The organism is uncultured Tateyamaria sp. (assembly GCF_947504105.1).
Taxonomy (GTDB): Bacteria; Pseudomonadota; Alphaproteobacteria; order Rhodobacterales; family Rhodobacteraceae; genus Tateyamaria.
The window spans coordinates 1-109739 of the sequence record NZ_CANNGP010000002.1 but is presented as its reverse complement, the minus strand read 5'-3'; the positions used below and the strand labels follow the sequence as shown (position 1 = coordinate 109739).

The window sequence follows — 109739 nt, the reverse complement described above, 5'->3', positions numbered from 1 at the left end:
CTTCGAGCAACGCAGCAGAGACTTCGCGCTGTTCGTCGGTCGCGGACTCAAGCGCGCGCTTCATATTGTCGTAGACGGGCAGCATATCGCGCGCCAGTTTCGACCCGCCATAGTTCTCTGCCTCGCGCCGATCCTTTTCGGACCGCTTGCGGGCGTTTTCAGCATCCGCCAATGCACGCATGAACCTGTCTTTCAGTTCATCACGCTCGGCACGTAATTGATCAAGCTCAATCGCTTCGTCATCAATCTCGGCCATGTCCTCGGCATATTCTTCTTCGGCGGCGATATCGATGTCGTCAAGAAAATCGTCGTTCTTGGGCTCAGCCATGTTTCACCTTTCATTGCGGTCGGTCAGCATGCGCCCGACCAGCTGGGCTGTGTAATCCACAATCGGAACGATCCGGCCATAGTTCAGCCGCGTGGGTCCGATGACCCCAACCGCTCCGATAATCTTTCGATCCGCGTTCATATATGGGGAAACCACCAAAGAGGAACCCGAAAGTGAGAAAAGTTTGTTCTCTGAGCCAATAAAAATGCGCACACCGTCGCCCTCTTGGGTCAGGTCCAGAAATTCAGCGATGTCTCGTTTGCGTTCAAGGTCGTCAAAGAGGGAGCGAATGCGTTCCAGATCTTCGGCTTGCGTCGATTCGTCGAGCAGGTTGGACCGACCCCGGACGATCAGACGTTCCGGTGTGTCTCCCCCCTCGCCCTCCCATGTGGCCAGACCACTTTCGACCAGAGCGCGCGATAGCGCGTCGATCTCTTGCCGGCGATCGACAATCTCTCGCTGGACGATCGTCTTTACCTCACTCAGGGTACGGCCTTCGATCATTGCATTCAGGAAATTTGCTGCCTCACGCATCGAGGACGGTGTTTGACCGGGCGGAGGTTGGAACAGGCGGTTCTCAACATGCCCATCCGCAAAGACCAAGACGACAAGCGCCTGCTCAGGTCCGAGCGGGACGAAATCCAAATGCTTGATCTCAGCCTCGTGTTTTGGGGTCAACACAAGCGACGCGCCCTGTGTCACACCAGATAACGCGGAGCCCACCCGGTCGAGTATTCCACCTACATCACGTTCATTCTGTCCAAGCGTGGCGTCGATCTTTTCCTTGTCGGAATCGTCCGGCACCCCGACTTCCAACAACCCATCAACAAACATGCGCAGACCCAATTGTGTTGGGATGCGGCCAGCGCTGACATGTGGGCTGTTAAGCAGGCCCATGAATTCAAGGTCCTGCATCACGTTTCTGATTGTGGCGGCGCTGACATTTTCACTGAAGTCGCGGGTCAAGGTACGAGATCCAACCGGATCCCCAGAATTCAGGTAGCCTTCGACCACGCGGCGGAACACCTCGCGTGAGCGATCGTTCATCTCGTCCAGCAGTTTCTGTGTGTCGGTCATCGATTGGTATTAAAGGGCTCGGAAAACAAAGGTCAATCGGGGTTGCCAGTGGGCACGGCCCGGGGCTATCCCCGTTTCATACACGAAAAAGGAAGTCACATGCGCCCCTCTGGTCGAGAACTGAGCGAAATGCGGTCCGTTTCCATCGAAACAGGCTTTACCAAACACGCCGAAGGGTCCGCCCTGATCAAGATGGGTGACACGCATGTGTTGTGCACTGCGACAATCGAGGATCGTGTACCGCCATTCATCAAAGGATCTGGCTTGGGTTGGGTCACGGCCGAGTACGGAATGCTGCCACGGGCGACCAACACAAGGATGCGGCGCGAAGCTGCGTCCGGCAAGCAAGGCGGCCGCACCGTGGAAATCCAACGGCTGATCGGCCGTTCACTGCGAGCGGGCGTTGACCGCGTTGCGCTGGGTGAACGTCAGATCACTGTCGACTGTGACGTACTTCAAGCCGATGGCGGCACGCGCTGCGCCTCTATTACTGGCGGTTGGGTGGCCCTACGTTTAGCTGTGAACAAGTTGATGAAAGCGGGAGATGTGGTGACCGATCCACTGGTATCACCTGTCGCAGCCATCAGCTGCGGAATCTATGCTGGTCAGCCTGTGCTTGACCTTGATTACCCCGAAGACAGCGATGCGGGCGTCGATGGCAACTTTATAATGACGGGCGACAAGCAGCTGATCGAAGTCCAGATGAGCGCCGAGGGGGCCGCCTTCAGCCGGGATCAGATGAACGCATTGATGGACCTTGCCGAAAAAGGCGTAAGCGAACTGGTTACCATTCAACAAAGCGTAACCGTATGACTCGACGGTTCGACGAGACCCGAATTCTGGTTGCCACGCACAACGCCGGCAAACTGGAGGAAATGGAACAACTGTTCCAACCTTTCGGCGTTACCGTCGTCGGGGCAGCCGAGATGAAGCTGCCGGAACCCAAGGAAACGGAATCCACGTTTGTCGGAAACGCAAGGATCAAGGCGCTGGCGGCAGTTGAGGCGACGGGCCTGCCAGCCCTTGCTGATGATTCCGGGATCGAAGTTGACGGCTTGGATGGCGAACCCGGTGTCTACACCGCTGATTGGGCAGAAACACCAAACGGGCGTGACTTCATGCTGGCCATGACGCGCACGCATTCGGAGCTCATAAAGCGTCAGGCCGCGGCTCCGTGGACGGCTCGATTCTGCTCGACCCTTGTTCTGGCATGGCCTGGCGGACATGAAGAAGTGTTTGTTGGTACGGTTGAAGGAACCTTGGTTTGGCCAGTACGCGGACAGTTGGGCCACGGTTATGACCCAATGTTCCAACCTGTCGGTCATGACCGCACCTTTGCCGAAATGTCGGCCGACGAAAAAAACAGGATCAGTCACCGGGCCGACAGCTTCAAGAAGTTGATCGCAGGCTGTTTTGGCTGAGGATTGGGAAGCGGGTGGCTTCGGCCTGTATGTCCACTGGCCATTTTGCGCAGCAAAATGCCCGTACTGTGACTTTAACAGCCACGTTACCAAAACTGTTGATCACGACGCATGGCGCGAAGCGCTGGTATCCGAGGTCAAACGCGTTGGTTCATTAACCCGGGGCCGTGTTCTACGGTCTGTTTTCTTTGGCGGCGGCACCCCCAGTCTAATGGATCCCGGGACGACCGGCGCAATCCTGGACATGGCGGCCAAGACATGGCCTCTGGCCAACGATCTTGAGGTAACGCTTGAGGCCAACCCAACATCTGTTGAAGCTGGCAAGTTCACCGCTTTTCGTAGTGCGGGTGTTAACCGCGTATCCATGGGCATTCAGGCCTTGAATGATCCAGATCTTCAAGCACTGGGTCGTTTGCACACCGCTGCCGAAGGCTTGGCTGCCTTTGACATCGCCCGGTCCGTCTTTGATCGCGTTAGCTTCGATCTCATGTACGGGCGGCAAAAACAGTCTCTAACACAGTGGGAATCTGAGCTGCGGGCAGCTCTTGCCCTCGGACTGGATCACGTGTCCTTGTATCAACTCACCATTGAACCAGGCACTGCCTTTGGTGACCGATATAAGCGTGGGAAGCTGGGCGGCTTACCAGATGATGACTTATCAGCCGACATGTATGCAATGACACAGGATGTATGTTCCGACTTTGGGATGCCGCGATACGAGGTATCGAACCACGCAAAGGACGGCGCAGAATCCCGGCACAATCTGATTTATTGGCGCTATGGCGACTATGCCGGGATCGGACCGGGAGCACATGGTCGCCTGACGGTGCAAGGAAGTCGCCGCGCAACTGAACAACACCGGATGCCCGGAGCTTGGCTTTCGGGGAGCGACAGAGAACACCACCAAGCGCTGTCGGGCACGGATCAGGCCGTTGAATTCCTGATGATGGGCCTTCGTTTGGCTGAAGGCATCGATTTGAACCGGTATGCACAACTGGCCAACAGACCGCTAGATGAGAGTCGGTTGACCGAGCTAACTGAGATGGGTCTTATCGGACAGCAAGGAAGTGTAATAAACGTTACGAATCAAGGGTTTAGCTTGTTAAATGGCGTTTTACGATCCCTTTTGGACGGCTAGCTAGCACTCAGACGTCGGCACAAGTCATCCAGCTGATCCAAGGTGTCGTATTGCAGCGTCAGGGTACCAGATTCGCCATCTGGTTTGTGCATCAATGACACCTTAACGCCTGTTGCCGCCGACAGATCATCCTCGAGTGCGCGGGTGTCAGCATCCTTGCTTTGAGCTTTCGGCTTTGGCGAACCCACGAAGATATTGTCACCTACATCTTCCGACACTTTCTTAACCAGAGCTTCGGTCGCGCGAACTGACAGCCCGTCGGCGATTACCTTCTTTGCCAGTGCAACAGGATCGTCAGCGGTAATCAGCGCTCTGGCATGCCCCGCACTCAGCGAACCATCGACCACAAAGGTCTGAATATCATCGGGAAGCTGCAGCAACCGCAAAAGGTTTGCAATGTGACTACGGGACTTGCCCAGCGCCTCGGCCATCTTTTCTTGCGTGTGACCGAAACGATCCATCAGCTGTTTGTAGCCTGCGGCTTCCTCGATGGGATTCAGGTCAGCGCGCTGAATGTTTTCGATGATCGCAACTTCCAGCACCTCTGTGTCCGAGAAATCACGCACCAGAACTGGAAGCTCGTGAAGCTGTGCCTGTTGAGCTGCACGCCAGCGGCGTTCGCCCGCAACAATTTCGTACTCACCCCCGCTGGGTCGAACGATCAATGGCTGCAGTACACCCTTCTCTTTGATAGATGCCACAAGGTCCTCGAGCGGGCCAGCGTCGAAGTGACGACGTGGCTGGTTCGGGTTGGGCTTGATCTTTTCAATCGGTACATTTTGCTCTCCACCCTCACCCGATGTGGTGGTTGGCGAAGCTGGCTCCGCAACATCTGCCATCAATGCAGAGAGCCCACGCCCCAAACCTCGTTTCTTTTCATTGCTTGCCATGTCAGGCTCCCACTGCTGCATTATTGGCGACCAATTCCTTAGCCAGATCCCGATAAGCCACCGCGCCTTTTGAGGTGCTGTCATATGACAACACCGGCATCGCATAGGACGGTGCCTCACTGACCCTTACGTTGCGCGGAATTCGCGTTTTGAAAACGATATCTCCCAGGTTATCGCGTGCGTCTTGCTCGACCTGTTGGGAGAGATTGTTTCGCGCATCGTGCATCGTCAACACCACACCCTCAATCCGGAGGTTCGGATTGCCGGTCTGCCGCACCTCCCGGACCGTCAGCATCAACTGCGACAACCCTTCCAATGCAAAGAACTCGCTTTGGAGCGGCACAAGTACTGAATCCGACGCGATCATTGCATTTACCGTTAGCAAATTCAGCGATGGCGGACAGTCAATTAGAATGAAGTCAAAACCATAGGCATCCATATCTGTCTGCCGCAATGCGTCATGTAACAGGAAGCTGCGCTTCTCGTTCGAAATCAACTCAATGTCCGCCGAACTCAGATCAACTGTTGCAGGAACAATTGCCAGATCATCGATGTCGGTCGCCAAGATGACATCGTTCAACGGAACATCGTCCAACAGAAGATCATATGTAGTAAGCTCCCGATCTTCCATCTCGACCCCAAGGCCCGTGGACGCGTTCCCCTGTGGATCCAGATCCACCACAAGCACTCGGCTTCCAATTTCCACAAGGGCGGCTGCCAAGTTGATGGTGGTCGTGGTCTTACCCACACCTCCCTTTTGATTTGCAACGGAGATAATCTTGGGCCCGGGTGGGCGCGTCGGATCAGACACGCGTGACATCCTTGATTTTGAGGACTACTGCTTCTGCATTTGTTTTACTTGGCATCGCATCATATGAAAACCGCCAGTTTTGCTGCGCGGCTTCAACTTCTTCCTGCCAATGCGCTCCCTTTTGAAACAGGCACAACCCGCACTTCGCAACATGCGGTTTCGCCAGAGACAGCAAAGAGTCCAGAGGCGCCAGTGCGCGTGCCGAGATTGTCTGAGCCTGAAGTCCCTGCACGTCTTCAACACGTTGCGCTACAACTTTCATTGGCAGATCCAGCTCGCGCGCGCATGTCCTTAGAAAGGTTGCTTTACGTTGATCACTTTCAACCAGAGTGACCGCCGCATCTAGCCCATCCGCCTGTGCAAAGATCGCGACAACTACTCCGGGTAGCCCGCCTCCACTGCCTAAATCAGCCCAAACGCCCTGTCGAGACGTGTGTATTTGAGCACTGTCCCAAATATGCCGTGCCTCGATGTCGTCTATGGTCGACTTGGCAACAAGGTTGATCTTTGGTGTCCATTTGCGGATCAGCGCCGCATAGCCCTGCAGCTTGTCCAGTGTTTCACGTGAAACATTCTGGTCCCACCACCCTGGTACCTGCATCATGCTGACTTCTTTTCCAAAAGTCGAATGCGGCCAAGAATAAGCGCGAGCGCCGCGGGTGTCATTCCGTCGATCCGCGCAGCTTGCGCCAGGTCAGCGGGCTGAACACGCGACAACTTACTCTGAAGTTCTGCGGACAATCCAGAAATTACGGAGTAGTCAACGCCCTTGGGGATTTTAAGTTGCTCGTCTTTCCGCAGCTTTTCCACGTCTTTTTGCTGTCGCGCGATATAATTGGCGTAAAGTGCGTCCCGCGCGACCTGCGCTTGGATTTCCTTTGGAAACTGCAACACGTCCGGCACAAGGCCAGCGACCTGCTCGAACGTCACATCCGGAAAAGCCAGCACCTGAAACGGCGTACGCTTTATTCCGTCCTGGTTGATCCGGATTCCCTGGGCCGCGATTTGCTTTGGAGTGAACTCGGTTTCGCCCAGGCAGCCCCTCATCGCCGCGAGTTGATCATTTTTTGCCGCAAACACTGACATGCGCACATCGGATACGCAGCCCAAGTCCCGACCAAGCTGGGTCAACCGCTGATCCGCATTGTCCGCGCGCAGCGACAGGCGGAACTCAGCGCGTGAGGTAAACATACGATAAGGCTCCGTAACGCCGCGGGTGGTCAGATCGTCGATCATCACACCGATGTAGCTTTGATCACGACGGAAATGCACTGGATCCCTACCCTGTACCCACTGTGCGGCGTTCAATCCGGCCACTAAACCCTGCGCAGCCGCTTCCTCATAACCGGTTGTGCCGTTGATCTGCCCCGCAAGGAACAGTCCGGGAACATTTCGGAGAGACAGGTCCGCGCTTAAAACGCGCGGATCCACATAGTCGTACTCAATTGCATAGCCCGGTTGCAGGATCTTGGCCTGTTCCAAGCCCACAATCGACTGAATATAGTCCAACTGCACGCCCTCAGGCAAAGATGTAGAAATACCGTTCGGATAAATCGTGTGATCATTCAGCCCCTCAGGCTCAAGAAATATTTGGTGCGAGTCCTTATCAGCAAATCGCACAATCTTATCCTCGATGGACGGGCAGTACCTGGGGCCGACGCCCTCGATATGGCCGCCATACATGGCGGATCGGTTAAGGTTATCACGAATGATGTCATGAGTTTTGGAATTTGTATGTGTGATACCGCAGGCGATCTGTCTTAGAGGTGCCGTAGTGGACATAAAGGAGAAGAGAGAAGGATCGCTGTCCGCCTCTTGCTGATCCAATCCACCCCAGTTGATTGTCCGTGCATCCAATCGCGGTGGCGTGCCGGTTTTCAAACGCCCCGTGGGAAGGGCAAAGCCGTCTATTCGATCGGCAAGTGGAACTGACGCCTCATCCCCCATGCGCCCGCCCGGGTAAGATTTATCGCCGATATGGATGGTGCCGCGCAGGAATGTACCTGTGGTCAAAATAACCGCATCTGCCAAAATCTCTGAATCGTCAGCCAGACATACGCCTACTACTCTATCGCCATCCATGCGGAAATCGATCACTTCGCCTTCAACAACTGTAAGGTTCTCCGTGTTCTGCATGATGTGCAGCATGGTTTTCTGATATACAGCGCGATCCGATTGCGTACGTGGCCCTTGAACAGCAGGACCTTTGCGCCGGTTCAATAAACGAAATTGAATACCAGACGCATCGGCAACGCGGCCCATGATTCCATCCATTGCATCGATTTCACGTACGAGATGCCCCTTTCCCAAGCCGCCAATGGCCGGATTGCAGGACATAACGCCGATCCCAGAAATCTTCATCGTCACCAATACAGTTGACGCGCCCATCCGCGCCGCAGCATGCGCCGCTTCGGTCCCAGCGTTTCCACCACCGATAACCACAACATCAAAATGTTTCACGTGAAACACTCCATCATTTACCTAAGCAAAAGCTCGAGAATATCTCGTCCAGAAGGTTTTCGACGTCCACGCGCCCAACAACAGCCTCAAGAGATCGAATCGCAATCCGCATTTCCTCTGCCGCAATATCATAGTGTTCAGGCCCCGCACCAACCAACGTCATCGCCGAATCCAACATCGACAACGCCCTGATCATCGCAACACGATGCCTCTCATGCGTGAGTAATCCGGCGTTCTGTGTTCTTTCACCCAAAACTGCGGTAACGTCGGATACGAGATCGTCGACGCCCTGGCCAGTCAGCCCAGATATAGCTGGTATATCATCATTCCGCTGATCTGCCTTGGGGGCCCGAACAATGTCCCCATCGACGATTGGAACACTCAGATGTTCCTGAGGTTCAGTCAGAAAAATACGTAGCTGAGCAGCATTGGCCCGTGAAATAGCCCGAGCGATTCCTTCAGCCTCGATCTCATCGCCGGAGTCCCGAAGGCCGGCCGTATCCAGCAATGTTACCGGCAATCCGCCAAGATCCATACGGACTTCTATAACGTCACGGGTTGTCCCAGCAGTTTCAGAAGTTATTGCAGCGTCACGACGCGCAAGCGCATTCAGCAACGTGGATTTACCTGCATTGGGTGCACCGACGATAGCCACTTCAAACCCTGTACGAATTCTCTCTGATGCCTTGAAGCCATCCAGTTGGTTTACGATGTCTTCCATCACCCCCGACAACAGGCTTTGAACTTCAGGGGTAACATCTACGGGTACCTCTTCATCAGCAAAGTCTATTGTCACTTCCACAAGTGCTGCGGCACGGATCAACTGGCTGCGCCATGTCTCGATCCGTTGGCCCAACTCACCTGAAACTGAGCGTAATGCCTGCTGTCGTTGTGCCTCTGTTTCGGCTTCGATCAGATCACCGAGTCCCTCAACCTGAGCGAGGTCCATCTTGTTGTTTTCTAGCGCACGGCGAGTGAACTCGCCTGGTTCGGCCATCCGCGCATCGTGCTTTCCAAGCTCACGGAGGACAGCAGAAATGACAGCTATGCTTCCATGCAGGTGAAATTCGACCACATCTTCGCCCGTAAAGCTTGCGGGCGCGTCAAAAACAAGCACCAGAGCGTGGTCAAGGGTTTCGCCATTTTCATCATGCAGGATGCGCGTGCTGGCATGCCGGGCATGCGGTAAGAACCCGCACATCTGCAAAGCGCAGGACTTGGCTGCAGGTCCAGAGATCCGTATGACGGCGACACCAGCCCGGCCCTGGGCCGTGGCAAGGGCAAAGATTGTATCCATCCCCTTACCTCCGGTCGATAGATCAGGTGTTCATGGAATCGAAGAATTCGCCGTTTGTCTTGGTCTGCTTGAGTTTGGAGATCAGGAACTCGATCGCATCTGTTGTACCCATTGGGTTCAGGATGCGCCGCAGAACAAAGGTCTTGGCCAGATCGTTCTTGTCGACCAGCAGATCCTCTTTCCGAGTGCCGGATTTGAGGATATCGATAGCAGGGAACACGCGTTTGTCGGCGATCTTGCGATCCAAGACGATTTCCGAGTTACCGGTGCCCTTGAATTCTTCAAAGATGACCTCGTCCATCCGGCTACCCGTGTCAATCAAGGCAGTTGCGACGATGGTCAACGATCCACCTTCCTCGATATTCCGGGCCGCACCGAAGAAACGTTTGGGGCGTTGCAAGGCATTTGCATCCACACCACCGGTCAAAACCTTACCCGAGGATGGCACCACAGTGTTGAATGCCCTACCAAGTCTTGTGATCGAGTCCAAAAGAATAACAACATCTCGTTTGTGCTCAACCAAACGCTTTGCCTTCTCGATCACCATTTCAGACACGGCAACGTGGCGTGTTGCTGGTTCATCGAATGTTGAGCTGACGACCTCTCCTTTGACCGACCGCTGCATGTCCGTGACCTCTTCGGGCCGTTCATCGATCAGCAGAACAATCAAGTAGCACTCTGGATGGTTCTTTTCGATGCTGGACGCAATGTTCTGTAGAAGAACTGTCTTACCTGTCCGCGGCGGAGCCACGATCAGGGATCGCTGACCTTTACCGATAGGCGATACAAGGTCGATGATCCGGGCCGACCGGTCCTTGGTCGCGGGATCATCTGTTTCCATCGTCAAACGCTCGTCTGGATAAAGCGGCGTCAAGTTATCAAAGGCAATCTTGTGCTTCGCTTTTTCCGGCTCTTCAAAGTTGATCTTTGTCGCATTGGTCAACGCGAAGTAACGTTCGCTATCATCAGGAGCTTTGATCACCCCTTCGATCGTATCCCCAGTACGCAGCGAGTATTGGCGGATCATCTCGGGCGAGACATAGATGTCATCCGGGCCCGGCAGATAGTTTGCCTCAGGCGAACGCAGGAAGCCAAAGCCGTCCTGCAGGACTTCCAGCACACCATCACCTGAAATCTCCCACCCTTCATCTGCGCGTTCGCGCAGAATCTGGAACATCATCTCGCCCTTCCGCATGGTCGAGGCGTTTTCAATTTCCAGCTCCTCTGCCGTTGCAAGGAGGTCTTTGGGGCTTTGCGCCTTGAGTTCAGCAAGGGCGAGGCGTTCTGCGGTCATGGGAATACTCTTGGCCCGCCTTGTTCAAGCGGTGCGCGTCCAGTCAAATGTAAAAGCTGTCTGCAGTCCCCGAACGGGGTGCGACAATGCTGATAGGGGCTGTCGCGCTTTAAGTCAACGGTTTCAGAATTTCACCACAACAGAGAGGATAATCAGCACCATCAGAAGCGTGGGTACCTCATTCATCATTCTGTACTGCCGCCCTGTTTTGATCGGACCCCCGGCAGCAAATGCCTTGCGCTGTGCGGACAGCCAACCATGGAAGCCGGACATAGCAAGAATGCCGATCAACTTGGTCCAGGGCCACAAAGCTCCCCAGTCGATCACACCAGGGATCAAGGCCAGAAGGAGCCCGAAGATCCAGGTTGCGATCATAGCCGGATTCATGATGATCTTGAGAAGCTTGTACTCCATGGTCTGGAACAGCGCGTGTGTCTCACCCTCAAGTCCAACGCTTTCTGAGTGGTAGACATATAGCCTTGGCAGATAGAACAAGGCCGCCATCCATGCGATGACCGACATGATATGGAATGCCTTGATCCAAGGATATGAGGCTATCAAGAAATCCATATTTTTTGGTCCCCTTTGTTCTGGGCCACCCTTATAAATAAATAAAAGAAAGAAAAGAGATGATGATTTTGTAGGGAACAGAATTTCTGTGGATTAACCGTTTGCCCAAGGGGTTACGCACAGTGTGATATGTTTTTCCACGTATGCGCTCCACCGCTTGAAAACTTAAAAATACAATATAAAACAATACCTTAATAACTAAAATGGTTGATTGCTAAAGCTGATAAACCTGTGGGTAACTTCGGATAAGACCAGTTTCCCTCAGTGTGTCATTTATTCTTTCACACCCGGGACAGTTTGTGGTGAACATTGCCGAAGATCGCGGGTATTTTGTGCGGTGCTGACATGTGGCTTGTTTTCACCTGTTTGATCCCTCACTTCACCATGTGTGACACACAAGGATATCCACATGACCATCCCCATCGTTCTTGCCTCGGGTTCAGCCATCCGGTCCCAATTGCTGCGGAACGCGGGCATAGAATTTGACGTTATCGTGCCCCGTGTTGATGAAGAAAATATGAAAGCTTCCTTACTCGCAGAAGATGCATCCCCCCGCGACATCGCCGATGCTTTGGCTGAGATGAAATCGCGCAAGGTGGCGGACAAGCAGCCGGACTCCATGGTTATCGGATGCGATCAGGTTCTGTCTTTCAACAACCGGCTTCTGTCAAAACCGGTGAACCAGATGGATGCCGCTGAGCAGTTGCGTGCCATGCGGGGTCAGCGTCACGTGCTATTGTCTGCTGCGGTCATCTACCACGAGGGAAAACCGATCTGGCGCCATGTTGGACAGGTTCGGTTGCGCATGCGAGATGTGTCGGATGAGTATCTTGATGGGTACATCGACCGGAATTGGGATGACATTCGCCACTCAGTTGGCGCATATCAGCTAGAGGCCGAGGGGGTACGCCTGTTCCACAGCATTGAAGGGGACTATTTCAATGTCCTTGGGATGCCGTTGTTGGAGCTTTTGGCGTTCCTGACGCTGCGCGGAGTGATTGACGGTTAATCGAAGGCATGCAGGGATGAGCGATAAAATTCCTTTGGCGGGGGTCATTGGATCCCCTGTGGCACACTCGAAGTCTCCGCAGTTGCATCGGCATTGGCTTAAGACGCTGGGCTTGCGTGGTGACTATATTCCGATGGACGTGTCTTCGCAGGATCTTGAGACTGTGCTGCGTGCCCTGCCGAAAGCCGGATTTGTTGGTGTGAACATCACCATTCCCCACAAGGAAGCCGCGCTGGAGATTGCCGATCTTGTCACCGATCGTGCGACTCTGATCGGCGCTGCGAACACGTTGATCTTTCGCAAGGATGGTCAAATCCATGCAGACAACACGGATGGGTATGGTTTCATTGAAAACCTGAAGGCTGGTGCATCGGCTTGGCAATCGAACGCAGGACCGGCGACTGTATTGGGTTCAGGCGGTGCCGCGCGCGCTGTTATCGCGTCCCTTCTGGACGCAGGCATTCCCGAGATAATGTTGACGAACCGCACCCGGGTGCGTGCCGAAAAACTGGCTGACGATTTTGGAAAGAAGGTCTCGGTTGTGGATTGGGTTCAGGCGGGGAACATCCTTGAGGATTCGGCTCTCGTCGTGAACACGACATCGCTGGGCATGATCGGAAAACCTGCAATGCGCATACCCCTGGATGGCTTGCGGCAACAAACGGTTGTCACTGACCTTGTTTATACCCCGCTGAAGACGGATTTGCTGGCGGCGGCTGAAGCAGCTGGCTGTGTGACAGTCGATGGGCTTGGTATGTTATTGCATCAGGCGGTGCCCGCTTTCGAGCGCTGGTTTGGTCATAGGCCTGCGGTAGATAGTGCGGCGCGCGCGGCGGCCTTGCGATGACATTCAAACTGGGACTGACCGGCTCGATTGGAATGGGCAAGTCAACAACTGCTCATATGTTCGAAGACGAAGGATGCGCGGTTTGGGATGCTGACGCTGCGGTTCACCGCCTTTATGGCAAAGGTGGTGCAGGTGTGGCGCCAGTTGGGAAGTTGTTTCCAAATGCTGTGAAAGATGGGGCTGTATCCCGCGATGCGCTCCGATCTGTCATTTCTCAAGACGCGACCGCTTTGGCTCGTATCGAGGCGATTGTGCATCCGCTTGTTGCTGATGACCGTGCGCATTTTGTTGCAACGTCTGATGCACACATCATCGTCTTTGATATTCCACTGCTGTTTGAAACGGGCGGTGATACCGCGATGGATGCTGTTGCCGTTGTCCATGTGGATGCGGAAATTCAAAAGGCGCGTGTTCTTGCACGCGGGACGATGAGCGAGGACCAATTTCATGCAATGCTGAAAAAACAGATGCCCAGCGCTGAAAAATGCAAACGTGCCGATTTTCTGATCGAAACGGACACGGTTGAACATGCCCGCGCGCAGGTTCATTCTGTGGTTCAGCAGATCAAGAGCAGGTCCTGTCATGCGTGAAATAGTCCTTGATACCGAAACGACGGGCTTTGACCCAGAAAGCGGCGACCGGATTGTCGAGATCGGGGCGATTGAGTTGATTGGCCATGTACCGACCGACAACGTGTTCCACGAATATATCGATCCGGAGCGTTCGATGCCTCAGGAAGCGTTCGAAGTGCATGGGCTGGGTGACGATTTCCTGCGTGGAAAACCGAAATTCGCACAGCTCGGACGAAAGTTTCTCGATTTTGTGGGTGATGCCAAACTGGTGATCCACAACGCAGCCTTCGACATGAAGTTTCTCAATGCTGAACTGAAATGGATGGGTCTGCCGCAACTCCCATTCGATCAAGCCATTGACACCCTCGATATCGCACGCCGCCGTTTCCCTGGCTCGCCCGCGTCGCTCGACGCGTTGTGCCGTCGGTTTGGCATCGACAACTCGGCCCGGACATTGCACGGCGCGTTGCTCGACAGTGAAATCCTCGCAGAGGTTTATCTGGAACTGATTGGTGGACGTCAGCCGGACTTTGCGCTGTCGACGGCACGTGGTTCAGGGGCCAGTGCGACCGAAGTAGAAAGCTGGACCCCACCGCCTCGCCCTACTGTTTTGCCAAGCCGGATTACTGCGCAGGAGCGGGAAGCACATACAGGGTTTGTAGCCAAGCTGGGTGATGACGCCCTTTGGCCGAAGTAAAAAAGGCCCGGTGCGATGACCGGGCCCCTTTACATACTCAAGTGCATCAGTTGATGGGCTCGGACGGCGCTGCTTCTTTCTGACGCCGCGCGATTTCGTTCCGGTAGAGAGATACGAAATCGATATTTTCGAGGTTCAAAGGCGGGAAGCCACCGTCGCGGGTGATATCGCTGACCACACGGCGTAGGAACGGGAAGATCATGCGCGGGCATTCGATCAGAAGGAACGGATGCAGCTGATCTTCGGGCACGTTTTCGATGTGGAACATGCCGACATAGTCGATCTCGAGAACGAAAAGGACGGTGTCCCCTTCCTTCGCCTTCGATGTGACGTTCAGCTTGATCGCGCTTTCGTACTGGTTGTCCTGTCCGCGCTTCTTCGCATCCAGGTTTACCTGTACCTGAACATCGGGTTGTACATCCGGCGCGGCGCCTTTTTGTGACACGATATTCTCAAATGACATGTCACGAATGTATTGGCCCAGTACGCGCATCTGTGGCGCGGCAGGTTGTGCGGCTTGTTCTTCGGCCATCAGCTCTTTCTCCGAGGGAAACGATAAATCCCGCGCTTCGTATCAGCTTGGGCCGCTGGCCTCAATGCTTGGTCCAGCCTGAGGGGCCCCGGACTTCGCGTTGATCGGGATCAACTTCGGTAAACTCACCTTCAACGACATCGGGGCGTTGTGGTGTCTGCCCGTGGCTCGAGAATGTGGTGACCTTTATCCGGCTGCGTGCCCAGCGAAAAACAGCAAGCCGAACGCCCGGAACAAGCAGCGCGAATCCAACAGCATCAGTGAAAAAACCAGGGGTCAGCAACAATGCGCCGGAAAACAGGATCATGCCCCCATGTGCCAATGCTTCACTGGGATCACGCATCTGGTTGAAAGACGATTTTACTTGCCCCAGCGCCTGCATCCCCTGGGCGCGTACCAACATCGTGCCCAGAACCGCCGTGACCACCACAATCAGCAGGGTCCAACCTAGCCCGATTGCGCCGCCCACCTGAATAAACAGGGCAATCTCGATCAATGGGACTAAAAGAAAGGCCAGAAACAGCCACATTCGTGTTATCCTTTCGTTTCCACAAGGGGCCGTACAGTGGACTTGCGCCCCCCATGCACCTACATAAGGGTCCGACGGCGCTATCGCCACCCGACCCCGAATGACGAGGCATTAATGAATTCTCCGCTTATCCAGTTGCTGGTCCTTGCTGGCATCGCCGTTTTCCTGATCTTGCGCCTGAAAAACGTGCTGGGAACACGCGAAGGATTCGAACAACCGCCGGTTCCCAAACAGGTATCCGAGCGGTCCAGCAAGCATGATTTCGAAGTGATCGAGGGTGGTCCAGATCTGGATATCACGGATCATGTGGAAGAGGATAGCAATGCCGCCAAGGCGTTGACCGAAATGAAGCGGGCAGAACCGTCATTCCAGGTTTCCGACTTTTTGCAAGGTGCGCGTGGTGCATACGAGATGATCGTGATGGGGTATGAGCGTGGCGATCTTGCTGATATCCAACCTTTCCTGTCCGAAGAGATTTATGAATCTTTTGTCGATGGCGTGGCAGCCCGCGAAGATCAGGGCCTGACCATCGAAGCCGAGTTTTTCGGTGTGCGCGAGCTGAAGTTGATGGATGCCACCTTTGATCCGGAAACGGGCGAAGGCGAACTGACAATCCGGTATGTCGCTGAACTGAAATCCGCTGTTCGCGATCAAGGCGGAGATATCGTAGAAGGTAGCCTGACTGAGGTGAAGCGGCAGAAGGACACATGGGCCTTCGCCAGAACCATGGGGGCAGACGACCCGAATTGGCTACTGGTGTCTACAGACGCGTAATACGTTTCTGCGTCTCAGCATTCTGCACGATTTTCTGGACCATGACCGCCGCTGCCTCTGATGCGAAGTATACGGTGCTGGACTTTGCTGCATTGGACGGTTGGGCGCAGGATGATCATGCAGCAGCGTTGACAACGTTCCGCAACACGTGCCGGGACATGGATGATCCCGATTGGCGGTCTCTGTGTACCTTGGCCCGCGACGTCCCGGATGCACGCGCCTTTTTTGAGCTTTTCTTCCGTCCTGTACTGATCGAAGACGGCGCACCCGCGCTGTTCACAGGATACTTTGAGCCAGAGCTGGATGGCTCACGCCGCCGCAGCGCACGCTATCGTTTTCCTGTCTACGCCATGCCGCCCGAAGCGCGGCACATCCGCCCTTGGCTGACCCGTCGCCAAATCCTGGAAGGGACCGTGATGCAGGGCCGCGGGCTCGAGATCGCATGGGTCGATGACCCGGTCGAGCTGTTCTTTCTGCAAATTCAGGGTTCCGGGCGTATCCGCATGCCCAATGGCCAAATGATCCGTGTCGGATATAGCGGCGCCAATGGGCACAAATATCGTTCTATCGGGGCGGAACTGGTACGGCGCGGCACTTATGCAGCACATCAGGTCAGCGCGCAGGTCATTCGAAACTACGTCCGAAACAACCCCATCGTGGGTGAGGAATTGTTGTATCACAATCCATCCTACGTGTTCTTCCGTGAAGTCAGCGAAGTACCAGCTGATCGAGGACCCCTGGGCGCGATGAACCGATCGATCACGACAATGCGGTCGATTGCAGTGGACCCCGCATTTGTTCCCTTGGGTGCGCCGGTATGGATTGAAAAGGACGGAAACGGCCCGCTGCGACGGCTTATGATCGCACAGGACACGGGTTCGGCCATCAAGGGCGCGCAGCGTGCAGACGTGTTCTTTGGGACCGGCGATAAAGCAGGTCGCGAAGCCGGGCGTTTACGGGATCCGGGCAGGATGATGGTGTTGATGCCCATCCAGCGCGCTTATGCCCTGCTGCCGGAGAGTGCGATATGACCCGCCGCAAGTTGCGCCCGGACGAGGAAGAACTGTGGCGGAAGGTGACGGACAAGACCGAGCGCTTGCACCCGGAAAAGCCATTTCATCCCGATGACTTTGTCACCACGTCCGCGCCGAAACCCCGTTTGAAAGCCATGTTTGAAGTTACACCAACGCTAAGCAAGCCATCTGCGTCTAAACCATCCACCTCGATCAACCTGACTCCTTCGATCGTCGATCAGATTGCAGGCCAGCCAGTTCAGATGGATCGCAAGGCGTTCACGCAGATGAAACGCGGCAAGCTGAAGCCAGAAGGTAAACTGGACCTCCATGGGATGACGCTTGACCGTGCGCATCCATCTCTTATCCGGTTCATTCTGTCGGCACAGTCCCAAGGCAAACGGCTGGTTCTGGTGGTGACGGGCAAGGGCAAAAACCGGGATGATGACGGGCCCATACCAGTACGTTTTGGCGTGTTGCGCCATCAGGTGCCGCAATGGCTGTCGATGCCGCCCCTGTCTTCGGCTGTGTTGCAAGTCAGTCAAGCCAATGTGCGGCATGGGGGCGGAGGAGCCTACTATGTCTATCTACGTCGGCAGCGGTAAATCATTGCGCGCCCGCTGGATGCCGATCCACATACAGACCGTTGCCAACAGGAAATAGGCCGCGACGCCCACGTATTGCAGGTTCAGGTCGATACCCATATCGATCAGCCCTCCGGTCAGACCAGGTCCGATCGCTGACCCCAGCACCATGACGGCTGCGGCCATCGCCTTGATCGCGCCGATATGACGGGTGCCGTAGAATTCCGCCCAGAACGCATTGGGCAACGTTGAATTCGCCCCTGTTGTCAGCGCGAGAAAGACGAGGCCGATCCCGGCAGCGGCCAGCGACTCTGCAAATGCGAAAATCACAAAAGCAGCCACGACCGGCAGCTGGAAGAAAGGGATCAACCGTGCGGTACCGAACCGATCCAGTGCGACGCCGGATAGGATCATCGCCCCGATCCCAACGACCGTGTAAACGGGGAACAGCGCCACAAGTGACAAATGTGACCACCCCTTGATCTGAGCAAAGTAGACTTGTTGGAAGAAGAACGCTGTATTGAACGCGGCGGGTCCCAATAACGCTGGTACCATGAACCAGAATAAAGGGTGGCCCAGCGTATCCGTGCGGGTCCAGTGTCTGGCTCTCATGCCCGCACTTTGGTTTTCCGCTGCCATGGATTGCGGTGTTCGTTCTTCCCCCAAGAGGCGCCACAGGGTCGGCACACCCAATAGCGTCACCGTGCCGGCAAGCACCCACAATATGCGCCAATCAAGAAAGGCCATAAGTGCCACAAAAAGTAGCGGCAACACCGCTTCACCTAGTGAAAAGCCCAAAGTGGCCATGGCCAAGGCTCGGCCGCGTGTAGAAACAAACCACCGGGCCATTGCCACAATAGCGATGTGGCTTGTCATGCCCTGCCCGGTCAACCGAAGCGCAAAGATTACAATCGGCAAAAGCGCGGCATAGGGATTGAGAGCCATCAATAGGCACGAGGCGGCAAGCAAAGTCAGCGCAAGCATGCCAAGCGTCCGGGCGCGGAACCGATCCGTCAGGCCCCCGGCCCAGATCATGACCACCGCGGACGCCGCGGTTCCCAGACCATAGATTGCACCCCAACTGCCGTGGCTCAGGGAAAAGTCAGTCTGAATTTGCGCTGCAAAGATCGATATGAAAAACGTTTGTCCGAAGGACGACAGCAGCGTCAGAAGTGAGCCGGCTCCAAGCCATTGTTTGTTGGTACTCAGGAATCGGCCCAATGGCTCTGACCCTGATATAGTTGCCACTATCGTGACTCCCCGCGGATTGCTCCGGGTGAGGAGCGCCGTGGCGGTACTTGAATGCGGCGGGCGCCGGGAATTGTCAGTACGGACCCGGCTCGTCCACGCAGGAATTCGCTATCCAGTTCGGACGAACGGCGAAGCAACTGGATCAGCGCGGGCGATCCCGCTGCGACGAAATGATTGCCGGACTTGCGATCAGTGAATTCTGTGACGTCGACAATGGTTATAGGAAGGTCAGCCACGGCATCTGTGTTCTGGATATTACCCAGCTGGGTCCTTTCGCCCCGCAGCCGGGAAGAAACGCGTAGGATTGCGTCCTTGCGAGAGACTATCACGACAAATGGATCCGGCGCTGTTTGTATCCGCGAAAACTGGCTGCGAAAGACATCAACGTTGATGTCGGGGGACAACAGGATTACGCCGCTCACGTTTCGACCAACCCAACCCGGTTCCGCAATATCGAGCTGGCGCAAGGTCTCCATCACCAGGGCGCTGCCCATCGAGTGGGCAACAAGTATGATATCAGGCTGGCCTGCCGATCGGATCAGGCGCATCAGATCGGCCAAACCGTCGCGTGCAAAAAGCGCACTGTCCTGATCGTATTCATATCCCAGCGGATTGCCACGACTTGGCCATGAATAGGTGACATGGGTGCCAGGAACCTCGAGATCCTCCGCCAACTGCGCGACCCGGAAGGCCGAGTTGGTGAAGCTGTTGTTGAACCCATGTACGAACAACGTCACCTCGCGCTCCGCTTCGGGACGAGATGCCAGATCAGCAGCCAGCGCTGCGCGAAACGCGTCACTCGAGTCGTAGGTTCCCAGTGCAGCGAGGGTAAAGTCACGTTCTGGTTTAGGGCGATCCTGCCCATCTGACACGCTGCCCAGCGCGCGACCGGGTGGCAGCGACACGGTGGCTTGCAAAAGCTTCAGTGTCGAAGACCTGCCAATGCCGAACTCGCCAGCCCCGTTCAGACTGCGCGTGGTGCCGATAAAAACGTCGCGGTTTGTACCAATGAATTTGGCCCCTGGTATAATGGGCGCGTCCGTTCTGTCACTGCAGGCAGCAAGAAGAAAGATCAAAACAAATAGAATCGCGCGCATCGAAAACCCCTGCCCGACAATTCTTTGGATGTAACCGAGCGGGGAGCAAACAGCTAGAGCACGTAACGACTGACGTCCGTAGATCGCGCAAGTTCGCCCAGATGGGCTTCGACGAAATCTGCATCGACCGTGATTGCATCTCCGGCGCGATCCGGTGCGTTGAACGAAAGCTCTTCGAATACCCGTTCCATCACGGTGTAAAGCCGACGTGCGCCGATGTTCTCGACGCTCTTGTTCACGTCCGCCGCAATGCGAGCCAAGGCGCGGATGCCTTCGGGTTCGAATGTCACTGTTACTTTTTCGGTTTGCATCAGTGCGGTGTATTGCAGCGTTAGTGCGTTGTCTGTTTCTTCCAGGATCCGCACGAAATCGTCTTCCGTCAGATCACGCAGCTCGACCCGGATTGGTAGGCGACCCTGCAATTCGGGCAACAGATCGGATGGCTTGGCAATGTGGAAGGCGCCGGACGCAATAAACAGGATGTGGTCGGTTTTGACCGGACCATGCTTGGTACTGACGGTGGTTCCCTCGATCAGGGGTAGAAGATCACGTTGTACCCCTTCGCGGCTGACGTCGCCGCCCCGTGCGTCTGATTTGGCACAGACCTTGTCAATCTCATCTAGAAATACGATGCCGTTTTCCTGAACGGCCTCAAGTGCCGTTTTGGTGACGGCTTCATCGTCCAGCAGTTTATCGGCTTCTTCCCCGATCAACACTTCATAGCTTTGCGCCACGGTCAGCTTCTTGCGTACCGTGCGACCGCCCATGGCTTTGCCAAAGATATCGCCGAGATTCATCATACCCATGCCGCCACCCGGTTGTCCCGGGATGTCCATTGTTGGGAATGGGTTGCTGGTATCGGCGACATCCAGCTCGATCACGGTATCGTCCAGTTCGCCTGATTTAAGCTTTTTGCGAAACATATCGCGCGTGGCATCGCGGGCGTCTGTGCCGGCTATTGCCTCGATTACGCGGTCTTCGGCTGCTTGATGTGCGTTGGCTTTCACATCCTCACGCATGTGTTCGCGGGTTTGGGCAATGGCAGCGTCCACCAGATCACGGATGATCTGTTCTACGTCGCGCCCGACATAGCCTACCTCGGTGAACTTCGTCGCCTCGACCTTGAGGAACGGTGCGCGTGCCAGTTTGGCCAGACGCCGGCTGATCTCGGTCTTGCCAACGCCGGTGGGGCCGATCATCAGGATATTCTTGGGATAAACCTCGTCCCGCAGATCATCGTCCAGCTGTTTTCTGCGCCAGCGATTCCGTAGCGCGACAGCAACAGCGCGCTTGGCATCCTTCTGGCCAATAATGAATCGATCAAGTTCAGAGACGATTTCGCGAGGGGTCAGGTCAGTCACAAGCGGCCCGTTTGTTACAAGTTTCCTGCCTTACCTATGCGAAAATGGGGGAAACGCAACGATTGGCGCGCATTTCATCAACACAGCATCACTTGCGCGAGAGGTTGGGTTATTTTGTCGCGGTATAGGCGTAACTTGGCCCCATTGAATTGAACCTTCGGAGACTGTCCCATGACCAACCGCCGCTCATTCCTTATCGGGTCTGCCACCCTGATGGCATCCACTGCACTGCCAACACTCGCGCTCGCCGGTGGACATGGCCGCATCGGTGAATTCACTGGCAAAAGCAATCACATCACAAAGGGTCGCGCCGAAGTCGTGACCAAGAACGGGAAGAGTCAGGTGATCCTGCTGGACGATTTCTGGTTCGACGGCGCCCCTGATCCCAAGGTTGCGCTGGGCCGGGATGGCTACGACAGCGATACGCTCATGGGCTTGCTCAAGGCTAACGCAGGCAAGCAGACGTTTGACGTTCCGGATGGCATCGATGCCGCTACATACAACGAAGTCTGGATCTGGTGCGAGAAATTCAACGTGCCGCTTGGCGTTGCCAAGCTGAACTGATCCTTCTTTGATCGAAGAAAAAGGCCGCTGTGGAAATCGGCGGCCTTTGTCGTGTCAGGATAGAATTTTGCTATTCAGCTCATCTGTCATCATTGTGTCGAACCAGTGCGGATAACGCTTGGCCGGGGGCGCGATGTCTGACAGCTTTGCCAACTCGTCCTCTGCCAACATCAATCCTGGCGCTGCCAGGGCGGCATCCATATGGCTCACTTTCGACGCACCGAAAATCACGCTGTGGCTACGATCCTGGGCCAGCAACCACGCCAAAGCCACCGTTGCAGGATGCGCATCGTGCGCCTTTGCGATTTCAGCTAGCGTTTCAATCATCTTGCGGGCCGTCGCGGTGTCGATCCCAAGGAAGTCACCCCCCTCGCTCAGTCGCCCATCGCCCTCTTCCAGCTTGTCGGGATCGTACTTGCCTGACAGCAACCCACCTGCGAGCGGGGACCAAGCCATCAGCCCGCCTCCCATCTGGCTCATCATCGGCAAGACATCCTGTTCGATGTCTCGCGCGACAAGGTTATAAAGATATTGTCCGGCCACAAAGGGCGTTAGCCTGTGGTCGCGCTGGTACTGCGCGGCGCGCGCCATCTGCCAGGCTGGCCAGTTCGATACGCCTACATACCGCACTTTGCCTGCCTCAACCGCAGTTTGAAGAGCGGCTAACGTCTCTTCCATCGGTGTCGTAAAATCAGTTTTGTGCAGCACCAGCAGATCAATGTGGTCGATGCCCATACGACCCAGACTACCCTCAACCTGTTTCAGCACGTGACTGCGGTTCAGACCGGCATCGCCAACCTGATCTGACTGGCGAAAACCCAGCTTTGTGCAAATCACCGCTTCGTTCCTGCGCATACCCAACGCCTTGCCCAAAATATCTTCGGACTCGCCGCTCGAGTACCCATCAGCGGTATCAAAGAAGTTCACACCCGCGTCCAATGCGCGGCCCACCATTTCGGTCGCAGCCTTCTGATCCACCTTGGCAACGCCCGGGATCCACTCTGACCCATGGTTGAAGGTCATGGTCCCAAAACACATGCGGCTCACGATCAATCCACTACTTCCCAGACGCGTATATGTCATGTCGGTCATTTGCTGATCTTCTCCACCGTAAGGTTGCCGTTTGTGTAAACGCAGATATCGGCTGCGATCCGCATTGCGTCGCGTGCGACGGCTTCTGCGTCCCGTTCGCTGTCCATCATGCCGCGTGCCGCTGCAAGGGCGTAGTTTCCACCAGATCCGATCGCCGTCACATCATGTTCTGGCTCCAGCACGTCGCCCGCACCCGTGATGACGAACATGTCCGCGCCATCCGATACGATCAGCATCGCCTCCAGCTTTTGAAGATACTTGTCTGTGCGCCAGTCCTTGGCCAACTCGACGCTCGCACGGGCCAACTGACCTGGCGTTGCTTCTAATTTGCTTTCCAGCCGCTCAAGCAAGGTAAATGCATCTGCTGTGGATCCCGCAAAACCCGCCACCACATCATATCCTCCGGGGTTGAGCCGCCTTACCTTGCGCGCCGTCCCCTTGATGACCGTCTGTCCAAGCGACACTTGACCATCTCCAGCAATAACGACCTCACCGCCCTTTTTTACACCGATGATCGTGGTCCCGTGCCATCCGGGAAAGTTTGAGCTGGCCATTTGGCTCTCCTTCAACAGTTGTGGGAATATATGGCGGTCTACCCGCGGACGGGCAAGGGCCGGTTGCTCGCTTGACCCGCTGCCCCTAGGGTCCGGTTATGTCGCACCCCAAACGCGTTCGATTTTACCTTAATGACGGCACGCGTCGCCGGGTCAAGAATGGCGAACATAACTTCATCGCCAAAGCTGCGCACGTATTGGAACGGACAGGATATGAGGTGTCGTATCACCCAAACACGTTAGCAGAGCGCTTGAAGGCCGGCACGCGACGTGGCTATGCGCTGTGCGAGATGACGCCGCCGCCAAACCAGCGTGCAATGACGTTCCGCCGCGTCTATCACTATCCGTTCTGGCAAATTCAGGCGTCGGACAAGCGCTGGAAATGGGATGTGGCTCAGGCGTGTTTTGATCCGATGACGTGCCCTCGAAACGAGGCGCAGCGGTTCTTTTCCTACTGGCAGGCGCGGATTTTCAGGCCGCTGCTTGATCATATCGGTGATGACGATTTCATCTATATACCGCTGCAAGGCCGTCTGACGGATCACCGTTCCTTTCAATCCTGCAGTCCGATCGACATGCTCTCCCGGACGCGCGCCGCATGCCCCGGAAAACGGATCATTGCGACTTTACACCCAAAAGAAACCTACAGCCCGGATGAGATGACAGTACTGGACAAGATGCAAAGGCGTGACCCCGATCTCAGTATTCAGACTGGCGGGCGGGATACTCTGCTGCCTCGCTGTTCATATATTGTAACAATGACGTCGAGCGTGGCGTTTGACGGGATGTTTTTTGGAAAGCCCGCAATTGTGTTTGGGCAAACTGACTTTCACCACGTGACACTGAAGGGGCAAGACCCGAATGCGTTTGACCGTATCCAGTCCCATAGGCCTGATTACTCGGCGTATCTATGGTGGGCGTGGCAACACATGGCAATCAACGGTGGCCATGAGAGTGCCGAGGCCAAGATTGCTGCGAAACTGTCCGCCGCCGGCTGGCCAATGGGGTAAGGGCACCCGCCTTGCGGATGCCCCAGAAATTCTCAGATACTTTCTTCGATCCAGCTTTGCAGCGCGGCTTTGGGTGCGGCGCCTGCGCGGTTCGAAACGATTTCACCGTTCTTGAAAATAAACAGGGCCGGAATGCCACGGACACCCATTTGCGCGGGTGAGTTCGGGTTTTCGTCCACGTTCACCTTGGCGATCTTGATTTTGCCTGCCATTTCGGCCGACAGCTCTTCGAGGGCCGGGCCAATCTGCTTGCACGGGCCACACCATTCGGCCCAAAAGTCCACCACAACGGGGACATCGGAATTTTTGACTTCGGCGTCGAAAGTTGCGTCTGTTACGGCCACGGTTGCCATGTGAGTTCTCCTGCCAGGCTCAAGCGTAGGCTGGCAACCTAGGTACCCCCCACTGTATCGTCAAGATATGGCGTGCGTAACAGCGCTGACGTCACGATATCGTGCGGAATGCACATCAAGGTGCCGGTGTGGGTCCATAGAATACTCAACTGGATGGCGCGATCCGGATAAATCTGCTCCATTGCATGAGCATAGGCGCCCATCTGCCGCAAAACACCTTCTGGCGTCTGCTCGGGTTTTTCCGGTACCATGCGGTTCGTCTTGAAATCGATCACGTGCACAGCGTCCGGGGTCACATGCAGCCGGTCGATCGTGCCGTGCATGCGGCTGGCACCAAGTGCCGCGGTCACGGGCACTTCGGCCAGTACGTTGCTGGCAAAAAGCCACGAAAGATCTGGATCGGAGCGCACGCTATCCGCTTGTGCTTGTGCTTCCGCCTTCAGGTCGTCCGATAGGTCTGCCTCCTGCATAGCTTGCGCACCAATATCCGGGGCCTCCAACAAAGCATGTACGACGTTTCCAAATGCTTTTGCGGTCTCTTCCTCAAGCCCGTCGCCGGGACGCGCTTTGGCACCACCCAAATCTGATGGTGACAACGTTTCCTGCTGCGGCGCTGGGCTTGGAGCCGTGTTCTGAAAAATCATGGGCAGCAGAGCGCGCTTTTCGGTTTCCTGCTGATCTGCGCTTGGCGTTTCGAACGCCCAATCGCCATGTTGCAAGCGCAAACCGGGGCCCACTGGGGTATCCAGTGCTGTGGCGCAATCCGCTTCCACACCCGCCAGAACGCGCTGGTGCCAATCGTCGCCATTCTTGTTGAGTTCACCGGCCGCTCCGACAATCAACCACTTTTCAGCCCGTGTCAGAGCCACATAAAGCAACCGCAGCGACTCTTGTCGCTGTGCTGCTTTCAATTCGTCCAATCGGGTTGCCATTCGTTCCGGCAAGTGGGTCGAGGGCACCTTCCAAACGGGGGTGCCGTCGATGTCGATCACGTTGCCGCGGATTTGGAAATCCCGTTTGCCGCATTCGGGCAGGATCACGATGGGCGCTTCAAGCCCCTTTGATCCATGCACTGTCATTACCCTGATCTGGTTCGATGCACTGTCAATCTGGCGTTTGACCTCAAGATCGTCTGTTTCCATCCAAGTCAGAAAGCCGGTCAGGCTGGGTACTTCGCTGCGTTCATATGACAAAGCCTGGGACAAAAGTGCGTTGATCCCATCCTCCGCCTCGCTGCCAAGCCGCGCCAACATCTGTTGGCGTCCCTGATGTCGGGTCAGCATCCGTTCAATCAGATCATAGGGGCGCAGAAAGTCGACATTGTCGCGTAAGTCTCGAAGAATCGAGACTGTTTCGGAGTATTCGCCAGTTTTTGTACGCAAGCTGCGCCACAATTCATCCTCGGTCCGGTGGTGCGCCAGAGTGTATAGATCCTGCTCGGACCATCCGAACAAGGGTGATCGCAGTGCGGTGGCCAGCGACAGGCTGTCCTCGGGGGTGGCAAGGAAAGACAAAAGCGCGCCAAGGTCACGAACAGCGGTTTCGGCCCCGACTTTGAGGCGGTCCGCGCCAGCGATCGGCAGCTCAAGTTCTTTGCACGCCCGGATGATGTCCGGAAAAATTCCACCACGTCGCTGGACCAGGATCAGGAAATCCCGTGGTTGCACTGGCCTCGAACCCTGTGCGTCAGGTATCAATGTGCCGTCGTCCAGCATCTGCTTCATCTGCCCCGCCACAGCCATGGCCAGCGTCCGAAACTGGTGTTCAGCGCTTCGCCGGTCTACCGGATCGAACCATTCTCGCTCGGGCGTTTTTTCCGGCTTGGGCACCAGCGGCCACAGATCAACCCGACCGGGAAGGTCTGTATTGAAGGCAATGTGCTCTCCCTCGCCAAAACCAGCACCGGCTTCGGTCTGGAAAACCTTGTCGACCAGATTCAGGATCGCGGGCGAAGAACGGAACGAAAAGTCGAGGCTGCGGCCCCACAGCTTCTGCTCTGATTCAGCCAGTTTAGAGCCGAATTCTGATTGCATCCTGTCAAACTCACGCGGGTCGGCGCCCTGAAAAGAATAGATCGATTGCTTTTTGTCTCCCACGACAAAAATTGTACGGATCACATCGGTCCGTGCGCCCTCGCCGCTCGAAAACTCCTCGGCCAATCGTCGGATCACGTCCCATTGTGTCGGGCTGGTATCCTGCGCCTCATCCACGAGGATGTGATCGATACCGCCGTCAAGCCGGTAAAGAACCCAAGCTGCCACGCGGTCATCGCTGAGCAGTTGCTGCGCCTTCTGGATCAGATCATCAAAATCCAGCCAACCACGGCGTTGCTTTGCTTCGGCGTACCGTCTGGCAAACCTGCGGGCGAATTGGTGCAGAGTAACGGTGTGTTCAGCCGCATCAAGGGCGAGGCGTGCTTGACGCGCCACCTCAACCCTTTCAATCAGAGACTCAAGCTGCGGCAGAAGATGCGACGCTTGCTGTTGTGTGGATTTCGTTGGAAAGCGTTTCTTGCGGGTTCCGGCTTGGGTCAGAAACGCAGCCTCTGCAATCGACAGACTTTCGGTGTCGAGCGCGACGATGTCCTTTAGCGTTTCGCCGACAGCCTGGTCAGCTACGCCCTGCATCGCAAGTATCGGCAGCAGATCTTGCAACATGTCCCAATCGCCGGGCGCAAAGGTGGCATCGACAATACTGTCGCGTGTCAGATCAGCAGGTTGTCCAAGCAAAGTAAGCGCGTCACCAGTGCTCAGATCGCCGAATTTTAGGGCGTTGCTTGCGACTTCCTTGGTAAGCGAAAGGAAATCCTCGCCTTTGTATTGCGCGGCAAGACGGACGAGCACATCGGCATCGTCGCTGTCCGCCATTTGGTCGACAAGTTCGGCCCGCAACAGATCAGCGGCCCGATCTTCGATCTCGGTGAATTGTGGACTCACACCTGCTTCAAGCGGAAAACGCCTTAGTAGAGACGCACAGAACGAGTGGATCGTCTGAATCTTCAGCCCACCAGGTGTTTCGATTGCACGGGCAAATAGGGTGCGCGCGTGGCGCAATTCCTGCGAATTGGGCTTATGCTCCAATCCCAGTTCCGCCAGCTCCGCCCGCAAAGCATCATCATCCAGCATCGCCCAAGCGCCCAGACGCTGAAACAGACGGTTCTGCATTTCTGAGGCGGCGGCCTTGGTATAGGTCAGGCACAGGATGTGTTGCGGTTCGACATTTTCTAGCAACAGGCGTGCCACGCGGTCCGTCAAAACGCGTGTCTTGCCCGATCCGGCATTCGCCGACAGCCACGTGGACTGCATGGGTTGTGCCGCCTCTTGCTGACGGCGGGTGGCTTCATTTGCCATCTCCGTCATGTCAGCACCTCTGGTGCCGGGTCCTGGGTCACGTCCCATTCGCCAAAGCGCGCAAGCTGATCATAGTCCCGTGCTTCGCGATCTTCGTAAAGCGCGCGGCGCGAGGTATAGCCTTTGTCCCCTTCAAGATAAGCGCTCAACAACCCGACGAGCTCGGCAAGGATCTGACGCGGTGTCTCGACATCCAGCGGTGCATCTTCGGTCTTGGGATTGCTGCCCATCCCGATGAATTGCGCGGCGCGGACAGGGCGTGGGCCTATGGTAGAAAATCCGCCCTCCTCGACCATCGCCGCTTCGATCAGAAGCTGCTTGTCGAAGTGCTTTTGCTGATCCTTGGTCGGGGGCGAACCGGTTTTGTAGTCATACAGAATGACCGACCCCGCCTCATCGACATCCACCCGATCTGCGCGCCCCTCCAGTTCCGTTTTGATCGTTTGCAGGGTGAGTTTGCCGATGGCCTCATCTTCGAACAGCGTGGGCGTGGCGATGGACTGACGTACTCTTTCGGTCTCGACAATCCATTCGGCCGCCCGCCCGAACCGGGCCAGCCATAACGCACGTGCGGCGGGCCATGGTACGTCCCGGTTCAACACAGTGTGGGCGTGCATCATGAGCGCCTCGACGGTCAATGAAGCGCTATTGTCCAGCGTGTCGCGTACGAATCGTTCCATCACGTCGTGCGATAGAATCCCGCGCAAAAGCGCATCAGGTGTCTGCACCAAGGGCCGCAGTGCCCGTAGGCGCAGCACGTGTTTTGCATAAATGGCATAAGGATCGCGGATGAGCGTCTGGATTTCTGTCACCGTGAACCGACGGGGACGCGCAGACACGGGTGGGCAAGGAGAGGGGCGCTTTGCCTTTGGTTCTTCCTTAGTTCGGTCCAGTTCCCGAGACAGGGTCAGCCAATACGCACCACGCGACTTCATTGCGCCCCAATGGTCGGTTTGTCCTTGTCCAGCCAACCCTTGCAGCAGGTTGCGTAACCTGTTCACCCAGCGGGATGGCACCGTTTCAGCATCGTCTGACCGGATAGATCGCGTCAGCCAGACCTCGGGGGCAGCGATGGCTTGCTGGAAGTCATGCGCCGACAGGCCGATCCGTCGTTCGGGCAAAAGCAGACCTGCATCAAAACGCATCTTGCGGTTCAGCCAGGGATCAGGGGCTGGCGGTTCCGGCCATGTGCCGTCATTCAATCCAGCAAGGATCACCAGGTCTGCGCCCTGAACGCGCGCTTCAAGGGTGCCCCAGATCATGATGTTCGGATGTGGCGTGTCGCGGTCCCGTACATCGTCGCCTTGGCGCAAGGCCGTTGCGACCAGGCCGGCATAGTCACGGGCGGACATGTCACCGCCGTAGCTTGCGTTTTCAGCGAGCCCATCCATCACTTTACGCGCGGCCTGACCAGCCTTCTTTTGCCACAGTTCACCCGCATCGGTGCCGTTTGGTCCTTGTGCCAGCGTTTCGGCAAGGGTTCGGTGCAGGGACACCCACGTATCCAGCGACCGTGTTCCTGCAATTTCGCGGTTACACAGAAGGTCACCAATCCAGGCGGCCCATGTTTCGATCTCGTCCACCTGCCTGGTGGCCTTCAAGGCGCAGCGCATCAGGCTGTCAGGTTCGGGGTATGGCAAGCCATCTCTGCGAATTCGCAGTTCAAGCCGTTGGGTGTTCAATTGGTGCAGGTTGCGATCCGCGCCGGAATGCGACAACGGGTGTTTGAGCAGGGTCAGCAGCGCCTCGGCATCCAGAGGGGTCTGAAACAGCGCCGCGATGTGGCGCAGGAACCGCCCCGGCGGAGACAGATGCAACGGCGTTCCCGCGCTGTCGTCAGGCAGGATGTCCCAGCGATCCAGTGCTGCCGTGACCTGCCGGGTCAGCATCCGGTCTGGCGTTATGAGAGCCGCTTTTTGCCCCTCCTCGGCTGCTTGCCGCAAGCGCATTGCGACGGCGATTGCTTCGGCACGTGGCGTGTCGGCCTCGACAAGTGTGATCGTATCTGTCGCGGCGCCAAGGTTGGTCAACTTTGGCCCCTCCTCTCGCCATGCATCGGTAACGGGCGCTGGACGCAGTGCAAGCGAAACAAGCGCATTGCGTGGGGCGGATACAGGGGCCAGCGCCGTCCATGTCTGAACATCCGATGGATGTAGATCGAGCGCATGACACAACCGCAGGAAACGGAATTGCGGGTGATCCTCTGCAGTCTGATCCTGTCCCAACGCATCCCAGACTTGGGCAGGCATGTGATCATCGAAACCAGGCAACAAAACAGCCCCCTGTGGCAGGGCCGCCACCGCCTGCATCAGCAACAAGGTTGTCCCGCGCGATCCGGTTGAGCCAACGACAATCATTGGATCCTTTGGTGGCGCATGAGTCCAATGATCGGCCAATTGCAGGACAGTTTCACGTTGCCGGGCCTCAGGGTCCGGCGCGCTGCTGCTTTGGTTGATGTAGTCCTGCGCGATCGCGATGAACTGTTGCGCGCGCGCCCAGTGGCCGGATTGATCCGAGACGTCCAGTCGCGCGATATCGGCCGCACTCACCCCTTCGCCCTGCATCTCGTCCATCAGTGTGGCAAGGCTGTCCGCAAGATTAAAGGGTCCTGCATCGGGCGCAAGGTCGGGTTGGCGCTCGAGAAGGTTCTGGATCAGCGTCGCCAATTCAAGCCGCCGCCGCAACGGTGGAGCGGCAGGTGGCAGAGGCGCGCTTGGCAGCAGGTCGCCCAGCTGTGTTATCATGCGGATGCGGGGCAGTAACCGCGCCGGTCCTTCGTCAAACAGTGCACGCAGCCGTCTGGCCATGCGGGTGGTGTTGACCAGCAGCGTCACGTGCGCCCAGGCTTCGGGTGGGGCGCCCTTTAGCCGATCCTCGAGCCCGCGCACGACGGCCAGTGGAAAGTCGACACCCGGGGCGCATCCGAACAGTCTGCATTTGTCCGACGGGTCAAACATCATGACGCTGCAGCATGTTTTCGGCGATTGCGATCCCCTCGGGGTGACCCACGTCGCACCAGTGACCGGGATATGACAAACCGTAGAGGCGCCCCTGCTCTGCCATCATGTTCCAAGGGAAATTCAGGGAGAACGCGCGCTCAGGCACATCATGCAACAGGTCTGTTTTCATGATTTGCGTGCCGCCATAGACCATTGTGCCGCCGCGGTGCAGACGCCCATCGTCATCCAGCCGGAAGTCACCCTCTCCGTTTCGACCGTGGACCTGGGCAAGAGGCACGCAAGTCAGAAGGGCGTCCATGTGTATGGGGTCCCATGCCTCAAGCAACATACGTAATGGATTTGGCCCGGCCCAGATCGCGTCCGGGTTCACGGTCAGAACCGGGTTGCTTTCCAGAGTAGGCAGCGCGTTGCGCAGTCCACCACCCGTATCAAGAATATCAGGTTCTTCCCGCAATGTGGTGACGGTGCGCTTGGCCAGATGCGCCTCAAGCGCGTCGGGCAGATAGTGCAGGTTCACCACAATGCGCGGCGGTTTCACTGCGTCCACTATCCCAAGCGCATGATCAATCAGTGGCATTCCAGCCACTGGGATCATCGGTTTGGGTTGCGACGTGGTCAGGTGCTTCATGCGCGTTCCGAACCCCGCAGCAAAGATCATCACGGCAGGGGGATCGTTTGGCATTGGTCTTTGAGGCTTTGCAAAATGTCAGGGGTTGGCGCGGGCAGTGCCGTGCGGATCAACGGTGCGATTTCCGCAGCGACCGGGTGCGAGAGGTCCGTTTCGATATGTCCCCATACCCGGGGGATCAGATCGATGTAATGTGGTTTGCCATATGCGAGAGACAACCGGGCAAAGACGCCCAGAATACGCAGGTTGCGTTGCAGGCCCAGCAAAGCATAGGCGTCGTGGAATGGCGCTGCTGGACAACCGGAACCAGCTACATACCGGTCGACCATTCGATGCTGAAGGTCGGGTGATACATCGCGCCGCGCATCCTGCAGCACAGACACCAGATCATAGGCTGGATGACCCAGCATCGCGTCCTGGTAATCAAGCAAACCGACCCGTTTCGATCCGGTTCGTTTCGGCAGCCAGATCAGATTTTCGGCGTGGTAGTCACGCTGGATCAAAACCGGCTGCGTCGTATCAAGAGTTTCAAGCGCTGCGTGCATGGCCGTTTCGAACGCGGCGCGCGCGTCTGCGTCTACGGATCCAAGTACGCCACGCTGATACCAGTCAAATGCAAGGCAGGCGGCATCGGTCATCACATGTGCATCATATCGTGGCAAATCAGGTGGCGTAGCGCGGTGCAAGTTCAGAAGTAGGTCAACCGCTGCCTCATACAGTGGTGTTTCCCGCGTATTGTCTGACTCGATCACCCGAACAAACAGATCGTCGCTCAAGTCTTCGATAAGCAGGAAACCGTGTGTCGCGTCTTGGGCATAGATCTTCGGTGCCGACAGCCCCACACCGCGCAAATATGCTGTGATGGTCACAAAGGGACCAACATCTTCGCCCTTGTCCGGCGGGGCGTCCATCAGGATGCGTGTATCGCCCGAAAGTGTAAGCCGGTCATACCGTCGGTTAGATGCGTCCCCAGCAACCAGTTCGGACGTTGCCTTGGCCCAGCCAGTACTTTCGAGGAAACTCGATCTAAAAGCTGCGCGGTCAGGCATCTGACATGAACTCTTGCAGGCGGTCTGACCAACGTGGATCGGTCCAGCGCAGCATCGCGATCCGACCGTCACCGCTGGATTGGATGGCGATGGTCAAGGCAGAATCTGGTGTCAAATGCCCAAGCCGATCCGGCCACTCGACAAGGCAAATCGCATCTTCAAAAGCGTCTATCAGGCCCAGTTCATCCACCTCGGTATTTGCTGACACGCGGTACAGGTCAGTATGCCACAGCGTGCCGTTCCGAGTGTCATAGACTTGCACCAGTGTGAAGGTGGGTGACGGTACATCTTCGGGTTCCATAAGCACAGATTGAATCAGCGCGCGGGCGAAATGGGTCTTGCCCGCACCAACATCCCCTTCAAGCAACACCACATCGCCAGGGCGCAAAGCAGGGCCAAGGATTGCAGCAGCGTGGGCAGTATCATCTTGGGTTGGCCAATGTAAGGTAAGGGGGGCAGACGTCATCCCGCCAACCTACTGCCATCCCAGTGCGCTGCAAGTCTGAATGGTTAGGACAGTGCGGGAACCGCGGTCTTGGACTGGCCTACCAACTCGGAAAAGCGAATGACCGTTGCCCCGGATACGATTGGAGAGACCTGTGCCCGGATCGCGCCGCGATCCATGTGTTGCACCTCGGCCTCCCACGCGGCCCGTTCTCCCAGCTTCATGACGAAATCGCGCATGTCGCCCCAAGCCGGGTTCGGTTCACACTCTTTCTGCCAGGCTTGCAGGCAATCCACGATGGTGACATCCGCAAAACTGTTGTCCGGATCCAGCTTCCACATGTCGCGATAGGCAGCGTTGCAGAATGTCAGTACCCCTGCCGAGGAAAAGACGACAAGCGCGTCTTCGAACGTGTCCATCAGGGACTGGCCCAGCTCAAGCTCTGCACGAAAGTTGCGGGTCAAGGAAATCTCAGCCGTGATGTCCTCGATCAGAAACGCAATGGCACCATCCGGGTGGGGCCGTCCGCTAACGCGATATGTATGTCCGGTGTCTAGCGTCCATGTCTCGTGATAGCTGCCATGCGATGCGGCATTGATCATCGCCGAGATTTCCTGCCGCCATGACCCATAGTTCTTGGGCTCGGGCATTACCCGGTTGTCCCGCAGCCGGTCGAAGAACGATAGCATATCGGGCCGACCACTTAGAAATTCGGCCGGCAAAGATGTCAGATCCACAAGGGCTGGATTGAAAAGGGCCAGTTGGCAGTTGCGATCAAAGATCGCCAGACCGATGGACAGTTGCGCAAAGGTTTTGGCCAGCGTCTGGACAAAGTTACGTTGAGCCACTTCGGCCTGGATGACAGCGTTTATGTCCACTGCGTGAAACGCCGTGGCCTCGTCGGCCTGTGTCGCTGTCACACTGTACCATTCAGTCGTCCCGTTGAGGTCCATTTTAACGGGTACCCGGACAGACGATTTGCCGGTCAAATCATCCGGAGCAAATTCAAAGATCGCAGACGTATCATCGGTATTAACACCCTTTGCAGCCTTCTCCAGTGTTTCATAGGCTGCGTTTCGCCACGTGATGGAGTCTGTCTCATCAACCAACCAGATCGGGTACGGCGCTGCCTTTGCCGCGAGGCGCAGGCTGTCCAGTTCGGATTCGAGGGACTGGATGGTGTGTTTGGTATTTGGATCGCCGACTGTTTGATCTTCAATCTCGACACGAGTCTTGCCAGCCTCGCGATGTAGGCGCAGAACTGCGCTGTCGTCGCTGCGGGCCGCTTGCAGTGTCAGTGTTTCAACAGATTGAATGTCCTCGGCATCTGGCAGGCCGGGAAACCTGGAACTTAGCCCTGCCTTCAGTGCATGCCAATCGGTCACACCCGGTTCGCGCCGCATCGCTGTTTCCGCGTGTGGCGAGGCGTGTTCCAGATCGACACCATCGAACAAGAAGGAAAACCGTGGCACCAACGGTGCAATAGACTGGACTCCAGAGGCTGGTGTACGGCCAAGATACAAGATGCCTGCAGCCACGGCGCACAAGGCAGAACCGAACACCACAATCACTTCAGTGAGTGCCATCGCGCAACCTTTCTCCAAGTTCATTGAACTATTTGGCAAGGAGGGTTAACGCGATATTAACGCGCTGCAATTTTCAGGCTCGGATTTGCTGGTTCCGACCAAGTGAAACAGCGTTTTCGCCACTCCGCGCATCCACCTTTTGCCTTGGCCAAACGACTTCGACGATGGCGCCAATATGGTTGTCCCTCTGCTCCCAGGTGGCATACGGATCTGCGCCATTGGCAAAGGTCAGTTCTGCTCCGGATCGTTCCAGCAGCGTTTTGGCAATGAACAGGCCCAGGCCCATGCCCTCATATTCTGGCCGTTGGGCACGTTCCGTTGATGACTTGCGACGACGTACAAACGGATCGCCAATGCGGCCCAGCAGTTGCGGCGGGAAACCCTGCCCATCGTCCATGATGCGGATGGTGATCTGTGTGTTGGTCCAGTGCGCTTCGATCCAGACAGTCGACCGGGCAAAGTCGACGGCGTTCTGCACCAGATTGCGCAGTCCATGAATGATCTCGGGTTGGCGCAGGATCGCGGGTTGGTCGATTTCATCGCCAGCATCGGGATCATGGGTGTATTGCACGACCTTTCCACGGTGTGTGTGCGGCTCGGCGGCTTCCTGGACCACGGTCATCAAAGGCGCTTGGCGCAGATGCAGGTCATCTTTGCCCGCGCGGCCCATGTCACGCAGGATGTCGCGGCAGCGGTCGGCCTGCTGCCGGATCAGGGCAGCATCCTCTTTCAACTCGGGGCGATCATCCAGTTCTTCGATAAGTTCGGAACTGGTCAGTTTGATCGTGGCAAGTGGTGTTCCAAGCTCATGTGCTGCGGCAGCTACCACGCCACCCAGATCCGTCAGCTTCTGTTCGCGCGACAGCGCCAGCTGTGTGGCAGACAAGGCGTCCGACATTGAATGAATTTCCGACGTGACACGGCGGGAATATAAGCCGATGAAACAGATTGCGATCACAAGAGCGATCCAGTTTCCGAATACGAACAGATCCGGAATGCGCAAAATAAACCCATTCTGGGTGCGCAGGGGTAGATGATAGTCCGACAGGATGGTCACGATAACGATGGCAGTGGCACCGACCAGCAGCGTCGACCGAGTCGTCAATACTGCCGCCGAGATGGTGACAGGGCCCAGAAGCAACAGGGCGAACGGGTTGTTCAGCCCGCCCGTCAAGAATAACAGGAACCCAAGCTGCAGCACGTCGAAGAGGACCATGAGCAGGTTTTCGAACTCGTTGAGGCGCTTGTTTTCGGGAAAGACGAAGATAGCGATCAGGTTGCCGATCACCGACACCCCTACGGCCAGATAACAAAGGCCAAGTTCCAGTTGGAGGCCGTACAGCCGTTGTGCGACCGTGAGGGCAACAAGCTGCCCGACAATCGCAACCCAGCGCAGCAGGATCATCGTCCGCAGACGAATCCAGTTTGATCGTTGCTGGCCGGTCAGCAGGCCAATGTCGGGTTGCGCCATTGTGTCACTTCTTCGTTTATTGCACTCGCGCCCGGGATTGATAGCTAAGGTATAACCCTAGCCCGGAGGCCGAATATGACCCGTATCATCGCACCCGTCGCCGCCATTGTCGCTGCCCTTTTTATCGGGGGCCTGTGGTGGATCACCCAGTCAAGCGGCGAAGATACCGCATTTGCCCAGTGCAATGCGACCCAGGTTGCGGGCGACGGCAACGGAATCGGGGGTCCGTTTGAATTGGTCAATGCCAAAGGGCAAACCGTCACGGATCACGACGTGATCACGGAACCGAGCCTAATCTACTTCGGCTATACGTTCTGCCCGGATGTTTGTCCGCTGGATACAGCGCGCAACGCCGAAGCAGTCGATGCTTTGGCCGAACGCGGCATGTCCGTCACGCCGGTGTTTATCACGGTCGATCCCGAGCGGGATACGCCTGAGATTGTCGGCGATTTCGCCTACAACCTGCATGAGAAGATGATCGGCCTGACAGGATCGTTGGAACAGACCGACGCGGCCAGCAAAACCTACCGAACATACTATAAAGCGCATGATAAATCGGATGAGTTCTACCTCGTGGATCACTCGACGTTTACGTATCTTGTGCTGCCCGAGCATGGCTTCGTTGAGTTTTTCCGTCGCGATATAGGCGCCGACGCAATGGCAGACCGTGTTGCATGCTTCGTTGAAAACGCCTGATTTCTCGGAATAATTTGACCCCGTGTGTTGCACGGGCCATATTCCACTCCAGCCAGAAAAGTAAGCGGGAACTGGAGAATTCGATGCCGGATGCAGCACTGCCCGAGTTGGGCGAAGACAAATCGCTCTTACTGGTTGATGACGACGAACCATTTCTGCGGCGTCTGGCCAAGGCCATGGAAAAGCGCGGTTTCGAGATTGAAACGGCGGACAGTGTGACTGCGGGCAAGGCCATCGCAACGGCCCGTCCGCCTGCTTATGCCGTGGTCGATCTTCGGCTTGAGGACGGCAACGGGCTCGACGTGGTCGAAGTGCTGCGCGACAAGCGGCCGGATGCTCGGGTTGTGGTACTGACTGGTTATGGTGCGATTGCGACTGCGGTTGCGGCCGTCAAGATCGGGGCGACCGACTATCTGTCAAAGCCTGCGGATGCCATGGATATCACCAACGCGCTATTGGCCAAGGGCGATGATCTGCCACCCCCACCGGAGAACCCGATGAGCGCAGACCGGGTGCGTTGGGAGCATATCCAACGTGTCTATGAACTGTGTGATCGCAACGTGTCAGAGACGGCGCGGCGGTTGAACATGCACCGGCGGACGTTGCAACGCATCTTGGCAAAACGTTCGCCTCGTTGAGGTGTTGGACTGGGGGTTTTCCACCCCCAGACCCCCGGAGGATTTTTTGAAACAGGGAAGGATTGGACGGTGCGTTTTGCGCTGGGCACCTTCTTGTGATTTTCGAAATCTGAGGCCAGATTCCACCCTGTTACCCCCCGTGCACCCCCACCGTAGAGGTGGGGTAATTAGGGGTTAACAGATTCAGAGGTCGTAGCGCTTGAGAATCTTGTCGACGATCTGGCCGTTTGCCATCTCGTACCCGTCGATCCGACCATAATCCTGGAACCCGCGGGACTGGTAGTAGATCAGCCCACCTTCGTTATCGGCGCGGATATTGGCGTTGATCCAGACATAGCCGATGTCTTTGGCCGACCTGCGTGTCGCGTTAAACAATTTTGACCCGATACCAAGGCCGGTTTGACCCAACTGCACAAAGGTGGCGATTTCGGCAGCTTCGGGTGGCAGGTAGTTGGCGCTTTCGATCCATTGGAAGCCCACGACCTGTTCGGATTCGTTTACGGCCACATGCCACGCCGCCCGCCCGTCATTGGCCGACATCCAGTCTGCCAGATCGTCCCCGGACACCTTGGTTGTCAGGGCCGTCGTTCCGCCCTCTTCGATAATGGCATCGAGCAGCGCAGCCATGGATGGTGCGTCGAGTGCGATGGCAGGGCGAACGTGGATCATATGCAGCTTTCAAGCAATTCTGTGTGGCGCTCGGTGAACGCGTTGCGGGTTTCAACGGGCGGGCGCAGGACAATTTGTAGCCCATCAATCAGTGTTTGATCCGGTTTTCCAAAGAATTTACTGGCCTCAGTCTGTGTAAAGCCGGCGATTTGGGTGGCTTCCATCCAGGCGCTGATCCTGTCGGCCTTCTTGATCTGCCGTTTGATTGTCTGCGGCACCTTGGCGGGCAGACCGAACCGGATATGCACCGCCGCTTCCAACCGTTCATCAAGCATTTTGTACCCCGGACCAACCGAGGTTTTCACGGGCGAGATCATGTCGCCGATCACGTATTCGGGCGCATCATGCAAAAGTGCGGCCAAGCGCCACTTGGCAGGCGCATTGGGCGATATCCGACCAAAAAGCGTCTCTACCAAAAGGGAGTGCTCGGCCACGGAATACGCATAGTCCCCCGCCGTTTGCCCATTCCAACGTGCGACAAAGGCGAGGCCATGGGCGATATCCTCGATCTCGATATCCATGGGGGTTGGGTCCAGCAGGTCCAGCCTGCGGCCCGACAGCATGCGCTGCCAAGCACGGGGTTGTTTGGGCATATCTTTCTCCGGTGTCGTCCCGTCCTAGCGCAGGTACAGGCCGTACGAAAGCTTTGGTCGGTTTGAAAGCTCGACACGGTTCGATTGCCATATATCGCAACCTTCGAACGCGCGATTGCCCCTGTCGGGGGTGAGTGCTATCTGCGGTCCAACCCTATTTGTGAAGGACAAGACACATGTCGCAGGACTACATTGTTAAAGACATTGCCCTGGCCGAGTTTGGCCGCAAGGAACTGGACATTGCCGAAACGGAAATGCCTGGCCTGATGGCATGCCGCGCTGAGTATGGCGAAAGCAAGCCACTGGCCGGTGCCCGCATCGTTGGATCGCTGCATATGACGATCCAGACCGCTGTTCTGATCGAAACACTGGTTGAACTGGGTGCCGATGTGCGCTGGGCATCCTGCAACATCTTTTCGACTCAGGACCACGCGGCAGCGGCCATTGCGGCGGGTGGCACACCGGTCTTTGCGATCAAGGGGCAATCGTTGGAAGAGCACTGGGATTACCTGGACAAGTCGTTCCAGTTCGCTGATGGCCCAAACATGATTCTGGACGATGGCGGCGACGCGACCCTTTATGTCCTGCTGGGGGCACGTGCCGAAGCGGGCGAAGACATCATTCCCGTGCCGACCTCAGAAGAGGAAGAAGTGATCAAAAAGCAGATCGCCAAACGGATGGCGCAAAGCCCCGGCTGGTTCACCAAGATGCGCGACCAGATCAAGGGTGTCTCGGAAGAGACCACAACCGGTGTGAACCGTCTTTACCAGCTGGTGCGTGATGGGCAGCTGCCCTTCCCCGCCATCAACGTGAATGACAGCGTCACCAAGTCGAAATTCGACAACAAGTATGGCTGCAAGGAATCGCTGGTCGACGGCATCCGCCGCGCCACGGACACCATGATGGCCGGCAAGACCGCCGTCGTGATGGGATATGGGGATGTTGGCAAAGGGTCAGCCGCGTCACTGGCTGGTGCGGGTGCCCGCGTGATCGTGACCGAGGTTGACCCGATCTGCGCCCTGCAGGCGGCCATGGACGGCTTCCAGGTCACCACGCTGGAAGATGTTGTGGCGAACGCCGACATCTTTGTCACCACCACCGGCAACAAGGATGTGATCCGCATCGAGCATATGCGCGAGATGAAGGACATGGCCATCGTCGGCAACATCGGCCACTTCGACAATGAAATTCAGGTGGCGAACCTGAAGAACCACAAGTGGACCAATATCAAGGAACAGGTGGATATGATCGAGATGCCGAACGGGCATCGCATCATCCTTCTGTCCGAAGGTCGTCTGCTGAACCTTGGTAATGCGACGGGCCACCCGTCTTTTGTCATGTCGGCATCCTTCACCAACCAGGTGCTGGCGCAGATCGAACTGTGGACCAAGGGCGACGAGTACAAGAACGAGGTCTATATCCTGCCCAAGCATCTGGACGAGAAAGTGGCCCGTCTGCACCTGGACCGGATCGGTGTGAAGCTGACACAAATGGACCCTGAACAAGCGGCCTATATTGGTGTTGCACCCGAGGGCCCGTTCAAGCCGGAACACTACCGCTACTAACGAAAAGGGCGGGGATTGCCCCGCCCAATTGCTTTCAAAAGGGTCGCGCTGTGCGCGGCCCTTTTTAGTTGTTGTCCAGCGCGTTGCCGACGCCGACGACCGATCCGATCAGGCCAAACACGGTGCGGATGGATGTGACCGTGCTTTCGGTTGCAAGTACCAGATCGCCCGGGTTGATGTTGAACTTCCGCGCCGCAAAGAGCGCATCAGCCGATGTCAGGTCGATAGCAAAGACCACTTGGGTCTTGGCGGGTCCGGATCCATCGGACTGTAGATCGTCGGCACTGTAATCACGCAGGATCAGAACACCCTTGGGATTGGCCCGCGTGTCGTTGATTCCATCCACCAGCGCCAGGGCTTCGATTGCGTTGATGCGCTCTTTGGTAAACGGCACGATGGTCTCGGATCCGGTTGCACCCAAGGCAACGAAATAACGGTCATCCTCTTCGGCGATGATCTGATCGCCGCCGCGCAGGATCACATTGGCCGACGGACGCTTGAACAGATCACCAGCACGGATGCCATAGGACTGGCCATCCCGGATCACACGAACCAAAGGATTTTCAAGTGAAGGAGAGACCCCACCGGCCGCCGAAATCAAGCTGAGGATGGAATAGTTCCGGTTGGGCACCGGATATGTGCCCGGTGCACTGAACCCCCCAACCGCATCGACGGAGTTGTCAGGGCCCGAAGAGATGGCGAGTTGCACCTGCGGGTCAGGAACAACCATGCTCAATTCTTCTTCGATCTGGCGCCGGGCCGCGTCCGGGGTCGATCCGCTGACATGAACATCGTCAATGTAAGGCACGAAAATCGAACCGTCGGGCGACACGGTTATACCTTCCAACGCAACGTTTTGCTGCTCAACCCCTGTCAGCAGCGAGTTTTCCTGGTTGTCCCAGATGACCAGATCGATTTGATCGCCGGGTCGAATGATGTTGGATTTTGGGCCCGGGTTGCGGCTGAACCAGTGATAATGTCCCTCCCACCCGGTGGCAGGCCATGTGGCAAGCTGGGACACATTCTCGCCCGTGATTGGCACCACGGAAAACGCCGCATCTTCGTTGTTCTGGTTGCGGACCACTTCGCCCTGAATGGCTGCGCCACGGGGCAAAGCACAGGCGGACACCACCGTAATAATCAACAAAGACGCTAAGAAGCGAATTGGACGTTGCACAATATGTCCCCCTGAGCCGATCCACGGCAGCGTATTTCAGACACGTTTAGCCGGAAACATCGGCGGAACACAAAGAAATCTCAGCCACGGGCGGTCAATCGCCGAAAGCGTTGCCCTATGACAATGGACAGGTGCACCAAATCATGTGTTTTGAGCAGTTGGATTGCCTAAATCCTCTGCCTCGATCACGTTTTCGTCGTCTACAACGGCGACGGCGTTGCCTGCTTTTTCAGCGGGTGAACCGACCAAAAGCGGCAGCATTTCGGTTCCGCCGGGCAAGCTGAGTTCGGCATTCGGCGGGCGTTTCCATGTCAGCGTATCGAAGGCACCACAGTTGCCGCATGTCGGTGCCCATTCGCCGTGAATGTTGTGACAGTTGTCGCATACCCACTGCGGCCCGCGCGGCGCGGTCAGTGCACGGGCAAGCCAACCCTGCACAACAGCGTCCCCGGCCCCTTCGCCCCGTTCGATGGCCGCCATCAATGTCAGTGACCTTGTGGTTGGATCGCTTTCCACCAAATCGCCAAGCGCGCGTCGGGCGGCGGGAAAATCCTCAGCGGCGATGTTCAGTTCGCTGAGCAGCATACGCGTTTCAGAGTGATCGGACTTGGACTTGGTCAAACCTGCAAACCGCTTGAGGCGCGCGGCAGCGTCTTCGCTTGGCTCAATCTCTGCAAAGGCGGCGGCGACATCGGGGTGTGGCTGGGCGTCCCACGCCTTTTTCAGAACGCGTGTTGCATAGCGTTTCTGGCCCTTCTCAATGTATCCGCGGGCAGCCATCACGGCCGCCGGGATCAGATCGGGTGACAGGCGGTTGGCTTCGATTGCTGCTTCGCGCGCTTCGATCGTCTCGTCCGCTTCCAGGATTTTCTTGGCTTCGCTCAGGGCCAGCACAGCGTCGCGCCGCTTGTGCACATCGCGTGGCAGCGCGCCGTGTTTCAGTTTGGCGCTCAGGGTTTGACGCGCGCCTGTCCAGTCTTCCTTGTCTGCCTGAAGCTTGAGCAGAATATCCTGCGTTTCTTCATGTTTGGGTTTGATCGCGAAAGCCTTTTCCGCCAGCTTGAGCGCTGTTTCGGTGTCCCCATCGGCCAGCTTCTGCTTCATGATCCCGCGCACGCCGACAAAGCGGGTCGCGTCATTTGCCACCAGCTTGCGGTAGGTTTCTTCGGCTTTCTTCCGATCCCCAGCCATTTCGGCGGCTTGTGCGGTCAGCAGGCTGGTGAGTTCGGGACGGTCGAGGTAACGATCCGCCTTTTCCGCCTTGGCCAGCGCAGTGCGTGCTTCACCCGAGGCCAGCGCCATCATGCCCTCGGCCAGTGCGTTGTACCCGCGCTCGGACTTGTTTCTGGCACGAAAGCGTGTCCATGCGGTTTCATCGCCATTAAGGACTTTCCAGCAAACATGTAGAAGACTAAGAACCTTCAGCCCGATCCAGACAGCGATGACGAGCGCCACGAGGGCGATGACCGATTGCAGCGGCCCCAGCGTATACTCCTTGCCCGCGACAACGATTTGTATGCCGCCATCGGATTCCAGAAGCCATCCGGCCCCAAGGGCCAGCGCGGCAACCGCGATGACGAAAATAACGATTCTTACCAATGACCAGATCATGAAAGGCCCCTTCAGAGTGCCGACAGGCTTTGCGCCAATGCGTTTGCGGCGGTGACCGCCTCGTGACGCTGTTGCGCCTGTTCCAACCACGGCGCGAGTGCCGCTTGTGCCGCCTCGGGCAGAGCCTCTGCCTCGGCCAATGCGTCGCCCAACCGACCCTCGCGCGCTGCGGCTTCGATCCGTGACAGGACGGCGTCGGGGTCTGACCCTTCCTTGGGCAGGATTGACCGGGTGCCAAGCTGACGTTCAAAAAATGCGCCCAGTCCGCCACCTTCTTCGGCCGCTCGGGCAGCCGCCAGCGCGTCACGGGCGGCGTCAGATGCAGACGCTTGCAGTTCCGACAAGGGCTGTACCCCATCGGCTGCAGCTGTGCGCAAGGCGTCGGGGATGTCCGTGACACCGGCCTGTTCAAGATCACCAAGGGCTGCTGCAAACGGGCCACCATTGTCGACGGCGGCCAGCACACGGTTCACGGCGGCGCGGGCCAGTGTGGAACTTGCGGATGCCTCGGCATTTTCGCGGGCAAGGCGCGCGTCGGCCAGAAGCCTGTCAATTTCATCCTGTTGCTCTGCCGCAGTGGCACGCAGGTCGGACAGGGCAGCATTAATTGCTTCGCTGGGTACAACCGGCGCCGTACCCGCTTGCGACCCAAGGCCGTCGATGCGATCTGACAACGCCGCGAGTTGTTGTTCCAGCGGGCCAAGGTCCGTTGGCGCGTTGGCTTGCGAGAGGGTTTCGACCTGAGTCGTAAGGGTTGCAATCTGTTCGGTGGATTGGTCCAGCCGTTCTGTCAGGCCCGCCACCGTCCCGTTTAGCTGTTCAACCAGTTCCGGGTCCACGCCTGCCTCGCTGGCGAGGCCGGGGAAGATGGGTTCAAGGATGTCGGACCGTGCTGCGATGAAACCCGCCAGTGCCGCAATGATCCCGGCAAAGATCATGGGAACGATGCTACGTCGTTCCGGTTCCGGTTGCGGCGGGGGCGGTGCAGCACTTTCCTGCTCCTGCTCCTGCTCGTCAAAAGTTTCCGGATCCACCTCTTCCACCTCAACTCGAGCGTCTTCTGTCAGTGCAAGTGCATCGAACGTGTCAGTTTCGGCTTCAGTACCATGTGGTGTGTCCGCCCCGTCCGATGTTGTGGTGTCTACTTCGGGGGCGTCAGGCGTTTCGGCCTTGGGGTCATCTTGGGGGCCCTTCTCCGGAAATTTGCGTTTGGCCAAGGAATTCCCCTTCCGATTCTTCCGTGCGGTTGCTGCACCGCGTCAAAGTCTAACCTGCGCCCCCGTGCCCCTCAACCCGCACGGATGATCTGCCGCATGGCTTCATACATCGCCGTTGCGTCAGGTTGCACTGCAACACTGTCCGTTTGAACAGGTTGGACAGCGTCGGCAACCGCATCACTGAGTGCGATCACACGTATGGATGTGGTGCGCGGGGCCTCTCTGGCAAATTGCATGGCGGTTCTGGGCGAGAAAAGGGGAACGATGGTCAATTCTTCCCGCAAAAGCGCATCGTGCGCGGATTCCGACAATGGATGCAGCCGCTGATCATAAACAACCCAGTCTCGCGCCTCTTGACCCGCAGCTTGCAAGCGGCTGACAATATCTCCGCGTGTATGGCGGCCGCGGATGTGGACCAGGGCCTGACTGAGCGGGACCGTGGCCAAATGCGCCACGAGCTCATCCGCAGTCTGCCCCACCAGTTGCGCGGCCCAGCCATGTTCCTTTGCCCGCTCGGTGGTTGCCGCGCCGATACAATAAGCGACGCGATCTGCCCCGGCGGGTGCATTGGCGACGCCGTTGGACGAGGTGAAAATCGCTGCTTCCTCGGTCGCAATCGTATCCCCATCAGCCATGGACACAATGGACAGCAACGGGCTGTAAAGCGGTCTGACCTGCGATTTCAGATCATCCGGCATCTCTGCCACGAACCGCTTCGCCGCCGTGTGCGGTCTGGTCATCAGCAAGGTGACCGGTGAGTGAGATGCATTGTTTGCCACGGCTTATGCTGTTAACCCGCACGCGCCTTTGGTGCAACGGATGGGTCATGACGCAGATAGCGACAGTTCTGGGAATCGAAAGCAGTTGTGACGACACCGCCGCCGCTGTCGTGCGCGGTGTGCCCGGGAACATGGAGGTGCTGTCATCAGTGGTCTTTGGCCAGACCGACCTGCATTCCGACTTCGGCGGTGTCGTGCCCGAGATCGCTGCCCGTGCCCATGCCGAGCGGCTGGATGTGAGCGTAGCGCGAGCCTTGGAAAAGGCGAGTGTCGAGCTGACAGACATAGATGCCATTGCAGCCACCTGCGGTCCGGGCCTGATCGGTGGCGTGGTCGCAGGAGTGATGACGGCCAAGGGGTTGTCGGCGGCCACGGGCAAACCGCTTTACGGCATTAACCATCTTGCCGGGCACGCACTGACGCCTCGCTTGTCTTCAGGTATCGCCTTTCCTTACCTGATGCTGCTGGTGTCTGGCGGGCATTGCCAGTTCCTGATTGCGCTTGGGCCGGATGACTTTAAACGGCTGGGCGGCACTATTGATGATGCCCCGGGAGAGGCGTTCGACAAGGTCGCGCGATTGATTGGATTGGGCCAACCCGGCGGTCCCGCGATTGAAAAAATTGCGCAGGATGGGGACGCCAAGCGCTTTGCCTTTCCTCGGCCCCTGTCGAACAAGCCCGGCTGCGATTTGAGCTTTTCCGGTCTTAAGACAGCGGTGTTGCGTGCGCGCGATGATATTATGGCCGAACAGGGCGGTCTGACGGTACGGGATCAGGCGGATTTGGCGGCTTCGTTTCAGGCTGCGGTGACGGACAGTCTGGCGGGCAAGGCCAAGCGTGCGCTTGAGCTTTATCTTGAGTTGGCGCCTGCCATACCGACCTTCTGTGTTGCGGGCGGTGTCGCTGCAAATATGACCATTCGGACCGCGTTAGAGACTGTTTGTGCTGACGTAGGCGTTGCATTTGACGCACCACCACTGGCGCTATGCACCGACAATGCAGCGATGATTGCCGCCGCAGGGATCGAACAGATGCCGTACCGGGAACCTGATGGCATGGATCTGTCAGCGCGTCCCCGGATGCCGCTCGACACCAAAAGTGCCGCCATGCTCGGGTCGGGCAAGAAAGGGGCCAAGGCGTGAGCGTCGGTATCATCGGCGCCGGGGCTTTTGGCACGGCTTTGGCGATTGCGCTGGCACCGCATCAGCCTGTCACGTTGTGGGCACGCGACAGCGAACAGGTGAAAACGATGAGCCGGACGCGGCAGAATACCATCCGCTTGCCGGACGTCGATCTACCTGCGGCAATCACGATTACGTCCGAGTTAGAGACTGTTTTGGACTGCGATACGCTGCTCTTTACGGTGCCCACACAACAGCTGCGCCGCTTCCTGATCGGCCTGGACTTGTCCACTCATTCGGCGGTGGCCTGTTGCAAGGGGATCGAGGTGACGACCGGCGTGGGACCAACCTCCATCCTATCAGGCGCGCGGCATGTTGCGGCCCTCACCGGTCCCAGCTTTGCGGACGACATCGCGCGTGGGTTGCCGACCGCACTTACCTTGGCCTGTGCCGATGGCGGGGTAGCCGAAGCACTGCAAACCCAGCTCTCTACACCAAAGCTGCGCCTTTACCGCACATCGGACGTCGTTGGAGCCGAGCTGGGTGGCGCGTTGAAAAACGTCATCGCCATTGGCTGCGGAGCGGTTATGGGGGCCGGTTTGGGCGACAGCGCGCGCGCCGCCCTTTTGACACGCGGCTTTGCCGAGATGCAGCGTGTCGCCGTGGCGCTGGGTGCGCAGCCCGAAACTTTGATGGGACTCAGCGGCTTGGGCGATCTCACCCTCACATGTACCTCGGACAAGTCGCGCAACTACCGTCTGGGTCTTGCCCTTGGGGCAGGAAGAGAATTTGATGCGGCCATCACGGTTGAAGGGGCTGGCACGGCCCGAGCGTTGCGCGGTGTCGCGGCCAAACATGGTTTGGATTTGCCCATTTGCGCCACGGTTGCGGATCTGGTGGACGAAAAAGTAGACGTAGCCGGTGCAATGGCGCGTCTGATGACCCGCCCTTTGAAGGAGGAATGATATGCTTTTTGCCTTGATGGCCCATGACAAAGACGGTGCACTGGATGTCCGCATGGAAAACCGGCCTGCCCATCTGGACTACCTCGACGGTACTGGCGTGGTGAAACAAGCGGGGCCATTTTTGGATGCGAAGGGCAATCCTTGCGGGTCGCTGATCGTGTTGGACGTGGCCGATATAGGCGCAGCGCAGGCATGGGCCGACAATGATCCCTATGCAAAGGCGGGCCTTTTTCATGATGTGCAGATCAAGGCGTGGAAACAGGTGATCGGGGCATGAGGTACTGGTTGTTCAAATCCGAACCCTCGACCTGGAGCTGGGACCAGCAGGTCGCCAAGGGCGATGAAGGCGAAGAATGGGATGGCGTGCGCAATTACCAGGCCCGCAATTTCATGCGCGAGATGAAGGTTGGTGATCGCGGCTTTTTCTACCACTCGCAGACAGAAAAGGCGGTGGTCGGTATCGTTGAGGTGATTGCAGAGGCGCACCCGGACAGCACCATTGATGACCCGCGCTGGGAATGCGTGGACATCAAGGCCATTGGCCCTGTGCAAACGCCTGTGACCCTTGAAATGGTCAAAGCTGACCCACGTCTGGCCGAGATGGCGCTGGTCCGCAGCTCGCGCCTGTCTGTGCAGCCGGTGACGGATGCGGAGTGGTCTGTGGTCTGCGAGATGGCGGGCGTCGACACCTAAACGCTTTGGAATTTTCCCATCCTCTGGCAGGCTGGCGGCACAGATAGCCGAAAGCGGAGGGCAAGATGGGATTTTTGGCAGTTTTGGTGGCGGGTATCGCCGGGTTCATGTTTGGGGCGATTTGGTACACGGTGTTGGCCAAGCCGTGGATGGCGGCGTCTGGTGTCGCGCTGAACGAGGCTGGTGATGCACCGGCAAATCAGAAAGACCCCCTACCCTATATCACCAGTGTTGTTGGCGCGATCCTAGTGGCCGGGATGATGCGCCACGCATTTGTGCTGAGCGGGATCAACAGCTTTGGTGAGGGGCTCGTTTCTGGATTCGGTATCGGCCTGTTTCTGGTCACACCGTGGATCGCCACGTTCTATGCTTTTGGCGCGCGGCCATTTCGGTTGACTCTGATCGACGGCGGCTATGCCACCTTTGGGTGCACCGTAATCGCCGCTGTTTTGTCGTTGTTCTAAGAAAAAAGGGTTCTGACCCGAAGTGGCCAGAACCCTTCTTCACCCCGGCGGACACTCCCAAGAGCCACCACAAGTAAACTGAATATCGGGTCTGACCTTCTGGTCGGATGTCTCAATAATTAGCAGAGTGGACGGCCAATCTCAAATCCATAGTACGTGACATTCGATCCAAAAAAGAAACACCCGCTTAACGCGGGTGTCATTTTGATAAACGCGATGCGTGCGGCGTTAACCGTAAACGGACTCTTTGCCAAAGTGCTTGGTCAGCATGTAGTAGACAACCGCGCGGTATTTGTTCCGTTCGGATTTGCCATATGTCTCGATGACAGAGGCGATCGCCTCGTCCAGCTTGGGACCATCGGCAAGGCCCAGCTTCTTGATCAAAAAGTTGTTCTTCACTGTTTCCAGCTCATCTGGCTGGCTAGCCGCGACGGTGGATGCGTCGGCATTATAGATCGATGGGCCGCAGCCAATTGTGACTTTCGTCAGCAGATCCATGTCCGGCGTCATGCCACATTTATTCTTCAGATCGTCTGCATATTGCGCGATCAACTCGTCCCTTTTGCCCATATCTTGTCTCCCACCAGTTGGACTTGGTCACCATTTGTGACCTTGGACGGGAGGTTAGTGCAGCAAGGGTGCCAAAACAAAGGAAAAAGTTCATATGTTTTTCCCCGTCAAAAGATCGCCGATGTATGAATCAGTGGCGATTGATCTTGATCTCGGGTTTGCTGGTGGATGAGGTTTCCGAATTGGTGCTTCCGTCATCATTTCCGGTGCCGCCCATGTCATCGAAAGAGAATGTGAATCCTCGTACATAGAATGACCGCGGTTTTGTCATGGATGTGGTGCGTTCGACCCATTCCGGGGAAAAGGCGGTGGCCCATACATTGGGATAGGCATGGACCAGGTTGTGCATGCACGTCAAAGCGATCCAGATACCTGCTGTTTTGGCGGCCAGGTGTTCCTTGGCCGTCAGATGCAGGGCGGACCGCAAGACAAAGGCAATTGCGAGGGCTAGCCCCCCATCCATGATCATTGTCAGGTCAGCATCAGCGTTTGGGTCCGGTGCGCCGTTTGCGTGGAACATCGCGTAGCGGGACAGCACCACGGTAAAGATGCCAACAACCAACGCGCCGACGATGGATCCTGGATAGACAAGGTTGCGCGCCCAATCCGGTACGCGACCACGCGCAGCTTTGGCCGAAGCGCTCTGGCGCGCCTCGTGTTCTGCGTGGGTTTCGTTCAGACGGGCAAGTCGCGCCGCAAATACGTCATGTCCCTGTGCCATGAAAAGCCTCTAGTCAAATCAATGGCTTCTATCCTGACGCGAATTGGCGGCAGAAATGGGGCAGGTTAACGAAACAAGAATGGCGCGGTCAGCGGACTGATAGGATTTCGTCCAGCGGCTTCTTGATCTTGGCGACAGCAGGCACCGTGGCGTCATCGGCGGCATGACCGACCGCGATGATCATCGTGGCCTTTTCGCTGTCGGGCCGGTCCAGCAGATCGCCCAGGAATTTCATTGGGTTCGGTGTGTGGGTCAACGTTACCAGTCCCGCCGTGTGTAGGGCCGTCAGCAGCATGCCAGTCGCAATGCCGACGCTTTCAGGGACGTAGTAATTCTTGTACCGTGTGCCGTCATCAAAGGTGCCGTAGCGCTGGGCAAAGACCACAATCAGCCACGGCGCATCCTCAAGATGCGGCTTATCTGCATTGGTGCCAATGGGTTCCAACGCCTTGATCCATTCGTCGCTGGCACCACCATCGTAGAACTTGCGTTCTTCTTCTTCTGCCGCCTCGCGGATCTGACGCTTGATGGCCGGATCGCTGATAGCCACGAAATGCCAGGGTTGGTGATTGGCACCCGACGGTGCCGTGCCTGCTGCCGCAACACAAGCCTCGATCACCTTTTGGGACACCGGTCGCTTGGAATAGTCCCGGACAGTGTGGCGCTGGGCCAAGAAGTCGCGAAAGGTTTTGACCCGCTCCAGCATCTCGGCATCATCCAGTTCCTGCCTGTCGGGCAAGGGCACTTGGCGATATTCGAGCTTTTCCTTGGAAAACATCAGAAATCCAGGTTCTCGACGCTTAAAGCGTTTTTTTGGATGAACTCGCGGCGGGGTTCGACCACATCACCCATCAGTTTGGTGAACAGGTCGTCAGCTTCTGCCATATCCTCGACCCGCACCTGCAAGAGCGTGCGCGCGTCCGGATCCAGCGTGGTTTCCCAAAGCTGATCGGGGTTCATCTCACCCAGACCCTTGTAGCGTTGTAGGGACAAGCCGCGTTCGCCTTCGTCTAGAATAGCGTTCAGCAGGTCCATCGGACCCATGATGGATTGCACGCGGTCCTTGCGGATCAGTGTGGCCGGAGTGCCATAAACATCCTGCAGCCCTTGGGTAAATGACCCGGTCCTGCGTGATTCACCTGACCTTAGCATCGGACCATCCAACGTGCGCACTTCTTCCACGCCGCGCAGGATACGCGCCAGCCGTACGCCCTTGTCCTGTGTAATCCGACCCTGCCAGCCACGCTCCCACTCAAGCGCAATCAGGTTCAGCCGCTCAGCCACCTTGTCAGCAACGCCTTGCAGGTCAGCATCAACCGCACCGGGGACAAACGCACCTGCAATAGCCGCCTGTTCCAGAATGTGGCGCGGGTAGTGTGTGGGAAAGGCTTGCAGCACGCGCTTAAGCTGCCGCGCATCCTCGACCACGCGGACAAGGTCCTGGCCCATAATCTCTTCGCCATTGCCTTGCCGCAACATCGCACCATCGATGCCCTGTTCGACCAGGTAATCGTCCAGCGCGACCTGATCCTTCAGATACACCTCGGATTTGCCACGGGCGACTTTGTACAACGGTGGCTGCGCGATGTAGAGGTAGCCGCCCTCGATCAGCTCGGGCATCTGCCGGTAGAAGAAGGTCAGCAGCAGCGTCCGGATGTGTGCACCGTCCACGTCAGCATCGGTCATGATGACAATCTTGTGGTAGCGCAGCTTCGAGATGTCGAATTCGTCCCGGCCGATGCCAGTGCCGAGGGCCATAACCAAATTGCCAATCTCTTGGCTCGACAGCATCCGATCAAAGCGGGCGCGTTCGACGTTCAGAATTTTCCCGCGCAACGGCAGCACGGCCTGCGTAAGTCGGTCACGTCCTGTCTGGGCCGAACCGCCCGCGCTGTCACCCTCGACCAGAAACACTTCGGTCTTGCTTGGGTCCTTTTCCGAACAATCCTTCAGCTTGCCGGCAAGGTAGTTCACGTCCATCGCCGTCTTGCGGCGGGTTAGCTCGCGCGCCTTGCGGGCCGCTTCGCGGGCCAGGGCGGCTTCTATGATCTTGCCGACGATGATCTTGGCCTCGTTCGGGTTCTCTTCGAACCACTCGGCCAGCTTTTCGTTCACCAAACCTTCGACCGCCGGGCGCACTTCGGACGACACGAGCTTGTCTTTCGTCTGGGATGAGAATTTCGGGTCAGGCACTTTCACCGACAGCACGCAGGTCAGCCCCTCGCGGGCGTCATCGCCAGTGAAGTTCACCTTCTCTTTCTTGGCGATGCCGCTGGACTGCGCATAGTTGTTGATCGTCCGTGTCAGAGCGCCACGAAAGCCCGCCATATGCGTGCCGCCATCGCGTTGCGGGATGTTGTTGGTGAACGGCAGCACGTTCTCGTGGTAGCTGTCGTTCCACCACATCGCGACTTCGACGCCGATGTCGTCCTTTTCACCGTTAATGAAAATCGGTTCGGGCATGACGGAGGATTTGGACCGGTCCAGATACTTCACGAACTCTCGTACGCCGCCCTCGTAGAACAATTCGGACCGCAGGTTTTCCAAAGGCCGTTCATCAACCAGAATGATCCGCACGCCCGAGTTCAGGAAGGCCAGTTCGCGCAAGCGCTTTTCCAGCGTGTCGAATGAATAGTCGAGGTTCGAAAACGTGTCGGTCGAGGCAAGGAAGCGCACTTCAGTCCCGGTACGCCCGCCCGCGTCACCGACCACCTTCAGATGCTCGACCGTATCGCCATGCGCAAAGCGTGCAACGTGCTCTTTGCCGTCGCGCCAGATCCGCAGATCCAGCTCGACCGACAGGGCGTTCACAACCGAAACGCCGACCCCGTGCAGACCGCCTGACACTTTGTACGAGTTGCTGTCAAACTTCCCGCCCGCGTGCAGCTGGGTCATGATGACCTCGGCCGCAGACACGCCTTCTTCCTCGTGAATCCCCACCGGAATCCCGCGCCCATTGTCGCTGACAGACACGCTGGAATCCGCGTGAATTGTCACCGTAACGGCGTCCGCATGACCGGCCAAAGCCTCGTCAATGCCGTTGTCAACAACCTCGTACACCATGTGGTGCAGACCACTGCCGTCATCGGTGTCACCGATATACATGCCCGGACGCTTCCGTACCGCCTCCAAGCCTTTGAGAACTTTGATAGAATCCGCGCCGTATTCTTCGGGGGTTTGCTCGTTATCTGCCATTTATGGGCCCCTTGAGTGGTTGCGCTAAATATACGGTTTTTCAGGGGGGATGTCACGCAAGTGACACAAGATTTTGCGTTTCAGGTCAGGGGGATGATCAGGCCCACACAGATCAGCAAAGCACCGGCAATCAGGTTCATCCGGCGCAGGGCGTGGGGCGAGGAAACCATGCGCCGTGCGCGGTCGATGAACAGGGCCACGGCGAGGTTCCCAAGCAGCGGCACGATCATCGACAGGACCACGATGGTCACCACGTCCCACGCTGTCAGCCGCGTCAGATCAAAGAACCCTGGCAACATGCCCATGTAGAACAGAACAGCCTTCGGATTGCCCAAGATCACCGCTAGCCCGGCCAGAAACCCAGCCCAAATACCGGGGCGTGTGAGGCGATTGTCAGTTCCGATGCTCTTGTCCGCTGAGCGTATCACGAGCGCGCCCATCAGTAGAAAAATCCCCGCAGCAACCCACTTCAAGACACCCAGAAAGCCGCCATAGATCGACAGGATCCAGGTGATCCCGAAGATGGCCAGAAGCGACCACAACACATCGCCGACCACGACACCCAGCGCCAAAGGCCACGCCGCCTGAAACCCGCCCGACAAGCTGCGCGCGATCAGTCCGACCCAGACGGGCCCAGGCGTCAGGAACAACACGGCCAGTGCGCCTGCATAGAGCGCGAGGTCCCAAGCGCTCAGTGTCACGGCCTGCTCACCGTGCTGACGCTATCCGCTTCGGTCACTTCGACATATTGCGCCCGCTCACTCAGACTGTCGAACAACTCTGTCTCGGTCCCGGTCATCCACGCTTGCGCGCCTAGCGCACAAATCTCGTCATAAAGCGCGGCGCGCCGGTTCGCGTCCAGATGCGCGGCGACCTCGTCCAGCAGCAACAGAGGTGGTGCGCCAAAGTCCTGTGCCAGCGCACGTGCATTGGCGAGGATCAAAGAGACGAGCAACGCCTTCTGCTCACCGGTCGAACAATCTTTGGCAGGCACGTTCTTGGCGGCATAAATTCCATATAAATCAGCACGATGCGGCCCAAGCAGTGTCCGACCCGCTGCCAGATCGCGATTGCGTCCATCCGCCAAAACGGTGCGCACATCCTCGACGGTTTCGGGCATCCCCAGTTCACCCGGTTGCAAGGTCAAATCCGCCGCAGGAAATGCTGTCTGTGCACCGCGTTGTGCGTCTGCCAGCGCATCCAGCGCGCGCAATCGGTTGGCATGAATGGCGGTGCCCGTTTCAGCCATACGCTGTTCCAGCGCCGCATACCAATGCGGATCACGCACCATGTCCTTGAGCAGGCGATTCCGCTCGCGCATGGCCTTTTCGTACTCCAACGACACCTGCGCATGATCGGGGATGAAAGACAGGGTCATCCGATCCAGAAACCGCCGCCGTCCCTCAGCCCCTTCTATCCAAAGCCGGTCCATGGAGGGGATCAGCCACAGCACGCGGGCAATCCGGCCCAAAGCGGTCTGCGGGGCAGCCTTGCCATCAATCTTCACCTGCCGTGCGGCCCCACCTTCGGACCAAGTCTCGACCTCATGCACCTGCTGCAAGGAATGCAGAACTCCGGACAGCTTCCAGCCAAGGGCCTCGGGCCGCCGGGTCATATCCTCTGCCGAAGATCGACGCAGGCCCCGACCCGGTGAAAACAGCGAGACGGCCTCAAGAATATTGGTCTTGCCCGCCCCATTCGGCCCAAAAATAGCGACAGGTCGGGCATCCAACTCCAGCCGGGCCAGCTTGTGCGACCGAAAATGGGAAAGGGTCAAAGATGAGACAAAAAGGGAGGCAGCCACTAGTATCTCTACCTTCGCCTCATCGACACTGGGCCGTGGCTTGAAGTTCGCCAGATGGCCCAATGGCCCCTTACGGGGTCTTGAAAACGGATGCTATGCAGAGCCGCCACGATCTCTACATGGGGAATCACAACAGCTTTGTCAAATGCTGCATACCTAAACCGTGTAAAATGCAAGCCTGAATTTTTCTAAATTCTGTAGCTTCCAATCGCGCGGTTTGATACATTCGTCGGCCATTTTCATCCTTTCCGAGCCGCAATAGCTCCACCCTGTGAAATCCGACAGCGTATATCATATCGCCCTTTAGCCATCTCTCTTGATTACCCCAGGGTTTTGGAAGCTCAAATGCAGGGTCCACTTTACAGTGATAGGCCATGACCGGATTTGGCTTGGACGTGCTAAGCGGGACAACAGTACACAGCCCCGGACGGGCTTCAATCGCCTTTGATACGACCACGCAAAGCCGAGGTTTCACCATTTCTGGAACCTTAAAGGCCGCATCAAACTTGACGCGCACGATTGTTCCCGGTTTTGGATGGTACTTTATCGGCACGAATTCTTAGACGCGCATCGGCATGACGACATAGACTGCCGATTGATCCGTACCTTCCCGCATCAAAGTCGGATCACCCGAGGAGTTGAACATGAAGACCGCGTTCTCGCGATCTACCTGAGACGCAATCTCAAGCAAGTACTTCGCGTTGAACCCGATCTCGAGCCGCTCGTCACCATAGGCTACGGCCAACTCTTCCTCCGCAGCCCCGCTGTCAGGGGCATTCACGGACAGAACCAGCCGGTCCTCATCCAGTTGCAGCTTCACCGCACGCGAGCGTTCGGATGATACGGTCGCCACACGGTCCACAGCCTTTGCAAAATCCGAGGCATCCACTTCCATCTTGCGGGTGTTGCCCACGGGAATGACGCGCGTGTAGTCCGGGAAAGTGCCGTCGATCACCTTCGATGTCAGTGTGATGTCGGGCGTGGCAAAGCGTACTTTGGTTTCCGACACTGACACGGCGATTTTCATGTCGTCATCGTCCAGCAGCTTGCGCAGCTCACCCACGGTCTTGCGCGGGACGATCACGCCGGGCATGTCAGCCGCCCCGTCAGGCAATTCGCTGTCAATGCGGGCCAGACGGTGGCCGTCGGTGGCCACGCAGCGCAGGGCTTTGCCGTCATCGCCATCCGCGATGTGCATGTAGACCCCGTTTAGGTAGTACCGCGTCTCTTCGGTCGAGATTGCAAATTTCGATTTGTCGAACAGGCGGCGCAGCTTTGGCGCGTCGACCGAGAAGTTCGAGGCGTATTCAGACGACGCCATGACCGGAAAATCTTCCTTGGGCAGGGTCGCGAGGGAAAAGTTCGAGCGTCCGGCTTCGACCGTCAAGCGGCCAGCGGCGGTATCAGCGGTCAAGGTGACAAGTGCCCCATCGGGCAGTTTGCGCACGATCTCGTGCAGGGTCGTCGCGGCTACCGTCGTGGCACCGGCGCGTTCCACTTGGGCGGGGGCCTTGTCGACCACCTCGATATCCAGATCGGTCGCGCGGAACGTCACATCAGACCCTTCGACTTCGATCAGCACGTTGGCAAGGATCGGAATGGTGTTGCGACGCTCGACCACGGATTGGGCCTGGCTCACCGCTTTCAGCAGCACACCGCGTTCGACACTGATCTTCATGGTCCGTCTCCCCACCTTGGCACCGGGACGGGCAGACTAGCCCAACCGCTGCACTTCACAAGCACTTTATTGCTTGTCGGGTGCCTGCGCGGCGGCGTCAAGGCACGGCGCCCGCGAAAACGAAAAAGGGCGCCCCCAAAGGACGCCCTGTGATTCAAATGCGGCAGCTTTATGCCTCGAGCGACCGGCGCAGCAGCTCCAGATCCTCGGCAATCTGACCATCCGACTGCTTCAGCTCTTCGATACGGCGCACACCATGCATGACAGTGGTGTGGTCGCGTCCGCCGAAGCGGCGGCCAATCTCGGGCAGGCTGCGGGATGTCATGTGCTTGGCCAGATACATCGCCACCTGACGTGGGCGGGCATAGGCGCGCAGGCGCTTGGGGCCAATCATGTCGGACAGGCGAATGTTGTAGTGCTCGGACACTTTGCGCTGGATCTCCTCGACAGTGATCTTGCGCTCGGATGCGCGCAGCACGTCCGCCAGACAATCCTGCGTCAGGTCCATATCGATCTTGCGCCCAACAAGGGATGCAAAGGCAAACAAACGCGTCAGCGCACCTTCGAGAACGCGCACGTTGGTCGAGATGCGGTGGGCCAGGAACTCGAGCACACCATCCTCAACCTTGAGGTCCGGATAGGTGGCCATCTGCTGTTCGACTTTCGACTGCAGGATGCCAAGACGCAGTTCGTAGTCGGTCGGGTGCAGGTCAACGACCAGCCCGCATTGCAGGCGGGACTTCACGCGCTCTTCCAAGTCCTTGATCTCACCCGGGGCGCGGTCAGCGCTGATGATGATCTGCTTGTTCTGGTCTACCAGTGCATTGAAGGTGTGAAAGAACTCTTCCTGTGTGCTGTCCTTGCCCGCGATGAATTGGACATCGTCCACCATCAGCACGTCGACAGAACGGAACATTTCCTTGAAGTCCATCATCTTGCGATCGCGCAATGCCTGCACAAAACGATACATGAATTGTTCGGCAGACAGGTACAGAACATTCAGGTCCGGACGGCGGGTTTGAAGCTCCCACGCGATGGCGTGCATCAGGTGGGTCTTACCAAGGCCGACGCCACCGTACAGAAACAGCGGGTTGAAGGTGACAGGGCCACCTTCCGCAACGCGCTTGGCGGCGGCATGGGCCAATTCGTTCGGTTTGCCGACAACGAAGCTGTCAAAGGTAAAGCGCTTGTCGAGCGGCGCAGCGGACAATGCAGAGCGGGCTGATCTCCCGGCGGCTGACATCACAGGTTCAGCCGCGGGTGTATCGACGGCTGACGGGCGGTTTTGCGAGTTGGCCGCCACGGCAAAGCTCAGGCGGCGGATGCTGTCATCCTCTGATTTCAGCTCGTGTAGAATGAGGTCCGAGAAATTCTGGCTGACGTAGTTCCCCATAAAGTTCGTGGGTACGTCAAATATCGCCATGCCATCTTGCAGATCCCTGAACTGCAGTGGCTCGATCCATGTTGTGTAGTTGTTCTGGCCTACCGTCTTGAGCAGCCGTTGTCTCAGCTGTCCCCATTTTTCTTGTGTCATGCGCTAACAACCATCCCTTCTGCCATTTCAAACCCCCGACGATCATTGGCTCGCCGGATCAGCCCGTCCCAAGTCTCAAGGCAATCAAAACACTGCCACTGCCAACGGCGTAGCTTTGATCCATTCGGATATTTACAGATTTGGCACATGCCGTTCCCGTGTTAGCCGGGTTTTCCGCACGTGCCGTCCGCACACCAAATATTTTTGACAGGTCGGGCAATGGCAAAGGCCACGCACCAAATCGGTTCAGACCACATGTGCCATCCCCTACCCAGACACCTCATGCGTACCGTGCACGTTGATCTCTGGCCTGTCCCCCCAAGGCGGTCTATCGACTCGCCTGAGGTTGGTAGCAAGTTCGTGAGCGCGCCGTCCACAGAACTTAAAACTTGACTCAGGGATTCTGAAAAAAGAATCTGTGCGACCCTTGTTTTCATAGGAAAAACAAAAAAAGCGCCGCAAAAATGCGACGCTTTGTGTCTTCTCGCTACGGGGGAATTATCCCAGCGCTTTGACCCGTGCAGACAAGCGCGACATTTTCCGCGACGCAGTATTCTTGTGGTACACACCCTTGGTGACGCCACGCATCAACTCGGGCTGTGCGACTTTAAGGGCTGCAGATGCCGCGTCTTTGTCACCCGAGGCAATCGCCTCTTCGACCTGGCGCAGATATGTGCGAATGCGCGAACGACGCGCCTTGTTCACTTGGAAGCGTTTTTCGTTTTGACGGGCCCGCTTCTTGGCCTGAGGCGAATTTGCCATTTTATCTCGTCCCAATCTATTGGTGCGGTAGTTTCAGAAGCCGCGCAGATAGGCCGTTTGCAAACCAGAGTCAACGGCCCGTCCAGTACACTTGCTTTGAATCAAGAAAACGCTGTCGCGATGTGCTATGGTCCACCATAGCGAGAATCTGACGGAGGACGACATGACACAACCCTTGGCCACTTCTCAGTATGCGCATGCCCTGTATCGCGCCCATGGTGACAAGGCCGAAGCCGAGGTTGCGCAACGCGAACGGATTGCAATCGAAGCCGGGAAAATGAACGAGGCGCAAGACTGGCGCAAAGTCCGTGCATCGCTTCGCCTGATCAGGGGCGCCAACCAAAAATAACGTGCACCATGAAACGACAGCCCGTGCAGGATGATGTAACCGCATCCTGCACGGAACTTACCGGTCGCGGAATTGCGCTTCGCGTTTTTCAAGGAACGCGGTCATGCCTTCCTTCTGGTCCTCGGTGGCAAAGAGCGAATGGAACACGCGGCGTTCGAACAGCAGCCCCTCGCGCAGCGGTGTCTCGAACGACCGGTTCACCGCTTCCTTTACGGCCATAACGGAAATCATCGACTTCTCGGCGATCTTCTCGGCCGCGCTCATCGCTTCGTCCATCAGCTTCTTGGCTGGAACCACACGGCTGACCAGTCCGGACCGTTCGGCTTCTTCCGCGTCCATGAAGCGGCCTGTCAGGCTCATGTCCATCGCCTTGGCCTTGCCCACAGCACGGGTCAGGCGCTGCGTGCCGCCGATGCCTGCCATGACGCCCAGGTTGATCTCGGGCTGGCCGAACTTGGCAGTGTCGGACGCAATGATGAAATCGCACATCATCGCCAGCTCGCAGCCACCGCCCAGCGCATAGCCGCTGACGGCAGCAATCATAGGCTTGCGCACGCGCACAATGGCGTCGGTTTCGGGGCCAAACAGATCCTCGGTGAACACTTCGGTATAAGATTTGTCCTTCATCATCGCGATGTCGGCCCCGGCGGCGAATGCCTTTTCCGACCCGGTGATGACGATGCAGCGCACCTTGTCATTGGCCTGGCAACCGCCCAGCGCGTCGGCCAGTTCCGACAGCAGTTGATCATTCAGGGCATTCAGCGCATCGGGACGGTTCAGGGTGACCTTCGCGATGTGGTTTTCTACTTCGACGATGATCGTCTCATAGGCCATGGGTCTGCCTTTGGTTTGTTGTGTTTCAGTTGGTAACGCTTATCACGGGCGGGGGCCGTTTCAAGCTAAGATTGGCACGACCTGCAGTAGAAAGACGACCGCCCTGACTGCACAATGCGCGTCACCTCGTGGGAACACCCCGGGGTGCGGCAAGGTTCTCCCTCGCGCCCATAAACATCAAACCGATGCTGAAAATACCCAAGCTCTCCATCGGCTTGACGGAAATCGCGCAGGGATGAACCGCCGGCCTCGATCGCTTCGGCCAGCACGTCACGGATGATCGGGACAAGGGCGGCCACACGCGGTTTTGCAATCCCCCCGGCCTTGCGTGCGGGCGAGATGCCCGCCCGGTACAACGCCTCGCAGACATAGATGTTGCCCAATCCCGCGACGATTCTCTGATCCAGAAGTGCTGATTTCACGGGCGTGTTTTTGCCCTCAAAGGCGGCGATCAGATGATCCTCGTTGAACGCATTACCCAGCGGTTCCGGCCCTAAGACAGCCAGCAGCTTGTGCTGATCTGCAGTGGCTGTGTCCAAAAGGTCCATCGCCCCGAAGCGTCGCGGATCGTTGAAGGTGATGCGTGCACCATTGTCCATATGCAGTACCACATGGTCGTGTTTCTCGGGTGCCGGATGTTCATGCACAAACACGCCCAATGGATCACCGGAAACCAGCATCCGCCCCGACATCCCCAGATGGATCAGCAGCGTCTCACCGCTGCCCAGATCGGCCAAAATATATTTCGACCGCCGCCTCAGCCCCAACACACGGCACCCGGTCAATCGCTCTGCCATCTTCTCAGGAAACGGCCACCGCAGATCAGGCCGATTCACATCCGCCCGCGCGACAACGGCCCCTTCCATCGTCGGGGCCAATCCCCGGCGAACAGTCTCAACTTCCGGCAGTTCGGGCATATTCGGCTTTCTTTCGTCGGGCAGCGATCAGGATGTGTTTCTGACCTTCGCAGAAGTCTGAGATAGGCATTTCATGCCCATCACGAAACATCAAACTCGCAGTGTATGGGCCTGAGACGGTCATGATATCTGCAAGGTTGCTCCATGCACGTTTGTGCTGGCGCAACCCACCAAAACCAACAGCCGCAATCGTTTCATCATCCCAGCGTACATGCGCTCGCAGGCCCACAAGGAAGAGATAGCCTCCGCATATGCCGATCGAAAAGGAAGCACTTGCTCGAAGCAAAGTTAGTTCTGCGTACCAAACCAGAAAAAGAGCGGTGGCACTCACGAAGCACAGCACGCCGCCGGCAAAAATGACGATACGTGCGCCCCAGCCCAGACGGCTCAACTTGGACCCATCAGAGAGCGTGCGTGGAGTGTCCCGCCCTTGATCCAAAAGGGCGTAAAGGAAGTTTGTAAACGCCCCAACCGTGAACAGTATCATTGGTAGTGCAATCCAAATGGGTGTGTTCGATCCATTCCACCAAAAGACTGGCGCAGAAATCGATAATATTCCGAGCAATAGCCAGATCGACCGTTTAAGCGACATCTCCTGCTCCTGCGTCAAAAGGGCTACGTTGTGTATGCCCAGAAGCGGCCTATAACAAGGCCTGACAAAACAGAAAGACGCCTCTTCCCATGACCGATGACAAAACCACGCATTTCGGGTTTGAAACCGTTCCCGAGGGGGAAAAGGCCGGGCGTGTGCAGGGGGTCTTCAACTCGGTCGCCAGCAAATACGACATTATGAACGACATGATGAGCGTCGGCATCCACCGCATCTGGAAAGAGGCGATGGTGGACTGGCTGGTCCCGCGCCCAGGTCAAAAGCTGCTTGATGTGGCGGGCGGCACTGGCGACATCTCGTTCAAGTTTCTCAAACGTGCCGGTTACGGTCACGCAACCGTGCTGGACCTGACCGAACCCATGCTGGTCGAAGGCCGCAAGCGGGCCGAGGCGGACAAGATGGCCGACAGTCTTGATTGGGTGGTGGGCGACGCGATGGCCCTGCCGTTCGAGGACAACACGTTCGACGTCTATACGATCAGCTTCGGCATTCGGAACGTGACCCGCCCGCAGGATGCATTGGCCGAGGCCTATCGCGTCCTGAAACCCGGCGGTCGCCTGATGGTGCTGGAGTTCAGCCAGCTGCCGAATGAAGGGATGCAGAAGCTCTATGACCTCTACAGTTTCAACGTGATCCCGCGCATGGGCCAGATGATCGCGAATGACCGCGACAGCTACCAGTACCTTGTCGAATCCATCCGTAAGTTCCCGGATCAGGACACGTTCCTGTCCATGATAAGAGATGCCGGTTTCGAGAACGCCAAGTACCGCAATCTGACGATGGGCGTCGCCTGCCTACACTCCGGGTGGAAAATCTGATGATTTTTCAATATCTTGTGGTTAAAGATGCGTTAAGCGCAAGTGTCCCCGCGGGGACAAACCCATGAGGGGCCCGCATAATATTATCCGCCTGATCCGTACGGGTGCGACCCTTGAACGGGCTGGGGCCATGAACGTGGTGCTTGATGCCTTCGAAGCTCCTCCCGTCCTGCGCTTCGTCGCCAAGGCCATGGCCAAGCCCTTCCGCTGGTTGGGCTACAAGGGCGATCCGTCGATGCCCCCGGCCATCCGCGCTCTGACGGCGCTGGGCCCGGCCTACATTAAGTTCGGCCAGATCCTGTCGACCCGACCTGACGTGGTGGGTGACGAACTGGCTGTTCAATTGCGTGTTCTGCAAGACAAGCTTCCCCCCTTCGCGGCCACTGATGCCAAGGCCGAGGTCGAGCGCGAGCTGGGAGTGTCGACTGACAAGCTGTTCTCAGAATTCAGCGAACCGGTTGCCGCAGCCTCCATCGCGCAGGTCCACAAGGCCAAGCTGGCGGACGAGGATAGGTTCGTCGCGGTCAAGGTCCTGCGCCCCGGCATCGAAAAAGCGTTCCAGAAGGACATCGACGCCTTCTATTTCGCGGCCAAGATTGTCGAACTGTTTGCTCCCGGGGCACGTCGCCTCAAGCCGATGGATGTGATCGCGCATTTCGACGGTGTTGTGCAGGGCGAACTGGACCTGCGCCTCGAATCCTCGGCTGCCGGTGAATTCGCGGCCAATACCGAAAAGGATGAAGGGTTCACACTGCCCAAGATCCGATGGGAGTATTCGGGTCGCCGGGTGATGACGCTCGAATGGGCGGATGGTGTCCCCATGGGTGACAATGAAGCCATCGATGCTGCAGGGCACAACCGCGTCGACCTCAGCGAACGGGTCCTGAAGCTGTTTCTGCTGCACGCCCTGCGCGACGGTTATTTCCACGCCGACATGCACCAGGGCAACCTCAAGGTTGCGCCCAATGGCGATATCATCGCCTATGATTTCGGGATCATGGGGCACATTGATGAATACACCCGCCGGGTCTATGCCCAGATCCTTTTTGGTTTCATCCGCAAGGACTACAAGCGCGTGGCAGAGGTACACTTCGAAGCCGGTTATGTGCCTGCCGACAAGGATGTCGATGAATTCGCCCGCGCCCTGCGCGCGGTGGGCGAGCCGATCTTTGGTATGGACGCATCCAAAATCTCGATGGGCCGTTTGCTGGCCTACCTGTTCGAAGTGACCGAGCGCTTCGGTATGGAAACTCGGACCGAACTTATTTTGCTGCAACGCACCATGGTGGTGGTCGAAGGGGTCGCGCGGTCGCTCAATCCCAACATGAACATCTGGCAAGTCGCGTCACCGGTCGTGACGGACTACATTCAGAAATCCATCGGCCCTCGTGCAGTGGTCAATGATCTCTACAACACGGCGCGCGTTCTGACCCGGTTCGGGCCGCGCTTGCCACGCCTCGTCGAACAGGCGCTCATCGCGCAGTCAAATCCGACCCCGGCAAAACGCCGTGGTTTCTGGCGCTGGATCACCGTGGCGCTTGTCGGTGGCCTGCTGTTGGGCGGTGGCCTGACCCTGCTGGTCGAAGCACTGATCTGATCTTCTTCTGGCTGAAAATACCTCGGGGGTCTGGGGGTTGGCCCCCAGTCCGCCATTGCCTCAGACAATCCGTTCAATCGCCAATGCAATCCCTTGGCCGCCGCCAATGCACATGGTGATCAGCGCTTTGGACCCGCCAATCCGCTCCAGCTCATACAAAGCTTTCACAGTGATGATCGCGCCGGTCGCACCCACCGGGTGACCCAAAGCAATCGCCCCACCGTTGGGGTTCACGCGGGCGGGATCAAAGCCGAGATCGTTGGAGACGGCCAAGGCCTGTGCGGCAAACGCCTCATTTGATTCGATGACATCGAAGTCACTAGCGGACAAGCCGGTGCGCTCCAGCAGGTTGCGCACGGCCGGGATGGGGCCGATGCCCATGACTTCGGGCCGCACACCTGCATGGGCATAGCCCAGCACGCGTGCTTTGGGTTTCAAGCCTGCCTTCTCGGCGGCGTCGGCGGTCGCCAGCACCACGGCGCCCGCGCCGTCATTGATGCCGGAGGCGTTGCCCGCAGTGACCGACCCGTCTTTCTGGAACACCGGGCGCAGACCGGCCAGCGCGTCCATGCTGGTCGCTTTGGGATGTTCGTCGACTTCAAAAGCAACGGTGTCCCGCTTTATCTTCACTTCGACCGGCGTGATCTGGCTGGCAAAGCGGCCATCCGCGATGGCGGCTGCCGCACGCTCCTGGCTTTGCATGGCAAAGCTATCCTGATCGTCACGAGAGATACCGTGTTCCGCTGCCACGTTCTCGGCCGTCACGCCCATATGCCCAGTGCCAAAGGGGCAATTCAGTGCACCCAGCATCATGTCGAGCGTTTTCACGTCCCCCATCTTGGCGCCCCAACGCTGGCTGGGGATGATGAAGGGCGAGCGCGACATATTCTCGGCCCCGCCCGCAAGGCCAAAGTCGGCATCGCCCAGCATTAGAGACTGAATCACCGACACAATGGCCTGAACACCTGACCCGCAGAGACGGTTCACATTCATGGCCGGGGTCGTGTCGGGCACGCCTGCTTGCATGGCTGCGACGCGGCTCAGGTACATGTCCCGTGGTTCGGTGTTGATCACATGACCAAAGGCGACATGGCCGATCTGTCCGCCCTCGACTCCCGACCGTTCAAGTGCCGCCTTTGCGGCCACGGTGCCAAGGTCAATGGGTGTGGTGCCTGCAAGCGATCCGCCAAAGGTGCCGATGGCTGTGCGTGCGCCGTCCAGAAGTACGATGTCTTGGGTCATGATGATCCTCCCTTTGTGTCCTGATATGACGGCGGGCCAGCTGCATGTCAGCCCCTTGGGCTTGACTTGGACGCAACGGCATTGGCATCACTCCGTCATGACGGAAAATACTGACGCTATATTGTCGCTTTTGCCGACTCGCCTGAAGGATGCGCGGCGGGCGCAGGGGCTATCCTTGGACGCAGTGGCGAAATTGTCGGGCGTGTCCCGGTCGATGGTGAGCCAGATCGAACGGGGTGAGTCTTCGCCCACGATTGCGACGCTTTGGAACCTGACCCGGGCTCTTCAGGTCGATTTTGCTGGTTTGCTTGACGAAGGCGCTGCGAAACGGATCGAGGTGCTGCGCACGGCGGATGTGCCGAGTATTGAAAACCGTGGTACGGGCTGCACCATTCGTATTCTCAGCCCACCTGAAGAAGCCGGGCGGCATGAAGTCTATGAACTACGCTTTGTCGAGGGCGGTGTTCTGGACAGCCAACCCCACGCCCGCGGCGCGCGCGAGCATCTGACCGTGATCGAGGGTAAGCTGCGCGTGACCAGCGGCGGCGCATCAGAGAAAGTGGGGCAGGGGGACACCGCCCGCTATGCCGCCGATGTGCCACACCGGATCGAGGCGGACCGGCCCGCGCGGGCGTTCCTGGTGGTGCAGGACGCCTAGGCGCAAATCCGCTTTCACGGATTTTTGTCCGCAATTGTGAAATCCGCTCTACCGGAATCACCTCCGGTATGTTAGATTTTCCTGCAAAGGAGCATCAGACATGACCCAAGCGTTTCTGACCCACATGACCGATACCCTGTCCCAGATCGAAGCCGACGGGATGATGAAGCGCGAGCGCGAGATTACCTCCCCTCAGGGTGGGCGGATCGACGTGGGCGGGCGCGAGGTGTTGAACCTTTGTGCCAATAACTACCTCGGGCTGGCTGATCACCCCGCTCTGATTGATGCCGCGAAGGGCGCGATGGACACACACGGGTTCGGCATGGCCTCGGTCCGGTTTATATGTGGCACACAGGATTTGCACCGGGAGTTGGAGCAGCGTTTGGCCCGCTTTCTAGGCAAGGATGATGCAATCCTGTTTGCGGCTTGTTTCGACGCGAATGGCGGTTTGTTCGAACCGCTCTTGGGACCGGAGGATGCCGTCATCTCGGACGCACTGAACCATGCGTCGATCATTGACGGGATACGGCTGTGTAAGGCGAAGCGCTATCGCTATGCCAACAGCGACATGGACTCTCTGGAAAAGCAGCTGCGCGCGGCCAAGGCAGATGGTGCGCGGCATATCATGATTGCCACGGATGGTGTGTTCTCCATGGACGGCTATCTGGCCAAGCTGCCCGAGATTGCTGCGCTGGCCCGCAATTTCGGTGCGTTGGTGATGGTGGATGATTGTCATGCGACCGGGTTCATGGGGCCGAAGGGTGAAGGCACCCCGGCCCATGCGGGCGTGGATGTGGATATTCTGACCGGCACGCTGGGCAAGGCGCTGGGTGGGTCGATTGGGGGCTACATCGCCGGGCCGCAGCCGGTGATTGACCTGTTGCGTCAGCGTGCGCGGCCCTACCTGTTTTCCAATTCCCTGCCGCCCGCTGTTGTGGCTGCCGGGATCGAGGCCATTCGTTTGGTGGAAAAGGGCGACGATTTGCGCGCGCAGTTGTTTGACAACGCAGCCTTTTGGCGCGCAGGGCTGGAGCGGTTGGGGTTCGAGCTGCTGCCCGGAGAGCATCCGATTATTCCTGTCATGTTGGGCGAGGCGCAGTTGGCACAGGACATGGCGGCGCGGTTGTTTGACGAGGGTGTCTATGTCTCGGGCTTCTTCTTCCCCGTTGTGCCCCGTGGGCAGGCGCGTATTCGGACGCAGATGAATGCGGCTTTGACCCAGGACGATCTGGATCTTGGGCTGGCTGCGTTTGAGACGGCGGGCAAGGCTGTTGGGGTGATCTGATGCGCAACACGATGAAAGCATTAGAAAAAACCCATCCCCGTGAAGGGTTGTGGTCCGTCGAGGCACCGGTGCCGGAGATCGGGCATGATGACGTGCTGATCCGGGTGAAGAAAACCGGGATTTGCGGGACCGATATTCATATCTGGAACTGGGATGAGTGGGCCTCGGCCACTGTTCCGACGCCTTTGATCACCGGACATGAATTCGCGGGTGAGATCGTGGATATGGGTCGGAATGTGGATAGTCTGGCCCTCGGGCAGCGGTGTTCGGGTGAGGGGCATCTGATCGGCAAGACGTCCCGCCAGAGCCGAGCGGGCAAGTTCCATCTGGACCCGGCGACGCGGGGGATCGGGGTGAACGAGCAGGGGGCCTTTGCCGAGTATCTGCGCTTGCCCGCGTTCAATGTGGTCCCTTTGCCCGATGAGATCGACGACGATATCGGCGCCATTCTGGACCCGTTGGGCAATGCGGTGCATACCGCCTTGTCCTTTGATTTGATTGGAGAAGATGTGCTGGTGACGGGTGCTGGTCCGATCGGGATCATGGCCGCTGCCGTGGCCCGGCACGCTGGCGCGCGGCATGTGGTGATCACGGATGTGAACGCCGACCGACTGGGCCTCGCCACCCACGTGGCCGACGTGGTTCCGGTGAATGTCGCGCATCAGGATCTGACTGAGATTGTGTCTGGGCTGGGTATGACGCAGGGGTTTGATGTGGGTCTTGAGATGTCGGGAAACCAGGTTGCGCTGGATCAGATGGTCGAGGCGATGACCATGGGTGGGCGCATTGCGATGCTGGGGATTCCGCCCGGAAAATCTCCCGTCGATTGGAGCCGGATCGTGTTCAAGGCGATCACCATCAAGGGTGTCTACGGGCGCGAGATTTTCGAGACGTGGTACAAGATGATCGCGATGCTGCAGAACGGGCTGGATGTGTCGGGGGTCATCACGCATCGGTTCAAGGCGGCGGAGTTCGAGGCCGGGTTCGCGGCGATGAAATCGGGGTCCTCGGGTAAGGTTGTTCTGGATTGGACCTGAGCACCGTGCGCTGTGTTAACCGGAGACTTGAATAGACGGTAGGGTGCGCATGTGGCCCTATTTCTGGCGAAACTGCGCATTTTGACAGTGAAACTGCGATCTTTGTCACGGGTGAAACAGGTGGGTTTCGGATTGGTCTGGCGAAACTGCGCATTTTGTCTTCGAAACTGCGTGTTTTGTGAACCTTCTGCCTAAATAGCTGATTCGAAAGGTTAATCCGTGGCGCTGTGTCGCAGGCAGTGGCGGGGTGAACCCCGCCTTACTGACGCAGAATGACCAAGGGCGCAGTCGTGCAGCAGGATTGGATGTAAGGCGCATCTTGATGCGCCGGGGCGGAGGATACCTCCGCCTTACGGTTTGAGCAGGAGACGTCCCGTATCTGTCACAAGCCAAGCTGTGTCTTCTTCGAACACGGCGGCTGTCAGGGGGCGGCCATATCCTGCGCCAGTATCAAGGTTGATCCGGTTGCCGTAATGCGTTGCCGTATCGACGGGCGTGTGACCGTGTACGATCAGTTTTGGGTGGTCGGCGTCGCTGTTGTGAAATTCCTGCCTGATCCAGAGCAAGTCTTCCTCGGTCTGATCGGTCAGTGCCACACCGGGTCGGATGCCAGCGTGCACGAACATCAGGTCGCCGACGATGTGGGTCAGTTGAAGGCTTCGCAGGAAGTCGAGGTGGCTTTGGGGCACCGCGGCCTTTGCATCAGCTTGCACGTCCTTTTCACGGCGTTGTCCCGAGGCATCCACCCCGTAGGACGCCAGTGTCGTGTCGCCGCCCAGCCGGTCGTGCAGCCAATAGAGTTCTACCATCATATATGGGTCGTGCCGGATCGGGTTGGCCATGAACCATTCGAACATGCGGTCGTGATTGCCCTTGAGGAAGGTCCAGTTTCTGCCCGCGTCCCGTCCTTGGATCAACGTATCAAGCACAGCCCGGCTGTCGGGTCCCCGGTCGGTGTAGTCCCCGAGAAAGACGATCTGTGCGTTCTTGCCCCCGTCTGCTTCAATCAGGGACAGGACGCGGTCCAGTTCGGCCTTTTGGCCGTGGATGTCGCCAATGGCATAGGTGGGTGTCATGGGCAGCCTTTCAGGCGGGGCGGAGGACACCTCCGCCTTACGGGGTTTGTGTTTGGGAGTGAACTTTAGCGATCAAGGGCGACGGTCAGGCCAAGGCCCACAAGGATTGAGCCGCCCAGCGCTTTCGCCTTTGCGGTGGCCTGGTCTGCGCGCGTCAGCAGGCGTGATATGCGGTGGGCGAGGGCCACGCAGACAAGATCTGCGCTGGAGAAGATGATGTTTACCACCGTGCCAAGGATCAGCAGTTGCGCCCAGATCGGGAGCGCTGCGGCGGGGTCGGAGAACTGCGGGAGGAAGGCGACGAAGAAGAGCGCAGTTTTCGGGTTCAGGATTTCGACCGTCATGCTTTGGCGGAAGGCGCGGACAGGATCGCGGTTGCCTTGCGGTGTGGCGTTTACCCGGGCGTTGCGGGTGCGGATCATCTGGACACCGAGCCAGATCAGGTAGGCGGCACCGACCAGCTTCAGCGCGACATAGAGCGGCGGCACCAGATCAAAGAGGATGGCAAGACCAAAGGCCGCCGCCAGCACGTGCACGTAGCCGCCGACATGGATGCCCAATGCGGCCATCAGCCCGGCGCGTGCGCCGCGGGCCAGGGTTTGCGCCGTCGCGTAGAGCATGGCGGGGCCGGGGATGTAGGCGAAGATCGCAGTGGCGATGAGAAAGGCGAGGAGTGTGTCGAGACCGGGCATGGGGTGACCTTAGGCGCTGGGCGTGGTTGTGCAAGCCACTCAGGCGTCCGTTTCGGATTTGAAGCGGGTGATCCAGTCTGCGCTGATGTCGTCGGAGAGTTTGGACACGGCGGGTTGGACCGGTGCGCCCTGTGGCAGGTTCAGGTCTTTGAGAATCTGTTCCAGCGTCCCCGAGGGATCTGCGGACAGTGTGTCATAGTCGAGCCGCAATGGTGCGATGCCTTGCGCCTTGAACCAATCCTCCCACGCTGTGTCATAGTTTGTGACAGTCTCTAATTCCTGCGCGATGGCGGTGTGGTCGTATTGTGGTGTTTGCGGAGGCGCGGTGCGTTCCAGTTCCGACCCGTCCGCGTTGCGATGCCAGAGCCCGCTTTGGCTGGCGCGCACCAGCGATACGGCCTGTGCCACCTTGTCCTTGCGGTGCAGGTGAATGTAGCGAGTCGGGCCAAATTGAGCTTCGACTGCGGCCTTGTCTGTTGTTGCGTTCTGGTGTGCGTCACGCACTTGGTCAAAGAAGAATGGCGCGCTGTGGCGTTGGAGGCGGAGGCCGAAGATGTCCGTGTCGCCACGCCCCTGCGCGATGGCTTCGGCAAAGATGTCCGGGCGCGGTGTGTCCAGCGCAAGGTCGAGGCCCGCGCGCCATTTGGCGAGGTCCGGTTGGTGGAAGTAGGATTTCGGGTGGCCTGCAACGCCACTGTCGCGCAGCAGGGCGCACAGGAGTGTGCTGCCGCTGCGGGGGCTTGTGCACAGGATGTAGGCGTTTGGCGTTGGCATGGGCGTCTTCCAAGATGGATCGCCCATGCCTTTAGTTCAGTTCGGTGACAATCGTAAGGCGGAGGTGTTCTCTGCCCCGCGCGTCAGGCCCGGGTCAAGCCACGTCGAAGGCCAGCGGTTTGACCTGTGTGAACATGCCTGTCCCCTCGAGTGTTTTCAGCACGTCCGTGGGGATCGGATCGTCGACATAAAGCAGCGCGATAGCTTCGCCCGCGATGGCTGCGCGGCCAAGGGTAAAGTTCGCGATGTTCACGCCGTTCTTGCCCATCGTGTTGCCCAGAAGGCCGATGATGCCCGGCACGTCCTCGTTCGTGGTGTAGAGCATGTTGGCCCCGATCTCGGCATCGATGTTGATGCCCTTGATCTGGATGAAGCGTGGTTTGCCATCCGAGAACACGGTGCCCGCGACGGAGCGTTCGCGCTTGTCGGTGACGACGGTGATCTTGATGTACCCTTCGAAGGCACCGGACTGGTCCTGGTTCGTGGTGCTGATCTGGATGCCACGTTCCTTGGCGACCACAGGGGCCGAGACCATGTTCACGTCCGGGTTGGCGCGCTTCATGATGCCCGCGATCACGCCGCAGTTCAGCGCGTCGAGGTTCATTTCGGAGACGACGCCGTCATAGAGGATGTTGATCGCCTTGATCGGCTCGTCCGTCATCTGGCCGGTGAAGCTGCCCAAGTGACCGGCCAGCTGGACCCAAGGGCCCATGACCTTTGCCTCTTCCGCTGTGACCGATGGCATGTTGAGTGCGTTTTCGACGGCCCCAGTGAGCAGGTAGTTCGCCATCTGCTCGGCCACCTGCAGGGCGACGTTTTCCTGCGCTTCGGTCGTGGCGGCGCCGAGGTGGGGCGTGACGACGACGTTGGGCAGATTGAAGAGCGCGTTTTCTTTGGCGGGTTCTTCGGCGAAGACGTCAAAGGCGGCGCCTGCTACGTGGCCGGATTTGAGCGCTTCGGCGAGAGCCGCTTCGTCTACGAGGCCACCGCGCGCGCAGTTGATGATGCGTACGCCGGGTTTCATCATGGCGATGCGTTCGGCGGTGATCATGTTGGCTGTCTGCTCGGTTTTGGGCACGTGCAGGGTGATGAAGTCGGCGCGCTTGATCAGGTCCTCAAGTTCGACCTTTTCGACGCCCATCTTGTCGGCTTTCTCTTCCCCCAGGAAGGGGTCGTAGGCGAGGACTTTCATCTTCAGCCCGCGCGCACGGTCGCAGACGATGCCGCCGATGTTGCCCGCGCCGATCACACCGAGTGTCTTGCCTGTCAATTCAGTGCCCATGAACTTGGACTTTTCCCATTTTCCTGCGTGGGTGGAGGAGCTGGCTTCGGGAATTTGCCGTGCGACAGCGAACATCATGGCGATGGCGTGCTCGGCTGTCGTGATCATGTTGCCGAAGGGCGTGTTCATGACGATCACGCCCTTTTTGCTGGCCGCGTCCTTGTCGATGTTGTCTGTGCCGATGCCTGCACGGCCGATGACCTTGAGGTTGGTCGCGTTCTTCAGGATCGTTGGGGTCACCTTGGTCGCCGACCGGATGGCGAGGCCGTCATACTGGCCGATCACTTCGGCCAGCTTGTCCTTGTCCTTGCCGAGATCGGGTTCGAAGTCGACCTCGACCCCGCGGTCGCGGAAGATTTGGACGGCAGCGTCGGAGAGTTTGTCGGAGATGAGTACTTTGGGCATTTTCGTGTCCTTGCAGGTGGCGGGGTGAACCCCGCCCTACGGAGATGGGGGTGGGGCGGGCTTCAGCCCGCCGCGATTTCGGTCTCAAACGCGTGGGCGAGCCAGGGCAGCATTGCTTGGATGTCTGCTGTCTCGACCGTGCCGCCGCACCAGATGCGCAGGCCCGGAGGCGCGTCGCGGTAGCCGCCGATGTCGAGCGCCACGTTTTCATCCGCGAGCCGCTTGGCGATGGCCTTGGCGAAGGGGGCCCCGTCGGTGATCCGGCCGTCGGTGAACTTGAGGCAGACGGAGGTGGTCGACCGCGTCACGGGGTCGACAGCCAGGTTGTCGATCCAGTCATGTTGATCGCAAAAATCCCAGACCGCTCGCGCGTTCGCCTCGGCGCGCCCGATCAGCCCTTGCAGGCCACCGACGGACCGCGCCCAGTTCAGGGAGAAGAGGTAATCCTCAACCGCCAGCATCGACGGTGTGTTGATGGTTTCGCCAACAAAAATCCCCTCGATCAGCTTGCCGCCCTTGGTCAGCCGAAAGATTTTGGGCAGCGGCCATACGGGCGTGTACGATTCCAGTCGGGCAACGGCGCGCGGGGACAGGATCAGCATGCCGTGGGCCGCTTCGCCGCCCAGCACCTTTTGCCAGCTGAATGTCGTGACATCGAGCTTGTCCCAGGGCAGGTCCATCGCGAAGGCGGCGGAGGTTGCGTCGCAGAGCGTGAGGCCAGCGCGGTCCGCCGGGATCGCGTCGCCATTTGCCATCCGCACGCCCGACGTGGTGCCGTTCCAGGTGAAGCAGACATCGTGGTCGTAATTCAGGGCGGCCATATCCACGATCTGCCCATAGTCGGCGGTGTGAACGGTGTGTTCGATTTTCAACTGCTTGGCCACGTCCGTGACCCAGCCCGCGCCGAAGCTTTCCCAAGCGACCATTTCGGCGTGCCGTTCGCCCAAGAGCGACCACATCGCCATTTCATAGGCGCCCGTGTCGGAGGCGGGTACGATGCCGATCTTGTAGTCAGCGGGGACGCCGAGGATCTCGCGCGTCTCTTCGATCGCTTGCTTCAGCTTCGCCTTGCCTTCGGCGGCACGGTGCGAGCGGCCAAGAGGCGCGTCGGCCAGAGCGGTCAGGGTATGGGTGGGGGGTTTGGCGCAAGGGCCAGAGGAAAAATGCGGATTTGCCGGCCGCGTGGCCGGAGCAGTGGTAGCCATTGATGTTATCCTTACAGATATTCGCCCTTCGTTGGGGAAGGGTGTCCCACCGCCGCATTTACGGGTGCAGGCGGGGTGGTGCAACCGGGAATGCGGAGCTATAGCGCCGCTTGAACATTTATTTGCGACATCTGCGTCGCGTATCGGAAACGGACCCATGTTTGTTTGCACCCTGTTAACGGATCCCGCCAACCCATCGCTGGACCCCGCCTTGATCGACAACCTGCGCAATGCGTGGGGCGGTGGCGATGTGCAGTGGCTGGCCGTGGATGAGGCGGCGGCGTTTTCCCTGCCGTCCATCCCGGACAATCGGTGGGATGTCTGGGCGGATGTGCAGAAGCTGGGTGTTGATCTGGTGATCCTGCCGATGGAGGGCCGCCGCAAGAAGATGCTTCTGGCGGACATGGACAGCACCATGATCCAGCAGGAGTGCATTGATGAGCTGGCGGATGTGGCCGGGGTTGGCGACCGGGTCAAGGACATCACCGCGCGCGCCATGAATGGTGAGTTGAACTTTGAAGCCGCGATCCGGGAGCGGGTCGGGTTGCTGAAGGATTTGCCTGAAGACGTGATTGGTCAGGTGTTGGAGGAGCGCATTACCCTGATGCCCGGTGGCCCGACTTTGTTGGCGACCATGAAGGCGCATGGGGCTTATGCCGCGCTGGTGTCGGGTGGGTTTACCGCCTTTACCGCGGCTGTTGCGGCCAAGTTGGGGTTCGATGAGAACCGGGCCAATACGTTGTTGGCCACAGGCGGTGTGCTGACGGGTGAGGTTGGTGTGCCGATCCTGGGGCAGCAGGCCAAGGTGGATGCGTTGGAAGAGATTACCGCACGCCTGGGTCTTTCGGAGGACGATGTGCTGGCCGTAGGTGATGGGGCCAACGACCTCAAGATGTTGGGGCGTGCTGGATTGGGCGTGGCATTGCACGCAAAACCTGCTGTGGCGGCACAATGCGATGTGCGGGTGAACTTCGGAGATCTGACGGCTCTATTGTACCTTCAGGGCTATGCGCGGTCTGAATTTGTAGGCGTTTGAAAGGGGCTCTGCCCCTCGGCCTTGCGGCCTCACCCCGTCGTATTTGCAGTCAGAAGAAACGGTATGCCACGAATCGTGGTAGTCTGGGTTCAGCCAACAGGGAGGGACCGGGGATGCCGGATTTCATTTTTGCCTATCATGGAGGGACGATTCCCGAGACGCCGGAAGAAGGTGAGAAGGCCATGGCGGCTTGGGGGAAGTGGTTCGAGGATATGGGAGGCGCCGTTGTAAACGGTGGCAACCCGGTGGGGCAGTCGATGACTGTGACCGATGCGGGTGTGGCTGGTGATGGCGGGGCTAATCCCATTTCCGGTTACACCATTGTGCGGGCAGACACGCCTGAAGCTGCTTGCGAGATGGCGAAGGGGTGCCCGATTGTTGCTAACGGATCCGGCTCGATCGAGGTCGCGCCGATTGTTGAGATGTAAGGCGGACGTGTCGTCCGCCCTAGAGTAGGGTGGGTGCGGCGCGCATGTGGCCAGTTTCTAAACCGTCCCAATTGCGGATGGGTGCGCTGGTGTAGGCGAGTGCCTCGGGATGGTTCGGATTTAGCGCGCCCAGCCTTACGAGGATTTGCGCGATGGCGCATTCGGCGGCGCGGGTGGCGCCGTCCGTGATTTTGAGCGCGACGCCCATTTTTTGCTCTGGCAGAATCGCGACGAAAAACCCTTCGGCCCCGGTCTTGATCGCGACCTTTCCGTCCATGGCGCGCATCAGGCGGGTGCAGGCGCGTCCTTCGCCCGCGACGAGGTCGGGGTGGGCCCCCATGGCGTGGCGCAACTGCCCTTCGGCGCTGTCTGTGTCTGCGCTGGCAAAATGGGCCATGGCGCGGGCCATGCCGTGCAGTGTGCAGGCGAAGTTGGGGGCCGAGCAACCGTCAATGCCGTAGCCGGGAGAGGTTTCGCCCGTGGTGCGTTCGAACGCCTCAAGGCACGCCTTTTGGACCGGGTGGTCGGGGTCGACATAATCGGGGCCTGCGCCCAAGTGCTTGGACAGCGTAAGAAAGCCGGTGTGTTTGCCGGAGCAGTTGTTGTGGATGCGACAAGGGCTTTCGTTGGTGCGGATCATCGCGTTGCGTATGTCGGTGTCGCGCGAGGCCTGTGGGCCGCATTTGAAGTCGTCATCGGCGCATCCGATGGCAGACAGCCACGCGCCCACCTTGTCAGTGTGCACTTGTGCGCCCTGATGTGAGGCACAAGCCAGTGCAAGGTGTTCGGCTGTCAGGTCGTGTGCCGCGGCCGCGCCGCTTTCCAGCAGCGGCAGGGCCTGGATCATTTTTGCGGATGAGCGGGGCAGCACGACCGTTTCGGGCACACCCCATGCCTCGACGATCTGGCCGCTGTCGTCACAGACCACAGCATGCCCCTGATGCGCGCTTTCCAAGAAGGCTCCGCGCCAGATTTCGGCCAGTGTGACCGCCCCATGGGCAGGATGCGTCATCTTTCCCTCACTTCTTGGCGATTTCCTGCCAATTATTCTTTCCTGCGTCGCGCGTTTCGCGCTAATGTGCCACTTGTCGAGAAGAAACGCCGCCCTTGCAAGAGAATGCGCTGAAAACGGCGCGCCCGGGGACGGTGCAGGTATTGAGGTTTCGGACAGCTTGGAGGCTGTGGTTATGGCATTTAGGAAGACAGTTATCGGTTTGGTCGGCGCACTCTCGCTTATTGCGGGTGTGGCAGTTGCGCAGGATCAAAGCACAAACCGTGTGGCGGCAAAAACCGATTGGAGCGTATTCGTCGAGGACAACCCGACAGAATGCTGGGGTGTGGCGACGCCCAAGGAAGTGGTAAATACCCGCGAGGGGCGCGTTGTGGCGGCCACACGCGGGCAAATTCTGCTGATGGTGTTTTATCGCCCCAGTGCGGAAGCCAAGGGCCAGGTGGCCTTTACCGGCGGCTATCCGTTCCGGTCCGGGTCGACCGTCAACGTGAACATCAGTGGCAACGAGTTTGAACTGTTCACCGAAGGTGAGTGGGCGTGGCCGGCGACTGCCGCCGACGATGCAAAGATTGTCACGGCAATGAAGCGCGGCGCCGACGCGATCGTTACCGGGGTTTCCAGCAGGGGCACCACGACGAAGGATACGTTTTCCCTGCTTGGCTTTACCGCCGCCATCGAAGATGCCGAGGGGCGCTGCGGCGGCTGAGCATCCGCGCAATTGCAATTCACAAGACCGAGAGGGGCTGTGCAGGGATGCACGGCCCCTTTGGCTATCTCCGCAGTTTGGAACTGTACGGTACCTTAATATCTCCAAGGGCGAGCCAACGCATAAAGGAGATCACCATGGTTGCCACCACTGTCCACACGCTTGATACCGCCCCCGACGCGTCGAAACCGCTGCTGGAAAACTCGATCAAGGCCTTTGGTCGCTTGCCAAGCCTGCATGGTGTTATGGCCGAAAGCCCAGGCTTGCTGGAAGGGTATCAGCATCTGCACCGTCTTGCGATCAATGGCACCGCCTTTACCCCCGAAGAGCGCACCGTGGTTTGGATGACTGTGAACGTGGCCAATGCCTGTCATTATTGTGTGCCTGCACATACGGGCATCGCGAAGATGGAAAAGATCGACGAGGATGTCGTGAACGCCCTGCGGGACGAAACACCGCTGCCCTCTAAGCTGGACGCTTTGCGCACCTTCACCCTTGCCATCCGCGACAGCCATGGGCGCCCGGGTGCCGACGCCATCGCGGCCTTTGAGGCGGCGGGTTATGGCGAGCGCGCGATCCTCGACACCGTTCTGATCTATGCGCAGAAAGTGATGTCGAACTTCACCAATGCGTTGTTTGAGACCCCGACCGATGCGGCCTTTGCCCCGTTTGCGTGGGAACCGAAGACAACGGTCGCTGCCGAGTGAGATGTCGGACTGGGGGCCAGCCCCCAGACCCCCGAGGTTTTTCACGCCAGAAGAAAGAGCAGTGGTTTGGGCCGCTGCTCTTTTTCATTTGGGCGAATCCTTTTGATTGCCCCGGCTTTTCCTATATAGGGGCGCATCACCCCAATGATGGATAGAGCCATGGCTGACGCGCCGATCACGCAGGATGTTTTGACGATCCCCCGGAAACTGCCGGAGGGACCTGTGAATCTTGTTGGTCTGACCCGTCCGCAATTGCGGGATGTGTTGATCGCCCACGGCACGCCGGAAAAGCAGGCCAAGATGCGCGTTGGGCAGATCTGGCAATGGATCTATCAGTGGGGCGTGCGTGATTTTGATGCGATGACCAACCTGTCGAAGGTCTATCGCGCCGAGTTGGCCGAAACGTTCGTCATCGAGGTCCCCGAGGTTGTGTCGAAGCAGGTGAGTGTCGATGGCACCCGCAAGTGGCTGGTCCGTATTGCCGGTGGGCACGAGGTCGAGGTCGTCTACATTCCCGAGGAAGATCGCGGGACGTTGTGTGTGAGCTCGCAAGTGGGTTGTACGTTGACCTGTTCGTTCTGCCATACCGGCACGCAAAAGCTGGTGCGCAACCTGACATCGGCGGAGATCGTGGGCCAGGTGATGATGGCGCGCGATGATCTGGATGAGTGGCCGGTGCCCGGCGCGCCCAAGGACGAGACGCGGCTGTTGTCGAACATCGTGCTGATGGGCATGGGCGAGCCGCTCTATAATTTTGAGAACGTCCGTGATGCGATGAAGATCTGCATGGACGAGGAGGGCATCCAGTTGTCCCGTCGTCGGATCACGTTGAGTACGTCAGGCGTCGTGCCGGAGATTGAGCGCACCGCGAACGAGATTGGCTGCCAGCTTGCCGTGTCTTTCCATGCCACCACCGATGATGTGCGGAACACGCTGGTGCCGATCAACAAGCGCTGGAATATCGAGGCGCTGCTTGAGGCCTTGAAAGCCTATCCGCGTGGCCGCAATTCCGAACGGATCACGTTTGAATACGTGATGCTGGATGGTGTGAACGACACGGACGCCGATGCACATCGGCTGGTGAAGCTGCTGGAGGGTATTCCGGCCAAGGTGAACCTGATCCCGTTCAACGAATGGCCCGGCGCGCCCTATAAGCGGTCGTCGAACAATCGCATTCGCGCCTTTGCCAACATTATTTACAACGCGGGCTACGCAAGCCCGATCCGCACCCCGCGGGGCGAGGACATTCTGGCGGCTTGCGGTCAGTTGAAGTCCGCAACGGAACGTGCGCGCAAAAGCCGGAAAGAGATCGCGGCCGAGGCCGGGCTGACCAGCTAACCCGATCATTTGCTGGGTGCGCCACCCGGATCGCCCAGCAAATGCGCGGTGGAGCCATTGATGTTGTTCCGACCCAGATGAGTCACGGCGCCCATCTTTGTTTCCAAAGCGGTGCTTATCGGAGCGTGTTGGACCGCTGAACTGCCGAAAAACATGGCGTTTCTGACAACGTATACGTGTAACTGTTCGCGAAATGGCCACAATCTTTTCCCGTTTGCGCGCCAATGGCGCCATGGTGCGCGTGCATGACAGGCTCAGGGAAAAGGAAATGGAGTGACCGTTATGTCGATGATTTTTGCACAGGACGGCTTTGTCGAAGCGCAGGTCTTGGACCTTGTGAGCCGTGAGCGCAGCCAGGCGCTGTCGCGCCGGGAGTGGAAACACCGTCTGGCCGGGTACGGCTATGGCATCCGTGAAACCGAAGCTGGTGACGTGGTCGAAACGCTGCCGCATCGTGTGGCCGTGTGCAAACTGCCCACCGAACTGGCCGCCTGATCGCAAGACACCCTTGATGTTGGTCGCGTGTCGCGCGGCCAGATTTGGGCCACCGCTACCGACCGGGGACTTCGCCCCGCTTGTCTGTCGGCCCCCAGTTGTCGATCACGTCCATCGCTTCTTGCGCGCTGTCCACGAAGCGAAACAGGTCCAGATCGTCGGCCGAGATCGTGCCGGCGTCTGACAGCGCATCCCAGTTGATGATCTTCTCCCAAAACGTCTTGCCGAACAGCAGGAAGGGCACGCGTTCCATGCGGCCTGTCTGGATCAGGGTGAGGGATTCAAAGAGTTCGTCCAACGTGCCGAAGCCGCCCGGGAAGACACAGATCGCGCGTGCCCGCATCAGGAAGTGCATCTTGCGGATGGCGAAGTAGTGGAAGTTGAAGCTGAGGTCGGGCGTCACATAGTGATTGGGCGCCTGTTCGAAGGGTAGCACGATGTTGAGCCCGATGGAGTGCCCGCCTGCGTCCACCGCCCCACGGTTGCCCGCCTCCATCACGCCGGGGCCGCCGCCTGTGACGATGACGTTTTCCCGGCCGCCGCTTTCAATCGACTTTTCTGTCATTAGCCGGGAAAAGCTGCGCGCCTCGTCATAGAAAGACGACAGGTCGGCCAGTGTCTGGGTGCGTGCGCTGTCCTTGTTCACCGGGTCGGGGATGCGTGCGCCGCCGAACAGGACGATTGTTGATTCAATCCCCTGTTCATTCATCATCATCTCGGGCTTGAGCAATTCCAGCTGCAGCCGGACGGGGCGCAGTTCGTCCCGACACAGGAATTCAGAGTCCGCGAAGGCCAGTGGGTACGCAGGCGACCGGGTTTGCGGTGTGTCGGGCGCGCCTTCGGCCGCCTTGCGGTCTGTGTATGCGTCACGGAACGGGCTGCGGTGGTCGTCTTTCATTCTGTTTGCTCCTGTCAGGCTTCGACTAGGCGTAGCGTGCCATAGGGGCATTGCCCAGATATGATTGCATGGGGGCACGGATTGTTGTCTAAGCGCCGCGATCAATCAGGGGAGATTCCGATGTCCAACGCCCAGCTGGAAACCGCCATCGAAGCCGCGTGGGACGCCCGCGACACCATCACGCCCGCCACCACGGGTGAGACGCGCGAGGCCATCGAAGACACGCTGAATGCGCTGGACAGCGGCAGCCTGCGCGTGGCTGAGAAGCAGGACAGCGGCGACTGGCATGTGAACCAGTGGGCCAAGAAGGCTGTGCTGCTGGGCTTCCGCATCAAGGACATGGAACAGCAGGATGGCGGTCCGCAAGGCGGCGGCTGGTGGGACAAGGTCGACAGCAAGTTCAAAGGCTGGGGCGACACCCAGTGGAAGACGGCCGGTTTCCGGGCCGTGCCGAACTGTGTTGTGCGCAAGTCCGCTTTTATCGCACCGGGTGTGGTGCTTATGCCGTCCTTTGTGAACCTGGGCGCTTATGTGGACGAGGGCACCATGGTTGATACATGGGCGACCGTCGGGTCCTGCGCGCAGATTGGCAAGAACGTGCACCTGTCGGGTGGCGTGGGCATCGGCGGCGTGTTGGAGCCAATGCAGGCCGGGCCGACCATCATTGAAGACAACTGCTTCATCGGGGCGCGGTCCGAAGTGGTCGAGGGCTGCATCGTGCGCGAGGGCTCGGTTCTGGGCATGGGCGTGTTCATCGGCCAGTCGACCAAGATCGTGGACCGTGAAAGCGGTGAGGTGATGTATGGCGAAGTGCCAAGCGGCTCTGTTGTGGTCGCCGGGTCGATGCCATCGAAGAACGGGATCAACCTGTACTGTGCTGTCATCGTCAAGCGCGTGGACGAGCGGACCCGGTCCAAGACGTCGATCAACGAGCTGTTGCGTGACTGATAAGCCCAAAAAGCCAAAGAAGCCCCAGCAGGTCTTTACCCTGCTGGTGCAGATCGGGCGCAAGGACGGTGATGGTCTGCCTGATGGCGCGACCGGGGCGGCGCTGATGTGTTTTGCCAGCGGTGTGGACGAGGCGGAGGCGGTGCGCGAGACCGTCGCCTTGCTCAAACAAGCCGATACCGCGCCGCTGGATGTGACCGGCTATGGCACGCTGGATGAGCGGTTGGCCGAAGGGCATGAGATTGACGGTGAAGAACGGGCGTTGATGCAGCGGGCGCTGGACGAAAATGCCGTTATCGTCGCGCAGGTCACCCCGTTTTTCGACAAGGACTAGGCGCGGCGGAACGCCACCAGAAGTGCTGTGTCCTGTGCATGGTCGCCGGTGGCGTCGGGGCCGTAGATGGGAACCTCGGTTAGGCTGAGGTCTTCGATATCAGGCTCTAACACGGTCAGTTTTGCGTCGAACCCGGACGCCGTGAAGTGCTGTGCGTTCACTGACAGAACGATCCAGCCGCGCGGACGCACCGCTGCGATGACCGCGTCGATCCCTTCCGGTCCTACATGCCCGTTGGTGAAGGTGCCCGAGCTGATGGCTCCCTGATACGGACCGTCAGGTGTGTCCAAGCCCTCAAGTATGTTTTCAACGCGCGTTGTGCGGTAGATGTCCTTGGCCGCTGCCATCTGCAGCATGTCGGCTGAGATATCGGTCCCGTCTATTGGTTCAGTCCCACGCGCGGCCAGCGCTGCGCCGCACAGGCCCGTGCCTGCGCCTACGTCCAAAACCGGCCCGAACCCACCGGTGTTCACGAAGTGCCGCGCCACCTGTTCATGCAGGATATAGTCACTGTTTTGGGCAAAATCGCTGTCGTAGGTGTTTGCCCAAGCGGAATAGAGCTGCACCGAGTCCTCGGGCGTTTCGAGCGCATAGGCGCTGTCGAGGGAAGGATCATCTGCCATCTGGTGATTAGGCGGGCCTGCGACATGCTTTGCAAGGGGCTTGTGTGCAGCCCGCGTGCGCGCCACCTATGGGGCATGACGAAGACTTTGCTTTCTTTTGGCCACGGCTATTCCGCCAAGGCACTGACAGAACTGCTGATCCCACTGGGTTGGCGGGTGATCGGGACCACCCGAAGCGCCGACAAGGCCGCGGCTTTGACCACGATGGGTGTGGAGCCGCTGATCTTTCCCGGTGATGATGTGAGTGATGCGATCAGGTCCGCGACGCATCTGCTGATTTCGGCGGGGCCGGATGCCGAGGGTGATCCGGTCTTGCGCGCAGTTGGCGACCAGATACGTGACCGTGCGGATCAGTTGGAGTGGGTCGGCTATTTGTCGACCACTGGCGTTTATGGCGATCATGGCGGGGAATGGGTGGACGAAGACACGCCGCTAAGCCCCTCCACCCGTCGAGGTCAGTGGCGCAAGGATGCGGAAGCGGCGTGGCAGGCGATACCTGGATTGCCAGTGCACATCTTTCGTCTGGCTGGCATTTATGGTCCGGGGCGCGGCCCCTTTGCCAAGGTACGGGCGGGCACGGCGCGGCGCATCATCAAGCCGAACCAGGTCTTTTCGCGCACCCATGTGGAGGACATTGCCCAGATTGTCGCGGCATCCATTGCACAGCCTGCGCCGGGTGCGGCCTATAACGTGTGCGACGATGATCCGGCCCCGCCGCAGGATGTTATTGAATATGCGGCGCAGCTTTTGGGCCTGCCGACCCCACCAGCCGAAGACTTTGAGACCGCCGAGATGACGCCGATGGCCCGCAGCTTTTATGCTGAAAGCAAGCGGGTGCGGAACGATCGCATCAAGGACGAGCTGGGCGTGAAACTGTTGTACCCGGCATACAAGGTTGGATTGACGGCCTTGCTGAAGCAATCGGAATGACTGGTGACGATCCCCGCACGCTGACGCATCTTCTGGATGCGGTTGATGAGGCTGGCCGCGGAGAGGTCGTTTCGGTTCAGGACATCCTGGACGCGATTGGCGAACAGTCGATCATGCCCATTGTGTTGATCGTGTCGATCCTGTTGGTGTCACCCCTGTCCGGGATACCGGGCATGCCCACCTTGTCTTCGCTGATCTTGCTGACTTTGATTTTGCAGGCTGCTGTGGGTCGCAAACAGCTTTGGTTGCCGCCCTTCTTGCGGAACCGGCGCGTGCGGGCCGAACGGTTGCATGTGGCGACGGGATGGTTGCGCCGTCCCGCGGCCTGGATCGACCGTCACTCGCATCCGCGTCTGCGCATCCTGACGCGCCATCCGCTGCGCCTTGTGACCCTGATGCTGTGCATGGCCATGCCGCTACAGTGGCCATTCCTTGAGTTCTTTCCCTTTGTCACGTCCTTTGGCGCGGGTGCGTTGGCCTTGATGGCCTTTGGCTTGCTGACGCATGACGGGATGTACGTGCTGGCCGGGCACATTGCCGTGGCCGCACAGGTATTGGCTGTTTTATGGCTGGCTCAGGCGGCGGCCTGAGGGCGGCGGACCCTGTAGAGCACCGCGCCGACAACGCCGAAGACGACCAGCAGGCCCAGGGCAATCGCTGCATTCGCGCCATAGAATGTGGACCGTTCTGCCCATTCCATTGAGTTGAGGAAGGGGTAGGGCAGCCCGCTGGTGACGGTGCCTGTCGGCTTGTCGTTGAACCGCTGCACGAACAGTTCCGACCACGCGACATATGCTCCGATAATGACCAACAGGGGCAGTGCGGCCCGCCAGACCTTGCGGAACACCGCCCCAATGAACAGGGCGTCGATGATCTGGAGCGCAGGACCTAAAGCGTGCAGGTAGTATTCAAGCCACCAGATGATCGGATTGCCGCCATTCACCAGCGAGGGATCGGCAAGGTAGAGCCGCCAATAGAGAAACACGACCATGACGTTCAGCACGGCGGCGCACATAGCTGTCACCTCGTGCTTGCGGGTGATCCGATGTTCGCTGAGCGCCAGCATCCGGCTGGCGGCGTAGAACGACAGGAACAGCGCCCAGATGGTCAGGTAACGGAAGGGTCCGCCTGCGCCGCCCCATGATCCGAGGATCAGTTGGTGCAGGCAGTAGCCCGCCGCCAGAAGGAAGACGACCCAGCGATACAGCAGGACGGGGTGGCTGTGGATGTTCATGCGTCACCTACACGTTTGGTGACACGCAGCTTGGCCGAAGCCCCTTGTTTCACGCAAGCCTTAGGCGCGTGCTTCGCCGATTGACGTTACGCCAAGTACATTCAGCACCTTTGCTTCGATTTGCTCGGCGTTCATGCCTGCGACGGCGTACATGTCTGCGGGGCTGGCCTGATCGATGAAGATGTCGGGCAGGACCATGGAGCGGTACTTGAGGCCGGTGTCGAACACACCTTCCTCGGCCAGAAGCTGGGCGACATGGCTGCCGAAGCCGCCCACGGCGCCTTCTTCGATGGTGATCAGAGCCTCGTGATTGGCGGCGAGGTCTAGGATCAGGTCGCGGTCGAGCGGTTTGGCAAAGCGGGCATCGGCGATGGTCGGGGTGATCCCTTTGGCCGTCAGGTTTTCCGCCGCCTTCTGGACTTCTTCCAGTCGGGTGCCGAAGGACAGGAGGGCGACGCCCTTGCCGGTCTGGATCATCCGACCCTTGCCGATTTCCAGCGGCTCTCCGCGTTCCGGCATGTCGACCCCGGTGCCTTCGCCCCGTGGGAAACGGAAGGCGATGGGGCCGTCGTCATGGGCGGCAGCGGTGGCGACCATATGGGCCAGTTCCGCCTCGTCTGCCGCGGCCATGACCGTGAAGCCGGGCAGGTTGGACAGGTATGCGACGTCAAATGCACCGGCATGGGTCGCGCCATCTGCACCCACGAGCCCCGCGCGGTCGATGGCAAAGCGCACGGGCAGGCGTTGGATTGCCACGTCGTGCACCACCTGGTCGTAGCCGCGTTGCAGAAAGGTCGAATACATGGCGCAGAACGGCTTCATCCCGCCGGCAGCAAGGGCGGCGGAGAAGGTCACACCGTGCTGTTCGGCGATGCCGACGTCAAAGCAGCGGCTGGGGTAGCGTTCGGCAAAGAGGTTCAAACCGGTGCCGTCTGGCATCGCTGCGGTGACGGCGCAGATCTTGTCATCCGTTTCGGCCTGCTTGATCAGGTGTTCGGCGAACACTTTGGTGTAGCTGGGCGCGTTGCTGGGCGCTTTCTTCTGTTCGCCCGTAACCACGTCGAACTTGGCGGTTGCGTGCCCCCTGTCGCGTGCAGACTCAGCCGGGGCGTAGCCTTTGCCCTTCTTCGTCAGGACGTGGATCAGGATGGGGTCGGTGGCCCGTTCCTTGACCGTGCGCATAACGGGCAGCAGTTGGTCCATGTCGTGCCCATCGATGGGGCCGAGGTAGCTGAACCCCAGTTCTTCGAACAATGTGCCACCGACGGCCATGCCCTTGAGCATGTCCTTGGCGCGCTTGGCCCCTTCGCGGAAGGGTTCTGGCAACAGACTTACGGCACCCTTGGCCGCCGCCTTGAGGTCCTGGAACGGGTTTTGGGCGTAGAGCCGCGACAGGTAGGACGACATTGCGCCGACGGGCGGGGCGATCGACATTTCGTTGTCGTTCAGGATCACGAACAGGCGTTTGCCCAGGTGGCCCGCGTTGTTCAGCGCTTCATAGGCCATGCCCGCACTCATCGACCCGTCGCCGATCACGGCAATCGCATCGCCGGACCCTTCGGGCGGCTGACCGCCAAGGTCACGCGCGACGGCAAAACCCAAGGCGGCGCTGATCGAGGTCGAGGAATGGGCAGCGCCAAACGGGTCATAGGGCGACTCGCTGCGCTTGGTGAACCCGCTCAGCCCGTCCTTCATGCGCAGGGTGCGGATGCGGTCGCGCCGTTCGGTCAGGATTTTATGGGGGTAGCATTGGTGGCCCACATCCCACACCAGCTTGTCGCGCGGTGTATCGAACACGGCGTGCAGGGCCACGGTCAATTCGACCACGCCAAGCCCTGCGCCAAGGTGCCCACCTGTCACGGACACGGCAGACACCGTTTCGGCGCGCACTTCGTCAGCGACTTGCCGGAGTTGCGCGTCTGAAAAGCGTTTCAGGTCCGCGGGGCGGTGCACGGTGTCGAGAAGCGGGGTGTTGGGGCGGTCTGACATTGGCTCTCTAGCTGTTGCGCGTCACGACAAAGCGGGCAGCGTCCCGCAATGTATCAGCGTCCGCATTATATACATGTAAGGCGTCGCAAGCTTCGGTCACGAGTTGGTCAGCGCGGCGTTTCGCCTCGTCCAGCCCAAGCAGGGACACGAAGGTGGCCTTGCCCGCATCGGCATCCTTGCCCGTGGCCTTGCCCATCGTATCTGCATCGCTGGTGATATCGAGCACATCGTCGGCAATCTGGAAGGCAAGGCCGAGCGCCCGAGCGTAGGTCAGGAGCGGTGTGAGGTCCGCTTGGGCCATGCGCGCACCTGCGGTGGCGGACCATTCGATCAGTGCACCGGTCTTGCCGCGTTGCAGGGTGGTGATCTGATCAAGGGTCAGGGGTGTGTCTGCGGTTTCCGCCGCGATGTCGAGGGCTTGGCCCAGCACCATGCCTTGCGCGCCTGACGCTTTGGCGAGGGATTGCGCAAGATCGGCGCGAACATCGCCGGGTCCAACCTCGTGGTGTGTCACAAGTTGAAAGGCCAGCGTTTGCAATGCGTCGCCTGCAAGCACGGCTGTTGCTTCGTCCCATTTGACGTGAACCGTGGGTTCGCCCCGGCGCAGGTCATCGTCATCCATGCAAGGCAGATCGTCATGGACGAGGGAGTAGGCGTGCAGCGCTTCGATGGCGCATGCGGGCCAAATTGCCTTGTTAGGGTCTATTCCATGCAGTCGTGCGCTTTCCAGCACCATGAATCCGCGCAGTCTTTTGCCGCCATTGGTGGCGTGGGCCATGGCATCGACCACAGGCACGCGGTCGAGATCGCCAAGAACGGTATCGAACCGCGCCTGAATGGCGGTCGCGGCATCCGTCAGCCGTTGGCGGAACATGGATTACAGATCGCCTGCGGGTTTCAGCCCGGTTGGATTGCCGTCACCGTCCAACGTGATGGCAGCAACTTTTTCTTCGGCCTCTTTCAGCTTGGTTTCGCACCGGGCCTTCAATGCCGCGCCGCGTTCATAAAGCTTGATCGAATCGTCCAGCGCCACATCACCCCGTTCAAGCTGGCCCAGCACCTGTTCCAATTCGGCCATCGCTTCTTCGAAGCTCATTTCGTCAACGGGGCGGTCAGTCATTGGGCGGCCTTTATCAGCGATTGGACATGGGCGCGGGCGCAAGCGGCCAACGCGTCCAGATCATAGCCCCCTTCGAGAACCGACACCACCCGGCCTTTGCATAGGGCTTGTGCAGTTTCTGTCAGCATGTCGGTGAGGCGGGTGTAGGTGTCTGCAGTCCAGTTGAGTTGGGCCAGCGGGTCGTCCTGATGCGCGTCGAACCCGGCGGAGATCAGGATGAGCTCGGGTCGATGCTTGATCAGCGCGGGGATGACCTGCCGTTCGTATTCCGCGATGGCGTGGTTGCCGTCTGTGTGCGGGGCAAGCGGGATGTTCAGGACGGTGCCGTGTGGGCCACGATCTGAGGCGTGACCGGTGCCGGGCCAGAGCGGCATTTGTTGCGAGGTGATGACGAGCGCGCGGGGATCGTCCTGAAGCAGCGCTTGCGTGCCGTTGCCGTGATGCACATCGAAATCGACCACGGCGACGCGATTCAGCCCGTGCACCTCAAGCGCGTGTTTGGCTGCGATCGCAACATTGCCAAAAACGCAAAACCCCATGGGTAGAGACTGTTCTGCGTGGTGACCCGGTGGGCGCATGGCGACAAAAGCGTTCGTGACTTCCTCGTCCAGCACCATGTCCACGGCTTTGACTGCGCCGCCCGCCGCGCGCCAGATGGCGTTTTCGGAGGTGGGAGAGAGGAAGGTTTCAGCGTCTGTTTCGCGGTCGAGGCCAGCAAAGCCGTCGGTTGGCATCTTGGATCGCACGAAGTCGATATAGTCCTGCGGGTGGCACAGTGCGATGGAGGCGTCATCGGCAAGCGGTGGATCGACGCGGATCAGGTCGAGATCGGCGAGCGCGCGCTGGATGTAGTCCAGCCGTGCGACCTGTTCCGGCATGCCTGTGGGTGTGACGTGCAGGAGGCCGTCGGGATGGGTGAGTAGAGCGGTAGCCAACGATCAATCCGGTGCGAGCATGTAGCCCGCGCCGCGCACGGTTTGCAGGTAGCGGGGTTGTTTCGGGTTGCTTTCGATCTTGCGCCGCAGCCGTGTGATCTGCACGTCCACGGCACGTTCCTGCGCCTGCCCCCGGTCGCGGCCCAGGTCCTCGACCAGTTTGGCGCGGCTGATGGCTTCGCCTGGTTTGGCGGAAAAGAGCTTCATCAACTGCATTTCGGTTGCCGTGAGGCGCACGAGGTCTTCGCCTTGCCACATTTCGCCCCGTTCCATGTCGTAGCGGATCGGACCAAGCGTCAGGATTTTTGGAGCAGCCTCTTCCGGCGCGATATCAGGCACGCGGCGGAGGATGGCGTTGATGCGCAGCAGCAATTCCTTGGGTTCGAAGGGTTTGGCAAGGTAGTCGTCGGCGCCCGCTTCCAACCCTTCGATCCGATTGTCGGTTTCGCCCTTGGCCGTCAGCAGCAGGATGGGCGTGGCGTGGGTTTCGCGCAAGCTGCGGCAGAGGCTGAGCCCGTCCTCGCCCGGCATCATCACGTCCAGCACGATCATGTCAAAATCGAGGCCGGACAGGACCCGTCGCGCGTGGGCGGCATCACGTGCCGCAGATACCAGAAATCCGTTCCGCATCAGGAACTTTTGCAGCAGGCTGCGGATGCGCTCATCGTCATCCACGACCAGCAGGTGGGTGTCAAAGTCAGTCATGCACCGCTCTCCTTCAGTCTTTGATAGGTTCGATGCATTTCGGTGTCCATCATTGCCTCGAGCACGGTGCGGAAGCCTGCCACTGCCTCGGGGCCCGCGTCGCGGAAAGCGGCCCGCATCCGCGCACGTTGCGCATCTGACAGCCGTCCTTCGAGCGCGCGACCATCCTCTGTCAGGTGCAGGTGTCGTTCCCGTTTGTCGGATTTACCTACCCGGCTTTCGACTAGCCCGTCTTCTATTAACGTGCGCAAAACGCGATTCAGGGATTGTTTGGTCACGCCAAGGATGTTGAGCAGGTTGTTGACCGTTGTGCCGGGCGCACGGTTGATGAAGTGGATGGCACGGTGATGTGCCCGGCCGTAGGCCATATCCGACAGTATGCGATCCGGGTCGGCGGTGAACCCGCGATAGGCAAAGAACATCGCCTCGATCCCCTGACGCAATTGTTCATCCGTCAGGAAAAGCAGGTTCTCTCCACCCGCAGTAGCAGTTCCGCGTCCGTCGGCCATGCCCGTCCCCATCTCTGGTCGTCTTTTGAGGCAGTTTAAGTCAGCCTTGTTGACATTCCAAGGGTGAAGGGCTATCGAATCGCAGGTTTTGCGCAACTTTGTGACCGCATCGGTCCTAATTGCGCAACATATGCAAATTCGGAGGGTGCCATGGCTGGCTACGATGATCGCGACGGGAAAATCTGGATGGACGGCCAAATGGTCGACTGGCGTCAGGCGAACGTCCATATTCTGACCCATGCCATGCATTATGCGTCCTCGGTGTTCGAAGGCGAACGGGCCTATAACGGTAAGATATTTCTCAGCCGGAAGCATTCCGAGCGTTTGCACTACTCGGCTGGCGAACTGGATTTCCAGATCCCGTGGACTGTGGACGAGATCGAAGCTGCCAAGCAGGAAGTGCTGACTGTGAATGGCCTGACCGACGCCTATGTGCGGGCCGTGGCCTGGCGTGGCGCAGGCGAAGACATGGGTGTCGCGTCTGCCAAGAACCCGGTTCACCTTGCCATCGCGGCGTGGGAATGGGGCAACTATTATGGCGACGCCAAGTACAAGGGCGCCAAGATCGACATCGCCAAGTGGAAGCGTCCCTCGCCCGAGACGGCGCCTGTTCATGCCAAGGCGGCGGGCCTTTACATGATCTGCACCACGTCCAAGCACGCGGCAGAGGCCAAGGGATGTTCGGACGCGTTGTTCATGGATTACCGTGGCTACGTTGCCGAATGTACGGGTGCAAACATCTTCTTCGTCAAAGACGGTGAGGTGCACACGCCGAAGGCGGATGTGTTCCTGAACGGTCTGACACGGCAGACAGTCATCGGCATGTTGGAAGACCGCCAGATCAAGGTGCATGAACGTGTGATCATGCCCGAAGAGCTGGAAGGGTTCGAGCAGTGCTGGCTGACCGGCACCGCCGCAGAGGTCACGCCGGTGGGCGAGATTGCAGACTACAACTTTGAAGTTGGTGCGATCACGCGCGAAATCTCGGACGGCTACGAAAAAATGGTGCGCGCATAGCGTGGACTACGATGCCTTCGCGATCGAATGGGAGGTCGCTTGGAATTCCCACGACCTTGATCGCATCCTTGCCCACTACAGCGAGGATGTGGTCTTTCGCTCTGCCAAGGCGATGCGTCTGGTGGGGTATGGTGAGTTGCGGGGCAAGGTGGCGTTGCGCGACTATTGGGGCCGCGCGCTTGCCGCGCAACCGGCTTTGTCCTTTGTGGTGGTGGACGTGTTGCATGGACACGGTATGCTGGTGATCACATACCGTAACCAGCGTGATGTGCTGGCAGCAGAGACGTTGCGATTTGGCCCGGATGGCTTGGTGGTTGAAGCATCGGCGTGCCACACGCCGCAGGGGCGACCCTAGCGACTTGGGCGCGTTCCCGCTCGTCACAAAAACTTGCCTGTCCTGTTACATCGCTGCCAATGGAACGTCACCCAAACCCTGTTGTCTGGCAACATTCGACCAACAGGGAGCTTATCATGCCACTTATTCGTCCGACCCGCCGCGCCTTTCTGGCCACCACGACCGCATTCCTTGCAGCGCCCGCGATCAGCCGCGCGTCTGATCGCCCAGCCTTTACCCATGGTGTCCAATCCGGCGATGTCGATACGACCTCGGGCATGATCTGGACCCGTACAGACCGCCCCGCCCGGATCGAGATGGAGGTGGCAACCACCGAAAGCTTTGCCAATGCACGCCGTCTTGCGCCGATGGATGCGATCCCGGGCAGCGATATGTCGATCAAGCGCCTGGTCGATGGGCTGCCGTCGGATCAGGACATCTTTTACCGCTTCACCGCCATGGACCTGTCGGACATCAATACGACCTCTGAACCGCTGGTCGGACGCTTTCGTACGGCGCCCGCGTCGCGTCGCGATATCCGCTTTGCGTGGTCGGGAGATACGGCCGGTCAGGGCTGGGGCATCGATGACGAGGGTATGCTGACCTATGCCACGATGGCCCGGCATGAACCCGATTTCTTCATCCATTCCGGCGACACCGTCTATGCCGACGGCCCGATGGAAGATTCGGTGGAAGAGGATGGGTCTGTGGTTTGGCAGAACACCACCCTGATCGATGCCAAGCGCAAGGTGGCCGAGACCCTGCAAGAGTTCCGCGACCAGTGGAAATACAACATGATGGACACGCATGTGCAGGCCCTGAACGCCTCTGTTCCGACTTTCATGCAGTGGGATGATCACGAGGTCACCAACAACTGGTCCGACAGCAAGGACCTGATGGATGACGACCGGTACACCGAGAAGTCGGTGCACGTATTGCAGGCCCGCGCCACCCGCGCGTTCCACGAGATGACACCGCTGCGCATCACCCCGTCCGAGCCGAACCGCGTCTATCGCAAGATCAGCTATGGTCCGATGCTGGATGTATTTTTTCTTGATCTGCGCAGCTATCGCGGACCCAACACTGCGACGCAGGGCGACACGTTGGATGACAGCACGCGCGTGATCGGGGCCGAGCAGATGGCGTGGTTGAAACGCGAGTTGGCGAACAGCACGGCCACGTGGAAAGTGATCGCCGCGGACCAGCCTATTGGCTTGATCGTTTGGGACAACTTCCGCGAACAGGCCGGGTCCGAAGGGATTGCCGATGGCACGGATGCGGGTGCCAAGGGGCGCGAGTTGGAGGTGGCCGAACTGCTGCGCTTCATCAAGACGGCAAACGTGTCCAACACGGTGTGGTTCACCGCCGATGTGCACTACACCGCCGCGCACTACTACGACCCTAACAAAGCGCAATTCAGCGATTTCGACCCGTTTTGGGAGTTCGTGTCGGGCCCGTTGCATGCGGGGACGTTTGGTCCGAACGCGCTGGACGGCACCTTTGGCCCGGAAGTGAAATTTGTGAAAGCTCCGACCGAGGAGCAGGGTGTGAACCTGCCGCCAAGTGCCGGTCTGCAATTCTTTGGCCTCGTGGACATTGATGGGGCGACCCAGGAGATGACGGTGCGCCTGATGGATCGCGCCGATACCGAACTGTACAGCGTCACACTGGAGCCGAAAGGCGTTCGCCTTTGAACCCGGGGCGCGCCGGGTGATCCGGCGCGCTATCCCTTGGGGTCGGTCACAGCCCGTGCGCGGTTGCGTCCGCCGCCAAGTTGCCGTTCGCGCCACAGGATGATGGCCCCGCCCAGCACAACCAGCGAGGCACCGATGACCGTTGCCGATGTGGGCAGTTCCGAAAAGATCACGTAGCCGATCAGAGCGGCGAATATCAGAGACGCATAGTCGAACGGTGCCAGCATCGAGGCGGCGCCGAAGCGAAAGCTGGATGTGACAAGTATTTGCGCGACGCCGCCGATCAGTCCCGCCCCGATCAGCAACATCAGGTCTAGTCGCGATGGAATGATCCAGCCAAATGGCAGGCTGAACAGGCTGAGGACCGTCGCGGTCAGCGAGAAATAGAAGACGATAGCCGCCGTATGCTCTGTCTTGACCAAGGTGCGGATGTGGATCTGTACCAGCGCCCGCAAGATGGATGCGCCCAGCACCATGAGCGCGCCGATGGTGCCTGCCGTGCCCGCAGCGCCCGGATCAACTGAGAGGCGCGGCCATATCACGATCATCACGCCCACCAGCCCCAGGGCGACGGCCGAGATACGGAACAGGCGCACCCGTTCGCCCAGCATCATTGCCGCCAGAATGACGGTGAACATCGGCGTGGCATAGCCAATGGCCGTCACTTCGGGCAGCGGCAACAGCGCCAACCCGGCAAAGGTGAGGGCCATTGCGGTTGTCCCGAACAACCCGCGCCAGATGTGGCCCGTCAGGTTCTTGGGTGTCAGGGCCTCGCGGACCTCACCGGTGTTCCAGATCCATGCGATGATGATCGGCATGGCAAAGAGGGACCGGAAGAACACCGCTTGGCCCGCGGGCACGTTTTGGGTCGCGGCTTTGATCATTGCCGCCATGACCATGAACATAAAAACCGCCATCAGCTTCAAAGCGATGGCGGTGCCGGGTTTGTTTTGGGTGCGGGGGGCTAGCATGCTCCCCGATCCATGTCCGCTTAGGACGGGATTGGCAAGCAATCAGTTCAACTTGGCAACGCCAAGCGGCACGCTGAACTTTTTGCACCAAATGTAGACTTCGTTAAACTCGGACACATCGATGCCAGCGGGAACGACAAAGGACTGCGTGCCAGTCAGGTTGCCCAGAACGCCCGAGTCGGTGTCGTCGTTGAAATCGCCGTCTTTGCCCAGGCCAACACGTGGGTCAGGCGCGCCGTCGAGGCTGAAATCATCGCCCAGCACGATGGTGTGGCTGCCGTCGGCGTTCTTGATCACTTCGACGCCACCGGTTGTGACGTGGTCCGATGCGCCGGTGAAGGTTCCGGCGGACACCGTTTCGGCTGACGCAGGCGGGGCTACGAAGCAGGCGACGATCCCGAAAGTGAGGATGAGAGATTTGATAATATTCAGCATGACACTGTTTCTTTCCATAGTTCCGGACAAAAAAGATGTAAGTTTGATCTTACACTCAGCGCCCAATTTACCGCCGTTTCCCCGCTTAATATTTCAGCATACTGCGGAAACGTGCTTGAGTTGTCTGGATAGTGTTACCGTTCGGAACCAACCAGTACAAAACACATAAGCGTGAGTTCTGGACTATATGGTTCCAAATACTATATCAAAGGTAGAAACCGGAGACTTCGCATGGCACGCCCCAGATCTTTCGATACAGATGATGCGCTTGAAAAGGCGATGCATGTCTTTTGGACCCATGGCTATGAGGGTGCATCCCTGCCCGATCTACTGGACGGTATGGGGCTGACGCGCGGGAGCCTCTACAAGGCATTCACCGACAAGAAGACCCTCTTTCTGCAGGTGCTGGAGCGATATGAAGGGCAGGCGGTAAAGGCGGGCGTTGCGATGTTGAGTGACCCGGCTGTGCCAAACGGGGCCGAGCGCATCATGTCCATGTTCAAGGGGTCGTATCAGCGCGTGGTCGAGGGCGACGCGCGTGGCTGTCTGCTGTGCACTGCCGCCGCCGGTCCCAGCACCTATGATGATGAGATTGCGAAAGCTGTGTCGAACGGCCTTGGTGCCTTGCGTGACGGTATCTTTGTCGCGCTTGAGTCTTCGCCCAAGCATGCAACGCTGAACAGCGCCGAACGGGGCGCTTTGGCCGACATGATCATTGCGCAATATGTCGGTCTGAGAACCATGGCGCGTGCGCGTATCGACCACGACACGCTGCACAATATCGTCCGCTCGGTTGGAGTAATGCTGGCTTAGCCGATTGGCCCGCGCACACCGCCGGTCTGACCGCGGTCCAGCAACAGGTGATCCAGGATCACACAAGCCATCATAGCTTCGCCCACCGGTACGGCCCGGATACCGACACAAGGGTCGTGGCGGCCCTTTGTGATGATTTCAGCCTCTTGGCCCGATTTGGTAATCGTCTTGCGGGTTTGCAGGATGGACGACGTGGGTTTGACCGCGAAGCGGACAACAATGTCCTGACCGGTCGAGATACCGCCAAGGATACCTCCGGCGTGATTTGACGAGTATTCGGGGCCATCGGGCCCCATAGTGATCTCATCCGCGTTCAGTTCACCGGTGAGCATGGCTGCGGACATGCCCTCGCCGATTTCCACCCCTTTGACGGCATTGATGCTCATCATCCCTGCGGCAAGGTCTGTATCCAGCTTGCCATAGACCGGTGCACCCAAGCCTGCTGGCACATTGCTTGCAACGACTTCGATCACCGCACCGACGGACGAGCCCGACTTGCGGAGACCGTCCAGATAATCGGCCCATGTGTCCGCTGCCTGAGCATCCGGAACCCAGAACGGGTTCTGCTCAATCTGATCCCAATCAAAGCGTTCCCGGTCAATTCCGTGTGCGCCCATGCGGGTCATGTAACCTTTGATTTCGATCCTGGGCACCAGCGTTTGCAAAGCGGCGCGCGCAAGGCCACCGGCGGCGACACGCGCGGCGGTTTCGCGGGCAGATGATCGCCCACCCCCGCGATAATCCCGGATGCCGTATTTCTGCCAATAGGTGATATCGGCATGACCCGGGCGGAACTTTTCGGCGATGTCGCCATAGTCCTTCGATCGTTGGTCAGTGTTCTCGATCATCAGCTGTACCGGGGTCCCGGTTGTCTTGCCTTCGAACACGCCAGAAAGGATCTTGACCGCGTCGGGCTCGCGCCGTTGCGTCGTGTACTTGTTCTGACCGGGTTTGCGCTTGTCCAGCCAATGCTGGAGCATCGCCTCGTCCACATCGACGCCGGGTGGGCACCCGTCGACCGTTGCGCCAAGCGCGGGCCCGTGGCTTTCGCCCCATGTGGTCACGCGGAAAAGATGGCCAAAGCTGTTGATCGACATGACGCACTCCCTTTCCAGCCGTTTAGCGATCATGCAAAACACAGACAAGCACATGGTGTAATACGGGCCTGAGCATGAACAGTTGCGAGGAGACGGCTCATGCAAGGCAAAACTCCCTTCACACCGGGCGCGGTTGCGTTGCTGATCCTTTCGATCGTGCTGTTCGTGGCAGGTGGGTTGTATTGGGAACTTGTCAAAGGCCTGGCAACGCCTTTGGTGCGCCTGTCAGGCACAGCTTGCCGTGGGATGCGTTGAGCACCGAAGACAAGCGGGTCGTTGGCGGATTGTTCGGTGCTGGCGCAGCCTGTTTTGTCCTTTGCATTGGGGTCATGGCCCGCCGCCGTTGATCCTGATGGTTGCCAAGGGTGCCTTTCCCGACTAAATCCGGACCTACCTCGGGGTGTCCGAAAGGGCTGAGATGCGCGATGCGAACCCGTTGAACCTGAACCGGTTAACACCGGCGGAGGGAAGGTTTGGCTTATCCCAAGACCCTTATCCCGCCGCCTCTCTGATGGAGGATGCGATGAAGTATCTGATGACGACTGCTGCGGTGCTGTGCGCCGGTGCGGCTTGGGCCGAGACGCCCGTCTTGAAAGTTTATACCTACGACAGCTTTGTAAGTGACTGGGGCCCGGGCCCGGCGGTTGAAGCCGCGTTTGAAGAGGTGTGCGCCTGTGACCTGCAGATGATCAGTGCAGGCGACGGCGCGGCCCTGCTGGCCCGGCTCAAGCTGGAGGGGGAGCGTTCCGAGGCGGATGTCGTGCTGGGCCTCGACACCAATCTTGTTGCTGCGGCCAAGGAAACAGGTCTGTTTGCGCCTCATAATGTGACAGCGGAATACGATCTGCCCGTGGAATGGAACGACGACACCTTTGCCCCTTATGACTGTGGTTACTTCGCCTTTGTCCACAATGCGGATATGGACGCGCCAACAAACTTCAAAGAGCTGGCCGAAAGCGACCTGAAGATTGCCATTCAGGATCCGCGCTCCTCAACCCCCGGGCTTGGTCTGCTGATGTGGGTCAAGGCGGCCTACGGCGACGACGCGGCTGTCATCTGGGAAGGCCTGTCGGACAATGTGCTGACCGTGACCAAAGGGTGGTCGGAAAGCTACGGTTTGTTCCTTGATGGTGAGGCGGACATGGTGCTGTCCTATACAACGTCGCCGGCGTATCACTTGATCGCGGAAGAGGACGCGACCAAAGCCGCGGCCGCCTCTGACGAAGGCCATTACATGCAGGTCGAAGTGGCCGGGAAGCTGGCGGCGACGGATCAGCCAGAACTGGCGGATCAGTTCCTGTCCTTCATGGTGTCCGATGCATTCCAGGCGAGCATCCCGACAACAAACTGGATGTATCCGGCGGTAACGCCTGCGGGTGGGTTGCCAGCGGGTTTCGAGACGTTGATTGCCCCGGAAAAATCGCTGCTCAAGTCGCCCGATGACGCGGCAGCGGCGCGTGACGGAGCCCTCGCCGAATGGCGCGACGCGCTGGCGCAGTAACAGGCCCGATTGCGGCGGGCGGGGTCTTTGCCCTGATCCTTGCCGCGCTTCTGGCCGTGATGTCGCGGGCCGATTGGCCCGTGACCATTGGCGCCGCTGACTGGTCAGTGCTGCGCTTTACCATATGGCAGGCGTTTTTGTCTGCTGTGTTCAGCGTTCTGTTTGCCATCCCCGTTGCCCGAGCTTTGGCCCGGCGGCGTTTTCCGGGGCGGGGGGCCTTGGTCACGCTTCTGGGTGCGCCGTTTATCCTGCCCGTTATCGTGGCCGTTCTGGGCATTCTTGCGGTCTTTGGCCGGGCGGGGTGGGTCAGCGATGGCTTCGCACTTCTGGGTTTGCCACCCATGTCCATCTACGGGCTTCAGGGCGTGGTTCTGGCACATGTGTTCTTCAACATGCCGCTCGCCACACGGCTGATCCTGCAAGGTTGGCAGTCCATTCCGGCTGAGCAGTTTCGCATGGTCGGGCAACTGGGCTTGTCGCCGCGCATGGTGTTTCGCGTGATCGAATGGCCAATCCTGCGGCAAGTGGCGCCGGGGGCCTTTGCCCTGATCTTTGTCATCTGCCTGACCAGTTTCGCGGTTGCGCTGACCCTTGGCGGTGGGCCCCGTGCCACGACGATCGAACTTGCGATCTACCAGGCGTTTCGCTTTGATTTCGACCTTGGGCGCGCTGCAGTGCTGAGCCTGTTGCAGTTGGTGGTCGCTGGTGGTGCTGCGGTGCTTGCGCTTTGGATTTTGCCACCGCTGGCCTTGCAGACCGGGCGCGACCGGGTGGTTCGGCGATGGGACGCGCCGTCACCAGTGCTGGATGCCGGATGGATTATTGTTGCTGCGGGTTTCCTGTTGCTGCCGCTTCTGGCCGTGGCGATCTCTGGCATGGTCGGGCTTTGGCAGATGCCGCTGTCGGTCCTCACCGCCACATGGACCTCGTTTTGGGTCGCCGTGGTCAGCACTGTTGTGTTGTTGACAATGGCCTTGCCCATCGCTGCGTGGCTGGCGCAATCCCGTCACGGCGGGGCCGAAGCCGTGACCCTTCTGGGTCTTGCTGCCTCTCCCCTGATGATCGGAACAGGGTGGTTCATTCTGATCTACCCGTTCGCCGCACCTGTGACCTATGCCCTGCCGGTGACGGCACTGGTGAACGCCATGATGGCGCTGCCTTTTGCCGTGCGTATCCTGTTGCCACCCATGCGGCAGGTGTTCACGGATTATGGCCGTTTGAGTGCGGGTCTGGGTCTGCATGGCTTTGCCTTGTGGCGCATCATGCTGGTGCCCCGTTTGCGTCCACAGATCGGATTTGCCGCGGGGTTGGGGGCCGCGATGAGTGTCGGCGATCTGGGCGTTGTGACCCTGTTCGCTGACCCGGATGTGGCGACTTTGCCGTTGCAGATGTACCGCCTTATGGGGAGCTACAGGACCGAGGCCGCATCTGGTGCGGCGCTTGTATTGCTCGCCTTGGCCTTTGGGATGTTCTGGATATGCGATGCGTGGGGACGACGACATGTTGAGCGTTGAGAGGCTAAGGATCGAACAAGGCGATTTCGTCCTGACAGCCGATTTTAATGTGCGGCGTGGGCTGCGTGTGGCGGTGATTGGCCCCTCGGGTGCGGGGAAATCCACGCTGTTGAACGCGCTGGGCGGCTACATTGACGTGGTTGCGGGCACGGTGGTTGTTGATGGTATCGACGTCAGTGCCGCGTCACCGGACAAGCGTGGGATTGCGATGCTGTTTCAGGATGGGAACCTGTTTCCGCATCTGACCTTGGCGCAGAATGTCGGGCTTGGCATACGGCCTGCTTTGCGGTTGAGCGAGGCGGAAACGGCGCAGGTCATGGGTGCGCTGGGCCGGGTCGGGTTGCGTGACTTCGCAGACAGGAAGCCCGGCGATGTGTCCGGTGGCCAGCAAAGCCGTGCCGCGTTGGCGCGGGTTTTGGTGCAGGCCAAGCCATTGCTTTTGCTGGATGAACCCTTTGCCGCGTTGGGACCAGCCTTGCGCGCAGAGATGCTGGATTTGACGTCGGAGGTTGCGCGGGATGCCGGGGCGACGGTCCTGATGATCACCCACGCGCCCGAGGATGCGGAACGGGCGGCGGATGATCTGATCTTTGTCGATGAGGGCCGGGCAGAGGCGCCCCGGGCGGTGGCCGAGGTCATGGCCAACCCGCCCGAGGCGCTGTGCGCCTATCTAGGCCGCTGAGCGCAGGCTCTGCCGCGCATCTACGATGCCGAGCGCGGCTTGGGCCGCCTCGCGTCCCTTGAGCACGAAGTGGTCGGCGTAGATGCCAAGGTGATGCTCGGTCTCTTGGAAGTGGTGGGGTGTGAGCGACACCGATAGGATCGGTACGCCGGTTTTGAGGCCCACTTGCATCAGCCCATCGACAACCGCCGAGGCGACGAAGTCGTGGCGGTAGATGCCGCCATCAACCACCAAGGCAGCACAGGCGACGGTGTGGTACTGCCCTGTTTCCGCAAGGGTTTGGGCCATCAGCGGCATTTCGAACGCGCCGGGCACGTCGAAAACATCCACTTGATTTGATGCGATTATTTCTGTGAAACCTTGCAAAGCCTGATCGACAATGGCGGTGTGCCACTGGGCTTTGACAAAGGCGAAGCGGGTGTGTGTCATGCGAAATCTCCTTTAGGTTCAGACACTTAAACACCCAAGGCGATTGCGCGCAGATGAAAGACGCCCCACTGGGGCGCGATCCTTCTGCACGTTCTCTTTCATCCGGACTGTAACCGTCGGCTCAGGCCTCTCACCTGATCTGCTAGACCCCCGCGTTGCGGGGCGCTCGTGGGCTCGCGGGTCACCGTTTGATTGGGCCCGCATACCACCGGTGGGGAATTTCACCCCGCCCTGAGAACAGCGTCAGGTTGCCAAGTGACGTCGCCCAAGGCAAGAGGAACGCGACGTATCACGGACCAGTATCATGCACCCGAACCCGATCTTTCATACTGAAACGCCCGACCGGAACATCGCGTTTGCGCGTGAGCGCGCCTTTGGCGTGTTGGCCGTGAACGGGGAAGACGGGCCGATGATGTCGCACATCCCCTTTCTGATTGATGAACAGGGCGCACAGCTGGACCTGCACCTTGTCAGGTCGAACCCGATTGCACGCGCCTTGAAGGCACCGATGCAGGCCAAGATCGCAGTGAGCGGAGCGGATGGATACATATCACCCGACTGGTACGAAGTGCCGGATCAGGTGCCCACGTGGAACTATGTGGCCGTGCATATCACCGGCAGTTTGGAGATGCTGCCGCACGATCAGATGCGCGATATGCTGGACCGGCAGTCGAAGCATTTCGAGGATCAGTTGCTGCCCAAGACCCCTTGGAAGACCGACAAGATGACGCCTGAGGTTCTGGACAAAATGATGCGCCAGATCGTGCCGTGCCGCATGACGATCGACGCTGTCGATGGGACCTGGAAGCTGAACCAGAACAAGCCGGATGAGGTGCGGTTGCGCGCCTCTGACTACGTGGACGCCTATGGGATTGGGCAGGAGACGCGCATCCTTGCTGCCCTGATGCGCGGGGCCTAGGCTGCGTGGGAACTCAGACGGAGAATCGCGATGAAGCTGTTGATGGCGGGGCCCAGCCCCTTTGTGCGTAAAGTGCTGGTTTTGCTGCATGAAACAGGGCAGGCGGATGATGTCGAAACCGTAACGGTCACTGCTGCTCCGGGTGGTGCCGATGCCACGCTGAAGGCGGCCAACCCGGTTGGAAAGATTCCTGCGCTGGTACGGGACGAAGGGCCTACTCTTTATGACAGCAAGGTCATCTGCCGGTATTTTGACGACCGGGCGAAGGCGGGCCTTTATCCCGACAAGGGATGGGAAACGCTGGTGCTGGAGGCCACGGCGGACGCGATGATGGAAGCGGCCGTTCTGATGGTCTATGAAAAGCGGTTCCGGGATGAGGCCGAGCAATCGGCGAAGTGGGTCGAAGCCCAGTGGAGCAAGGTTGAGGGTGCGTTGGACGCCTTGAATGCCCGTTGGATGGGGCATTTGGCCGGAAAAATGGACATTGGCCATTTCGGCGTGGGCTGCGCGCTGGGCTATCTGGATTTCCGCCATGGCGACCGGGATTGGCGTAAGGGACGCGATGCGCTGGCGGGCTGGTACGAGACATTTGCGGCCCGTCCGTCGATGCAGGAGACGGTCCCAAAAGGCTGAGACCGCGCAACGTTCGGTGGGTGTTTTGCACCAAACGTGCCCGAATCGCGGTTAACGCCAGCAAATCAAGGCGCATGATGGGGGTGCCATCCGTACACGCCCTGTGCACTGGTGATGCGCCAAAGACGTGGTTAACGGACCGTGCGGTCTCGAATCTTATCAATGGGTTAATTCAACCCGCCTGCGACCACGTGTGTCAGATTGCGCGCTGGACGTGGGCGGGTCACCCCGCTAGATAGCGCGACAAAGTGGCTGCGTGCGCGCGCGGCCTGTGTCGTCATTTGGCCCTTCGGGGTCGCTGGAAACTGGAGAAGTCCCCCGTGTCCCACGTAGAAGAAGACCACGAAGGCACCCGGCGCGATTTTCTGTACTATGCCACGGCAGGCGCAGGTGCCGTGACCGCGGGTGCAGCGATCTGGCCGTTGGTCAACCAGATGAACCCGTCGGCTGATGTTCTGGCCCTGTCTTCGATCCGCGTTGATGTCAGCGCCATCGAGCCGGGCACGCAGTTGACCGTGAAGTGGCTGGGCAAGCCCGTGTTCATCCGTCGCCGGACGGAAGAAGAGATCCAAGCGGCCCGCGAAGTTGATCTGGCAGACCTGCCGGATGACATCGCACGCAATGAAAACCTGGGCGAAGTTGACGCCTCGGACAGCAACCGCTCGATGGATGAAGCGGGCGAGTGGCTGGTGATGATGGGTGTGTGTACCCACCTGGGTTGTGTCCCATTGGGCGATGGAGCAGGGGACTTTGGCGGTTGGTTCTGCCCCTGCCACGGCTCGCACTACGATACGTCTGGTCGGATCCGCAAAGGGCCCGCACCGACCAACCTGCCGGTTCCTGTTGCAGAATTCGTGGACGAAACCACGATCCTACTGGGTTAAGGGAGAGACCTGATGGCTGGAATTCCTCACGACCATTACGAACCGAAGGCGGCCTGGGAAAAGGGTCTTGCCAAGCGGTTGCCGATTGTTGGCCTGCTCTATGACACGCTGATGATCCCGACGCCCAAGAACCTGAACTGGATGTGGATCTGGGGCATCGTTCTGACCTTTTGCCTGGCGCTGCAGATCATCACCGGCATCGTTCTGGTGATGCACTACACGCCGCATGTCGACTTGGCCTTTGCCAGTGTTGAGCACATCATGCGCAACGTGAACGGCGGCGCGATGCTGCGCTATCTGCACATGAACGGCGCGTCGCTGTTCTTTGTTGCGGTCTATGCCCACATCTTCCGCGGTCTCTACTACGGGTCCTATAAGGCCCCACGCGAGATCACGTGGATCATCGGCATGCTCATCTACCTGTTGATGATGGGCACGGCGTTTATGGGCTACGTTCTGCCTTGGGGACAGATGTCCTTCTGGGGTGCGACCGTGATCACCGGCCTGTTTGGTGCGATCCCGTTCATCGGTGAAGCGCTGCAAACGTGGCTTTTGGGCGGGCCTGCCGTGGACAATGCCACGCTGAACCGCTTCTTCAGCCTGCACTATCTGCTGCCCTTCGTGATTGCCGGTCTGGTGATCGTGCACATCTGGGCCTTCCACACCACGGGCAACAACAACCCGACCGGTGTCGAGGTGCGGCGCACATCGAAAGAGGACGCCGAGAAGGACACGCTGCCCTTCTGGCCCTACTTTGTGATCAAGGACCTGTTCGCGCTGGCGGTTATCCTGGTGGTGTTCTTTGCCATCGTAGGCTTCATGCCGAACTACCTGGGCCACCCCGACAACTACATCGAGGCGAACCCGCTGGCGACGCCTGCGCACATCGTGCCCGAATGGTATTTCCTGCCGTTCTACGCGATCCTGCGTGCCTTTACGGCGGATGTTTGGGTTGTGATCATTGCGGAAACCCTGACCGGGGGTATCATCGATGCGAAGTTCTTTGGGGTGATGGCCATGTTCGGTGCGATTGCCGTAATGGCGCTGGCACCTTGGCTGGACACGTCTTCGGTTCGCTCGGGTCGGTATCGCCCGATGCTGAAATGGTGGTTCTGGTTGCTGGTTATCGACTTCTTTGCCTTGATGTGGCTGGGGGCCATGCCCGCTGAGGAACCTTATGCAACGTTCTCGTTGATTGCTTCGGCCTACTGGTTTGCCTACTTCCTGGTGATCCTGCCCCTGCTGGGTGTGATCGAGAAGCCGGACGCGCAGCCTGCGACCATCGAAGAAGACTTTGCCGCCAAGGTGAGCAAGGGTGACGGCGGTTCCGCTGCACCTTCGGCTCAGCCCGCGGAATAAGGAGAAACTGCAGATGTTGAAGAAACTTGCAGCAAGCATGGTAGCGGCGTTCGCGCTGACCACCGGTGCCTTCGCCGCTGGCGGTGCGGGTCATGTCGAAGGCGTCGACTTTTCCTTTGACGGTCCTTTTGGATCGTTTGACCAGAACCAGTTGCAGCGCGGTTTGCAGATCTATACCGAGATCTGCGCATCGTGCCATGGCTTGCAATACGTGCCCCTGCGCACGCTGAGCGATGAAGGCGGCCCCGGCCTGCCCGAAGATCAAGTGCGCGCATATGCCGAGTTCTACGAAGTGTTCGACCCAGAGATCGACGATTTCCGTGCGGCGCTGCCGTCGGACAACTTCCCTGGCTCAGCCTTGGAAAACGCGCCTGACCTGAGCCTGATGGCCAAGGCCCGTGCCGGTTTCCACGGCCCTTATGGTCTGGGCATCAACCAGCTGATGAAGGGCATGGGTGGCCCCGAGTACATCGTCGCCCTGCTGAACGGCTACACGGGCGAAGAAAAGGAAGAAGCGGGTGCTGTTCTGTATGAGAACAAGGCGTTCCCCGGTGGCTGGATCGCGATGGCGCCGCCGCTTTATGGCGATGATGTCGAGTTTGCTGACGGACATGCAACCGACCTGCATCACTTGACGGAAGATGTCGCCGCCTTCCTGATGTGGACGGCGGAACCCAAGCTGATGGCACGCAAGCAGGCTGGCTTTGTCGGTGTGATCTTCCTGACCATCCTGTCAGTGTTGCTGTACCTGACCAACAAGCGCCTGTGGGCGCCTGTGAAGGCGCGCTACAAGAAGAAATAAGTCGCTCTGTGTGATGAGCGATCGAGAGCCCCGCCTTTTGGTGGGGCTTTTTTGTTGGACAATGGAAACTGCTTGCGCGGCAGGGGGTCTTTCGATCACAGTTTTGAGCATTCATCTTCTTCGGAGGGCTCATGTCTCTTGTTTCCAAAATTCTCGTTGGCCTTGTTGCCCTGACGCATGTCTATTTCTGCTATTTGGAAATGTTTGCCTGGGAGACGCGGGGACCCGAAGTATTCACATTCATGGCACCCGAACTCTTCGCCCCAACCAAGGTTTTGGCGGCCAATCAGGGCCTGTATAACCTCTTTCTGGCGGGGGGGCTGATATGGGCGTTGCTTGTGCAGTCGACCCAGTGGCAACGCCACATTGCAACGTATTTTTTGCTGTGCGTTCTGGTTGCAGGCCTGTGCGGCGCATTGGCGTTTACCGTGACGCTCTATGTTCAGGCGATCCCGGCTGCGATTGCATTGGCGAGCGTGTTGATCTGGCGCAAGGCCTAAGCCACCAATTGCCCATCGCGGGCGTCTGATATGCGCGTGGTGACAATCTGCCCCTCTGCTTGGGGCGTGTCGAATGTGACTTCGGTGAACTGTTCGGTGCGGCCCATGTGTGGGTTTTCCATCAGGATGTGATGGGTTTTACCCTGTTGTGCTGCCAGGTGTTTTGTCACCTGTGCGTCACCGGCGGCGCGGAGGCGAGCCGCTCGTTCCTTGATGGCCGTGCCGTTCACCTGCGGCATCCGTGCAGAAGGCGTGCCGGGGCGAGGCGAATAGGGGAAGACGTGTAGCCATGTGAGGTCGCAGTCTTCGACCAGTTTCAGAGAGTTGTCGAACATTGCTTCGGTTTCGGTCGGGAAGCCCGCTATGATGTCCGCGCCAAAGGTCATGTCAGGCCGTAGTTTGCGGGCCTCTTGTGCAAAGCGGATGGCGTCGTCGCGCAGGTGGCGGCGTTTCATCCGTTTCAGGATCAGGTCGTCGCCGTGTTGCAGCGACAGGTGTAGGTGGGGCATCAGCCGGGGTTCCGTGGCGATGGCCTGCATCAGTGCCGCGTCCACCTCGATCGAATCGATGGAACTGATCCGCAGGCGTGGCAGGTCGGGCACCAGTTTCAGGATGCGCATGACTAGGTCGCCAAGCTGGGGCTCTCCCGGCAGGTCAGCGCCCCATGACGTTAGATCTACACCGGTCAGGACCACCTCATTGAAGCCTCGATCCACAAGCCGCTTGATCTGATCGACCACGACGCCTGCCGGGACCGAGCGCGAGTTGCCGCGGCCATATGGGATGATGCAGAAGGTGCAGCGGTGGTCGCATCCGTTCTGGACCTGCACATAGGCGCGGCTGCGGGTGCCAAACCCGTCGATCAGGTGACCTGCTGTTTCCGTGACCGACATGATATCGTCGACCTGCACGGGCTCGGTGCCAAAGTCACCGGCGAGCCCTGCCCATGTGCTGGCCTGCATCTTTTCCGTGTTGCCGATGACTGCGTCAACCTCGGCCATCTGGGCGAAGGTGTCGGGTTCGGTCTGGGCGGCGCAGCCGGTCACGATCAGCTTGGCACCAGGATGCGTGCGTCGCAGTTTGCGGATGTCCTGGCGGGCCTTGCGCACGGCTTCTGCCGTCACTGCGCAGGTGTTCACAACGACGGCGTTGCTCATCCCGGCTTGGCTTGCCAGTTCCTCCATCGCCTTGGTTTCATAGGCGTTGAGGCGGCAGCCGTGGTTGGAGAAGACCGGCGCTGTCATAGGCTTTGCAGGAACTCTGCCGTCAGAGTGCCGTCGAACACATGTGCCGTCGGGCCAGACATCCAGACGCCATCGTCGCGCCAGTCGATATGCAATGTGCCGCCGTCGAGGTCGATCTGCACCTGGCGCCCTGTCAGACCACGACGCACCGCGGCGACCGCAGTGGCACAGGAAGACGAACCTGAGGCCAGCGTGATCCCGGTCCCCCGCTCCCACACACGCATGCGGATGTGGCTGGGGCTGATAACCTGCGCAAACTGAACATTGGTGCGTTCCGGAAAAAGCGCGTGGTGCTCGATTTCAGGACCGACGGTTGCGAGGTCAATGGCGGACACGTCCTCGACAAAGAACGTACAGTGTGGGTTCCCCATTCCGGTTCCGACGGGGTTGCCGTCGATGGGCAAGGACAGCGTGTCGGTGTCCTGTGCCAGCGGTATATCCTGCCACGTCAGCAGGGGATGTCCCATATTGACAGCCGCCGTGCCATCGGTATTCCGCACCGCGCTAAGTGTGCCGCGCCCTGTCACATGGATGCTCAAGCGCTCGGCGTTGCGCTGTGCCAGTTCGCGCGCAGCGATGCATCGCGTGGCGTTGCCACAGGCGGCAGATTGCGACCCGTCGGCGTTGTAGAAGGTGACCGTCAGGTCCGACCCGTCCGTGATCAGAGCAAGCTGATCGAACCCGACACCGCGATGTCTGTCCGCCAGTGCCCGCACCAGCGATTCCGTCAGAGTCACCAGTGCATCACGCCCGTCAATCACGACAAAGTCGTTGCCCGCCCCGTGCATCTTCATGAAGGGCCAATCAGAGGTCGCCATGTCTGCCATGCGGCGCATATAACGTCCGGGTTTTCGGGAATCCAGTATGTCGCAGAAAAACATCCGAGAATCGGCTTGACCCTGCGGGCGACCCTTTCTAGATAGGCCGCCTAGTGGGCCGTTAGCTCAGTTGGTAGAGCAACTGACTTTTAATCAGTGGGTCGCAGGTTCGAACCCTGCACGGCTCACCACTTTTTTAATAATGAAGAATGACACCTGATCGTTCCTTTACGACAAGGTTCTTTCCTTTTCTGCGTTAGCATTTGGATAACGCGAGCAATCTCCGCGAGTAATATAAGCGCAGACTTCACGAACCACGTGGCCAAATTTACGGCAGCTGATCAACGGTTTCGCCATGAGGTTCTTGTCAGTCGTACACTTTGCTCCACATCGACATCAGATATGCTGGGAACACTTGTTTGATGGTTTCGAAATCCTACTCCATCTGCCGGCGATGGGGTTTCTGTCGGATGCAAGTATAATATTACTAAAAGCGATATTTTACTTGCGCCGGACTTCAATATCACTTACCTAAACCCCTGTGATGAACCTTACGTATGCAGAACCCGACGAGAACTGGGGCCAGAGGCCCTGTGAAGGTTTATTGCCTTCGTCTCTCATCTGCGTCTCGACACGGGAGCTGGCTGCGCGCCGCACCCATCCGGGACTGGGTGCGGCATGTAAGGGGTCAAACGCCGCTGATCTTCTTCCTCATTCCTACGGGGGCCATTTCCGGCCGGGATCGAGGAGTAAAAACCATGCGAAAGAAAAAAGTTCAGCACCAGCGGCGGCATCGCAAGAAACCTTCCAAATGGCGGTTCGTTTGGACCGCCGTCGTGACCATTGCTCGACTTCTGAGCTTGGACTGGGACTTCGGCGAGTGATCGCTGTCGCTTGGAAGGTTGGCGGCGGTGACCCCTTCACAGCCCTAGGATTGGCCGATGCGTAGCGAGCAAAAAGCAATGATCAACGAAGCGCTCACGCTCTCCCGTTTGTATTGGGGATACTCGCAAATGGACATGGCGAAGGCGCTAGGAATGTCCCAAGCTATGGTCTCAGAGATCGAGCGCGGCACTAAGTCTGTAACCTTGGAAACCTTAGAGCGATATAGCGAAGCATTAGGTGTGAAAAAATCGCAGTTAATGTTTTTTGCCGAAGAAATTGAGGGGGATGCACCTGTTAGACGGGGGCGTTTGATTGTTGCTCGAAAGGCTTTGGACCTATTGGAAAAGATGAAGCCAGCGGAACCAGATCATGCCCAAGCGTCGAACTCTTAAGGCCCACGAGCGGTACGAACTAGAACGATCCCCCTTCGCGCAAAATCCTACGCAACGTGATGTTGCCGCTCTGGTCAAGGAAACCAAAAGCGAACTACAAAAGCTTGCGACACCGCGTTTTAAAGAAACCTTCATTGTTCGTAGAACAATCGAAACCGGGGGGAAAACACGCAACCTTGTCTATCCAGAAGGACGATTACGCGCGGTTCATGAACGTCTTAAATTTCACTTCAATAAGATTGTTCAGCCGAGCTACTTGATGAGCCCGAGGAAACACCGGTCACAGCGTGACAATGCTGCCGCACACCTTGAGGCAGTCCAATACCTCACACTGGATGTCAAGCAGTTCTACCCATCAACTTCTCGCAGCAAGATCCGAAAATCTCTCGTTGAGCAGTTTGGCATAGCAGGAGACGTCGCTGGATTAATTGCCCATATCGCGACCGCTGACGACAAGGCTTGCTTTGGCTCGCCGCTTACGCCAGTTCTCGCATCGCTTGTCCATCGTCCTATGTTCAACGCAATTTCAGACCTATGTGAAACACATAACTTAGCACATACTGTGTGGGTCGATGATCTAACCCTCTCGGGAGACGCAATAACTGGACAATTTGTCTCAGAACTTCGTCAGATTATCTCATCAAATGGCCTGCAGTCTCATAAATTGGCCTACTGGACCGGAAACAAGGCAGTTTTCATAACAGGTGTCGGGGTTGTCGGAAGCAACTTGGTGGTACCCAACAGAGCCGAGCTAAAGTCGAGAGAACTATGGCGAGAGTTCAAAAATGCGGCATCACTTGATGAATTGGATACCGCATCAGCTAGGCTTCTTGGTCATCTGGGCGGGATACGTCACAATGTTGGAAAAGCATCCCCACGTGGACAAAAACTCTCTAGTGAGATGAACTCGATCCGACAAAAACGTGCGAAAGCATTCCGGCTCAAAGAGGTGGTCGCGGAATTTCGGACCGGTCGTTAAGGTGGATCGCATGATGAAAGTGACGATCCAGAATGAAGAAACG

The 109739-nt window shown here is 58.6% G+C and carries 118 protein-coding genes, 1 tRNA gene and 2 riboswitches (1 of these 121 running past the window's edge); of the genes, 54 read left to right on the top strand and 65 right to left on the bottom strand.

Annotated elements, in window-relative coordinates:
• Positions 1-328: the 5' portion of a nucleotide exchange factor GrpE gene (locus Q1A75_RS02140; RefSeq protein WP_299547956.1), read on the bottom strand. It extends 236 nt beyond the left edge of the window; only the first 328 of its 564 coding nucleotides appear in the window; it begins with the start codon at positions 326-328; the stop codon falls past the left edge of the window.
• Between the two features lie 3 nt (positions 329-331).
• On the bottom strand, positions 332-1405 hold the full coding sequence (hrcA, locus tag Q1A75_RS02135) for a heat-inducible transcriptional repressor HrcA (protein WP_299547954.1): 1074 nt from the start codon (positions 1403-1405) through the stop codon (positions 332-334).
• Positions 1406-1504: 99 nt separating this feature from the next.
• On the opposite strand from hrcA, the gene rph reads away from it, so the two are divergent.
• From rph to hemW, 3 genes are read left to right on the top strand one after another with little or no spacing between them, the layout of a single operon-like run.
• The gene (gene rph / locus Q1A75_RS02130) at positions 1505-2218 is read left to right on the top strand and encodes a ribonuclease PH (RefSeq protein ID WP_299547951.1); all 714 of its coding nucleotides are present in this window, start codon (positions 1505-1507) and stop codon (positions 2216-2218) included.
• Complete coding sequence (gene rdgB, locus Q1A75_RS02125; RefSeq protein WP_299547948.1) at positions 2215-2826, top strand: RdgB/HAM1 family non-canonical purine NTP pyrophosphatase; 612 nt, start codon at positions 2215-2217, stop codon at positions 2824-2826. Before rph ends, rdgB begins: the two co-directional genes overlap by 4 nt.
• Complete coding sequence (hemW, locus tag Q1A75_RS02120) at positions 2819-3964, top strand: radical SAM family heme chaperone HemW (protein ID WP_299547945.1); 1146 nt, start codon at positions 2819-2821, stop codon at positions 3962-3964. Before rdgB ends, hemW begins: the two co-directional genes overlap by 8 nt.
• On the opposite strand, the gene Q1A75_RS02115 is transcribed toward hemW, so the two are convergent.
• The 7 genes from Q1A75_RS02115 to hemJ all read right to left on the bottom strand — a co-directional run bounded on the left by Q1A75_RS02115 (position 3961) and on the right by hemJ (position 11286).
• Positions 3961-4854: a ParB/RepB/Spo0J family partition protein gene (locus tag Q1A75_RS02115; RefSeq protein WP_299547943.1), complete on the bottom strand. Its 894-nt coding sequence runs from the start codon at positions 4852-4854 to the stop codon at positions 3961-3963. The genes hemW and Q1A75_RS02115 overlap by 4 nt on opposite strands.
• 1 nt (position 4855) lies before the next feature.
• Complete coding sequence (locus Q1A75_RS02110; RefSeq protein WP_299547941.1) at positions 4856-5665, bottom strand: AAA family ATPase; 810 nt, start codon at positions 5663-5665, stop codon at positions 4856-4858.
• Complete coding sequence (gene rsmG / locus Q1A75_RS02105) at positions 5658-6269, bottom strand: 16S rRNA (guanine(527)-N(7))-methyltransferase RsmG (protein WP_299547938.1); 612 nt, start codon at positions 6267-6269, stop codon at positions 5658-5660. Before rsmG ends, Q1A75_RS02110 begins: the two co-directional genes overlap by 8 nt.
• Positions 6266-8134, bottom strand: a complete 1869-nt coding sequence (gene mnmG, locus Q1A75_RS02100) for a tRNA uridine-5-carboxymethylaminomethyl(34) synthesis enzyme MnmG (protein ID WP_299547935.1) — start codon at positions 8132-8134, stop codon at positions 6266-6268. Before mnmG ends, rsmG begins: the two co-directional genes overlap by 4 nt.
• 4 nt (positions 8135-8138) lie before the next feature.
• The gene (gene mnmE / locus Q1A75_RS02095) at positions 8139-9422 is read right to left on the bottom strand and encodes a tRNA uridine-5-carboxymethylaminomethyl(34) synthesis GTPase MnmE (RefSeq protein ID WP_299547932.1); all 1284 of its coding nucleotides are present in this window, start codon (positions 9420-9422) and stop codon (positions 8139-8141) included.
• 22 nt (positions 9423-9444) lie between these two features.
• A complete protein-coding gene (gene rho, locus Q1A75_RS02090) occupies positions 9445-10716 on the bottom strand; it encodes a transcription termination factor Rho (protein WP_299547930.1) in 1272 nt (423 codons plus the stop codon).
• Between the two features lie 123 nt (positions 10717-10839).
• Entirely contained in the window at positions 10840-11286 is a 447-nt protein-coding gene (hemJ, locus tag Q1A75_RS02085; protein ID WP_299547927.1) for a protoporphyrinogen oxidase HemJ, read from the bottom strand.
• A gap of 409 nt (positions 11287-11695) precedes the next feature.
• Between hemJ and Q1A75_RS02080 the strand changes: the two genes are divergently transcribed.
• The 4 genes from Q1A75_RS02080 to dnaQ are packed head-to-tail and all read left to right on the top strand — an operon-like array spanning position 11696 to position 14411.
• Complete coding sequence (locus Q1A75_RS02080) at positions 11696-12295, top strand: Maf family nucleotide pyrophosphatase (protein ID WP_299547925.1); 600 nt, start codon at positions 11696-11698, stop codon at positions 12293-12295.
• A gap of 16 nt (positions 12296-12311) precedes the next feature.
• A complete protein-coding gene (locus Q1A75_RS02075; RefSeq protein WP_299547922.1) occupies positions 12312-13142 on the top strand; it encodes a shikimate dehydrogenase in 831 nt (276 codons plus the stop codon).
• A complete protein-coding gene (gene coaE, locus Q1A75_RS02070) occupies positions 13139-13732 on the top strand; it encodes a dephospho-CoA kinase (protein ID WP_299547919.1) in 594 nt (197 codons plus the stop codon). The genes Q1A75_RS02075 and coaE overlap by 4 nt, the downstream gene beginning before the upstream one ends.
• Positions 13725-14411, top strand: coding sequence for a DNA polymerase III subunit epsilon (gene dnaQ, locus Q1A75_RS02065; protein WP_299547916.1), 687 nt, complete (start codon positions 13725-13727; stop codon positions 14409-14411). Before coaE ends, dnaQ begins: the two co-directional genes overlap by 8 nt.
• A gap of 46 nt (positions 14412-14457) precedes the next feature.
• Here the strand turns inward: dnaQ and secB are convergent, their stop codons facing one another.
• Both secB and Q1A75_RS02055 read right to left on the bottom strand, forming a co-directional pair.
• On the bottom strand, positions 14458-14943 hold the full coding sequence (gene secB / locus Q1A75_RS02060) for a protein-export chaperone SecB (RefSeq protein WP_299547913.1): 486 nt from the start codon (positions 14941-14943) through the stop codon (positions 14458-14460).
• Positions 14944-15004: 61 nt separating this feature from the next.
• Entirely contained in the window at positions 15005-15472 is a 468-nt protein-coding gene (locus tag Q1A75_RS02055; RefSeq protein WP_299547910.1) for an FxsA family protein, read from the bottom strand.
• Between the two features lie 114 nt (positions 15473-15586).
• On the opposite strand from Q1A75_RS02055, the gene Q1A75_RS02050 reads away from it, so the two are divergent.
• Genes Q1A75_RS02050 through Q1A75_RS02040 form a run of 3 tightly spaced genes read left to right on the top strand, consistent with a single transcriptional unit; the run spans position 15587 to position 17864 of the window.
• On the top strand, positions 15587-16246 hold the full coding sequence (locus Q1A75_RS02050; RefSeq protein WP_299547908.1) for a Tim44/TimA family putative adaptor protein: 660 nt from the start codon (positions 15587-15589) through the stop codon (positions 16244-16246).
• Positions 16247-16287: 41 nt separating this feature from the next.
• Positions 16288-17277 carry a murein transglycosylase A gene (locus Q1A75_RS02045; protein ID WP_299547906.1) on the top strand — a complete coding sequence of 330 codons (990 nt, stop codon included), beginning with the start codon at positions 16288-16290 and terminating at the stop codon, positions 17275-17277.
• The gene (locus tag Q1A75_RS02040; protein WP_299547903.1) at positions 17274-17864 is read left to right on the top strand and encodes a Smr/MutS family protein; all 591 of its coding nucleotides are present in this window, start codon (positions 17274-17276) and stop codon (positions 17862-17864) included. Before Q1A75_RS02045 ends, Q1A75_RS02040 begins: the two co-directional genes overlap by 4 nt.
• Here Q1A75_RS02040 and Q1A75_RS02035 read toward each other — a convergent pair.
• Genes Q1A75_RS02035 through hslU form a run of 3 tightly spaced genes read right to left on the bottom strand, consistent with a single transcriptional unit; the run spans position 17847 to position 21552 of the window.
• Positions 17847-19091: an MFS transporter gene (locus tag Q1A75_RS02035; RefSeq protein WP_299547900.1), complete on the bottom strand. Its 1245-nt coding sequence runs from the start codon at positions 19089-19091 to the stop codon at positions 17847-17849. The genes Q1A75_RS02040 and Q1A75_RS02035 overlap by 18 nt on opposite strands.
• Positions 19091-20191 carry an alpha/beta fold hydrolase gene (locus Q1A75_RS02030; protein WP_299547897.1) on the bottom strand — a complete coding sequence of 367 codons (1101 nt, stop codon included), beginning with the start codon at positions 20189-20191 and terminating at the stop codon, positions 19091-19093. The genes Q1A75_RS02035 and Q1A75_RS02030 overlap by 1 nt, the downstream gene beginning before the upstream one ends.
• Before the next feature lie 53 nt (positions 20192-20244).
• Positions 20245-21552 carry an ATP-dependent protease ATPase subunit HslU gene (gene hslU, locus Q1A75_RS02025; protein WP_299547894.1) on the bottom strand — a complete coding sequence of 436 codons (1308 nt, stop codon included), beginning with the start codon at positions 21550-21552 and terminating at the stop codon, positions 20245-20247.
• A gap of 171 nt (positions 21553-21723) precedes the next feature.
• On the opposite strand from hslU, the gene Q1A75_RS02020 reads away from it, so the two are divergent.
• Positions 21724-22116, top strand: a complete 393-nt coding sequence (locus Q1A75_RS02020) for a DM13 domain-containing protein (RefSeq protein ID WP_299547892.1) — start codon at positions 21724-21726, stop codon at positions 22114-22116.
• Positions 22117-22170: 54 nt separating this feature from the next.
• On the opposite strand, the gene Q1A75_RS02015 is transcribed toward Q1A75_RS02020, so the two are convergent.
• Together Q1A75_RS02015 and hslV are read right to left on the bottom strand one after the other, a co-directional pair.
• Positions 22171-23208 (bottom strand): aldo/keto reductase, encoded by a 1038-nt coding sequence (locus Q1A75_RS02015; protein WP_299547889.1) that lies wholly within the window; start codon positions 23206-23208, stop codon positions 22171-22173.
• Positions 23205-23762 carry an ATP-dependent protease subunit HslV gene (gene hslV / locus Q1A75_RS02010; protein WP_299547886.1) on the bottom strand — a complete coding sequence of 186 codons (558 nt, stop codon included), beginning with the start codon at positions 23760-23762 and terminating at the stop codon, positions 23205-23207. Before hslV ends, Q1A75_RS02015 begins: the two co-directional genes overlap by 4 nt.
• A gap of 98 nt (positions 23763-23860) precedes the next feature.
• Between hslV and Q1A75_RS02005 the strand changes: the two genes are divergently transcribed.
• On the top strand, positions 23861-24772 hold the full coding sequence (locus tag Q1A75_RS02005) for a hypothetical protein (RefSeq protein ID WP_299547883.1): 912 nt from the start codon (positions 23861-23863) through the stop codon (positions 24770-24772).
• 32 nt (positions 24773-24804) lie between these two features.
• Here the strand turns inward: Q1A75_RS02005 and trxA are convergent, their stop codons facing one another.
• The 8 genes from trxA to regB form a co-directional block, all read right to left on the bottom strand.
• Positions 24805-25125, bottom strand: coding sequence for a thioredoxin (gene trxA / locus Q1A75_RS02000; protein ID WP_299203380.1), 321 nt, complete (start codon positions 25123-25125; stop codon positions 24805-24807).
• 38 nt (positions 25126-25163) lie between these two features.
• Positions 25164-28484, bottom strand: a complete 3321-nt coding sequence (addA, locus tag Q1A75_RS01995; protein WP_299547880.1) for a double-strand break repair helicase AddA — start codon at positions 28482-28484, stop codon at positions 25164-25166.
• Positions 28481-31432 carry a double-strand break repair protein AddB gene (gene addB / locus Q1A75_RS01990; protein ID WP_299548173.1) on the bottom strand — a complete coding sequence of 984 codons (2952 nt, stop codon included), beginning with the start codon at positions 31430-31432 and terminating at the stop codon, positions 28481-28483. Before addB ends, addA begins: the two co-directional genes overlap by 4 nt.
• Entirely contained in the window at positions 31425-32117 is a 693-nt protein-coding gene (locus tag Q1A75_RS01985; RefSeq protein ID WP_299547878.1) for a nucleotidyltransferase family protein, read from the bottom strand. Before Q1A75_RS01985 ends, addB begins: the two co-directional genes overlap by 8 nt.
• Positions 32093-33112 carry a phosphotransferase gene (locus Q1A75_RS01980; protein WP_299547875.1) on the bottom strand — a complete coding sequence of 340 codons (1020 nt, stop codon included), beginning with the start codon at positions 33110-33112 and terminating at the stop codon, positions 32093-32095. The genes Q1A75_RS01985 and Q1A75_RS01980 overlap by 25 nt, the downstream gene beginning before the upstream one ends.
• Complete coding sequence (gene tsaE, locus Q1A75_RS01975; RefSeq protein ID WP_299547872.1) at positions 33105-33578, bottom strand: tRNA (adenosine(37)-N6)-threonylcarbamoyltransferase complex ATPase subunit type 1 TsaE; 474 nt, start codon at positions 33576-33578, stop codon at positions 33105-33107. Before tsaE ends, Q1A75_RS01980 begins: the two co-directional genes overlap by 8 nt.
• 44 nt (positions 33579-33622) lie before the next feature.
• Positions 33623-35143: a PAS-domain containing protein gene (locus Q1A75_RS01970; RefSeq protein WP_299547869.1), complete on the bottom strand. Its 1521-nt coding sequence runs from the start codon at positions 35141-35143 to the stop codon at positions 33623-33625.
• Positions 35144-35216: 73 nt separating this feature from the next.
• Positions 35217-36614, bottom strand: coding sequence for a sensor histidine kinase RegB (gene regB, locus Q1A75_RS01965; protein ID WP_299547866.1), 1398 nt, complete (start codon positions 36612-36614; stop codon positions 35217-35219).
• 75 nt (positions 36615-36689) lie between these two features.
• Here regB and Q1A75_RS01960 point away from each other — a divergent pair, with 75 nt between their 5' ends.
• Together Q1A75_RS01960 and Q1A75_RS01955 are read left to right on the top strand one after the other, a co-directional pair.
• Positions 36690-37310, top strand: a complete 621-nt coding sequence (locus Q1A75_RS01960) for an SCO family protein (RefSeq protein WP_299547863.1) — start codon at positions 36690-36692, stop codon at positions 37308-37310.
• 83 nt (positions 37311-37393) lie between these two features.
• Complete coding sequence (locus Q1A75_RS01955; RefSeq protein WP_299547860.1) at positions 37394-37948, top strand: ActR/PrrA/RegA family redox response regulator transcription factor; 555 nt, start codon at positions 37394-37396, stop codon at positions 37946-37948.
• Positions 37949-38131: 183 nt separating this feature from the next.
• Here the strand turns inward: Q1A75_RS01955 and Q1A75_RS01950 are convergent, their stop codons facing one another.
• Both Q1A75_RS01950 and Q1A75_RS01945 read right to left on the bottom strand, forming a co-directional pair.
• The gene (locus Q1A75_RS01950) at positions 38132-38617 is read right to left on the bottom strand and encodes a GNAT family N-acetyltransferase (RefSeq protein WP_299547857.1); all 486 of its coding nucleotides are present in this window, start codon (positions 38615-38617) and stop codon (positions 38132-38134) included.
• Positions 38614-39210, bottom strand: a complete 597-nt coding sequence (locus Q1A75_RS01945; protein WP_299547854.1) for an HD family hydrolase — start codon at positions 39208-39210, stop codon at positions 38614-38616. Before Q1A75_RS01945 ends, Q1A75_RS01950 begins: the two co-directional genes overlap by 4 nt.
• 176 nt (positions 39211-39386) lie before the next feature.
• Here Q1A75_RS01945 and ahcY point away from each other — a divergent pair, with 176 nt between their 5' ends.
• Positions 39387-40775: an adenosylhomocysteinase gene (ahcY, locus tag Q1A75_RS01940; protein ID WP_299547851.1), complete on the top strand. Its 1389-nt coding sequence runs from the start codon at positions 39387-39389 to the stop codon at positions 40773-40775.
• A 64-nt stretch (positions 40776-40839) separates the two neighbouring features.
• Here the strand turns inward: ahcY and Q1A75_RS01935 are convergent, their stop codons facing one another.
• The 4 genes from Q1A75_RS01935 to Q1A75_RS01920 form a co-directional block, all read right to left on the bottom strand.
• A complete protein-coding gene (locus tag Q1A75_RS01935; RefSeq protein ID WP_299547848.1) occupies positions 40840-41919 on the bottom strand; it encodes a polysaccharide biosynthesis/export family protein in 1080 nt (359 codons plus the stop codon).
• Between the two features lie 174 nt (positions 41920-42093).
• Positions 42094-43563 carry a heme biosynthesis HemY N-terminal domain-containing protein gene (locus Q1A75_RS01930; protein WP_299547845.1) on the bottom strand — a complete coding sequence of 490 codons (1470 nt, stop codon included), beginning with the start codon at positions 43561-43563 and terminating at the stop codon, positions 42094-42096.
• A gap of 11 nt (positions 43564-43574) precedes the next feature.
• Complete coding sequence (locus Q1A75_RS01925; RefSeq protein WP_299547842.1) at positions 43575-44780, bottom strand: hypothetical protein; 1206 nt, start codon at positions 44778-44780, stop codon at positions 43575-43577.
• Positions 44781-44851: 71 nt separating this feature from the next.
• Positions 44852-45520, bottom strand: coding sequence for a uroporphyrinogen-III synthase (locus Q1A75_RS01920; RefSeq protein WP_299547839.1), 669 nt, complete (start codon positions 45518-45520; stop codon positions 44852-44854).
• A gap of 86 nt (positions 45521-45606) precedes the next feature.
• Between Q1A75_RS01920 and tsaD the strand changes: the two genes are divergently transcribed.
• The 5 genes from tsaD (at position 45607) to Q1A75_RS01895 (ending at position 48802) form a co-directional block, all read left to right on the top strand.
• On the top strand, positions 45607-46701 hold the full coding sequence (tsaD, locus tag Q1A75_RS01915) for a tRNA (adenosine(37)-N6)-threonylcarbamoyltransferase complex transferase subunit TsaD (protein ID WP_299547836.1): 1095 nt from the start codon (positions 45607-45609) through the stop codon (positions 46699-46701).
• The gene (locus Q1A75_RS01910) at positions 46698-47645 is read left to right on the top strand and encodes an NAD(P)H-dependent glycerol-3-phosphate dehydrogenase (RefSeq protein WP_299547833.1); all 948 of its coding nucleotides are present in this window, start codon (positions 46698-46700) and stop codon (positions 47643-47645) included. Before tsaD ends, Q1A75_RS01910 begins: the two co-directional genes overlap by 4 nt.
• A gap of 1 nt (position 47646) precedes the next feature.
• Complete coding sequence (locus Q1A75_RS01905; RefSeq protein ID WP_299547831.1) at positions 47647-47922, top strand: YciI family protein; 276 nt, start codon at positions 47647-47649, stop codon at positions 47920-47922.
• A complete protein-coding gene (locus Q1A75_RS01900; protein ID WP_299547828.1) occupies positions 47919-48338 on the top strand; it encodes an EVE domain-containing protein in 420 nt (139 codons plus the stop codon). The genes Q1A75_RS01905 and Q1A75_RS01900 overlap by 4 nt, the downstream gene beginning before the upstream one ends.
• Positions 48339-48403: 65 nt before the next feature.
• Positions 48404-48802, top strand: coding sequence for a DUF1761 domain-containing protein (locus Q1A75_RS01895; protein WP_299547825.1), 399 nt, complete (start codon positions 48404-48406; stop codon positions 48800-48802).
• Between the two features lie 228 nt (positions 48803-49030).
• Here Q1A75_RS01895 and Q1A75_RS01890 read toward each other — a convergent pair whose 3' ends face one another.
• The 10 genes from Q1A75_RS01890 to rpsT form a co-directional block, all read right to left on the bottom strand.
• Positions 49031-49372 carry a DUF2853 family protein gene (locus tag Q1A75_RS01890; protein ID WP_299547822.1) on the bottom strand — a complete coding sequence of 114 codons (342 nt, stop codon included), beginning with the start codon at positions 49370-49372 and terminating at the stop codon, positions 49031-49033.
• Positions 49373-49502: 130 nt separating this feature from the next.
• Positions 49503-50093 carry a hypothetical protein gene (locus Q1A75_RS01885; protein WP_299547819.1) on the bottom strand — a complete coding sequence of 197 codons (591 nt, stop codon included), beginning with the start codon at positions 50091-50093 and terminating at the stop codon, positions 49503-49505.
• A gap of 88 nt (positions 50094-50181) precedes the next feature.
• On the bottom strand, positions 50182-50871 hold the full coding sequence (locus Q1A75_RS01880) for a nitroreductase family protein (protein WP_299547816.1): 690 nt from the start codon (positions 50869-50871) through the stop codon (positions 50182-50184).
• Positions 50871-53288 carry a DNA topoisomerase (ATP-hydrolyzing) subunit B gene (gene gyrB, locus Q1A75_RS01875; RefSeq protein WP_299547813.1) on the bottom strand — a complete coding sequence of 806 codons (2418 nt, stop codon included), beginning with the start codon at positions 53286-53288 and terminating at the stop codon, positions 50871-50873. Before gyrB ends, Q1A75_RS01880 begins: the two co-directional genes overlap by 1 nt.
• A gap of 80 nt (positions 53289-53368) precedes the next feature.
• On the bottom strand, positions 53369-53989 hold the full coding sequence (locus Q1A75_RS01870) for a LysE family translocator (protein ID WP_299547810.1): 621 nt from the start codon (positions 53987-53989) through the stop codon (positions 53369-53371).
• Positions 53986-55092, bottom strand: coding sequence for a DNA replication/repair protein RecF (gene recF / locus Q1A75_RS01865; RefSeq protein WP_299547807.1), 1107 nt, complete (start codon positions 55090-55092; stop codon positions 53986-53988). The genes Q1A75_RS01870 and recF overlap by 4 nt, the downstream gene beginning before the upstream one ends.
• 127 nt (positions 55093-55219) lie before the next feature.
• Positions 55220-55645, bottom strand: a complete 426-nt coding sequence (locus Q1A75_RS01860) for a type II toxin-antitoxin system PemK/MazF family toxin (RefSeq protein WP_299547804.1) — start codon at positions 55643-55645, stop codon at positions 55220-55222.
• A 6-nt stretch (positions 55646-55651) separates the two neighbouring features.
• On the bottom strand, positions 55652-56770 hold the full coding sequence (gene dnaN / locus Q1A75_RS01855; protein WP_299547801.1) for a DNA polymerase III subunit beta: 1119 nt from the start codon (positions 56768-56770) through the stop codon (positions 55652-55654).
• 169 nt (positions 56771-56939) lie between these two features.
• The gene (dnaA, locus tag Q1A75_RS01850) at positions 56940-58304 is read right to left on the bottom strand and encodes a chromosomal replication initiator protein DnaA (protein ID WP_299547798.1); all 1365 of its coding nucleotides are present in this window, start codon (positions 58302-58304) and stop codon (positions 56940-56942) included.
• 498 nt (positions 58305-58802) lie between these two features.
• Entirely contained in the window at positions 58803-59066 is a 264-nt protein-coding gene (rpsT, locus tag Q1A75_RS01845) for a 30S ribosomal protein S20 (protein WP_299203452.1), read from the bottom strand.
• Between the two features lie 163 nt (positions 59067-59229).
• On the opposite strand from rpsT, the gene Q1A75_RS01840 reads away from it, so the two are divergent.
• A complete protein-coding gene (locus tag Q1A75_RS01840) occupies positions 59230-59415 on the top strand; it encodes a hypothetical protein (RefSeq protein ID WP_299547794.1) in 186 nt (61 codons plus the stop codon).
• Positions 59416-59472: 57 nt separating this feature from the next.
• On the opposite strand, the gene Q1A75_RS01835 is transcribed toward Q1A75_RS01840, so the two are convergent.
• From Q1A75_RS01835 to Q1A75_RS01825, 3 genes are all read right to left on the bottom strand, one after another.
• The gene (locus Q1A75_RS01835) at positions 59473-60249 is read right to left on the bottom strand and encodes an enoyl-CoA hydratase (protein ID WP_299547791.1); all 777 of its coding nucleotides are present in this window, start codon (positions 60247-60249) and stop codon (positions 59473-59475) included.
• A gap of 65 nt (positions 60250-60314) precedes the next feature.
• Positions 60315-61166, bottom strand: a complete 852-nt coding sequence (mutM, locus tag Q1A75_RS01830; RefSeq protein ID WP_299547788.1) for a bifunctional DNA-formamidopyrimidine glycosylase/DNA-(apurinic or apyrimidinic site) lyase — start codon at positions 61164-61166, stop codon at positions 60315-60317.
• The gene (locus Q1A75_RS01825) at positions 61144-61776 is read right to left on the bottom strand and encodes a hypothetical protein (protein ID WP_299591806.1); all 633 of its coding nucleotides are present in this window, start codon (positions 61774-61776) and stop codon (positions 61144-61146) included. Before Q1A75_RS01825 ends, mutM begins: the two co-directional genes overlap by 23 nt.
• A 71-nt stretch (positions 61777-61847) precedes the next feature.
• Here Q1A75_RS01825 and ubiE point away from each other — a divergent pair, with 71 nt between their 5' ends.
• Together ubiE and ubiB are read left to right on the top strand one after the other, a co-directional pair.
• The gene (gene ubiE / locus Q1A75_RS01820; RefSeq protein WP_299547782.1) at positions 61848-62594 is read left to right on the top strand and encodes a bifunctional demethylmenaquinone methyltransferase/2-methoxy-6-polyprenyl-1,4-benzoquinol methylase UbiE; all 747 of its coding nucleotides are present in this window, start codon (positions 61848-61850) and stop codon (positions 62592-62594) included.
• Between the two features lie 64 nt (positions 62595-62658).
• Positions 62659-64191: a 2-polyprenylphenol 6-hydroxylase gene (gene ubiB / locus Q1A75_RS01815; RefSeq protein WP_299547779.1), complete on the top strand. Its 1533-nt coding sequence runs from the start codon at positions 62659-62661 to the stop codon at positions 64189-64191.
• A 60-nt stretch (positions 64192-64251) separates the two neighbouring features.
• On the opposite strand, the gene Q1A75_RS01810 is transcribed toward ubiB, so the two are convergent.
• Positions 64252-65433, bottom strand: coding sequence for an acetyl-CoA C-acyltransferase family protein (locus Q1A75_RS01810; RefSeq protein ID WP_299547776.1), 1182 nt, complete (start codon positions 65431-65433; stop codon positions 64252-64254).
• A 97-nt stretch (positions 65434-65530) separates the two neighbouring features.
• Between Q1A75_RS01810 and Q1A75_RS01805 the strand changes: the two genes are divergently transcribed.
• The 3 genes from Q1A75_RS01805 to tdh all read left to right on the top strand — a co-directional run bounded on the left by Q1A75_RS01805 (position 65531) and on the right by tdh (position 68413).
• Positions 65531-66091, top strand: a complete 561-nt coding sequence (locus Q1A75_RS01805; protein ID WP_299547773.1) for an XRE family transcriptional regulator — start codon at positions 65531-65533, stop codon at positions 66089-66091.
• 100 nt (positions 66092-66191) lie between these two features.
• Positions 66192-67376: a glycine C-acetyltransferase gene (locus tag Q1A75_RS01800; protein ID WP_299547770.1), complete on the top strand. Its 1185-nt coding sequence runs from the start codon at positions 66192-66194 to the stop codon at positions 67374-67376.
• The gene (gene tdh / locus Q1A75_RS01795) at positions 67376-68413 is read left to right on the top strand and encodes an L-threonine 3-dehydrogenase (protein ID WP_299547767.1); all 1038 of its coding nucleotides are present in this window, start codon (positions 67376-67378) and stop codon (positions 68411-68413) included. The genes Q1A75_RS01800 and tdh overlap by 1 nt, the downstream gene beginning before the upstream one ends.
• 350 nt (positions 68414-68763) lie before the next feature.
• Here the strand turns inward: tdh and Q1A75_RS01790 are convergent, their stop codons facing one another.
• The 5 genes from Q1A75_RS01790 to Q1A75_RS01770 all read right to left on the bottom strand — a co-directional run bounded on the left by Q1A75_RS01790 (position 68764) and on the right by Q1A75_RS01770 (position 73847).
• Positions 68764-69489, bottom strand: coding sequence for a metallophosphoesterase family protein (locus tag Q1A75_RS01790; RefSeq protein ID WP_299547764.1), 726 nt, complete (start codon positions 69487-69489; stop codon positions 68764-68766).
• Between the two features lie 65 nt (positions 69490-69554).
• The gene (locus Q1A75_RS01785; RefSeq protein ID WP_299547761.1) at positions 69555-70181 is read right to left on the bottom strand and encodes a LysE family translocator; all 627 of its coding nucleotides are present in this window, start codon (positions 70179-70181) and stop codon (positions 69555-69557) included.
• A 39-nt stretch (positions 70182-70220) separates the two neighbouring features.
• Positions 70221-70982, bottom strand: a complete 762-nt coding sequence (locus tag Q1A75_RS01780; protein ID WP_299638680.1) for a Stf0 family sulfotransferase — start codon at positions 70980-70982, stop codon at positions 70221-70223.
• 67 nt (positions 70983-71049) lie between these two features.
• Positions 71050-72642 (bottom strand): phosphoglycerate dehydrogenase, encoded by a 1593-nt coding sequence (serA, locus tag Q1A75_RS01775; protein WP_299547756.1) that lies wholly within the window; start codon positions 72640-72642, stop codon positions 71050-71052.
• A 62-nt stretch (positions 72643-72704) separates the two neighbouring features.
• Positions 72705-73847 (bottom strand): phosphoserine transaminase, encoded by a 1143-nt coding sequence (locus tag Q1A75_RS01770; protein WP_299547753.1) that lies wholly within the window; start codon positions 73845-73847, stop codon positions 72705-72707.
• Positions 73848-74004: 157 nt separating this feature from the next.
• Here Q1A75_RS01770 and serB point away from each other — a divergent pair, with 157 nt between their 5' ends.
• Together serB and Q1A75_RS01760 are read left to right on the top strand one after the other, a co-directional pair.
• Entirely contained in the window at positions 74005-74883 is an 879-nt protein-coding gene (serB, locus tag Q1A75_RS01765; protein ID WP_299552987.1) for a phosphoserine phosphatase SerB, read from the top strand.
• Between the two features lie 113 nt (positions 74884-74996).
• Positions 74997-75311, top strand: a complete 315-nt coding sequence (locus Q1A75_RS01760; protein ID WP_299552990.1) for a hypothetical protein — start codon at positions 74997-74999, stop codon at positions 75309-75311.
• Positions 75312-75330: 19 nt separating this feature from the next.
• On the opposite strand, the gene Q1A75_RS01755 is transcribed toward Q1A75_RS01760, so the two are convergent.
• The gene (locus Q1A75_RS01755; RefSeq protein WP_299552993.1) at positions 75331-76323 is read right to left on the bottom strand and encodes an asparaginase; all 993 of its coding nucleotides are present in this window, start codon (positions 76321-76323) and stop codon (positions 75331-75333) included.
• Positions 76324-76498: 175 nt separating this feature from the next.
• Here Q1A75_RS01755 and Q1A75_RS01750 point away from each other — a divergent pair, with 175 nt between their 5' ends.
• From Q1A75_RS01750 to Q1A75_RS01735, 4 genes are all read left to right on the top strand, one after another.
• Complete coding sequence (locus Q1A75_RS01750) at positions 76499-77029, top strand: invasion associated locus B family protein (RefSeq protein WP_299553105.1); 531 nt, start codon at positions 76499-76501, stop codon at positions 77027-77029.
• Between the two features lie 137 nt (positions 77030-77166).
• A complete protein-coding gene (locus Q1A75_RS01745) occupies positions 77167-77736 on the top strand; it encodes a carboxymuconolactone decarboxylase family protein (protein WP_299552996.1) in 570 nt (189 codons plus the stop codon).
• A gap of 159 nt (positions 77737-77895) precedes the next feature.
• Complete coding sequence (gene rlmN / locus Q1A75_RS01740) at positions 77896-79074, top strand: 23S rRNA (adenine(2503)-C(2))-methyltransferase RlmN (protein WP_299552999.1); 1179 nt, start codon at positions 77896-77898, stop codon at positions 79072-79074.
• A 282-nt stretch (positions 79075-79356) separates the two neighbouring features.
• A complete protein-coding gene (locus tag Q1A75_RS01735) occupies positions 79357-79569 on the top strand; it encodes a hypothetical protein (RefSeq protein WP_299553002.1) in 213 nt (70 codons plus the stop codon).
• 55 nt (positions 79570-79624) lie between these two features.
• On the opposite strand, the gene Q1A75_RS01730 is transcribed toward Q1A75_RS01735, so the two are convergent.
• Entirely contained in the window at positions 79625-80467 is an 843-nt protein-coding gene (locus tag Q1A75_RS01730) for a TIGR00730 family Rossman fold protein (protein WP_299553004.1), read from the bottom strand.
• A gap of 120 nt (positions 80468-80587) precedes the next feature.
• Here Q1A75_RS01730 and dapD point away from each other — a divergent pair, with 120 nt between their 5' ends.
• Together dapD and Q1A75_RS01720 are read left to right on the top strand one after the other, a co-directional pair.
• Positions 80588-81415: a 2,3,4,5-tetrahydropyridine-2,6-dicarboxylate N-succinyltransferase gene (dapD, locus tag Q1A75_RS01725; protein ID WP_299553007.1), complete on the top strand. Its 828-nt coding sequence runs from the start codon at positions 80588-80590 to the stop codon at positions 81413-81415.
• Positions 81408-81749 (top strand): hypothetical protein, encoded by a 342-nt coding sequence (locus Q1A75_RS01720; RefSeq protein WP_299203517.1) that lies wholly within the window; start codon positions 81408-81410, stop codon positions 81747-81749. Before dapD ends, Q1A75_RS01720 begins: the two co-directional genes overlap by 8 nt.
• Here the strand turns inward: Q1A75_RS01720 and Q1A75_RS01715 are convergent.
• Positions 81746-82372, bottom strand: coding sequence for a class I SAM-dependent methyltransferase (locus tag Q1A75_RS01715; RefSeq protein WP_299553011.1), 627 nt, complete (start codon positions 82370-82372; stop codon positions 81746-81748). The two genes, Q1A75_RS01720 and Q1A75_RS01715, sit on opposite strands and share 4 nt — an antisense overlap.
• A gap of 75 nt (positions 82373-82447) precedes the next feature.
• Between Q1A75_RS01715 and Q1A75_RS01710 the strand changes: the two genes are divergently transcribed.
• Positions 82448-83302 carry an SDR family oxidoreductase gene (locus Q1A75_RS01710; protein WP_299553013.1) on the top strand — a complete coding sequence of 285 codons (855 nt, stop codon included), beginning with the start codon at positions 82448-82450 and terminating at the stop codon, positions 83300-83302.
• Positions 83299-83892 carry an exopolysaccharide biosynthesis protein gene (locus Q1A75_RS01705; RefSeq protein WP_299553016.1) on the top strand — a complete coding sequence of 198 codons (594 nt, stop codon included), beginning with the start codon at positions 83299-83301 and terminating at the stop codon, positions 83890-83892. Before Q1A75_RS01710 ends, Q1A75_RS01705 begins: the two co-directional genes overlap by 4 nt.
• On the opposite strand, the gene Q1A75_RS01700 is transcribed toward Q1A75_RS01705, so the two are convergent.
• Genes Q1A75_RS01700 through Q1A75_RS01670 form a run of 7 tightly spaced genes read right to left on the bottom strand, consistent with a single transcriptional unit; the run spans position 83877 to position 89794 of the window.
• Entirely contained in the window at positions 83877-84536 is a 660-nt protein-coding gene (locus tag Q1A75_RS01700) for a hypothetical protein (RefSeq protein WP_299553019.1), read from the bottom strand. The genes Q1A75_RS01705 and Q1A75_RS01700 overlap by 16 nt on opposite strands.
• A gap of 60 nt (positions 84537-84596) precedes the next feature.
• Positions 84597-86525: a 1-deoxy-D-xylulose-5-phosphate synthase gene (dxs, locus tag Q1A75_RS01695; protein ID WP_299553022.1), complete on the bottom strand. Its 1929-nt coding sequence runs from the start codon at positions 86523-86525 to the stop codon at positions 84597-84599.
• A gap of 7 nt (positions 86526-86532) precedes the next feature.
• The gene (locus Q1A75_RS01690; RefSeq protein WP_299553024.1) at positions 86533-87399 is read right to left on the bottom strand and encodes a polyprenyl synthetase family protein; all 867 of its coding nucleotides are present in this window, start codon (positions 87397-87399) and stop codon (positions 86533-86535) included.
• Between the two features lie 3 nt (positions 87400-87402).
• On the bottom strand, positions 87403-87645 hold the full coding sequence (locus tag Q1A75_RS01685; RefSeq protein ID WP_299553027.1) for an exodeoxyribonuclease VII small subunit: 243 nt from the start codon (positions 87643-87645) through the stop codon (positions 87403-87405).
• The gene (locus Q1A75_RS01680; RefSeq protein WP_299553030.1) at positions 87642-88580 is read right to left on the bottom strand and encodes a histone deacetylase family protein; all 939 of its coding nucleotides are present in this window, start codon (positions 88578-88580) and stop codon (positions 87642-87644) included. The genes Q1A75_RS01685 and Q1A75_RS01680 overlap by 4 nt, the downstream gene beginning before the upstream one ends.
• Positions 88581-88583: 3 nt before the next feature.
• Positions 88584-89285: a response regulator gene (locus Q1A75_RS01675; RefSeq protein WP_299553033.1), complete on the bottom strand. Its 702-nt coding sequence runs from the start codon at positions 89283-89285 to the stop codon at positions 88584-88586.
• Positions 89282-89794: a MarR family transcriptional regulator gene (locus Q1A75_RS01670; RefSeq protein WP_299553036.1), complete on the bottom strand. Its 513-nt coding sequence runs from the start codon at positions 89792-89794 to the stop codon at positions 89282-89284. Before Q1A75_RS01670 ends, Q1A75_RS01675 begins: the two co-directional genes overlap by 4 nt.
• A 150-nt stretch (positions 89795-89944) precedes the next feature.
• Between Q1A75_RS01670 and Q1A75_RS01665 the strand changes: the two genes are divergently transcribed.
• The 3 genes from Q1A75_RS01665 (at position 89945) to Q1A75_RS01655 (ending at position 92839) form a co-directional block, all read left to right on the top strand.
• Positions 89945-90811, top strand: coding sequence for a branched-chain amino acid aminotransferase (locus tag Q1A75_RS01665; RefSeq protein WP_299553039.1), 867 nt, complete (start codon positions 89945-89947; stop codon positions 90809-90811).
• Position 90812: 1 nt separating this feature from the next.
• Complete coding sequence (locus Q1A75_RS01660) at positions 90813-91166, top strand: nuclear transport factor 2 family protein (protein ID WP_299553042.1); 354 nt, start codon at positions 90813-90815, stop codon at positions 91164-91166.
• Between the two features lie 116 nt (positions 91167-91282).
• Complete coding sequence (locus Q1A75_RS01655; RefSeq protein WP_299553044.1) at positions 91283-92839, top strand: alkaline phosphatase D family protein; 1557 nt, start codon at positions 91283-91285, stop codon at positions 92837-92839.
• A gap of 29 nt (positions 92840-92868) precedes the next feature.
• Here the strand turns inward: Q1A75_RS01655 and Q1A75_RS01650 are convergent, their stop codons facing one another.
• Positions 92869-93810 carry a DMT family transporter gene (locus tag Q1A75_RS01650; protein WP_299553047.1) on the bottom strand — a complete coding sequence of 314 codons (942 nt, stop codon included), beginning with the start codon at positions 93808-93810 and terminating at the stop codon, positions 92869-92871.
• Between the two features lie 42 nt (positions 93811-93852).
• A complete protein-coding gene (locus Q1A75_RS01645) occupies positions 93853-94245 on the bottom strand; it encodes a DM13 domain-containing protein (protein WP_299553050.1) in 393 nt (130 codons plus the stop codon).
• Between the two features lie 231 nt (positions 94246-94476).
• Here Q1A75_RS01645 and Q1A75_RS01640 point away from each other — a divergent pair, with 231 nt between their 5' ends.
• Positions 94477-95058 carry a TetR/AcrR family transcriptional regulator gene (locus tag Q1A75_RS01640; RefSeq protein ID WP_299553053.1) on the top strand — a complete coding sequence of 194 codons (582 nt, stop codon included), beginning with the start codon at positions 94477-94479 and terminating at the stop codon, positions 95056-95058.
• Here the strand turns inward: Q1A75_RS01640 and aroC are convergent.
• On the bottom strand, positions 95055-96155 hold the full coding sequence (gene aroC / locus Q1A75_RS01635; protein WP_299553056.1) for a chorismate synthase: 1101 nt from the start codon (positions 96153-96155) through the stop codon (positions 95055-95057). The genes Q1A75_RS01640 and aroC overlap by 4 nt on opposite strands.
• A 99-nt stretch (positions 96156-96254) precedes the next feature.
• On the opposite strand from aroC, the gene Q1A75_RS01630 reads away from it, so the two are divergent.
• The 4 genes from Q1A75_RS01630 (at position 96255) to Q1A75_RS01615 (ending at position 99852) form a co-directional block, all read left to right on the top strand.
• Positions 96255-96410 carry a hypothetical protein gene (locus Q1A75_RS01630; protein WP_299553059.1) on the top strand — a complete coding sequence of 52 codons (156 nt, stop codon included), beginning with the start codon at positions 96255-96257 and terminating at the stop codon, positions 96408-96410.
• 131 nt (positions 96411-96541) lie between these two features.
• Positions 96542-96641: riboswitch (TPP riboswitch) on the top strand.
• Positions 96642-96678: 37 nt separating this feature from the next.
• Positions 96679-97656, top strand: coding sequence for a thiamine ABC transporter substrate binding subunit (gene thiB / locus Q1A75_RS01625; RefSeq protein ID WP_299553062.1), 978 nt, complete (start codon positions 96679-96681; stop codon positions 97654-97656).
• On the top strand, positions 97632-99170 hold the full coding sequence (locus Q1A75_RS01620; protein WP_299553065.1) for a thiamine/thiamine pyrophosphate ABC transporter permease ThiP: 1539 nt from the start codon (positions 97632-97634) through the stop codon (positions 99168-99170). Before thiB ends, Q1A75_RS01620 begins: the two co-directional genes overlap by 25 nt.
• The gene (locus tag Q1A75_RS01615; RefSeq protein ID WP_299553068.1) at positions 99157-99852 is read left to right on the top strand and encodes an ATP-binding cassette domain-containing protein; all 696 of its coding nucleotides are present in this window, start codon (positions 99157-99159) and stop codon (positions 99850-99852) included. Before Q1A75_RS01620 ends, Q1A75_RS01615 begins: the two co-directional genes overlap by 14 nt.
• Here Q1A75_RS01615 and Q1A75_RS01610 read toward each other — a convergent pair.
• Positions 99841-100281: a 6,7-dimethyl-8-ribityllumazine synthase gene (locus Q1A75_RS01610; protein WP_299553071.1), complete on the bottom strand. Its 441-nt coding sequence runs from the start codon at positions 100279-100281 to the stop codon at positions 99841-99843. The genes Q1A75_RS01615 and Q1A75_RS01610 overlap by 12 nt on opposite strands.
• Before the next feature lie 86 nt (positions 100282-100367).
• Positions 100368-100524, bottom strand: a riboswitch (FMN riboswitch).
• A 61-nt stretch (positions 100525-100585) separates the two neighbouring features.
• Here Q1A75_RS01610 and Q1A75_RS01605 point away from each other — a divergent pair.
• From Q1A75_RS01605 to Q1A75_RS01580, 6 genes are all read left to right on the top strand, one after another.
• On the top strand, positions 100586-101200 hold the full coding sequence (locus Q1A75_RS01605; protein WP_299553074.1) for an FMN-binding negative transcriptional regulator: 615 nt from the start codon (positions 100586-100588) through the stop codon (positions 101198-101200).
• Between the two features lie 30 nt (positions 101201-101230).
• Positions 101231-101833 carry a glutathione S-transferase gene (locus Q1A75_RS01600; RefSeq protein ID WP_299553077.1) on the top strand — a complete coding sequence of 201 codons (603 nt, stop codon included), beginning with the start codon at positions 101231-101233 and terminating at the stop codon, positions 101831-101833.
• Between the two features lie 320 nt (positions 101834-102153).
• On the top strand, positions 102154-102717 hold the full coding sequence (gene petA / locus Q1A75_RS01595) for a ubiquinol-cytochrome c reductase iron-sulfur subunit (RefSeq protein ID WP_299553079.1): 564 nt from the start codon (positions 102154-102156) through the stop codon (positions 102715-102717).
• A 12-nt stretch (positions 102718-102729) separates the two neighbouring features.
• Complete coding sequence (gene petB / locus Q1A75_RS01590; RefSeq protein ID WP_299553081.1) at positions 102730-104076, top strand: cytochrome b; 1347 nt, start codon at positions 102730-102732, stop codon at positions 104074-104076.
• A gap of 13 nt (positions 104077-104089) precedes the next feature.
• Positions 104090-104878 (top strand): cytochrome c1, encoded by a 789-nt coding sequence (locus Q1A75_RS01585; protein WP_299553084.1) that lies wholly within the window; start codon positions 104090-104092, stop codon positions 104876-104878.
• Positions 104879-105009: 131 nt separating this feature from the next.
• Positions 105010-105378, top strand: a complete 369-nt coding sequence (locus Q1A75_RS01580) for a DUF1304 domain-containing protein (RefSeq protein WP_299553087.1) — start codon at positions 105010-105012, stop codon at positions 105376-105378.
• On the opposite strand, the gene mtaB is transcribed toward Q1A75_RS01580, so the two are convergent.
• The gene (gene mtaB / locus Q1A75_RS01575) at positions 105375-106622 is read right to left on the bottom strand and encodes a tRNA (N(6)-L-threonylcarbamoyladenosine(37)-C(2))-methylthiotransferase MtaB (protein WP_299553090.1); all 1248 of its coding nucleotides are present in this window, start codon (positions 106620-106622) and stop codon (positions 105375-105377) included. The genes Q1A75_RS01580 and mtaB overlap by 4 nt on opposite strands.
• Complete coding sequence (dapF, locus tag Q1A75_RS01570; RefSeq protein ID WP_299553093.1) at positions 106619-107458, bottom strand: diaminopimelate epimerase; 840 nt, start codon at positions 107456-107458, stop codon at positions 106619-106621. Before dapF ends, mtaB begins: the two co-directional genes overlap by 4 nt.
• A gap of 97 nt (positions 107459-107555) precedes the next feature.
• Between dapF and Q1A75_RS01565 the strand changes: the two genes are divergently transcribed.
• The 4 genes from Q1A75_RS01565 to Q1A75_RS01550 all read left to right on the top strand — a co-directional run bounded on the left by Q1A75_RS01565 (position 107556) and on the right by Q1A75_RS01550 (position 109696).
• A tRNA-Lys gene (locus tag Q1A75_RS01565) sits at positions 107556-107631 on the top strand.
• Positions 107632-108198: 567 nt separating this feature from the next.
• Complete coding sequence (locus Q1A75_RS01560) at positions 108199-108324, top strand: hypothetical protein (RefSeq protein ID WP_299553095.1); 126 nt, start codon at positions 108199-108201, stop codon at positions 108322-108324.
• A gap of 57 nt (positions 108325-108381) precedes the next feature.
• Complete coding sequence (locus Q1A75_RS01555) at positions 108382-108717, top strand: helix-turn-helix transcriptional regulator (RefSeq protein ID WP_299553098.1); 336 nt, start codon at positions 108382-108384, stop codon at positions 108715-108717.
• Positions 108695-109696 (top strand): hypothetical protein, encoded by a 1002-nt coding sequence (locus Q1A75_RS01550; protein ID WP_299591803.1) that lies wholly within the window; start codon positions 108695-108697, stop codon positions 109694-109696. Before Q1A75_RS01555 ends, Q1A75_RS01550 begins: the two co-directional genes overlap by 23 nt.
• Positions 109697-109739 lie beyond the last annotated feature (43 nt).

Excerpts from the sequence above, each read along its gene's own strand:
- hrcA (WP_299547954.1), bottom strand. The coding sequence starts at position 1,405 with ATGACCGACACACAGAAACTGCTGGACGAGATGAACGATCGCTCACGC.
- regB (WP_299547866.1), bottom strand. The coding sequence starts at position 36,614 with ATGGCGCAACCCGACATTGGCCTGCTGACCGGCCAGCAACGATCAAAC.
- Q1A75_RS01980 (WP_299547875.1), bottom strand. The coding sequence starts at position 33,112 with ATGCCTGACCGCGCAGCTTTTAGATCGAGTTTCCTCGAAAGTACTGGC.
- Q1A75_RS01580 (WP_299553087.1), top strand. The coding sequence starts at position 105,010 with ATGTCTCTTGTTTCCAAAATTCTCGTTGGCCTTGTTGCCCTGACGCAT.
- Q1A75_RS01755 (WP_299552993.1), bottom strand. The coding sequence starts at position 76,323 with ATGACGCATCCTGCCCATGGGGCGGTCACACTGGCCGAAATCTGGCGC.
- Q1A75_RS02030 (WP_299547897.1), bottom strand. The coding sequence starts at position 20,191 with ATGCGCGCGATTCTATTTGTTTTGATCTTTCTTCTTGCTGCCTGCAGT.
- Q1A75_RS01770 (WP_299547753.1), bottom strand. The coding sequence starts at position 73,847 with ATGGCTACCACTGCTCCGGCCACGCGGCCGGCAAATCCGCATTTTTCC.
- mnmE (WP_299547932.1), bottom strand. The coding sequence starts at position 9,422 with ATGGATACAATCTTTGCCCTTGCCACGGCCCAGGGCCGGGCTGGTGTC.
- Q1A75_RS01675 (WP_299553033.1), bottom strand. The coding sequence starts at position 89,285 with ATGACTGACTTTGACACCCACCTGCTGGTCGTGGATGACGATGAGCGC.
- Q1A75_RS01700 (WP_299553019.1), bottom strand. The coding sequence starts at position 84,536 with ATGAACATCCACAGCCACCCCGTCCTGCTGTATCGCTGGGTCGTCTTC.
- Q1A75_RS01970 (WP_299547869.1), bottom strand. The coding sequence starts at position 35,143 with ATGGCACTCACTGAAGTGATTGTGGTGTTCGGTTCTGCCTTGTGCGCC.
- Q1A75_RS02020 (WP_299547892.1), top strand. The coding sequence starts at position 21,724 with ATGACCAACCGCCGCTCATTCCTTATCGGGTCTGCCACCCTGATGGCA.
- Q1A75_RS01610 (WP_299553071.1), bottom strand. The coding sequence starts at position 100,281 with ATGACACACACCCGCTTCGCCTTTGTCAAAGCCCAGTGGCACACCGCC.
- serA (WP_299547756.1), bottom strand. The coding sequence starts at position 72,642 with ATGCCCAAAGTACTCATCTCCGACAAACTCTCCGACGCTGCCGTCCAA.
- Q1A75_RS01630 (WP_299553059.1), top strand. The coding sequence starts at position 96,255 with ATGCAAGGCAAAACTCCCTTCACACCGGGCGCGGTTGCGTTGCTGATC.
- Q1A75_RS01655 (WP_299553044.1), top strand. The coding sequence starts at position 91,283 with ATGCCACTTATTCGTCCGACCCGCCGCGCCTTTCTGGCCACCACGACC.
- dnaQ (WP_299547916.1), top strand. The coding sequence starts at position 13,725 with ATGCGTGAAATAGTCCTTGATACCGAAACGACGGGCTTTGACCCAGAA.
- Q1A75_RS02080 (WP_299547925.1), top strand. The coding sequence starts at position 11,696 with ATGACCATCCCCATCGTTCTTGCCTCGGGTTCAGCCATCCGGTCCCAA.
- tsaD (WP_299547836.1), top strand. The coding sequence starts at position 45,607 with ATGACGCAGATAGCGACAGTTCTGGGAATCGAAAGCAGTTGTGACGAC.
- Q1A75_RS01620 (WP_299553065.1), top strand. The coding sequence starts at position 97,632 with ATGGCGCGACGCGCTGGCGCAGTAACAGGCCCGATTGCGGCGGGCGGG.
- Q1A75_RS01730 (WP_299553004.1), bottom strand. The coding sequence starts at position 80,467 with ATGAAAGACGACCACCGCAGCCCGTTCCGTGACGCATACACAGACCGC.
- Q1A75_RS01920 (WP_299547839.1), bottom strand. The coding sequence starts at position 45,520 with ATGACCAGACCGCACACGGCGGCGAAGCGGTTCGTGGCAGAGATGCCG.
- addA (WP_299547880.1), bottom strand. The coding sequence starts at position 28,484 with ATGACGGAGATGGCAAATGAAGCCACCCGCCGTCAGCAAGAGGCGGCA.
- addB (WP_299548173.1), bottom strand. The coding sequence starts at position 31,432 with ATGTTTGACCCGTCGGACAAATGCAGACTGTTCGGATGCGCCCCGGGT.
- mutM (WP_299547788.1), bottom strand. The coding sequence starts at position 61,166 with ATGCCCGAACTGCCGGAAGTTGAGACTGTTCGCCGGGGATTGGCCCCG.
- Q1A75_RS01605 (WP_299553074.1), top strand. The coding sequence starts at position 100,586 with ATGCACCCGAACCCGATCTTTCATACTGAAACGCCCGACCGGAACATC.
- gyrB (WP_299547813.1), bottom strand. The coding sequence starts at position 53,288 with ATGGCAGATAACGAGCAAACCCCCGAAGAATACGGCGCGGATTCTATC.
- Q1A75_RS01705 (WP_299553016.1), top strand. The coding sequence starts at position 83,299 with ATGACTGGTGACGATCCCCGCACGCTGACGCATCTTCTGGATGCGGTT.
- ahcY (WP_299547851.1), top strand. The coding sequence starts at position 39,387 with ATGTCGCAGGACTACATTGTTAAAGACATTGCCCTGGCCGAGTTTGGC.
- trxA (WP_299203380.1), bottom strand. The coding sequence starts at position 25,125 with ATGGCAACCGTGGCCGTAACAGACGCAACTTTCGACGCCGAAGTCAAA.
- dxs (WP_299553022.1), bottom strand. The coding sequence starts at position 86,525 with ATGTCAGACCGCCCCAACACCCCGCTTCTCGACACCGTGCACCGCCCC.
- coaE (WP_299547919.1), top strand. The coding sequence starts at position 13,139 with ATGACATTCAAACTGGGACTGACCGGCTCGATTGGAATGGGCAAGTCA.
- Q1A75_RS02005 (WP_299547883.1), top strand. The coding sequence starts at position 23,861 with ATGTCGCACCCCAAACGCGTTCGATTTTACCTTAATGACGGCACGCGT.
- aroC (WP_299553056.1), bottom strand. The coding sequence starts at position 96,155 with ATGTCGATCAACAGCTTTGGCCATCTTTTCCGCGTGACCACATGGGGC.
- Q1A75_RS01955 (WP_299547860.1), top strand. The coding sequence starts at position 37,394 with ATGCCGGATGCAGCACTGCCCGAGTTGGGCGAAGACAAATCGCTCTTA.
- Q1A75_RS01810 (WP_299547776.1), bottom strand. The coding sequence starts at position 65,433 with ATGACCCAAGACATCGTACTTCTGGACGGCGCACGCACAGCCATCGGC.
- Q1A75_RS02015 (WP_299547889.1), bottom strand. The coding sequence starts at position 23,208 with ATGACCGACATGACATATACGCGTCTGGGAAGTAGTGGATTGATCGTG.
- rsmG (WP_299547938.1), bottom strand. The coding sequence starts at position 6,269 with ATGATGCAGGTACCAGGGTGGTGGGACCAGAATGTTTCACGTGAAACA.
- Q1A75_RS01960 (WP_299547863.1), top strand. The coding sequence starts at position 36,690 with ATGACCCGTATCATCGCACCCGTCGCCGCCATTGTCGCTGCCCTTTTT.
- serB (WP_299552987.1), top strand. The coding sequence starts at position 74,005 with ATGTTTGTTTGCACCCTGTTAACGGATCCCGCCAACCCATCGCTGGAC.
- Q1A75_RS01835 (WP_299547791.1), bottom strand. The coding sequence starts at position 60,249 with ATGGCCTATGAGACGATCATCGTCGAAGTAGAAAACCACATCGCGAAG.
- Q1A75_RS01760 (WP_299552990.1), top strand. The coding sequence starts at position 74,997 with ATGCCGGATTTCATTTTTGCCTATCATGGAGGGACGATTCCCGAGACG.
- secB (WP_299547913.1), bottom strand. The coding sequence starts at position 14,943 with ATGGCCGAAGAACAAGCCGCACAACCTGCCGCGCCACAGATGCGCGTA.
- Q1A75_RS01945 (WP_299547854.1), bottom strand. The coding sequence starts at position 39,210 with ATGCCCAAACAACCCCGTGCTTGGCAGCGCATGCTGTCGGGCCGCAGG.
- Q1A75_RS01900 (WP_299547828.1), top strand. The coding sequence starts at position 47,919 with ATGAGGTACTGGTTGTTCAAATCCGAACCCTCGACCTGGAGCTGGGAC.
- hslV (WP_299547886.1), bottom strand. The coding sequence starts at position 23,762 with ATGGCCAGCTCAAACTTTCCCGGATGGCACGGGACCACGATCATCGGT.
- Q1A75_RS01665 (WP_299553039.1), top strand. The coding sequence starts at position 89,945 with ATGGCTGGCTACGATGATCGCGACGGGAAAATCTGGATGGACGGCCAA.
- dnaA (WP_299547798.1), bottom strand. The coding sequence starts at position 58,304 with ATGACACAAGAAAAATGGGGACAGCTGAGACAACGGCTGCTCAAGACG.
- Q1A75_RS01550 (WP_299591803.1), top strand. The coding sequence starts at position 108,695 with ATGCCCAAGCGTCGAACTCTTAAGGCCCACGAGCGGTACGAACTAGAA.
- Q1A75_RS01805 (WP_299547773.1), top strand. The coding sequence starts at position 65,531 with ATGACGGAAAATACTGACGCTATATTGTCGCTTTTGCCGACTCGCCTG.
- Q1A75_RS02115 (WP_299547943.1), bottom strand. The coding sequence starts at position 4,854 with ATGGCAAGCAATGAAAAGAAACGAGGTTTGGGGCGTGGGCTCTCTGCA.
- hemJ (WP_299547927.1), bottom strand. The coding sequence starts at position 11,286 with ATGGATTTCTTGATAGCCTCATATCCTTGGATCAAGGCATTCCATATC.
- Q1A75_RS01715 (WP_299553011.1), bottom strand. The coding sequence starts at position 82,372 with ATGGCAGATGATCCTTCCCTCGACAGCGCCTATGCGCTCGAAACGCCC.
- Q1A75_RS01800 (WP_299547770.1), top strand. The coding sequence starts at position 66,192 with ATGACCCAAGCGTTTCTGACCCACATGACCGATACCCTGTCCCAGATC.
- mtaB (WP_299553090.1), bottom strand. The coding sequence starts at position 106,622 with ATGACAGCGCCGGTCTTCTCCAACCACGGCTGCCGCCTCAACGCCTAT.
- rph (WP_299547951.1), top strand. The coding sequence starts at position 1,505 with ATGCGCCCCTCTGGTCGAGAACTGAGCGAAATGCGGTCCGTTTCCATC.
- Q1A75_RS01785 (WP_299547761.1), bottom strand. The coding sequence starts at position 70,181 with ATGCCCGGTCTCGACACACTCCTCGCCTTTCTCATCGCCACTGCGATC.
- Q1A75_RS01840 (WP_299547794.1), top strand. The coding sequence starts at position 59,230 with ATGACACAACCCTTGGCCACTTCTCAGTATGCGCATGCCCTGTATCGC.
- tsaE (WP_299547872.1), bottom strand. The coding sequence starts at position 33,578 with ATGACGTCTGCCCCCCTTACCTTACATTGGCCAACCCAAGATGATACT.
- Q1A75_RS01685 (WP_299553027.1), bottom strand. The coding sequence starts at position 87,645 with ATGACTGACCGCCCCGTTGACGAAATGAGCTTCGAAGAAGCGATGGCC.
- ubiB (WP_299547779.1), top strand. The coding sequence starts at position 62,659 with ATGAGGGGCCCGCATAATATTATCCGCCTGATCCGTACGGGTGCGACC.
- Q1A75_RS01780 (WP_299638680.1), bottom strand. The coding sequence starts at position 70,982 with ATGGGCGATCCATCTTGGAAGACGCCCATGCCAACGCCAAACGCCTAC.
- Q1A75_RS01710 (WP_299553013.1), top strand. The coding sequence starts at position 82,448 with ATGACGAAGACTTTGCTTTCTTTTGGCCACGGCTATTCCGCCAAGGCA.
- Q1A75_RS01640 (WP_299553053.1), top strand. The coding sequence starts at position 94,477 with ATGGCACGCCCCAGATCTTTCGATACAGATGATGCGCTTGAAAAGGCG.
- tdh (WP_299547767.1), top strand. The coding sequence starts at position 67,376 with ATGCGCAACACGATGAAAGCATTAGAAAAAACCCATCCCCGTGAAGGG.
- Q1A75_RS01895 (WP_299547825.1), top strand. The coding sequence starts at position 48,404 with ATGGGATTTTTGGCAGTTTTGGTGGCGGGTATCGCCGGGTTCATGTTT.
- rpsT (WP_299203452.1), bottom strand. The coding sequence starts at position 59,066 with ATGGCAAATTCGCCTCAGGCCAAGAAGCGGGCCCGTCAAAACGAAAAA.
- Q1A75_RS01600 (WP_299553077.1), top strand. The coding sequence starts at position 101,231 with ATGAAGCTGTTGATGGCGGGGCCCAGCCCCTTTGTGCGTAAAGTGCTG.
- ubiE (WP_299547782.1), top strand. The coding sequence starts at position 61,848 with ATGACCGATGACAAAACCACGCATTTCGGGTTTGAAACCGTTCCCGAG.
- Q1A75_RS01650 (WP_299553047.1), bottom strand. The coding sequence starts at position 93,810 with ATGCTAGCCCCCCGCACCCAAAACAAACCCGGCACCGCCATCGCTTTG.
- Q1A75_RS02075 (WP_299547922.1), top strand. The coding sequence starts at position 12,312 with ATGAGCGATAAAATTCCTTTGGCGGGGGTCATTGGATCCCCTGTGGCA.
- Q1A75_RS01555 (WP_299553098.1), top strand. The coding sequence starts at position 108,382 with ATGCGTAGCGAGCAAAAAGCAATGATCAACGAAGCGCTCACGCTCTCC.
- petB (WP_299553081.1), top strand. The coding sequence starts at position 102,730 with ATGGCTGGAATTCCTCACGACCATTACGAACCGAAGGCGGCCTGGGAA.
- Q1A75_RS01790 (WP_299547764.1), bottom strand. The coding sequence starts at position 69,489 with ATGACACCCACCTATGCCATTGGCGACATCCACGGCCAAAAGGCCGAA.
- Q1A75_RS01890 (WP_299547822.1), bottom strand. The coding sequence starts at position 49,372 with ATGGGCAAAAGGGACGAGTTGATCGCGCAATATGCAGACGATCTGAAG.
- rho (WP_299547930.1), bottom strand. The coding sequence starts at position 10,716 with ATGACCGCAGAACGCCTCGCCCTTGCTGAACTCAAGGCGCAAAGCCCC.
- Q1A75_RS01905 (WP_299547831.1), top strand. The coding sequence starts at position 47,647 with ATGCTTTTTGCCTTGATGGCCCATGACAAAGACGGTGCACTGGATGTC.
- Q1A75_RS01690 (WP_299553024.1), bottom strand. The coding sequence starts at position 87,399 with ATGTTCCGCCAACGGCTGACGGATGCCGCGACCGCCATTCAGGCGCGG.
- Q1A75_RS01750 (WP_299553105.1), top strand. The coding sequence starts at position 76,499 with ATGGCATTTAGGAAGACAGTTATCGGTTTGGTCGGCGCACTCTCGCTT.
- Q1A75_RS01985 (WP_299547878.1), bottom strand. The coding sequence starts at position 32,117 with ATGCCAAACGATCCCCCTGCCGTGATGATCTTTGCTGCGGGGTTCGGA.
- thiB (WP_299553062.1), top strand. The coding sequence starts at position 96,679 with ATGAAGTATCTGATGACGACTGCTGCGGTGCTGTGCGCCGGTGCGGCT.
- Q1A75_RS01615 (WP_299553068.1), top strand. The coding sequence starts at position 99,157 with ATGTTGAGCGTTGAGAGGCTAAGGATCGAACAAGGCGATTTCGTCCTG.
- Q1A75_RS01645 (WP_299553050.1), bottom strand. The coding sequence starts at position 94,245 with ATGCTGAATATTATCAAATCTCTCATCCTCACTTTCGGGATCGTCGCC.
- Q1A75_RS02055 (WP_299547910.1), bottom strand. The coding sequence starts at position 15,472 with ATGTGGCTGTTTCTGGCCTTTCTTTTAGTCCCATTGATCGAGATTGCC.
- rlmN (WP_299552999.1), top strand. The coding sequence starts at position 77,896 with ATGGCTGACGCGCCGATCACGCAGGATGTTTTGACGATCCCCCGGAAA.
- rdgB (WP_299547948.1), top strand. The coding sequence starts at position 2,215 with ATGACTCGACGGTTCGACGAGACCCGAATTCTGGTTGCCACGCACAAC.
- dapF (WP_299553093.1), bottom strand. The coding sequence starts at position 107,458 with ATGCGCCGCATGGCAGACATGGCGACCTCTGATTGGCCCTTCATGAAG.
- Q1A75_RS02045 (WP_299547906.1), top strand. The coding sequence starts at position 16,288 with ATGACCGCCGCTGCCTCTGATGCGAAGTATACGGTGCTGGACTTTGCT.
- dapD (WP_299553007.1), top strand. The coding sequence starts at position 80,588 with ATGTCCAACGCCCAGCTGGAAACCGCCATCGAAGCCGCGTGGGACGCC.
- Q1A75_RS01560 (WP_299553095.1), top strand. The coding sequence starts at position 108,199 with ATGCGAAAGAAAAAAGTTCAGCACCAGCGGCGGCATCGCAAGAAACCT.
- dnaN (WP_299547801.1), bottom strand. The coding sequence starts at position 56,770 with ATGAAGATCAGTGTCGAACGCGGTGTGCTGCTGAAAGCGGTGAGCCAG.
- Q1A75_RS01745 (WP_299552996.1), top strand. The coding sequence starts at position 77,167 with ATGGTTGCCACCACTGTCCACACGCTTGATACCGCCCCCGACGCGTCG.
- Q1A75_RS01585 (WP_299553084.1), top strand. The coding sequence starts at position 104,090 with ATGTTGAAGAAACTTGCAGCAAGCATGGTAGCGGCGTTCGCGCTGACC.
- Q1A75_RS01950 (WP_299547857.1), bottom strand. The coding sequence starts at position 38,617 with ATGATCCACGTTCGCCCTGCCATCGCACTCGACGCACCATCCATGGCT.
- Q1A75_RS02040 (WP_299547903.1), top strand. The coding sequence starts at position 17,274 with ATGACCCGCCGCAAGTTGCGCCCGGACGAGGAAGAACTGTGGCGGAAG.
- Q1A75_RS01880 (WP_299547816.1), bottom strand. The coding sequence starts at position 50,871 with ATGTTTTCCAAGGAAAAGCTCGAATATCGCCAAGTGCCCTTGCCCGAC.
- Q1A75_RS01930 (WP_299547845.1), bottom strand. The coding sequence starts at position 43,563 with ATGATCTGGTCATTGGTAAGAATCGTTATTTTCGTCATCGCGGTTGCC.
- Q1A75_RS01670 (WP_299553036.1), bottom strand. The coding sequence starts at position 89,794 with ATGGCCGACGGACGCGGAACTGCTACTGCGGGTGGAGAGAACCTGCTT.
- Q1A75_RS01885 (WP_299547819.1), bottom strand. The coding sequence starts at position 50,093 with ATGGCACAGGGACATGACGTATTTGCGGCGCGACTTGCCCGTCTGAAC.
- Q1A75_RS02050 (WP_299547908.1), top strand. The coding sequence starts at position 15,587 with ATGAATTCTCCGCTTATCCAGTTGCTGGTCCTTGCTGGCATCGCCGTT.
- Q1A75_RS01735 (WP_299553002.1), top strand. The coding sequence starts at position 79,357 with ATGTCGATGATTTTTGCACAGGACGGCTTTGTCGAAGCGCAGGTCTTG.